This is a genomic window from Alterinioella sp. B-7, assembly GCF_056857775.1.
In genome coordinates this window covers 804,355-896,208 of sequence record NZ_JBSXNT010000039.1, presented here as the reverse complement: position 1 = coordinate 896,208, position 91,854 = coordinate 804,355, and the positions used below count along the sequence as shown (strand labels likewise).

Here is a 91,854-nt window from a genome sequence, read left to right as displayed (position 1 = left end):
ATCTCCCGCCGCGTCACCTTCTTCTTCATTGCGTCACGAAGGCCGGGAATGGCTGGCTGCTTAGGCATCGGCGGGCTCCTCTGTCATCCGCCAGAATCCTACCAGATCACGCCGAAATGGGGAGGTTCTTCAGAGAGTCCCTTAGTGATCTGTGATCACACAATGTTCCGTAGACATGAACACCGATGACCGCGCCAGTTTTGTCAGATATTGCGCGCTCTACTGCGCGCGGATCCAAGGTCAGCGTATGTTCATCAACGTCAGCAAAAATTGGATGAAAACCGCTGGCGGTAATAGCATGGGCTGTTGCTGCGAAGGTCAGTGGCGAGGTAATGATTTCGGAGCCCGCAGGTAGGTTCAAGCTCAAGATAGCGACCTGGAGGGCCGCCGTGCCATTGCAAAAAAGCCTGGCGGTGGGGACTCGCAGAAGCGACGCAAGCTCTGCTTCCAGTCGATTGTGAAGCGGGCCTTCGTTGGTAACGATTTTGGTTGCCCAAACTTGTTCAAGTAATCCTGTCAGATCAGAAAGCGGTGGCATCAACGGTTGCGCGACATATAGAGGCTTCAAGACTCTCCCCCCCATTTGGTGAAGAAGTTCACAAAAGACGTGAAAAGCCACATTCTTGTCGCGGGCTGCATATTCAGTCGTCCAGCTCTATCTCCGAATTCAGGTCCTTCACGATTCGTACCGACTGCCGAAGCAGTCCCGAAACTCGACAATGTCAACATCCGATTCTCACTCTCCAACGACGCTGCGCCTGCCCTTCAATACGGCCAGCACCCTGAAACAACTTCGGAGGTTGGAACGTCTTCCATTGTCTACCTCAACAACTAAGAAAGCTTCCTGCTGGTACTTGCAAATTTAGTCAAGGGCGTAAAGGGATGATCCGCTTGCCCACTAAAGAAAGTGACGGCATCACGGCCAGCATAGGCCGTATTCCTTTGAGTAGCAGATTCGCTTCCCGAGCGCCCCCTGAAGCAAGACGCGTCTCTGCTCAACCACCGGGGTCGGCTGCCAAGTCTTTGTCGATTTCTCACGCTCGACACCGGCTTTCGTGGTCCAATGCTTGATTACTACCCTGATGGCGGCGCGGTGGTTCCATCGCCAGACGATCTCGTCGAGTTGTCCGCGCTTTGATGCCAACGCCCTGATAAGGCGTATCTTTGAATGTGGGAGGGTGCGCCCTGCATCAAGCTGGAAGGCCATGAACCGTACAATGAGTTCCGCGTCGATCCTGTCGGTCTTGGCGCGTGTGCCCCGGCTGACGGCGAAGGCTTTGATCTGGGCTGGCGGCAATTGCCGCGTCAAGATCCGGGCAGCGTCAAGGGCGGACCACAGACGCCATACACCGCACCGTCAGCAACCTCTGCCAAGGCGGCTGGCGGGGGTAAGTTAGCAGACTGGAGAAACAGAAGAGGTCAGTTCTGCCTTGGCGGGACTCGCCGAGAGGGATGCGAATGGCGCGGAGTGACCGGGCACGGGGCATCGACCCGGCGCTCTTCGACTGCGGCTGGAGCAGGGTTTCAGGATCCTGGCAGGGACTTTCCAGGCTCGCGAAGATGGTTCGGGCCGCGCGTGGGTGTTCGATGGCGATCTTCAAGGCCATTTCACAAGGGGGCTGCCACCCCGGGGCGCAACTGTGGGCTCAGCACATCTATCTCACGACGAAGTCGATCCATATCCTCGGCGGTCGCGGCACTCATGACGGGAAGAAACAGCTCTCGAAAGCCGAGATCGACCGTGTGGCGCGGCGGTTCGAGAACCGATGGAACAAACGCTACAGTCCCAAGCTCGGCCACCTTTTCTGCATATCTGCAATCAATCGCTGCACGCCGAACCGTCGTTAGGTGGGACCAATGTGAATCGGGCCCGTTGCGGGCCGCAACCTTCACCGATTTCACGTGCTTTGGCCCGAAATCTTCGGCTCACCTTGCTCCGCTCGTCAACCGGCAATTCTCCACGACCGGAACGGCACCTACTTGACGTCACGAGGTTCTTGGCAACTCAAATGTGCCAATAGATCCAGACAACGCGGATCGGTGATCGAATAGTTTATCTGCAAGCCATCTTTCTCACCCTTGACCAACCCGTCCCGCCGCATTTTGGCCAGATGCTGCGAAATCGCCGATTGCGACAGCCCCACGACCGCGCAAAGCTCGGATACCGAGGCCTTGCCGGATGAAAGTCGGCACAGGATCAGCAACCGGCTTTTGTTGGACATCAGCTTGAGCAGCCCGGCGATCTCCTCGGCGCGGGCTTCCAGATCTGCCAAGGCGTGGTTTTGGAACTGCGACATAAAGGCATATCAATCCGGTTGACACTAATTCAGTAATAACTAATTTAGATTTTGCTAATCTTTCTGTCAACTACCCATCCCGCTACCCCGTCTTCCCGCCTCCGACACCCGACGCTGAAAGCTCTGCCATGTTCAAGCCCTTACTCCTTTCCATATTTCTTGCCACGCCCGCCCTGTCCCAAACCGCGCCGGTTCTCGAGGTCGCGACCACCATGATCGCCGACCGCAAGGCGGTGTTCGCAACGGTGGAAAGCGTCGATACCCTGACCGCGCGGACCCGCATCGGCGGCACCATCGCGGAACTGATAGTCGATGAGGGCGACAGCGTCGCGGCGGGCGAAGTGCTGGCGTTGGTGGTCAATGATCAGATGGCCCCGCAGATCGCCTCTGCCAGTTCGCAGGCCGATGCGCTCGAGGCCGAACTGGTCCAGGCCCGCGAAGACCTGGCCCGCGCCGAGGATCTCTTTGAACGCGGCATCGTCGCGCAGACCAGGCTGGATCAGGCGCAAACCGCGGTGGCGGTGCTCGAAGGCCGCCTGGCCGCTGCCAACCAGGCGCGCGATGTGCTGGTGCAACAGGAACGCGAGGGCGCGGTTCTGGCCCCCGCCGCGGGCCGCGTGCTGGACGTTCGGAGCCCGCAAGGAAGCGTCATGTTACCGGGTGAACCGGTCGCCATCATCGCCTCGGACCGCTACCTATTGCGTCTGAACCTGCCTGAACGCCACGCCCGTTCCATCTCCGAGGGCGACGAGATCGAGGTTGCCGGGGCGGCGCTCGGGGCAGATGTGGCCCCCACCGGCGTGATCGTCCAGGTCTATCCGCGTATCGAAAACGGCCGCGTCATCGCCGATGCCGAGGTCGACGGATTGGGCAGCTTCTTTGTCGGCGAGCGCGTGCGCGTGCACGTGACGGTCGAGCGACGCGAAACGATCATCTTGCCACGCGCCTATATTTCCACCCGGTTCGGCAATGATTTCGTCACCGTCGAAACCGAGGAAGGCAGGCATGACATTGTTGTCCTCCTCGGGGCGGAAACCCCGCAAGGTGTTGAAATTCTGACAGGGTTGTCAGTTGGCGACCGGGTGGTGCGGCCATGAAATTGGGGATTTCCGGGCACCTGACGCGTGCCTTTGTCCGCTCGGCTCTGACACCGCTCTTGCTGTTGGCCTCGCTGGCCGTGGGATTGATCGCGCTAACGGTTATCCCGCGCGAGGAAGAACCTCAGATCTCGGTGCCGATGGTCGATGTGATGCTGCGTACCGATGGGCTGCGCGCGACCGACGCGGTGGAACTTGTGACCGAACCGCTGGAGGCGATTCTGCGGTCGATCAACGCGGTTGAGCATGTCTATTCGCAGACCGAGGATGACCGGGTCATGGTCACCGCGCGGTTCGAGGTCGGCACCGACCCCGATGACGCCATCCTGCGGGTGAACGAACGGATCATGGCCAATATGGATCGCATCCCGCAGGGCATTCCGCAGCCCTTGATCGTCGGGCGCGGCATCAATGATGTCGCCATCGTGTCGCTGACGCTTTCGCCCGCGCCCGAGTCCGCCGAACACTGGGACGACCGGGCGCTCTATTCGCTGGCCGAAGAATTGCGCGCGGCGCTGATGTCGGTCGAGGATGTCGGCTTGACCTATATCGTGGGCGGGCGCACCGATCAGATCCGGATCGAGCCCGACCCCGAACAGTTGGCGCTTTACGGCGTCACCCTGCAACAGCTGGCCGCGCGCGTTTCCGAGGCCAACCAGACCTTTCCCGCCGGAGAAGTCTCGACGCTGGACCGCACGCTCTCCGTTACCGCGGGACAAACGCTGCGCGGCCCCGGCGATATCGGCCTGCTGCAGCTGACGACCCGCGATGGGCGCCCGGTCTATGTCCGCGATGTTGCCGATGTCATCGTCGGCGGCGCGCCGGTCGAGGCACGCAGCTGGACCCTGACCCGCGAAGAGGGTGAGGCCGAGTGGACCCGACTGCCTGCCGTGACGCTGGCCATTGCCAAGCGCGAGGGGGCCAATGCCGTGTGGGTGGCCGAAAACGTGATGGAGCGGCTGGAGCTCCTGCGCGGCGAACTGATCCCCGAGGATATTACGGTCGAAATCACCCGCAACTACGGCGAAAACGCCGATGAAAAGGCCGATGAACTGATCTTCACCCTCGGCCTTGCCACCGTTTCCATCGCGCTTTTGGTGGTGCTTTTCATCGGTTGGCGCGAAGGGCTCGTGGTGGGCATCGTGATCCCCACAACCATTTTGCTGACGCTCTTTGCCTCGAATTTCATGGGCTATACGATTAACCGGGTCTCGCTCTTTGCGCTGATCTTTTCCATCGGGATCCTTGTCGATGACGCCATAGTGGTGATCGAAAACATCTCCCGGCACTGGGCCATGGGCGGCCGCCGCACCCGCACCCAGGCGGTGATCGAGGCCGTGGCCGAGGTTGGCAACCCCACCATCATCGCCACCCTGACCGTGATCGCCGCGCTGTTGCCGATGCTGTTCGTCTCGGGGCTGATGGGGCCCTATATGGCCCCGATCCCGGTCAATGCCTCGGCGGCGATGGTCTTTTCCTTCTTCGTGGCCGTGATCCTGACCCCGTGGCTGATGATGCGCATCGCCGGGCGCGGTGCCATGACGGCCGGGGATCATGACGATGACCGGGAAAGCCTTGTTGGCCGGATCTTCCGCCGGGCCGCCACACCGATTGTCGCCAGCCGCTGGCGCTCGGGGCTGCTGCTGGTGATTGTGCTGGCCCTGACGGCGGGATCGCTGACCTTCTTCTTTGATCGCACCGTGACGGTCAAGCTCTTGCCCTTCGACAATAAATCCGAGTTTCAGGTGATCCTCGACATGCCCGAAGGCACCAGCCTGGAACGCACCGAGCGCATTCTGGCCGAGGCCGGCGAACGCCTGGCCGCCCTGCCCGAGGCCACTTCGATCCAGATGAATGCCGGCACCGCCGCGCCGTTCAACTTTAACGGTCTGGTGCGCCATTATTACTTGCGCAACCGCCCCGAACTGGGCGATTTGCAGGTCAACCTGCTGCCGCGCGACGAACGAACCCGCGTCTCGCATGACGTGGCTCTCGAAGCGCGCGAATTGCTGGCCGATATCGAGCTTCCCGAAGGCGGCTCGATCCGCATCGCCGAAGTGCCACCCGGGCCCCCGGTTCTGGCCACTCTGCTGGCCGAGATCTACGGCCCCGATGCCGACACCCGCCGCGCCGTCGCCCGCGAAGTCAGCGAAGCCTTCGCCTCGGTGCCCTATATCGTCGATATCGAGAACAGTTTCGGCGTTCCGCGTCCGCGCTTGCGGCTGGCCATCGACCAGGACAGCCTGGAGTTCTTCCGGGTCCGTCAAAGCGATGTCTACCAGACCATCCAGGCGCTGTTTGAAGGCGTCCCGGTGGGCTATTCGCATCGTGGCGAAGGCCGCGACCCGACCGAGATCCTGGTGGCGCTGCCGCGTGGCGAGCTGACCTGGACCGAACGCTTGGCCTCGACCCCGGTTCCCGCCAACCTATTGCCCGGAGATCGTGGCGTGGTGGAACTGGGCGACGTGGTTTCGGTCAGCGAAGAGCTGGGCAGTTATCCGATCTTCCGCCGCAATGGCCGCTTTGCCGAGATGGTGATGGCCGAGATGGCGGGCGATTTCGAGGCCCCCATCTACGGCATGATCGCGGTGCAGGACGCGCTGGATGACCGGCCCTGGTCGGACGCGGTGCCGCGCCCCGAGATCAGCTTCTATGGCCAGCCCGCCAGCGACACCACGCCGACGCTGCTCTGGGATGGCGAATGGGAGGTTACCTATGTCACCTTCCGCGACATGGGCGCCGCCTTTTCCGTGGCGATCCTGGCGATCTATGTGCTGGTGGTGGCGCAATTCGGGTCGTTCCGGGTGCCGTTTGTCATCCTCACACCCGTCCCGCTGACCTTTATCGGCATCGTCTTCGGCCACTGGCTGTTCAACGCGCCCTTCACCGCGACCTCAATGATCGGGTTTATCGCTTTGGCCGGGATTATCGTGCGAAACTCGATCCTGCTGGTCGATTTCATCCGCCATGGCGCGGCCGAGGGTGAGCCGTTGCGCGAAACGCTGCTGCGCGCGGGGGCGATCCGGTCCAAGCCGATCCTGCTGACGGCGATTTCCGCGATGATCGGGGCCTCGGTGATCCTGACCGATCCGATCTTCCAGGGATTGGCGATTTCGCTTCTGTTCGGTCTGGTTTCATCGACCCTGCTGACGGTATTGGTGATCCCGGCCATCTACGTGGTGTTCAAGAATGCCGACGCGCCCTATCGACCGAATGAACCCGAAGCGATCTAAGAGTCCGATTAAGAACTCGGGCGTTTCAGGTTTTGACGGAAGCTCATCCGGCTCTTGTGAGGTAATTCGCACACTTTTGTGGAGTGAATTTGTTGAGGACGGGACCAACGGCGCGCCGGAGGGACTCGCGGAATCTGGCAGCCGTTTTGCGGATCCTGTGTTAGAGCCTGGCGAAGACTTGTTCTATCGGGTTCAGGTCAGGGCTGTAGGGGCGGCAGGAACAGAAGGTTGGCGCCAGCCGTGCGGATTGCCTGTCGGACGGCCTGGCCTTTGTGGTTGCCGAGATAGTCCATCACCACCACATCGCCGGGCCTGAGCGTAGGCACCAGCCGAGGCGCCCCGGCGGGTCGGAAACTGCGCACCGACAGGTCGCTCGCCGCGTGCGGAAATGCACGTCCTTCTTCGAAATTCTCGCGGCCGGGGCCAAGACGATTGATTATTATGTTTCATGTGATAATGTGTCGCATCAGGGGAGCGTTGGCCATGTCATTGGGGACGGCCAGTTTTATTTCGCAAAGGTGCGTTTGCACTTTTATTTCGATGATGATCGTTCTGACGATCGCCATCGGACTTTCGACATCTACGGCTGCGTCGATGGGCGGAGGGATGACCTCCGACATGTCTCGGGAATCCGCCTCGCAGGCCTGCCAGGCCGAGGTTTCCGGCAGCCTGGCCGAACAGCCCTGTGACGCCGGTGACGACGAACCGAGAGGTTATGCAGCCTGTCCGATGTCGGGCCTGTGTGCCAACATGTCTTCCGGCCCGACCCATTGCGGCTTGCTGGGCCTGACCAGTATCGCCGAGTTGAACCCCGAGAACATCTCGTTTGCGACGGTCCGCTATCTCCGCACCGAGGTTCACGCGGCCGACCTGCCTGCCGACCCGAGGTTCCATCCTCCGATCCTCTGAACCGTTTGTCGCGGCTGCCCGTTGTGCGGGCCGCCAGGAAACACGTTCAAGGGAAGGAGAATTGCAATGGAAAATGCACTCGGACTGGCCGGTTACCAGTCCACGATGATCATCATAGTTTTTGTGGTGCTGGGGCTGGGGATTGCGGCGTTGTTCGCCGCGCTGTTCCTGCCGGCGCGCTGGCGATTGCCGTATTCGATGGAGTTCCTGTTCGTCGGCCTCCTTCTGGTGATGGTCTGGTACGGCGATCGGCGCAGCGCCGAGATTTTCGCTGCCTATCAGGCACCGCTGGAAGAAGAAGGCGTTCTGGAAGTCGGCTATGAACCCGGAGAGGGGGAGTTCGACCGGGTTATCCGTGTTCTGGCCTTTCAGTGGGGCTTTGCCTTCATCAACGAAGAGGATGAGATCTCGCGCAATGCGGCGGTCGTTCAGCCCGGTGAAAGGGTGCTGTTCAGCTTGTTCGCCAATGACGTCATCCACGGCTTCAACATCCCCGCCGCCGGCATCACCGCCGAGTTCGAGCCGGGCGCCGAGCGCAACGTATGGATCCGCGCGCCCGAGGAGCCGGGCCGCTACCTTGTCCAGTGCCTGAACTACTGCGGCGTGGGACACGCGCAGATGAAGGCCTGGCTTGTCGTTCAGGACGACGAAGGCGATGGCGACGAAGATCATGAAGGGGACGCGGCCTGATCCTGGGCCCATCCGTGACAACGCATTCAGAATTGAGGAGTCCGCACCATGGCAAGTGCACATGATGCAGAACGTATGGGGACAAAACCCCACTGGGAGCCGGAGGACGTCATCGGCAAGATGACCCTTTCAACGCTGCTTTTTTCCGACCACTACCGGCACATCGCGATCAAGGGGATGCTGACCTCGGTGGTGATGCTTGGCCTTGGCGGCCTGATGGCGATCTTGTTCAGGACCGAACTGGCCTATCCCGACATTCAGATCCTGGATGCCAGACCCTACATGTCGCTGATGACCTTGCACGGCATGTTCATGGTCTTCGGGTTCATCATTCCGTTCGTGGTTTCGATCATGTACTACATGATGCCCAAGATCCTCGGCACCGAGGAACTGCTGTGGGCGCGCGGCGCGCAATGGAGCTACTGGACATTGATCCTGGCCGCGGTGCTGCTGGTGATCTCGCGGCCCGATTTCACCTGGACATTCTATCCGCCCATGTCTCTGCGCGTTGGGGGCAGCCTGGTCTGGATGGGATATGTCGCGGTTGCCCTGGTGGCGCTCTCGGAGTTTCTCGCCGGTGCGGTGCTGCTGAAGAACGGTTTGGCGGCGGCCAGGCGCAAGGGATACAGCAAGCTGCCCCTGATGGGCTGGGGCGCGATTTCCGAAGGTATCCTGCTGGCCCTGTCGACCCCCATTCTCGGGCTTGTCGGTGTTGTCATGCTGACCGACTGGCTGGAAATGACGGCGCTGTTCGATCCGGCGCGCGGCGGCGACGTGATGACCTTCATGTTCATGTTCTGGTTCTATGGCCACCCGGCGGTCTATCTGCCGCTGATGCCGACGGTGGCGATCCTCTATACGCTTCTGCCCAGGTTTCTGGGTCGCCCGATCTGGAGCTACTGGTCGGCGGTCACGGCTTTTGCACTGCTGACGCTGTTGGGCTTTATCGTGTATCCTCATCACTTCCAGCCGGCCGAAAACGTCAGCGGTTGGTTGCAGCGCGCGACACAGATCCTGACGCTGCTGATCTTCATCCCGTCCACGCTGCATGTGTTCAACTGGATCGCCACGCTCTGGTCCGATCCGATTCCGGATACGGCGCGGCGCGCGGTGCCGTTCAAGTTCATGATCGCGTCGATCTTCTTTCTGATGTACGGCGGTGTGACGGCCTATGTGAACGCCCAGATCGCGACCGACAGCGATTTCGTGCACAACACCTACTTCGTGCCGGCGCATTTCCACGCGATGTTCGTGGGCTTCATGGCCAATATGGCAATGGCGGGGATCTACTACCTCTATCCCTACTTCACGGGCCGGATGTACAGTCAGGGAATGGGAAACACCCATTTCTGGTTCTGGCAGATCGGCATCTTCACCAAGGTCACGATGATGTACCTGCTGGGGTTCAACTACTTCCCGCGCTGGGTGGTGGATTACCTGGACCTGCCGCAATGGTCGACACCGCAACTGATCCTGACCGGGGCGGCCTACCTGATCGGCCTCGGCTTTATCGTGTTCGTCTATAACATCATGCGCAGCTCAACCCGTGGCGTCGCCGTGTCCGGCGACCCCTGGGCAATCGGCGACAGCGACAGCGCCAAAGCCGGCTCGGCCAAGCCGGTCCCTGCGGAATAGGAAGGAGAACCTAAAATGATCATGCGATTGTTTCTGATAATTGGGCTGATCCTTCTTGGAGGGACAGGCTATTTCATCGTCGTTCAGACCCCGCCGACAGTGCAGGCCACGCCTGCGGTTGGCGAGATCGTGCGGCTTCGCGAAGAGGGCATCCTGCCGGAAGGGATCATGTTCGAGAACGAAGAAATCGAGCACGACATTTTCGGGGTGCCGCCCGAAGATGAAGCGATGATCGAGGCCGCCATGGCGAACATGGATATGGACATGGGTGGCATGGACATGGGCGGCATGGACATGGGCGGCGATGGTGACATGGATATGGCCGCTGACGGCGATATGGACATGGCCGCTGATGTCGACATGGACATGGCCGCTGATGGCGACATGGACATGGCCACTGACGGTGACATGGACATGGCCGCTGACGGTGACATGGACATGGCCGCTGATGGCGACATGAACATGGCCGCTGACGGCGGCATGGACATGGCCGCTGACGGTGACATGAACATGGCCGCGGACGGCGACATGGACATGGCCACTGACGGCGACATGAACATGGCCACTGACGGCGACATGAACATGGCCACTGACGGCGACATGAACATGGCCGCTGACGGCGACATGAACATGGCCGCTGATGGCGACATGAACATGGCCGCGGACAGCGGCATGGACATGGCCACCGACGGTGACATGAACATGGCTGCCGACGGTGGCATGGACATGGCCGAAGGCGGTGCTTTCGACGAGGAGGAAGCCGAGCGGCTGATGGCAGGTCAGATGGCCGGTTTGATCATCACCGACGAGGGCGACTTCGATCGTGAGATCGAACTGTCGATGTCGGAATGGACGTTCTCGGACCTTGAAATCGACGCCCAACCCGGCGAGCGGATCCGCTTCACCCTGCGCAATGACGGCAATATCGTGCACGAGTTCATGTTCATGGGCATGGCGCAGATGCAGGGTGTGAACTACCGCGCCCGTCGTGCGGACTGGAACCTGCTGGAGCACGAAGCGCTCTACGAGCAGTCGCTGGTTCTGCCGGGAGAGGAGATCACATTCGTCGCCGAGGTGCTCGCGCCCGGTGCCTGGATGTTCATGTGCATGCTGCCCTATCACATGCAGATGGGCATGATGGGCCAGATGGCGACCGAAGGCATGGCCATGGAGATGTGACCGGCGGGCCGAGTCACGATCAGAACACGGTCCGGCGCACGCGCCGGGCCCACCACCCCTCATCCGAGCGAGAGTGACCGATGTCCGATACCACCAGCAACGCGACCGGCCTGCTCCGGTCCGGATTGCCCAGCTATCTGGCGCTTCTGAAGCCGCGCGTCATGTCACTGGTGATCTTTACCGCGACTGTGGGGGTCTTTGCCGCCCCGGTTGCGGTGGGTCCACTGAACGCCATCCTGTCGTTGCTGTTCATCGCCATCGGCGCCGGCGCCTCGGGCGCTTTGAACATGTGGTGGGATGCCGATATCGACGCCCAGATGCGGCGCACCCGCAACAGGCCGATTCCCAACGGCCAGGTCACGCCACGCGCAGCGCTGGTCTTCGGCCTGGCTCTGTCGGTCCTGTCGGTGGCCGCCCTGTGGGCGGTGTCGAATGCGCTGGCTGCGGGGCTTCTGGCGTTCACCATCTTCTTCTACGCCGTGATCTACTCGATGATCCTGAAGCGGCGGACACCGCAGAATATCGTGATCGGCGGCGCCGCCGGCGCGTTCCCGCCGATGATCGGCTGGGCAGCCGCGACCGGTTCGGTCGGGATAGAGAGCCTGATGCTGTTCGGCCTGATCTTCTTCTGGACACCGCCGCATTTCTGGGCGCTGGCGCTTTACATGCACGACGATTACACCCGCGCCGGGGTTCCGATGTTGACCGTCACCCACGGCCGTGCGGTGACGCGGCGACGCATCCTGCTCTACAGTGTCGTGCTGGCGGTCATATCCGTGGGCGTGGGGGTTTCGGCCATTGGCGGCCCGATCTTCCTGGCGGCAGCGGTGGTGCTGAACGTTGCGCTCTTGCGTGGTGCCGCGACGATCTCGGCGCGGGGCGAGGACGCGGCCGGCGCCGACCGTTACGAGACCGAACGCCGGTTCTTCCGGCTGACGCTCTACTATCTTTTCACCCTCTTCGCTGCCATCTGGCTGGAGGCGGCTATCGGGACCGCTGGCTTCTGAGGTCTTTCCGAGTGTCTTGCACCGGCTTGCAGCCCGATGGGCGGGGTGGAGTATCCGTTCGCCGGAAGCCGGATGATGAAGGGGGCTTTTGCGCCAGGAAGGCTTCACCGCTGGTCGGCTGCACGTCGCGACTTGCATGATGGTGATGGGGATAGAGGCGCTCTATCGCAGGCCGAATACCAGCAGACCCACACCCGGCCACAAGATATATCCGTATCTGTTGCGCAAGCTGGCGGTGAACCGTCCCAATCAGGTCTGGGCGATGGACATTACCTACATCCCCATGGCCCGAGGGTTTGTTTATCTGGTTGCCGTGCTCGACTGGTTCAGCCGGAAGGTGCTGGCCTCGCGACTCTCGGTCACACTGGAAACTGCGCCGTGCCTGAAAGCTTTGAACGAAGCGATCCGTAGGTTTGGCAAGCCGGAGATCATGAACTCGGATCAGGGTAGTGTCCCTGGAGATGGTGTAGGAGGCCGCGCGCGAAGCCATTGGCTTAGCGCAGCACGCGGCCGGGCTGGCGGCCACCAACAGCCGCAATTCCATCAACCGCGCCCTGGTTGAATTCGCCGCCAAGCGCCTCCGCTCCTCGGTGTCGCAGGAAGCGGAGGTCGCCTTCGTCAACCTGACCGACTTCGAAATGCCGATCTACTCCATCGATCGCGAGCGTGCGTCCGGTATCCCGCAGGCTGCCCGGAGCTTCTTCGACCTGATCGGCGCGGCGGAAGCGGTGCTGGTCTCCTTCGCCGAGCATAACGGCACGGTCACATCCGCCTAGAAGAACCTCTTTGACTGGATGAGCCGGATCGACAGACAGGTCTGGCAGGGCAAGCCTGTCGTCTTCCTTGCCGCCTCGCCGGGGCCGCGGGCCGGCGCGGGCGTGCTGGGCCATCAAGCGCAGCTGGCGCCGTTCTTCGGGCCGATCTGCGCGGCGTGCAAGGGATCGGCACATGGGGCGAAGCTTGGGACGCCGAGACCGGGTCGCTCACCCGTGTCGAGGACATCGCGGCGCTGGACGCCGCTCTCTCAGGACTGGTCACGGAACAGGCACGCAAAGGAGAGGCCGCATGAGCCCGAAGTCAAGCGAGCCGAAGCTTGTCATCGTCGGTGACGGCTACCTGGGCAGCGACCTGGCGAAATCGCTCGACGCGGTGATGGATGTCACCCTGATCGAGCGCGCTAGCCATTTCACCCACGCCCCCGCGATGATCCGCGCCATGGTCGACCCGGCGCTGCTGGACCGGGCGCTGATCCCCTACGACGGGCTGCTGGGGCGCGGGCGGGTGATCCGGGGCGAGGCCGCTTCGATTGACGGTACCGGGGTAATGCTGGCCGACGGCACGCAGATTGCGGGCGACTATATCGTGCTGGCCACCGGCTCGTGGAATTCCGCACCGTTCAAATCCGCGACGGGCGACATTGAGGGGCCAAGGGCCGACAATGCGCGCTGAAACGCCGCCCTGCACGAAGCGTCCCGGGTTCTGATTATCGGCGCAGGGGCGGGCGAAACACTACGCGCGCACCTACATCGGCAACGGCGCAGAATGCCCTTGATGAAGGATGGGCGGGCGCGGCCCCGAACCGGGACCGCAACGGCATCGGACAGCCGAAGAAGGGCTTGCCGTGCCGTTCATCTTGCCTCACCTTCCGAGGGATGGGGGGGCTGGCATGACCGAACCACGCAAAGACGCATCCGTCGAGGAAGACCAGACCGACGCCGCCAAACGCCGGGCAGAGGGCGAATTCGTGCGGGGCGTCAGCGGCTTCCGGCACGCCATTGGCGATCCCGATTTCCCGCCAGAGCCAGGACGCTACCACCTCTTCGTGGCCCTGAACTGCCCCTGGTGCCACCGCGTCACGCTGGCCCGGAACGTCCTGGGTCTGGGCGATGGGCTAACGATGGATGTGGTGTTTCCGAACCGCACTGACGAAGATGACCCCGAAGGTCCGAACCTGTGGCAGTTCAACCCAACCCGTCCCGCCAGCCTGACCGGCGCGCCGCTGCCTGAATGCACCTCCGAGACCGGGACCGGCAGATCGCACCGCCTGGTCCGCGACATCTACCGCGCTGAAGGGTCCGACGAACAATCCGTTCCGATCCTCTACGACAAGCAAGCGGGCCGCGTCGTCAATAACGAGAGCGCCGAGATCCTGCGCATGTTGAACGCCGCCGCCGGGCCGCTGGGCAGCACCCTGTCCGACACCGACAGGCCCGACCTCTACCCGGTTCAGCCCGGCCTTCGCAGCGAGATCGAGGATCTCAACGACCTGATCTACACCGCCATCAACAACGGGGCCTACAAGGCCGGGTTCTCATCGGACCAGGCTGCCTATTCAGATGCGTTCAAGGCCTATTTCAATGCGCTGGACGCCCTGGAGGCCCGCTTGTCCGACGGACGCCCTTTCCTGACCGGCCCAGATTTCACCGAAGCCGATCTGCGCCTGTTCCCCACCCTCTACCGTCACGACCCGGTCTATTACGTCCGGATGAAGCTGAATGGCGCGCGCATCCTGGATTATCCACATTTGTGGCGCTGGCTGTGCCGTGCCCATGCCCTGCCCGGAGTCGCGGGCAGCGGATCGCTGATCCATTGCCGGCAAGGCTATTTCGGCAGATCGTGGAACGGCACCATCCCGTTGGGACCATTCAGGCCGATGCCCTACCCAGAGGCCTACGCGCACCCGGAACTTTGCGACTGATCCAATTTGGATCTGAACCGCATTCGGCACCCCAGACCGGCGCGCGTGAGTCGCGGGCCGGATCGTGCGACCGTTCAGAACCAGTAATACGGCACCCCGAAATGGTCGTGGGCGCGTTGTTCCCACTGCCGGTCGCGGTACCATTCGTCATGCGGCTCGGGGGCGCCCTTGACCTCTTCTTCCGTGATGTCGGTGCGATAGGCGCCAAGCGAGGGGTCGTAGCGCAACCTCTTCCACGGCACCGGGTAGTGATCCTTGCCAAGGCCGAGGAAGCCGCCGAAGCCGACACTGGCATAGGCCACCTGGCCGGTTTCGCGTTCGATCATCAGGTGGTCGATCTCACCGATCTTGGTGCCGCTCGGGTCCACGACGGGGTTGCCGTTCACATCGCCCGAACTGATCAGGGGCGTCGATTTCACATAATCATCCATGTCCAGGTCTCCTTTCAGGTCTCTGCAAGGAAAACGTGGCGGAAGAGGCGTTCGTTCCCGCCCCCTCATGGCGGTCGGCCAAAATGCGCTCAGCCGTCTTTCTTGTCGGGCAGCCCCTTACGGTCGGTCGCGGCGTAATCCTGCAGCTCCGCCTCGCTCATCTCGTCATACATCTCCTCCGAGGCGCCTTGCAGCTCGGATACCTTGGTTTCGCCGCGCTTGGCCGCCAGGGCCGCCCCGGCCGCTTTCTGTTGTGCTTTCGATTCTGCGGGCATGGCGCGCGCCCTCCTGCTTGCGTTGCAATGCAGGGGAAACGCAGCATGCAAGGGCGGGGTTCCGTTCAGATCACGATGTTGAACTGCGCCCGGATCGCCCGGTCGATATCCGGGGCCAGCGTGCTGCCCGCCTTCTCAAGAATCGCATTCTTGCGCGCAATCGCGGCGTCCAGCAGCTTGGGCTTGCCCGCCTCGCCCCATTCCTTCGGGCTCATCCGGTTGCCGACCGCCGGGTAGATATATTCCGTCTGCATCAGCGCCAGCGTCTGGTCCGATCCCAGGTAATGCCCCGGCCCCTCCAGGCAAACCGCGCGCATCACCTCGATCGACAGCGCATCCTCGGTCACGTCGATGCCCCGCACACAGCGCAGCGCCTGCCCCAGGATGTCATCGCCCATCACCAGGCTTTCCAGGCAATACCCAAGCAGCGAGGCATGCATCCCCACCGCCTCATAGACCATGTTGAGGCCCGAAAGCCCCGCCATCACATTGGTGATCCCCTGTTCCCACCCGGCCTGCATGTCGGGCAGCTTGCTGTCCGAGATCCCCGCCGCCGCGCCGCCCGGAAGGCCGTAGAACTGGTGCATCTGCGCGCAGCCCGCCGTCAGCAGCGCCTGTTCCGCCGACCCGCCCGACATCGCGCCGGTGCGCAGGTCGCTGACAAAGGGCCAGGTGCCGAACACCGCCGGATGACCCGGCTGGATCGCGTTGACATAGACCACGCCCGCCAGGCATTCGGCGACGGCCTGCACGATGGCGGATGCAATCGGCGCGGGCGCGGTGGCCCCGGCCTGACCGGCGGAAAGCAGCAGAACCGGCATCCCGCGCCGGATGCAATCCTCCATCACGAGGCAGCTTTCCTCGGCAAATTTCATCGGCGGCACGACGAAACAGTTGGAGTTCGACACGAAGGGCCGCGCCCGCCACGCCGCCTCGCCGCCCGCGATCATGTGCAGAAGGTCGAAACAGCCCGCGACATGGGAGGGGTCGGAAAACGAGGTGCCGATATGCTTGGTCGTGCCCGAGCAGCTTGCGAATATCGTGTTGATATCCATGTCGAAATTGTCGGTTATATCGCGACAGACCATGGGCCGCTGGAAGAAATGCACATTGTCCAGGTGCTGCACCAGCCGCGCCGCGGCATAGAGATCGGCGGTGCTGCTTTCGCGGTAGGTGTCGGTTTCAAGGTCCACCACATGCACCGCCGCGCCTGCCGTGCCGTAATGCACGCGCGTGCCCGACAGGTGCAGATCGTGTTTCGGATCGCGCGCCATCAAGGTGATGTCGCGCGCCGCCAGCGCCAGCATGTCCTCGACCAAGGCACGCGGAAATCGCAGCCGCCCGTCATCGCCCTGTACCGCGCCCGCCGCCGTCATCGCCACCACCCCCGAGGGCGGGGCCTGCGCCAGTCCGATCTGCTCCAAAGCCTGCAACGCGGCCTCATGGATGCGGGCGATATTGGCCTCGCTCAGGGGCTTGTATTGCCCGCCCGACAGGCCGGGGCGCACGGGGCGCATGTTTTCGGCCAGCGGGGCCGCGCGCAGCGCCTTGCGGGCGGCGCGCCCGCCCGACCGCTTCGCGCGTGTGGAGGTTTCCGTCGTCATTGCTTCACCCTTTCCGACCGTGGGTCATAGAGCGGCCTCAAACTGGCCATGGCCTCGTGACGCGTGCCTGCGATCTCGATCTCGTAGGATGAGGCCAGCACATCGGCGGGAGCCTCGCCCTTGCAGGGCACATAGCCAAGCCCGACAGCCGCGCCCAAATGATGCCCGTAATTGCCCGAGGTGAGGTAGCCCACCATCTTGCCATCGCGGATGATCGCCTCATTGTGGAACAGCATCGGCTCAGCGTCGCGCAGTTGGAACTGCACCAGCCGCCGCGCCAGACCTTCCTCGCGCTTGCGCAACACCGCGTCACGCCCGATGAAATCGCCCTTGTCGGGCTTGACGGCAAAGCCAAGCCCCGCCTCAAGCACGTGATCCTCATCGGAAATGTCATGTCCGAAATGGCGAAACGCCTTTTCCGTCCGGCACGAATCCAGCGTGTGCATCCCGCAGAGCTTCATCTCCGGCGCGGCCTCGGTCAGCGTCTCGAAGACATGCGCCGCCTGATCGGAGGAAACATAGAGCTCCCATCCCAATTCACCCACATACGTGACCCGATGCGCCCGCGCCAACCCCATCCCGATCTCGATCTCGCGCGCAGTGCCGAAGGGGTGCGCGGCGTTGGAGAAATCGTCGGGGCTGACCGCCTGCATCACCTCACGCGCCTTCGGCCCCATGACGCACAGAACCGCCTCCGCCGCCGTCACATCCGTGATCACCGCCAGGTCGTCGCCAAGGTTCCGCCGCAGCCAGTTAAGATCGCGTTGCAGCGTCGCCCCCGGCACGACGAGGAAGAACGCGGTCTCGGACAACCGCGTCACCGTCAGGTCGCATTCGATCCCGCCGCGCGCGTTCAGCATCTGCGTATAGACGATGCGCCCCGCCGCGACATCCATCTGCCCGCCGCAGACCCGTTGCAGGAAGGCCAACGCCCCCGGCCCCTCGACCCGGATCTTGCCGAAACTGGTCATGTCGAAGAACCCGACCGCTTCGCGCACCGCCTTGTGTTCGGCGGCGTGGTTGGCAAACCAGTTCTGCCCCTTCCAGTCGTAGCGATATTCGCGCTCCTGCCCCTCATCCGCGAACCAGTTGGCCCGCTCCCATCCGGCCATTTCCCCGAACACCGCGCCGCGCGCTTTCAAATGTTCATGCAGGGGCGACCGCCTGATGCCACGCGCGGTTTCCACCTGCCGGTAGGGGTAGTGATCGGCATAGAGCAGGCCCAATGTCTCGCTCACCCTCTCGCGCAGATAGCGCCGGTTGCGCTGGAACGGCTGCGCCCGGCGGATGTCGGATTCCCACAGGTCAAAGGGCGGCTCGCCATCCTCGATCCACTGCGCCAGCGCCATGCCCGCCCCGCCCGAGGAGACGATCCCGATGGAGTTATACCCGGCCGCCACCCAGTAGCCGCGCAATTCCGGCGCTTCGCCGAGGTAATAACGGTCATCCGGGGTGAAGCTTTCCGGTCCGTTGAAGAACGTATGAATGCCCGCCGTCTCGAACAGCGGCACCCGGTTCATCGCCATCTCAAGAATGGGCTCGAAATGGTCGAAATCCTCGGGGAGGCTGTCAAACTCGAAATCCTCCGGAATGCCCGCCATCCCCCAGGGCTTCGCGCGCGGCTCGAACGCGCCGAGCATCATCTTGCCCGCGTCCTCCTTGTAATAGGCGCATTCATCGGGCACCCGCAGCACCGGCAGCCTCCCCATGTTTTCAACGGGTTCGGTCAGCAGGTAGAAATGCTCACACGCATGCAGGGGCAGCGTGACGCCGGATGCAGCCGCCAGATCGCGCCCCCACATGCCGCCGCAATTGATCACCACATCCGCCGCGATATGGCCCTGTTCACCGCCGCGCTCCCAATCCACGCCGGTCACCCGCGCGCCGTCATCGGTGACGCGCGCCACTTTCACACCCTCGATCACCTGCGCGCCCCGCATCCGCGCGCCCTTGGCCAGCGCCATGGCGATATTGGCGGGGTCGCATTGCCCATCGAGCGGCAGATGCACCGCGCCGACCACGTCCGAGACATTGAGATGCGGATACATCGCCTTGACCTCTGCGGGCGAGATCTCCGCCACCTCCACATCCAGCGCGCGCGCCAGCGTCGCCTGGCGCAGCAATTCCTCGTGCCGGTGCTCCGTCAACGCGACCGAGATCGACCCGTTCTGCCGCATCCCCGTGGCCACGCCGGTTTCAGCCTCCAGATCGACATAAAGACCGGCGGAATACTTCGCCAATTGCGTCGCGTTGTGGGTATTCCGAAGCTGCCCGATCAGCCCCGCCGCATGCCACGTGGTGCCACAGGTCAACTGCTTGCGCTCCAGCAGCACGATGTCGGTCCAGCCCAGTTTCGCCAGGTGATAGGCGACCGAACAGCCCGAGACGCCGCCCCCGATGATGACGGCACGGGCGTGGGTGGGAATGGGTTTCATGGCGCGACCTCAGATTATCTGGTGACCCGCGGCGCGCAGCCGCGTGGCGATTTCCGCGATATGGGCGGGGCCGATCTCGCAGCAACCACCGAGGATCGTGGCGCCTTGATCGACCCAGGTGAGCGCGAGCCTGGCATAGGCGTCGGGCGTCATATCCGCGCGTTCCTGCAACGCATCCACCGTCGGCGCCTCTTCCAGGAATCCTTCGGAAATGCGCGTGAACCCGTTGGCATAGGCCCCGAACGGCACCCCGAACCCCTTGAGGATCTCCAGCCCGTCGGCCACCACCTCGGGCCGGGTGCAGTTGATCAATACGGCCTCGGGCGCGAAATCCGCGACCACAGGGGCCAGGTCATCCACCCCCTCGCCCGAACGCAGCCGCGTTCCATCCCCGTCCATGGTCGAGACCGCCAGCCAGACCGGCTTGCCCGCCTCCTTCGTCCCCTCCAACGCCCCGATTGCATGCTTCACCGACACCACCGTTTCGATCAGGAAGAGGTCGACCCGGTCGCGGATCAGCCCCACGATCTCGGCGTAGATCGCCCCCGCCTCTTGCGGGTCGGGGCACAGGTCGGGCCGGTAGGACGCCCCGAGCGGCCCAAGCGCGCCCGCCACCCGTCCAGCGCCAAAAGCCTCCCGCGCCGCGACAGCGCCACCCACCGCCGCGGCCAGCAGATCCTCGAACCGCTCCTCGACGCCCGCGCGCACCAGCCGGTCGCGCAGCACCGCGTAGGTGTTGGCCGTCGCCACCGTCGCCCCCGCGGCGAAGTAATCCCGGTGCAGCCCCGCCACCAGATCGGGTTTCTCCATCATCACCGTGGTGGACCAGAGCGGCGTCGGACGGTCGCCCGCCCGCTTGACCAGCTCCTGCCCGATGGAGCCGTCCATGAGGGTCACGCGGCTCACGCCCGCAACCTTTCATTCTCGGGATCCCACAGCGGCCGATCCTCCTGCACCACCGCGCGGTGTTTCTGTCCGTAGATTTCTACCTCCAACTCGGTCCCCGGCACCGCCAGTTCGGCCCGCACCATGCCAAGCGCGATCGAGGCATTCACCCGGTAGCCCCAGCCGCCGCTGGTGGTCTCGCCGACGATCTCATCGCCGTGCCAGAGGCAGGACATATAGGGCGCATCGGCCTCCCCCGCCTCCACGATCAGCGTCACAAAGCGCTTGGACACGCCGCGCTGCTTCTCGGCCATAAGCGCGGCTTTGCCCGGAAACTCCTGCGGCTTGTCCAGTTTCACAAAGCGGTCCAGCCCGCCCTCAAGCAGGCTGTAATCGGTGGACAGATCGCCCTTCCAGGCGCGGTATCCCTTCTCCAGCCGCAGGCTGTTCAACGCATACATGCCAAAGGGCTTGGCCCCGGCGGCGATCACCGCATCATGGATCGCGGGCATATCCGCGTTCTCGGCATGGATTTCCCATCCCAACTCGCCCGCGAAAGACAGCCGCACCAGCGCCGCCCAACGGCCCGCGATCTCGGTCTCCTGAAGGCTCAGCCAGGGCAGGGTCAGGTCGGCATCGCAAAGCGTGGCCATCAGGTCGCGCGACTTCGGCCCGGTCACGATCAGGGTCGACATCCGGTCGGTCCAGTCTGTCAGGGTGAACCCCGCATCCTGCGGCATGTGGCGCGTCAACCAATCCCGGTCATGCCATTGCGCCGAGGCCGCCGTGACCAGGATGAACAGATCCTCCGCCTCGCGCGCGACTGTCATCTCGGTCACGATCCGCCCGCGATGATCGGCGAAATAGACCAGCCCGGCGCGGCCCAGTTTCGGCAGCGCCCCGGCCACCAGCCCGCGCAGCCACTCATCCGCGCCCGGCCCTTCGACCTTGAACCGCGAGAACCCCGGCAGGTCCAGCACGCCGACATGATCGCGCACCGCCTCGCATTCCTCGCGGATGCGCGCCTCCCACGGGCCGCTGCGGCCCCAGGTATGCGTCGCCTCAAGCGAGGTATCGTCGCCCGGCTTGGCGAACCAGTTCGCCCGCTCCCACCCGTTATAGGCGCCCATCACGCCGCCCGCCGCGATCACGCGGTCATGCACGGGCGACAGCTTCCGGTCGCGTCCGGCGGGCCATTCATGCCAGGGGAAATGCATCGCGTATTCGTTGCCATAGGTCTCCATCCCCTTGACGACGCAATAGGCGTGATCGGTGTAATCTGTGTAGCGGCGCGGATCGACGGCCCACATGTCCCATTCGGTCGCGCCATCGACGATCCATTCGGCCAGCACCTTGCCCGCCCCGCCGCCCTGCGCGATACCGAAGGTGAAGACGCAGGCCTCGAAGGCGTTTTTCACCCCCGGCATCGGTCCAAGCAGCGGCAGCCCGTCGGGCGCGTAGGGGATCGGCCCATTGATCACGCGGGACACGCCCGAGGTGCCAAGCAAAGGCACCCGCTCCATCGCATCGGTGACGATCTCCTCGATCCGGTCCAGATCGTCGGGGTAGAGCTGAAAGCTGAAATCCTCGGGCATCGGGTCGCCCGGATCCTCCCATGCGGCCCGGCAATTCGGCTCATAGGGCCCAAGGTTGAAGCCGTTCTTCTCCTGCCGCAGATAGTAGGAGACATCGACATCGCGCAGAAGCGGCAGCTTGCGGCCGTTCTCCTTCGACCAGGCCACAACCTCCGGCACCTCCTCCGACAGCAGGTACTGATGGCTCATCACCATCATCGGCACGGTGCGCCCGCCATAGGGCTTGAACCACTCGCCCACCCGCTGCGCATAATAGCCTGCGGCGTTGACCACGTAGTCACAGCCGATATCGCCCTTTTCGGTGTGGACGATCCAGCCCTCGCCGTCCTGCGTCACCCCCGTCGCAGGCGTAAACCGCAGGATCGCGCACCCCATCTCCCGCGCACCCTTGGCCAGGGCCTGGGTCAGCTGCGCCGGGTCGATATCGCCGTCATTCGGATCATAGAGCGCGCCCGCCAGGTCATGTGTTTCCAGGAACGGATAGCGCGCCTTGGTTTCTTCAGGGCTGAGGATCTCGATATCCATCCCCTGGTAGCGCCCCATCGCGGCGGCGCGCTGAAACTCCTGCATCCGCAGCTCCGAATGCGCCAGCCTGAGAGACCCGGACTGGTGATAATTCATCGGGTAATCGACCTCATCGCCCAAGCGCGCATAAAGCTCGGTCGAATAGCGCTGCATGTTCATGATGCCCCAGGAGGTGCTGAAGGTCGGCACATTCCCCGCCGCGTGCCAGGTCGATCCGGCGGTCAGCTCGTTCTTCTCCAGCAGAACGCAATCCGACCAGCCCCGCGCCCCCAGGTGATAGAGCACCGAGGCCCCCACGACCCCGCCGCCAATGATCACGACGCGCGCGCGCCCTGGAATCTCAGCCATCGAACCCCTCCGCAAATCAGCCTCGCCAAAGCCTATCCGCGCGCCCACCCTGCTATCAATCGCCCGTAATCGCCCTTTTTAATCGACAAGTCCGATTAGCTTCTTCATTTTGCCGAAAATACCTCAGAGGGTTTGGGAGAGGATCTCCCAAGCGGTCGGGCGAGGGCTCCCGCCGGGGGGCCCGAGCCCGACCGCACCCAAGCGCACCGGAAAGGCCCACGCGATGCAGATCGAACTTGTCGAAACCTTCCTTGACCTCTGCGACACGCGCAGCTTCAACCGCACCGCGGACCGGCTCGGCGTCACCCAATCCACCGTCTCGGGCCGCATCAGGAGCCTGGAGAAATCCCTCGACCGCAGGCTCTTCCAGCGCAACCGCTCCGGCACGTCGCTGACCCTCGAAGGGCTGCGGTTTGAGCCCCACGCCCGCGCCCTGCGCGTCGGCTGGTCCGAGGCCCTGCGCGCCACCCGCGATGCGGGGCCCACCGCGACCACCCTGCGCGTCGGGCTGCAACGAGACCTGACCTCACCGCAGATCGGCGACTGGGTGCGTGCCTTCCGCGCCTACCTGCCCGACACCGCGCTCTATATCGAGGCCGATTTCTCCACCCAGATGTGCAACGACCTGATGCAGGGTATCCTTGACGTGGCGGTGATCTACACGCCGAAACCGCACCCAGATCTCTATTTCGAAACCCTCTCCGAGGTCCGCTTCCGGATGATCTCCGACGTCGCCGACACGCTCGCCGCAATCCCTGCCGACAGTTACGTGCAGGCCGCGATCAGCGATGCCTTCGACCGTCTGCACAAGACGCTTTTGCCGGGGCTCAGCGCGTCGGCCATCCAATGCGGGCAGAACTCGCTGACCTCGGCCATGCTGACCGCGCTTGGCGGATCGGGCTACGTGCTGGAGGATACCGCGGCCGATCTGACCGCCACCGGGCGCTTCGCTTACGTCGACCGCGCCCCGGTTATTCCGCAGCCGGTCTATTCCGCGATCCACCTGCGCAACCGGCACCGCTCCTCCTACCGCAAGCTGATCCAGCTTCTCGGCGCGCATGTGCCGGGGCATCGGGGCTTTGATCCCGGTTGATCCGGCTCAATCCCGGATCTCCTCCTGTCGGGTGACCGCGCCGTGCAGCCACAGGAAGAAACCGGCGAAGATGAGGCCGCCGCCAAAGCCCGAGAAGGCCAGCCAGCCCGCGAAATTGCCGGTGACCATCACCGCGATCCCGGCGGCGATCACCAGGATACTCAGCAGCAATTCACGCTTGGCGGGGGTTCTGAACAGGTTTGCAAGGGTCATGATGGGCACTCCTGACATGTCACGTTTCGGGGGAGCCTCAAGGATACGCCTATCATTAAATTAGTAAAACGAATATAATTCGCCTATCAAATCGGATTATTCGATGGGAACGCCATGAATATCGAACAGGCCCGCAGCTTTCTGGCGGTGGCGGATACCGGCAGCTTCGTCGCCTCCGCCGAACGGCTCCATGTCACCCAATCGACCATCAGCGCGCGGATCAGGACGCTTGAAGAGGTGTTGGGATGCACCCTCTTCCAGCGCAACCGCACCGGCGCGACGCTGACGGGCGCGGGGCTTCGGTTTCAGCCCCGCGCGCTTCAGATGGTGCGCGCGTTTGAAAGGGCGCGGCGCGAGACCGGCCTGCCCGACACCATTCGCGCGCAGGTCGCCATCGGGGCCCGGTTCGGGCTGTGGGATGCGCAAGCGGTGACCTGGCTTGAGGATCAGTCCCGCCGCCGCCCCGACGTGTCCTTTCGCGCCGAGATCGCCTTTGAACCGGAATTGATGCAAGGTCTCATCGACGGCCATCTCGATATCGGCCTCATGTACACGCCGCAGCACCGCCCCAGGCTGGAACAGCTTCCCTTCCGCATCGAACGCCTGCGCCTCGTCTCGTCCGACCCTGAAACGCCGGTGCGGCCCGACCATTACGTGCATATCGAATGGGGGCCCGAGTTCGACGCGCAGCTGGCCGCCGGGTTCCCCGAGTTCTTCCGCACCCGGATGTCGTTCAACATCGGCTGGCTGGCGCTGCAATATCTCAAGAACGCGCGCGGATATGCCTATTTCCCCGACCGCTTCGTGCGCCCCGAGCTGGAGACGGGGGTGTTTCACATCGTCGAGGACGCCCCGGTGTTCGAGCTTCCCTCCGCGCTGGTCATCCGCTCGGACCGCGACCGCGCCCTGATCGACCCGATGGTCGACAGCCTGCGCCGCCTTGCCGGGTGATCCCGCGCCTCAGCGCCGGTTGATCCAGCGAAAGAACAGCGGCGCCGAGAAGACCACGATCGCGATCCGCACGATATGGGTGACCGAGACATAGGCGATGTCGCCGCCCAGGGCGAAGGCCAACAGGCTCATCTCGGTCAGACCGCCCGGCGAATAGGCCAGGAAGGCCTGCGCCAGGTCGGTCGCGGTCAGGCTGGCCACGACCCAGGCAAAGCCCACGCCGGTGATCAGCATGATGGTTGTCGAAAACACCGACAGGAACAGGTCGCGCCCGACCTCGCGCAGTCTCGCGCCCAGGAACCGCGTGCCGATCAGCGAGCCCATCACCACCTGTGCCGCGATCACAAAGACCGTCGGCGGCGGCAGGTCGACCAGTTGCACGACATGCGCCGCCGCGCTCAGGATCATCGGCCCAAGCAGGCGCTGCGCGGGCAGGCGCAACAGGCGACCGAACGGTACGCCCAATGCGGCGCAACCGATCAAGATCAGGTAATCCAGCACCCCCGGCGCGCCGATCGGGGTCCAGATCCCGCCGTTGCGCCCCGATTGCACCCCCAGGACCAGCCCGAAGAACAGGCCCACGAAGGTGACCGTCAGCAGCACGCGCGACGCATGGGCCAGCGCGATCCGCCGCTCCTCGCCTCCCGCCTCGCCACCCAAGAGCAGCATCTCGTTCAGCCCCCCGGGCATGGCGCTGAAATAGGCGGTGACCGGATCGAACCGGCCAAGATGGCGATAGATCAGGTACGACCCGCCCGCCGCCGTCATCAGGAACGGGGCCAGCACAAGGAAGGAAATGCTCCAATCGCCCAATGCCTCGAAGGTCTCGGCGCTGACACCCGAGCCCAGCATCACCCCGATGATCGGCACGAAGATGTTGCGCAGCGGCATCGAGGCCCGGACAGGTGCGCCCGCAAGTGCGGCCACCGTATTGCCCAGCATCGCGCCCAGCATCCATGGCAGGGGCATCCCGGCCATATAGGCCAGCCACCCAGAAGCGAGGCCCACCGCCAGCGATGTCATCACCCCGCGCCAGTCCGGGCCGCCGAATATGCCAATCAAAGCGGCCAAACCCTATCCGCCCGCCAGATGGGTTTCCCCGCGCGCCTTCGCCAGCGCGATCTGTTTCTGCCGCTCGCGGAACCGGGCGCGATCGGCCTCGGAGTGTTCATTCACGCAATGATGGCACTGCACGCCCGCTTCATATTCGGGCCGCTCCATGTCCCGCGGTGTCAGCGGACGGCGGCAGGCGCGGCACAGAGCGTGCGGGCCTTGGCTCAACCCATGCCCGACCGAGACCCGCTCATCGAAAACGAAACAGTCGCCCTGCCACAGGCTCTCCTCCTCGGGCACATCCTCCAGGTATTGCAGGATTCCGCCCTTGAGGTGGTAGACCTCCTCAACGCCTTGGGAAATCAGGTAGTTGGTCGATTTCTCGCAGCGGATACCGCCGGTGCAGAACATCGCGATCCGCTTATTGTGAAACCGGTCCTTGTTCGCCTCCCACCAGGCGGGGAAGTCGCGGAAGCTTTCGGTCTCCGGGTCCACTGCCCCCCGGAACGTGCCGATGGCGGTCTCGTAATCGTTGCGCGTGTCGATCACCGCCACATCCGGCGCGGAAATCAGCGCGTTCCAGTCCCGCGCCCGAACGTAGTGACCCACCGCCGCCTTGGGATCGACCCCCGGAACGCCCAGCGTCACGATCTCCTTTTTCAGGCGCACCTTCAGGCGGCCAAAGGGAGGGCTGTCGCTGGTGCTTTCCTTCCACTCCAGACCGGCACAGCCCGGCAAGCCCCTGATATGGGCCAGCACCTCGTTCAACCCGTCACGCGGCCCCGCGATGGTGCCGTTTATCCCCTCGCCCGCCAGCAAAAGCGACCCGCGCACGGCATTGGCCGCGCAGACCGCGCGCAGCGGCGCCTGCAAGGCGGCGGGATCCTCGAACCGGGTGAAGTGATATAGCGCGGCAATGGTATACATGCGCGCGGTGTTACGCCTCTGTCCGGGGATGCTCAAGACCCCTGCCCGCGCGTCAGTCGCGCGCCAGGAACTCCAGGATAGCATCGGTCTGCTGCTGCCAGGTGGGATCGGGCGTCAGGCACAGCGTGTTGCCGCTTTCCACCACAAGGAACTCCGCCCCCTCGATCCCCGCCGCGATCAGGCGGCCCTCGGTGATCGGGTGAACCACATCATTGCGCGCATGGATCACCAGCGTTGGCACCGACACCTTGCCCAGATAGGGCCGCGCGTCGAACCGGTCGATGGTCTCGCGGTTGATCACGGATTCGCGCGCCGAGGTGGCCTTGCCGACATAGGTGATCAACTCGGTGATCTCGTCGAACCGCAGCCCCGGCACCGCCATCGTCATCCAGGCCCGCATCAGGCCGCTTTGCGGGTCGCCCCATCCACCGGCGTGGATCAGCGACAGGAACGGATCGTCGCGCGCAGGCGTATCGGGGGCACCGCGCAGGGCCCGCCCGCGCGCATAGCCTTGTTGCAGCACCAGCTTGCTGACCCGCTCGGGATGCTCCGCCGCGCATTGAATGGCAACCGCAACGCTGTTCAGGGTGGCCAGGATCGGGAACCTCTCCAGTCCGGCGGCATCCGCCACCGCCAGCAGATCCTCGACATGGGCCCGCATCGGCGACACCGTCCCGCCGCTATCCGACAGCCCCGCGCCGCGCATGTCGTAGCGCACCAGTTGATGCGCGGCCCCCAACGCGTCGAAGGTCGGACGCAAGAGCGGGCTGAGCCAGTCCAGTTCCAGATGCGTGACGTGATGCGACGCCTTGAGCAGCGGCGGCCCATCGCCCGAGATCGCATAGGCCAGCATCGTGCCATCCGCCGAGGTCGTGTAGCGCGTCACCTGGTTGCCACGCGGGCCCGCGGCGGGAGCCCCCTCATGCGTCACCGGCACCGCCAGCTCGATCCCCCGGCGCGGCACCGTGCGGATCACCGCCTGCCGCTTGCCGTCATCGCCCACCGCGCTGCGGGCGGCGTTGATCCGCGCGCTGATCGTCGCATCCGACACGATCCGGCCCTTCCAGACGGTCTCGATCAGCTTGTCGCGGCTGACCAGGGCGCCTGCGTTCTCGGCCAGGACACAGAGCAGGTCGAACACCTGCGGCTCCACCGCCTGCACCTCGCCGCCGCGCAGCAGGCGAAAGCTGCCGGTGTCCAGAACGCAATCGGCAAAATGATACTGCATCGGCGGGCCGCCTTCCCTCGTTGCGGAAGGATCGGGAGTTTTCGCCGCAAGATCAAGGATATTGCGCGTTGCCAATGGCGCCATCCTGCGTAGGGTATGGGGAACACGCGCATATCCAAGGACGAGGCCCCATGCACCCAGACACCCATGCCCTGATCGTCATCGACGTGCAGAACGACTTTTGCCCCGGCGGTGCGTTGGCCGTCGATGGCGGCGACCAGATCGTGCCCGGCATCAACGCGCTGATGGAGGATTTTTCCGCCATTGTCCTGACCCAGGACTGGCACCCGTTCGGCCATTCCAGCTTCGCCAGCGAGCACCCCGGCGCCGCGCCCATGTCGGTGGTGGAGTTTCCCTATGGCCCGCAGGTTCTCTGGCCCGATCACTGCATCCAGTCGAGCCCCGGCGCCGCCTTCCACGCCGACCTGAACACCGTCGCCGCCGACCTGATCATCCGCAAGGGCTTCCGCCCCGCCATCGACAGCTATTCGGCCTTCTTCGAGAATGACCACGAAACCCCGACAGGGCTTGAGGGCTACCTGCGCACGCGCGGCATCACGCGGTTGACCATGGTGGGCCTCGCCACCGATTTCTGCGTCAAGTTCTCGGCCGTGGATGCCGCGAGGTTGGGCTTCGACGTGACCGTGCAGATGGACCTCTGCCGCGCCATCGACCTCGACGGGTCACTCGCTGCGGCGATGGACGAGATGAAATCCGCCGGGGTGACGCTGGCGTAGGGTGGGCAGGTCTGCCCACCGCGCCCCACCTCACGGCAACGCGTCCGTCCGCCACAAATGCACCTTCAACCCCCCGAAACTGACCGCCCTGCCCTGCGGCAACCACGGCAGCCCGGTCGCCTTCGCCAGCCCCGCGTCACTCGTCACGAGCCCCACGCGCCAACCTGAAAACCGCTCCGCCAGCACCTTGCCGAGCGTGCCGTAAAGCGAAAACAAGAGCTTCCGGTTGCCCACCCGCGCCCCGTAAGGCGGGTTCACCATCACCAATCCCGGCGGCCCCTCGGGCGGCTGCAAGTCGCTGATCGCAGCCCGTGCAAACGCGGTCACGCCCGAGACACCGGCCCGCTCGGCATTGGCCTGCGCCCCCCGGATCGCGCCATCGTCGCGGTCATAGCCGAAGAACCGCACCGGCCCCTCTGCCGTCACATCCCGTTTCATCGCCGCGAACGCGCCCGCACCGAAGCTTGCCAGATCCTCGAAGGCAAAGCGCCGTGACCGCCCCGGCTGCATCCCTGCCGAAACCTCCGCCGCCTCGATCACGAATGTCCCCGACCCGCACATCGGATCGACGACCGGCCCGGTGCCGTCAAACCCGCATTCCGCCAGGAACAGCGCCGCGAGATTCTCCCGCATCGGGGCCTTGCCGACAAATTCCTTGTGCCCGCGCCGATGCAGCGCCACGCCCGAGCTATCGACGCTGATCGTGCACAGATCATCCTCGATCCGCACCTTCACCACCAGTTCCGCCTCGGGCGAAAGCGTCACGCCAAGCTCCTCGACCAGGGCCCGCTCGACCCGCTCAGCCGCCGCCTTGGCATGGTAAATCTTCGACTTGCGGCAAGTCACCTCTACCCGGACCGGCACATCCCGGCGCAGGACATCCCCCCAGGGAAATTTCCGCGCCCGCTTGTCCAGCTGCGCCAGGTGCATCGCCCGGAACGCCCCCAGCCGCACCAGCACCCGGCCCGCGCCGCGCAACTCCAGGTTGGCACGCCAGACATCGGCCCAGCCGCCCGCCACCTCGACGCCGCCCGCCACGGCGCGCGGCTCGGCAAACCCCCTGGCCGCCGCCTCTTGCGCAAGCGCCGCCTCCAGTCCGGGGGCGGTGGCCAGAAAAATGGAATATCGCGCGTCTTCGGTCATCCCCCTCCCCTATCGCCAAATTCCGTCGGGACAAAGGGCCAAACCTTCCCCACCGTTAACCTTTTGGTAAGGATCGGTCCGACAAACAGGACCTGTCACTTTTTGTAATCGGTCGGTGCGATGATGCGTGTGTTTCTGTCTGCTTGTCTCCTCGCGGTCGTTCTGACCCGTCCCGCATCCGCGCAACAAGATCCCCTCGCGGGCAGTCTGGACGCCATCGAAACCCGCCTGGCCGAGGTCGAGCGCGATCTTGCGGGCTATGAGGGCGGCGCGATCCGGGACATCCTGCTTCTGCGTCGCCAGACCCTCGCGCTGACCCGCGACATGATCACGCTCAGACTGACCGGAGAGGCCACAGGCGCCTCAGAAGACCTCCGCCTGCCCACCCGGACGCCCGATCCGGCCCGCGCGGGCCAACTGGCAGGCGAGATCGCCGCCGCCGAGGCCCGCGTCGAAACCGCAAGGCGCGAGGCCGAGGGGACCGGTGGCCTGTTGCAGCTTTCGGCACTCGCGGCCTATCACGCCGAGCAATTGGGGCTGACCCGGCTCAGGCTTGCATGGTTCGAGGCGGAGTATGGCATCGCCCTGCCCACCCCCGGCGCCGCCGCGCCCGAAACCCCGCCCCCGGAGGTCGCCAGCGCGCCCGCCCCCGCGCCGGAACAGCCCACCGACCCCTGGGTCGATCCGCGCTTTCCCCAGATCGACTATGCGCGCCCCGCCTTTCGCCAGCTGCACCAGGAGGGGTTCGAGGTCAGCGGCTGGTGGGGCATCTCCCGCGAGCGCGCGCCGCTCGATGACAGCCTCAGCATCACTGCCATCAACGTGGCCGAGTTCTCGACATCGGGCTATGGCGACAACCCGTCCCTCATCGTCAGTTGCCGCGAAGGGACGCCCGCGCTCATCTACGATACGGATGACTACCTGCTGACCAATATCCGCAGCAATTCCATCGAGGTGACGTTCCGCATCGGCGATAACCCGGCGGAAACGCAGCAATGGTCCAAGCTGACCACCGGCGAGGGCGCGGGCCTCTTCGGTGATCGCGCCATTGCCCTGATGCGCCGCATCTACGACGCAGACCGGATTTTCCTGCGCCTCGTCGAGCGCAATGGCCAGACCCATGACGCGCTCTTCCCGCTCGATGGCGGCCCCGCCGCCTATGACGCCGCCGCCAATGCCTGCGGCTTCTCCACCCTGTCGCTGTCGCGCGACGACTATCTGGCGTTGCAGACCGCCCTCACCCGCGCGGGCCATGATCCCGGCACGCCCGACGGCAACTGGGGGCCGGCCTCGCGTCAGGCCATGCGCGCCTTCCAGGCCGCCAATGGCCTGCCCGAAACCGGGCAACCCGACCGCGCCTCGGTCGCCCTGCTGCGCGGCGAACCGTAATAGGCGGCCATTCCGCTTGCAAATGGCCCGCCCGGTTTGCTCTAACCGATGCAAACGGCCATCCCCCGGCCCGCTGTCACGGAAAGGCCGTTCCATGGTCGATATCGCCGCCCGCGTCTACAATCACAAATGGAAGATCGACCCGATCGTCCGCTCCCTCATCGACACCGATTTCTACAAGCTGCTGATGTGCCAGTCGGTGTTCCGCAACAAGCCCGACACGGATGTCACCTTCTCGCTCATCAACCGCACCCACCGCATCAAGCTGGCCCACCTGATCGACGAAGGGGAGTTGCGCGAACAGCTCGACCACATCCGCTCGCTCCGCCTGTCCCGCGGCGAAAGCACCTGGATGCGCGGCAACCTCTTCTACGGCAAGCGCCAGATGTTCCGCCCCGATTTCATGGACTGGCTGGAGAAGCTGTCCCTGCCCGCCTACCACCTGGAAAAACGCGACGGCCAATATGAGCTGACCTTCGAGGGCGCCTGGCCCGAGGTCATGCTGTGGGAGATCCCGGCGCTGGCCGTGCTGATGGAGCTGCGCGGCCGCCGCGTACTGGCCGATATGGGCCGGTTCGAGCTTCAGGTGCTCTACGCCCGCGCCATGACGAAACTCTGGCAGAAGGTCGAAGCCCTGCGCGACATCCCCGACCTGCGCATCGCCGATTTCGGCACGCGGCGGCGCCATTCCTACCTCTGGCAGGATTGGTGCGTGCAGGCGATGATGGAGGGTCTGGGGCCGAAATTCACCGGCACCTCCAACTGCCACATCGCCATGCGGCGCGAGATCGAGGCCATCGGCACCAACGCCCATGAACTGCCCATGGTCTACGCCGCGCTGGCGCAGGATGACGCCGCCCTCGCCCAGGCCCCCTATGACGTGCTCTCCGACTGGCACGAGGAACATTCCGGCAACCTGCGCATCATCCTGCCCGACACCTACGGCACCGAAGGCTTTTTGGCGAACGCCCCCGACTGGCTGGCCGGCTGGACCGGCATCCGCATCGACAGCGGCGACCCCGCGACGGGCGCCGAGATCGCCATCGCCTGGTGGAAGAGCCGCGGCGAGGACCCGGCAGAGAAGCTGGTGATTTTCAGTGACGGGTTGGACGTGGAGAAAATAGCCGAGCTCCAGGCGCAATTCGCAGGCCGGGTGAAGGTCTCGTTCGGGTGGGGCACGCTGCTGACCAACGATTTCCGGGGCCTCGTGCCGGATGACGCCCTGGCCCCGTTCTCGCTGGTCTGCAAGGCGGTGGCCGCGAACGGGCGGTCGACGGTGAAGCTCAGCGACAACCCGGAGAAGGCGATGGGGCCGGAGGCGGAGATCGCCCGGTACAAGCGGGTGTTTGGCGTGGGGGAGCAGGAGCGGGTGGAGGTTGTGGTTTAGGGTGAACGAGATACCGCACTTGACGCCGTCCCGTATTTCACAACTATGGCCGTTGTTAGCAAAAGGTATCAGAGTATGACACTATTGGCCCAAGTCGACGGAACCTGGCTAGTTGTTTCCGGCGAAGCAGCAATCGACACCGACGGAAACCCCCGCGTCAGCATCGTTCGCCAGCTTTATGACGTTGAAGTCGAGGACAATGACGATATCGGAACCCTGATCCCGATCACGGACCCCGTCTACAGCAACGTTGTCAATATCGACGCGCGAGGTCTGACAAACGCGGGCGCATATATCTACTCGGCACCCTTGGGAGATGTAATCATCCGTGCCACGCAGCAGGATGATTACATCTATAGATATTCAGGTAGCGACGGAAACGACCGCATCGTCACCTATGGCGGGAACGACAGGGTCTCCAGCGGGGGCGGCAACGACCGCATCAATGCCGGAACCGGCGATGACGACGTAGACGCGGGCGAAGGCAACGATACCATCATCGCGCACAGGGGCGACGATGTCATCGATGGCGGCGAAGGCATCGACACGCTGATTTTTCGCGGCAACCTGTCGGAATACGAGCTATCCATCGAAGCCGGCAGATACGTGATCAGCCATCAGGACGGCACCGGCTTCGACGGAACCGACACGTTCGCCAATGTCGAGTTTCTCCAGTTCGCCGATCAGACGGTGGAAACAGCGGATTGGATCCTAGTGTAGCTCGGGGCGGGGTTCACCCTGCCACCCCCACCATTCACTCCGGATCCACCCCACCCCTGAGCCGCTTCACCTCGCCCCGCGCCTTCTTCGCCTCCACCCGCTTGCGCTTCTGGTTCAGCGACACCCGCGTCCGCTTGCGCTTTTTCGGCACCTCCGTCGCGCGCAACACCAGTTCCGCCAGCCGCTCCCGCGCGATCTCGCGGTTCCTCGCCTGGCTCCGCGTCTCCTGCACGAAGATCACTACCGCGCCGTCCTTGGTCCAGCGGCTCCCCGCCAGCCGCCTCAGCCGCCGTTTCACCGCGTCCGCCAGATGCGGCGAGCGCTCCGCCTCGAAGCGCAGTTCCACCGCCGTCGAGACCTTGTTGACGTTCTGCCCGCCGGGGCCCGAGGCGCGCACGAAGCTCTCCGTCAGCTCCCATTCGGCGATCTCGATCTGGTCATTCACGCGCAACATGTCGCCTCAGGGGGTGTACGGGGGGTGCATCGGGGGGTGTACAGAAAGTCACCCCCCCTGATCAAACGAAAAGGGCCGCCACGACGGGCGACCCTTCACGAGAATTTAAGGAGGCGGGGCCGGTTAGACCGAGGGCCCACCTGGGGCGGTTTCCACCGCTAGGATTGCCTAAAGGCGACCTCCCCAGACTGTCCCGACGCCATTCTCCAATACCTCTCTAGACACTGGATCACCTCCTTTCGTTTGTTTCTGTTAGGGGCAGGTTGCCATAGATTTTGTGTTTGTCAAAACTTTTTATGCAACCCCTGCGATCAGCCGCCGTGTGATCATGCGAAACGGCACCAGTGCCAGGATCGCAAGCGCCAGCTTCACGCCCCAATCGGCAACCGCCAAAGACACCCAGAGCGGCACCTGCGGACCCAGGCCCAAAAGCGGCAGAACCTCCCCCGCCCAGGCAACGTCATTGGCGGGTTCCAGAAAGGTCAACGCCCCCGAAAACGCCACCGTAAAGAAGATCGCCGTATCCACAGAAGACCCGATCAGAGTCGATGCCAAAGGCGCCCGCCACCACGCGCCGCCCCGCAAGCGGTTGAAAACGCTGACATCCAGAAGCTGCGCGGTCAGGAAGGCCAGGCCCGAACCAAGCGCGATGCGCCATGTCACAAGGGGGCCGAACTCGCCCATGATCTGCGTGCCGACAAGCGAACAGAGCACGCCGACGACGAACCCCGCGACAACCACGCGGCGGGCAGCGGCAACGCCATAGGCGCGGTTCATCACGTCGGTGATCAGGAAGGCCACCGGGTAAGTGAAGGCCCCCCAGGTCAGCCATTGGCCGAACAGGAATTGCACAAGGATGTTGGAGGCGACAACAGTGGCCGCCATGGCAAGAATGCCGGGCAGGATCGAGCGGGTCATATCTGGCTTTCCGTTTTGACAAGGTCGCGGAGACTTGGCCCTCGGGCTGCCCAAGGGTCGGGCTGCGGCTTACCGCAATGCGAAACCTCTTGGCAAGCGCGGGCCAAGAATTTTCCTTCAAAATTCTTGTGGCCCGAAAAATCTTGTCCGAAGATTTTTCCGCCTCAGCGCATCACCTCGGCCACCGCCTTCGCCACAACCGGGATATTCGCATCGGTCAACCCCGCCACGTTGATCCGGCTGTCGCCCACCAGGTAGATGCCGAACTCCTCGCGCAGCCGGTCCACCTGCGCGGGCGTCGCGCCCAACAGCGTGAACATGCCCTTCTGCGTGCCGAGAAACGCGAACCGGTCCGATCCCGTCACCTGCCGCAGCTCCGCCACCAAGGCGCGGCGATTGGCGGCCATCCTCTCGCGCATCTCGCGCAGTTCGCTCCGCCACATCTCGGTCAGGTCCGCATCATCCAGGATCGTCTGCACCACGCGCGCGCCATGATCGGGCGGAAAGGCAAAATTCTGACGGTTGAGCCACGCCAGCATCCCGCCCGCGGCCAGCGCCCGCTCGGCATCCGCGCCCATCGCCATGGCGATGCCGACCCGGTCGCGGTAGAGGCCGAAATTCTTGGAACAGGACGCCGCCAGCAGCAATTCCGGCACCATGCCCGCCAGCAGACGCAGGCCCGCCGCATCCTCCTCCAGCCCATCGCCGAACCCCAGATAGGCCATGTCGACAAAGGGCACCGCGCCGCGATCGAGGCACAGTTCCCCGATCGCGCGCCAATCCTCCAGGTCCAGATCGACGCCGGTGGGGTTGTGGCAGCAGCCATGCACGAGGATCAGGTCGCCCGGCGCGACGCCTGCCAGATCCTCCATCATGCCGGCCCGGTCCAACCCGCCCGTCTCGGAGTCGTAGTAACGGTATTCGCGCATCTCCAACCCGAGATAGCTGATGATCGCGGGGTGATTGGGCCATGTGGGCGCGGAAACCCACACCGTCGCCTCGGGCGTCAAGCGCTTGACCATCTCCAGCACCTGCCGCACCGCGCCGGTGCCACCGGGCGTGCCCGCCGCCCCGATCCGGTTCGCCGCGACCGCGTCGCCGAAGATCAGCGCCCGCATCGCCGCCAGGTAACCCGGATCGCCCGCCAGCGCGACATAGCCCTTGCTGTCCTGCGCCTGCCAGACAAGCTCCTCGGCCGCCTTCACGGCGCGCATCACCGGCGTGCGGCCCTCGGGGGTCTTGTAGACGCCGACGCCCAGATCGACCTTGTCCTCGCGCGGGTCGTCGCGGAACATGCCCATCAGGCGAATGATCTTGTCCACTTCGGGGGCGGTCAGGGTCTCGAACATCGCATCACTCCTCAATCGGCGAATTTGGACGGGTCTCGGTCACGGCGCAGCACACGCGTGCAGTCCTCGACCCGGACCGGGCGAAACCCGGCCTTCTGGTAGACGGACAGCGCGCGGGGGTGGTCCAGCGTGCAGGTGTTGACCGTCAGCTTTTCCGTGCCGGCCCGCGCCCATCCCGCCCGGATCGCATTCTGCAAGAGCCTGGCCCCGATCCCGGTCCCCACGGCCTCGCGCACCAGCCCGAAATAGGCCAGGTCGCAGATCCCGGCCTCGCGCCGGTCCAGCAGGTAGAACCCTTGCGGCCAGCCATGCCGGTAGGCGACGGTCAGCGCCATATCCGGGCCATGCAGCCAGGCGCGCAGATCCTCGGGGGCCTCGTCATGCTGATCGACCCATTCATACTCCTGCCCAACCGCATCGTAGAGCGACAGGAAGAACCAGACGGGCGGCTTGCGGGCCACCTCAAGGCGCAGGTCTCCGGGCAGCGCAGGCGCATCAGCCTCGGGCGGCTTCGTCATCTCAAGAAACGTCACCTGGTAGGGAACCTCGGTGCCCGCCGGAACGATGCTCATCCGGTCTCGACCTTCAACTGCTCGAACTGCCCCCATTCGGACCACGACCCGTCATAGAGCGCCACATCACGGTGGCCAAGCAGCTCCAACCCCAGAAACAGGATCGCCGCCGTCACGCCTGATCCGCAGGTGGTGATGATGCGCCGGTCCAGGTCGACGCCCGCCTGCTCAAACGCCGCGCGCAGGTCGGCGGCGCGCTTCAGGGTGCCGTCCTCGTTCAGAAGCGTCGCGTAATGGACGTTGAGCGAGCCCGGAATATGCCCCGCCCGCAGCCCCTCGCGCGGCTCGGGTTCCTCGCCCCGGAACCGGGCCGGACTGCGCGCATCGACGATCTGCCAGTCGCCCAGTTTCGCCGCGGCCGCCACCTGCGTCACATCCTTGACCAGATGCGCCTGGCGCTGCGCCGTCATGTGCCGATCCTTCACGACCGGGGGCATATCCTCGATCTCGCGCCCCTCGGCCCGCCATTTCGGCAATCCGCCATCCAGCACCGCCACATCGGTCTTGCCCATCAGCTTGAACAACCACCAGACCCGCGCGGCGGAAAACAGGCCCACGCCGTCATAGACCACCACCTGATGCCCGTCGCCCACGCCCATGGCGCGCATCCGGCTCATGAATTTCTCGATCGGCGGGGCCATATGCGGCAGGGCGCTGGCGCTGTCCGAGATCTCGTCGATATCGAAGAACCGCGCGCCGGGGATATGGCCCGCATCGTACTCGGCCTTCGCATCGCGCCCCATGTCGGGCAGGTAATACGAGGCGTCGATGACGCGCAGATCCGGATCCTTCAGATGCGCGGCCAGCCAGTCGGTGCAGACCAGGGTTTTCGGATCATCGGCGGGCATCGGCGGCCTCCCCATCTCTTGAATGTTATCGGCCATAGCCCTACGGCAAATGGCTTGGCACTGGCAAGGGGCGCGGGCTAGGCTGACATCCCATGACCCATGCAGACGTCATCGCCGCGCTCAAGGCCGCTGCCGACCCGGACGAGATACCTGGCGTGGCCCGGTTCTATAGCGGCGATCTTCCCGACACCGTCATCATCGGCGTGCCGCATCCGCTGATATTCAAGCTGGCCAAACCCTTCACCGATCTGCCGATCCCCGAGATCGAGCCCCTGCTGGACGATCCGCGCTACGAATTGCGCATGGCCGCGGTGAGCATCATGGATTTCAAGGCCGCCAGGCCGAAACTGCCGGAGGAGGACCGAAAGGCGCTGTTCGATCTCTACATCCGCCGCCATGACCGGATCGACAACTGGGATCTTGTCGATCGCGCTGCGCCCAGGGTTCTGGGCCAGTGGCTTGTCGACCGGGACCGCTCTGTCCTTGACGATCTCGCCCTGTCGGACCGACCGATGCAGCGGCGCAGCGCCATCGTCGCGAGTTTCGCCTTCCTGCGCCTCGGCCAGACCGAGGATACCTTCCGCATCGCCGGGCTTCTGGCGGGCGATCCGCACCCCTACGTGCAAAAGGCGGTTGGGTCATGGCTGCGCGAGGCGGGCAAGCATGACGAGGCGGCGCTTGTCGCCTTCCTGCGGGCCTATCGCGACGTGTTGCCGAAACCGACGCGCCGGGCGGCGACCGCGAAACTGCCGGCCGAATACCAGGCCGAATTGCGTGGCTAGCCCCGGTCGCGCAGGAGCCGCGCCTTCTGCCGCTGCCAGTCCCGCTTGGCCTCGGTCGCGCGCTTGTCCTGGTTTTTCTTGCCCTTGGCGATGCCGATCTTCAGCTTCACCAGACCGCGGTGGTTGAAATACATGACCAGCGGCACCAGCGTCATGCCCTGCCTTTGCGTCGCGTTCCACAGCTTCGTCATTTCCTTTCGGCTGACCAGCAGCTTGCGGCGGCGGCGTTCGTCATGGCCGAAGGTCTTGGCCTGCGCATAGGGCGCGACATAGGAGTTCACCAGCCACAACTCCCCCTCCTCGACCGCGGCATAGCTCTCGGCGATGTTCGAGCCGCCCTGCCGCATCGACTTGACCTCGGATCCCTCCAGAATGATGCCAACTTCGAGGTCTTCCTCGATGGCATAATCATATCGCGCGCGCCGGTTTTCGGCGATCACCTTGTAATTCGGGTCTGAGGCTTTCTTGTTCATGACCTGCCCCATGTAGGGGGCAGGCCACCCACTGTCCAGTTGCGGCGCGGATCAGAGCAGGAAATCATCCGCGCTCAGGCTGACGGTGTCCTGCACCACCAGCTGCATGTCCGCGCTTCCGTCGCCATCGACGTCGATCTGCACGATGGCATGGCCGGCCCCGTTCACGGTATAGGCCACGCTGGCCCCCGTGCCGCTCAGACCCCCGGTACCCTCGAAGGTGAAGGCCGGGTCGCTCAGCTCCGACAGGTCGATCCGGTCGATACCGGTCTCGAAGTCGCGGATCACGTCGCGCAAGGCCCCGAAGCCGCTGTCGGTCACCGCCTCGAAGACGAAGACATCCGACCCCGCCCCGCCGAGCATCACGTCGCGGCCAGAGCCGCCGATCAGCACGTCATTGCCGCTGCCGCCCCGCAGCACGTCGTCGTTGGATTGCCCCATCAGCGTGTCGTCGCCGGCATCGCCGAAGAGCACATCGTTATCCGAGCCGCCAAGGAGCTGGTCGTCGCCATTGTCGCCGCGCAGCGTGTCATTGCCGTCGAGCCCCGTCAGCGCGTTGTCGCCCTTGTTGCCCTGGATCAGGTTGGCACCATCGTCGCCGGTCGCGTCGAGTCCCTCCGACCCCCGCTGCACGATCCGCTCGATCCCGCCGCCCGAGACAAAATCCGCCCGCGCAACGACGGTGTCGTAATCCCCGCCGCCATCTATCACCACGCCGACCTGATCGACAAAGAACGTATCGTCGCCAGCCCCGCCGTCGATGGTCCCCGTCACCGTGCCGCCAAAGCCGCGATAAGTGTCCGCGCCGCCGCCCAGGTTCACGTCGCCGGTGATGAGGCCGTTGTTGCGGATAATGTCCTCGTCGGCACCACCCCCGTAGGCCCCAAGGACGATGCCGGAGTTGTGGAAGACGTTGCTGCCATCTCCCAGAAGAACCGCGCCGTTGACATCCCCGAAATTCCGGAAAACATCTGAACTGTCGCTATCGCCGAAATATGCAATGGCGTCTGTTGCGATGAGCGACCCGAAATTGTCGAACCTGACCGTGTCGCTGACATCGTATGAAGAAATCTGCACCGCAGTATAGCCGGTAATGGTTCCGTAATTCGCCGATCGCAGATTGCCTGACGTCAAGACGACACCAGAGCCAAACGGGCTGAACGCGGTGATGGTGCCGTGATTGAGAAGTTGCACTTCCGTGTCAGGGAACGGGCTGCGCACTCCAGTGGTACCTGTAATCTCGCCATGATTTTCCAGCCGAAAGCTGCCTGTACTCAAATCGACTCCAGACAGTCCGGCGTGAACCGTGCCGCTTTCAGCGATGTAGATCCGACTGCTCGCGGACGCGCTGGAACCTTCGATATGGACCCCGTCTGTCCCGGCCGCGACAAACCCGTGGATTGCAAGGTCGATGCGGTCGACCGAGAGCCCGCTGATCGCGTTACCCGCGCTGACCCCCAGTGTTTCGGTCGGCAGCATCAGGTAGTCGAAATTACTGGTAAGATTGATCGTCGCGGCACCGGCGTTGATGAACGTAAGGGGCATTGAGCTATCCTTTGTCATGCGAAAATGCATGCCGGTCAGGATAGGCTCATTCCAGTTTCAGTCAAAAGATAGTTAACGCCTTTAGAGCAGGAAATCATCCGCGCTCAGCAGCCCGGTCTTGGCCACCACGATCTGCATGTCCTGCGTCCCGTCGCCATCCATGTCGATGCGCGTCATCGCGAACAGCGGTGCCCGCCAAACTGTATTGGCATGCATTGAACGGGTCGGCGATGCAGCCCGAGCCCCTCGCATGAATCTCGGAAAGGTTAACGCGCCGTCAGGAAATAGCCACTTGTTTCGGTCCGGCTGAAAAAGTGACACATGCGTCAAGAATTGGTGACACTCTTGTCAAGAAAATCGCCCGCCAAGCCGGTTGGGGCCTGACGGGCGTGGTGGATTTCGCCGAATTCTGCGCCTCTAATGGATCAGTCCGGCATGGCGCATGGCCATGTGCAGCGCCTCTTTCGTCACATCCGAGACCGGCAGGAGCGGCAGGCGCACATCCTCGCGGCACATCCCCAGCATCGCCAGCCCGGCCTTGGCACCTGACACGCCCGGTTCCAGGAAGATCGCCTCATGCAGCGGCATCAGTTTATCCTGGTATTCCAGCGCCTTGACATAGTCGCCTGCCAGCGTCGCGGCCTGGAACTCGGCGCAGAGGCGCGGCGCGACATTGGCGGTGACGGAGATGCACCCCACCCCGCCATGCGCGTTGAAACCGAGGGCAGAGGCATCCTCGCCCGACAGCTGCACGAAATCGGTGCCGCAGGTGATGCGCTGCTTTGAGACGCGGGTAATATCCGCCGTGGCGTCCTTGACTCCCACGATATTGGGCAGTTTCGCCAGTTTTCCCATGGTTTCCGGCGTCATATCCACCACCGACCGGGGCGGGATATTGTAGATGTAGATCGGCAGGCCGACCTCGTTCACGGCGGCGAAATGGGCACACATGCCCGCTTGCGTGGGCTTGTTGTAATAGGGCGTCACCACCAGCGCGGCATCGGCGCCGACATCCTTGGCATATTGGACAAAGCGCAGCGCCTCCTCGGTGTTGTTCGACCCTGCCCCCGCCATCACCGGAACGCGGCCGCCCGCTGCCTCGACCACGGCGCGGATCACCTCTTCATGCTCGCGATGCGTGACCGTGGGGCTTTCGCCCGTGGTGCCGACCGGTACGATCCCGCTGCTGCCTTCCGCGATATGCCAGTCGACAAGTTTTTTCAGCGCGTCGAAATCCACTGCACCGTCCTTGAACGGCGTGACCAGGGCGGGCATCGAGCCTTTGAACATAACACGCTTCCTTATCTCAGGGTTGGGCCGGGATCGGCGAAATAACGCGGGTCTTGCCACCGCAGGGCTGCTATTGCCAAGTTCGTGAGTTGCAAGCAAGTCCCCAGGCACTATCCTCTGGCCGGTGTTCTGCAAGGTGGTGCCAATGAGACGTATCCTTTTCGCCCTGATCCTCGGCCTCTCGCCCCTGCCCGCCACGGCCTCGCCCGAGGCGCTGGCGGAGGCGTTGGAGGCGCTATCGGCGCGCGACTATGCCGCCGCGGCTGCCGCGCAAGCGCGGATCGACGATCCCGCCGCCGCCCATGTCGTGACATGGACCCGCCTGCGACAGGGGCGCGGCGAGCTTGCCGAGTATATCGAGTTCATCGAGGATCATGCCGATTGGCCCGGAATGCCCTACCTGATGCAGCGCGGCGAGGAGAACATCCCCGAAGGCACCGACCCCGCCACCGTGATCGCCTATTTCGACGTCGAGCAGCCGCAGACCGGCACCGGGTCGCTACGCCTGGCAGCCGCGCTATGGGAGACCGACCAGCGCGACGCCGCCATGGCCGAAGCACGCCGGGCCTGGACGACGATGTCGCTCAGTGAGGCCGAACATGATCAGTTCATGGTCGACTGGCCCCGAACGCTCGCCACCTATCACGAGGCGCGGCTGGATCACCTGCTGTGGGAGTATGAGCCCGAACAGGCCCGCCGCATGTATCCTCTCGTCGGCGACGGATGGGAACGTCTGGCCGAGGCACGGCTGGCCCTGCGCGCGCGGCGCGGCGGCGTTGACGACCTGGTCGCGGCGGTCCCCGCCGATCTGCGCGACCATCCGGGCCTCAATTTCGAGCGGTTCATCTGGCGGATGCGCGAGGGCCTGACCGACAGCGCGCAGGAATTGATCGATGCCACTTCCACCTCCGCCGAAGCGCTTGGCCACCCCGAGGAATGGTCCAACCGCCGCCGCCAGCTGGCACGCGAGTTGATGCGGTCGGGTGACCTTGACGGCGCCTATCACGTCGCCGCCAACCATCACATGGAGATCGGCGACGACGATTCCGATTATGCCGACCTGGAGTGGATCGCGGGCTATACCGCCCTGCGCCTCGGTCGCTACGACACCGCGCTGCAACATTTCAACAATTTCCGCGCGGTCGTGGTCTCGCCCATCTCGGTCGGACGCGCGGGCTACTGGATCGGGCGCACCTACGAGGCGGCGGGCAATGCCGAAGGGGCGGCCCTAGGATATGCGCTCGGTGCGCAGTATCAAAGCAGTTTCTACGGGCAGCTGGCCGCCGAACGCGGCGGGATCGCGGCGGATCGCGCGTTCCTGGGGCAGGAGGATTTCGGAAACTGGCGGGACTCGGATTTCGTCGATGACGACGTGTTCCGGGCGGCCATGGCGCTTTTCGAGGCCGACGAGATCGGCCTCGCCTCACGGTTCTGGACCCACCTGACCGAGAGCCTCAGCCGCCAGGATGCGGGCCGCCTCGGCGACTTGGCGCTGGAGCTTGGCAGCCCGCATATCGCGCTGCGCATCGCCAAGCGCGCGGCGCAGAACGGGCACGAGATCATGCGCGCCTATTACCCGATCTATCCCGACCTCGTGGAGGCCGACCTGCCGGTTTCGGCCCGCCTGACCCTCTCCATCGCGCGGCGCGAGTCCGAGTTCAATCCCGCAGTCATCAGCGGCGCGGGCGCGGTCGGGCTGATGCAGGTGATGCCCGGCACGGGCCGCCAGATGGCGGCGCGGCTCAATGTCGGTTTCAGTGAATCGCGGCTCTTCAGCGATGCGGGCTATAATGCCGTACTTGGTGCGGGCTACCTCGACTACCTGATCGAGGAGTTCGGCCCCAACCCGGTCCTCATCGCCTCGGCCTATAACGCGGGGCCGTCCCGCGCGATCCGCTGGTCCGAGGAAAACGGCAATCCCTGGGATCCGGAGGTCGATATCGTCGATTGGATCGAGGGAATTCCCTTCCGCGAGACGCGCAACTACGTGATGCGGGTGACCGAGAGCATGTTGATCTACGACGCGCATCTGTCGGGCGAGATGCCGGACCAGACGCTGATGCAACTGCTCAGGCAGCGTTAGCGCGCGCGCCGTTCGCGCCAGAAGGTGAAGAGGCCCGCCCCGACAACGATCGCCGCGCCGAGCATCACGGGCCATTCCACCACCTCGCCGAACACGGTCACGGCCAGGATCGAGACGAAGACAAGCTGGAAATAGGCAAAGGGCTGCACCGCGCTGGCCTCGGCCACCTCGTAGGTCTTGATCAGCAGGTAATGGCCAAGCGCGCCGGTCAGGCACAAAAGACCCATCCAGCCCCAATCGGGCCGTGCCATCGGCTCCCAGAACCAGACCCCGATCAGGGTCGCGGCGACGGCCCCCACGGTGCCGGTCCAGAAGAAGCTGGTCATCGCCGGATCCTTGCGTGCCGCGAACCGCGTCAGCAGCCCGTAAAGCGCGAACATCGCGGCGGCCAGCAGCGGGATCAGCGCGGTGAGTGAGAACACGGCCGCGCCGGGGCGCAGAATGATCAGAATACCGATCATGCCGACCCCGATCGCCGCCCATCTGCGCCAGCCGACGGTTTCCCCCAGGACGGGACCGGAAAGCGCCGCGATGATCAGCGGGTAGGAGGTAAAGATGGCGTGGGATTCGACGAGGCCGAGCAGCACGAAGCTGAGCACCGTCACCATGATCTCCAGCACCAGCAGCACGGCACGGAAGCTCTGGAGCAGCCATTGCGGGCTGGCCATGGCGCGGCGCAGCCCGCCGGGTTTGCGCGCGACCAGGGCGGTGACGAAGAGGGCGAAGAACCAGTAGCGGATCATCACCACCATGTAGACGTTGTATTCCCCCGCCAGGTGGCGCGAGATCCCGTCCTGTGCGGCGAACACCGCCGTCGTGGCGATCATCAGGGCGATGCCCAATCGCGTGTCATTGCCCATCGTTCAGCCGCCCCACGCTCATGTGTCGCTTGCGGCCATAGCCCGGCACGCGGGCCACGTCGAACCCGGCAGCGACAAGGCCGCGTCGGACATGGCCGGCCGCCGTGTAGGTGGCGAATGTGCCGGCGGGCGCCGTGTGCCTGCCGACCTCGGCCAGCAGGCCGGGCTGCCACAGTTCGGGATTCTTGGCCGGCGAAAACCCGTCGAGGAACCACGCATCGGCGCGCCCCTCCCAACCGGGCAGAGTCTGGCGGGCGTCGCCCAGGACCAGGCGAAGCTCCAGATCAGGGCGCATCAGGGGCGTCGCGGGATCGGCCAGCGCCTCGGCGACAATATCCGCAAAAGGCACGGCCTCGGGGAACCCCGCCAGCGCCCGCGCGGCGTCCTCGGGGGCCATCGGGAAGGCTTCGAAACTGGTAAACCGCAGCGGGCCGTGGGTGCCCGCCGCCTGCCACGCCCGCAAGGCCGCGATCAGGTTCAACCCGGTGCCAAAGCCAAGCTCGGCGATGTGGAACCCCGGCTGAAATCGGGCGGGCAGGTCATTGCCGTCAAGGAACACGTGGCAGGTCTCGGCCAGACCGTCCTCCAGCGAGTAATAGGGATCGTCGAAACGCACCGAGACCGGCACGCCCTGCTCACCCCACATCACGCTGTCTGTCTGGTCCCGCTCCATATCCTGCCCTATGAAGGCTGCGCATGACTTCGGCAAGTGGGGCGCGATGGTGGATGTGACGATCAGGGGGGCCGGGATCTTTGGCCTGTCCATTGCATGGGCCTGTGTCGCGCGCGGCGCAAGGGTGCGCGTGATCGACCCCGGCGGGGTGGCGGCGGGGGCCTCGGGCGGCCTCGTCGGTGCGCTGGCCCCCCATACGCCGGAACGCTGGAACGACAAGAAGGCGCTGCAATTCGAGAGTTTGGAGAGGGCCGAGATGTTCTGGGCCGAGGTGCGGGAGACCGGCGGCCATGACCCCCACTATGCCCGCACGGGCCGCATCCAGCCGGTCGGCGCGGTGGACCTGGCGACGGAGCGCGGGCGCAACGCGGAAGAATTGTGGCAGGGCCGATACGACTGGCGCGTGGTGCCGGTCGAAGATTTCGCCCCTTTCGCGCCGCTGACCACCTCGGGCCTCGTGATCCACGACACGCTGACGGCCCGTGTTCACCCGCGCAAGGCAACGCAGGCGCTGGCCGCCGCGCTGCAGGCGCGCGGGGTGGAGGTGGTGCCGGACGGGCGGGAAGAGGGCGCGGTGATCCATGCCACCGGGGTCGCGGGGCTGGAGGCGCTCAATACCGATCAGGAGGCCCGCGTCGGGATTCCGGTCAAGGGACAGGCCGCGCTGCTGGAGTTCGACGCACGGGACGCGCCGCAGATCTTCGTCGATGGGCTGCACGTCGTGCCACATGGCGACGGGACCACGGCAATCGGATCGACCACCGAGATCGAATTCACCGACCCCGCCCGCTGCGATGGCGGCCTCGATGACATCCTTGGGCGCATCATCCGGCTGGTCCCTGCCCTGCGTGACATCACGGTATTGGAGAGGTGGGCCGGTTTGCGTCCCCGCGCCCGGTCGCGCGCGCCAATGCTTGGGGGTTGGCCCGACAGGCCGGGTCAATTCATCGCCAATGGCGGTTTCAAGATCGGCTTCGGCATGGCGCCCGTGGTGGCCGAGATGATGGCCGATCTGGTGCTGGAGGGGCGCGATACGATCCCCGAGACCTTCCGGGTCGCCGCGTCGCTGCCGAAATCGCGCCGCTAACCCAACCTCGCCTCGGCCCGCAGCCCGTCCATCAGGTCCTGCAATGCCTTGAGGTAACGCTCATTGGTCAGCCGCCCCTCGGCGTCGAACTCACGCGCGGCCCCGCCGACCAGAACCTCCGGCCCGACCAGCAGACGGGGCCGGAACGGGTTGAGCGACAGGCGCATGATCCACTGCGTCCGCTCGCCGCCCGCGCGCCCGCCCGTGGCCGACATCAGGGCGACGGGCTTGTCCAGCCACGGGTTCGGCCTGGTCCGGCTGACCCAGTCCAGCGCGTTCTTCAGAACACCCGAGATCGACTTGTTGTATTCGGGGCCCGCGATGATCACCGCATCCGCCGCCGCGATCTGTTCGGCGTGGCGCGTGACCGCCTCGGGGATGCCCTCCTCCTCCAGATCGCCATCGTAGAGCGGCAGGCGCAGATCGGCATAGGTGACCTTTTCGGGGTCGAAGAGGCGCACGGCCTCGCGCATCAGCTTGGTGTTGAGCGATGCCGCCCTGAGCGACCCGGACATTCCCAGAACATGACCCTGTGTCATTCGCGCGGCCCCTTTCCTTCGATTGCCCTTCGCAGATAGCGCGCGGGCCCGCCCCGGCAAAGAGGCGGCACCGCACACGGCCTGTGCGGGCTGTCAGTCGGCAGGGGCTTCGTCCGGTGTCTCCGCATCCGCCGCCTCGCCCAACATGCGCACTTCGCGCTGCGGGAAGGGGATCGAGATGCCGTTCTCCTGGAAGCTGTCCCACAGCGCCAGGAACACGTTGCCGCGGATATTGGTCAGCCCGCCGGTCGGATCGAGGATCCAGAACCGCAGCACGTAATCGACGCTGCTGTCGCCGAAGCCCACGATATGGCAGACCGGCGCGCGGCTGGACAACACCCGGTCCACCGACCTTGCCGCCTCGATCGCCAGTTTGCGCACCTTGTGGGGATCGTCGGCATAGGCGGTGCCGAAATTGATATCCAGCCGCACGAACTGGTTGGAATGAGACCAGTTGACCACCTGGCTGGTGATCAGATCCTCGTTCGGGATGAGGTATTCCTTGCCGTCACGGGTGACCACGCTGGCATAGCGCGCGCCAAGCGTCTCGATCCAGCCGAACGTGTCGCCAAGCGAGATCACGTCGCCCGGCTTGATCGACTTGTCGAGCAGGATGATGATGCCCGAGACGAGGTTCGAGACCACTTTTTGCAGGCCGAAACCAAGCCCGACACCGATGGCGCCCGACAGGAACGCCAGCCCGGTCAGGTCGACGCCGACGGCCTTGAGCCCGATATAGAGACCGGTGCCGTAAAGCACGACCTGCACGGCCTTGACGACGAGAACCCGCATCGAGGGCGAGATATCCTCGTTGCGCTGGATCCGCGACGAGGTGGTGCGCGACAGGAACCGGGCGGCGACCATCAGCGCGGTGACGATCAGGATGCCTTGCAACACCAGCAGCAGAGACAGGCGGAACTCGCCCAGGCTGAAGCCGATGCTGTCGAGGATGGCGGCGGCGTCATCCTCCAGATCGAGGATCAGCAGCGTGACATAGGCCCATGCGCCATAGCGCAGCAGGCTGCGGATGACGGGGGAATGAATCAGCCGGGTGACGAAGGTCACGATCAGCCAGGCAGTGGCCAGCTGCGCAATGATGATCAGCAGGTAGGACCGGCTTGGCCAGGTGAACTCCTGCATCCCGAAGACGAGCGGCCAGATCAAGAGGACGAAGAAGATGCCCCGCAGCCGACGATGGATGACCACAAGGATGCGCATCCGCCATTTCGGCCAGCCCTCGCGCGAGGCCATCCAGGCGCGGATGCGGGGGCCCAGGACGCGGCGCAGGAGATGCGCCAGCAGGAACAGCCCCGCGGCGATGCTGATCTGGTAGAAATTCCACGGCCTGAGCAGGTTGGCCAGCAGATCCTGCCCCTCGGCCAGCAGGCGGGTGCCGATATCGACGGCATCTTCCAGCTGCAATGTGTCGGGCAGGATGCCGCCCGGTGGGGTCGTCTCTTCTTCCATTCACCTATCCGCTTGTGCTGCGATCCATAGTGGCGGCTTGCGCGGAAGGGGGCAAGCACCGTTGAGCCCGCTTGATGCGACGGGGCCATGGGTGTATCTGCCGGGGCATGACACGGATTTTCGACATGGATGACCGCACGCGCCTGCCCTGGCGGTTCCACCGTCTCAGCGCGGCGGGTCTGACGGCTGGCTGACGCCCGCATCGCCCGCGCCCCATCCATCGACCCGATTTGAGAGACCCTAAAATGACCGGCAAGACACTCTACGACAAGATCTGGGATGCCCACCTGGCCCATGAGGCCGAGGACGGCACCTGCCTGCTCTATATCGACCGCCACCTGGTGCATGAAGTCACCTCGCCGCAGGCCTTCGAGGGGCTGCGCATGACCGGCCGCACCGTGCGCGCGCCCGACAAGACCATCGCCGTGCCGGACCACAACGTGCCCACCACGCTGGACCGGGTGAACGGCATCACCAACGAGGAAAGCCGCATCCAGGTCGAGGCGCTGGACCGCAACGCGCGCGAGACCGGTATTCACTACTACCCTGTCTCGGACGTGCGCCAGGGCATCGTGCATATCGTCGGCCCGGAACAGGGCTGGACCCTGCCCGGCATGACCGTGGTCTGCGGCGACAGCCACACCGCCACGCATGGGGCGTTCGGCGCGCTGGCGCATGGCATCGGCACCTCTGAGGTCGAGCATGTGCTGGCCACGCAGACGCTGATCCAGCGCAAGGGCAAGAACATGAAGGTGGAAATCACTGGCAGGCTGGCGCCGGGCGTGACCGCCAAGGACATCACCCTGTCCGTCATCGGCAAGACCGGCACGGCGGGCGGCACCGGCTATGTCATCGAGTATTGCGGCGAGGCGATCCGCGACCTCTCGATGGAGGGGCGCATGACCGTCTGCAACATGGCCATCGAGGGCGGCGCGCGCGCCGGTCTGATCGCGCCGGACGAGACCACCTTCGATTACGTCAAGGGCCGCCCGCATGCCCCCAAGGGCGCGCAATGGGAGGCGGCGCTGGATTGGTGGAAGACGCTGAAATCCGACGAGGATGCGCAGTGGGACAAGGTGGTCACCATCGACGCCGCCGATATCGCGCCGGTCGTGACCTGGGGCACCAGCCCCGAAGACGTTCTGCCGATCACCGCCGATGTGCCGGACCCCGCCAGCTTCAAGGGCGGCAAGGTCGACGCGGTCAAGCGGTCGCTGGACTATATGGGCCTGAAACCGGGCCAGAAGCTGAGCGATGTGGAGATCGACACGGTCTTCATCGGCTCCTGCACCAATGGCCGGATCGAGGATCTGCGCGCGGCGGCCGAAATCCTGAAGGGCAAGAAGATCAAGGAGGGTCTGCGCGCCATGGTCGTGCCGGGCTCAGGCCTTGTCCGGGCGCAGGCCGAAGAGGAAGGGCTGGCCGATATCTTCAAGGAGGCCGGGTTCGAATGGCGCCTTGCGGGTTGCTCCATGTGCCTCGCGATGAACCCCGACCAACTGGCCCCCGGCGAACGCTGCGCGGCCACCTCGAACCGCAATTTCGAGGGCCGCCAGGGCCGGGGCGGACGCACCCACCTGATGAGCCCCGGCATGGCGGCGGCGGCGGCGGTGACCGGCAAGCTGACGGATGTGCGTGAGATGATGTGAGTTTGCGGTGGGTGATCCCGGCCCCTGGGGCCCGGAACCACCCACCCTGCGGCAGAGGGGCGAGGGCATGGGCAACTGGGGCAGCTGGATCGTCATCGGGCTTTTGCTGATCGCGGGCGGGGGGCTGGCGCTGGCCAATCCCTTCGCGGCCTCTCTTGCGGTCGAATTGCTGGTCGGCTGGATCTTCCTGATCGCGGGCGTGGTCCAGCTTTACGCGGCCTTCCGGTCCGAGGGCGATTTCGGCCTACGGCTCGGGCTCGGGCTCTGGGGGCTGCTGGTGCTGGTGATCGGCGTGTCGCTGGTCGCCGATCCGCTGGCCGGGCTGGTCACGCTGACCTTCCTGCTTGGCATCGTCTTCACCGTCTCGGGCCTGTTGCGGCTTGCCCTGGCCTGGGGTGCCCGCAACAGCCGCATCTACTGGGTCTTGCTGCTGTCGGGCGCGCTGTCGGTCCTGATCGGCATCGCGGTATTGGCCAATTTCCAGCAGGCGGCAACGGCCCTTCTGGGGATCGTGCTGGCGGTGGAGCTGATCTCGAACGGCATCGGCGCGGTCGCCTACGGGCTTGCCTTGCGGGATCGCTCCTGACCCCGAAACCATTGCCAGAATTGCATTTCCCCAAATTATCCGTTAGAACAAACGGATAACAAAAAACACATCGCGGCAGGATAAGAAAAATGACAAACTATGCACGCTCCGCATGGCGGGAGCTGATTTCACCGCTATTCCGCAGACCCTCGCTCGTTCAACTGGCCGGTCTGTGCCATCGCACCGGCCCCGACGGGCTGGAGGTTCTGCTTGTCCGCTCCTCGCGCGGGCGCTGGATCCTGCCCAAGGGCTGGCCCATCGAGGGGCTTGGCGGGGCGGAGACCGCGTTGCAGGAGGCCTGGGAAGAGGGCGGCGTCAGCGATGGCAAACCCGCGAAGCGCGCGCTTGGGCATTTCCAGACCGTCAAGCGCGACGATCACGGGGCCGAAATGCGCTGCGAGACGCATGTCTACCCGATCGAGGTGCGCGAGACGCAGCCCGATTTCCCCGAATCCGATCAGCGCGATCCGACCTGGGTCAGCATCAACACCGCCATCGGCATGGTCGAGGAGCGTGGCCTCAAGGACATTCTCGCGGAATTTGCCGAGGCGAAGGCCGACAAAAGTTGATCTTGGCGGCTGCGCCCTCTAGGCCCTGCCGGAACTGACTCAACTGGAGGACCGGTCGCCATCGGCGCGGCCAGTCGCGAAGCAGCCGATGGCGCAAGATCCCCTGAACAACCAATGGCGCACCCTGGACAAGGATCTGGGGCGCATCAGCCAGTTGGAATACGCGACGCAATATGTCTCGCGCCCCATGGTCGGGCTTGGCATCGCGCTCGCCTTCGTGGTGATCGTGGGGATCGCCGTCACCATCTTCCTGGGCACCCAGACACCCTCGCCCATCATCATCGCCGCCGCCGTGTTGGGGTCCTATATGGCGATCAATATCGGCGCCAATGACGTTGCCAACAACATGGGGCCGGCGGTCGGGGCCAATGCGCTGACCATGGGGGGCGCCATCGTGATCGCGGCGCTCTTCGAAAGCGCGGGCGCGCTGCTGGCGGGGGGCGACGTGGTCTCGACCATCTCCAAGGGCATCATCGACCCCGAAAGCGTGGCCGACACGCAGGTCTTCATCTGGGCGATGATGGCCGCACTCATGTCCTCGGCACTGTGGGTCAACCTGGCGACCTGGGTCGGCGCGCCGGTCTCGACCACGCACGCGGTGGTGGGAGGTGTCATGGGCGCAGGCATTGCGGCGGCGGGCTTTGCCGCGGTGAACTGGGCCACGATGGGGGCGATCGCGGCCTCCTGGGTGATCTCGCCCCTGCTTGGCGGTGTCGTCGCTGCCGCGTTCCTGGCCTTCATCAAGGCCCATATCATCTACCAGGACGACAAGATCGCCGCCGCCCGCCGGTGGGTGCCGGTGCTGATCGGGATCATGGCGGGCGTCTTTGCCACCTACCTGGCGATGAAGGGCCTCAAGCGGATCGTCTCGATCGACCTCGGCACCGCGCTGGTGATCGGCGTGGTGATCGGCGCGGTCTCCTATGCCATTTCCGCCCCGATGATCCGGCGGCAATCCGAGGGGATGGAGAACCGCAACCGGTCGCTCAAGACCCTGTTCTCGGTGCCTCTGGTGTTTTCCGCGGCACTGCTGTCCTTCGCGCATGGGGCCAATGACGTGGCCAATGCGGTCGGGCCGCTGGCGGCCATCGTCCATGCCGACCAGTTCGGCGAGTTCGCGGGCAGCGTCTCGATCCCCAACTGGGTGATGATCATCGGCGCCTTCGGCATCTCCTTCGGCCTGGTCCTGTTCGGGCCGAAACTGATCCGCATGGTCGGCAGCCAGATCACAAAGCTCAATCCGATGCGCGCCTATTGCGTGGCGCTGTCGGCGGCGATCACCGTGATCATCGCCAGCTGGTTGGGCCTGCCCGTCAGTTCCACCCATATCGCCGTGGGCGCGGTCTTCGGCGTCGGGTTCTTCCGCGAATGGCACGCGGAGCGGCGCAGCCGCAAGTTCGGCGCGGCCAAGCCCAAGCGGATCGCCGCCGAGGAACGCCGCCGCCGCAAGCTGGTGCGCCGGTCGCATTTCCTGACCATCATCGCGGCCTGGGTGATCACCGTGCCCGCCGCCGCGACCATGTCGGGGCTGATCTTCCTGGGGCTATCGGCCGTCCTGTCCTGAGGCCAGACGGTCGCGCAAGAGCCGCCGCAGGATCTTGCCCGAGGCCGATTTCGGCACTTCGTCGACAAAGATCACCCGGTCCAGATGCTTGTAATGGGCCAGCGTTTTGGCGACATGCGCCTTGATCTCGGAGCGTTTCAGCCTGGACCCCTGCGCGCGCTGCACGAAGGCCACCGGCACCTCGCCCGCCTCGTCATCGGGCGCGCCGATCACGCCCGCATCCGCGATCTCGGGGTGATCCAGCAGCCGCGCCTCAAGCTCCGCGGGCGCGACCTGGAAGCCCTTGACCTTGATCACCTCCTTCAGCCGGTCGCGGATGAAGAGGTAGCCGTCATCGTCGATCATCGCGATATCGCCGGTGCGCAGCCAGCCATCCTCGACAATGCTCTCCGCCGTCGCCTTGGCATTGTTCAGGTAGCCGCGCATGACCTGCGGGCCCTTGACCCAAAGCTCGCCTTCCGCGTTCGGCCCCAGGTTCTTGCGCGTCTCCGGGTCCACGATCCGGCTGAGCGTGCCCGCGATGGCCTGCCCGACCGCCCCGTCGCGCGGCGCATCGGGCGACATGACATGGCTGCCGGGGCTAAGCTCGGTCATGCCATAGGCCTGCGTCACCGTGCGGCCAAGCCGCTTGTGCATGGCATTCCCCAGATCGGCCCCCATCGGGGCAGCGGCGGAGTTGATCTGTTGCAGCGAGGACAGGTCGAACCTGTCCACCAGAGGATGCTTGGCCAGCGCGATGGCGACCGGTGGCACGATGAAGACCCGCTCCGCCTTGTGCTTCTGGATCAGCGCCAGGAACAGCTCCAGATCAAAGCGCGGCATGGTGGCAAGGCGCGCCCCGGCGGCAAGGTAGACATTTACCAGCACCTCCAGCCCGTAGATGTGGAAGAACGGCAGGAAGGCGGGCGTGATCTCGCCGGGCTGGATCTTCACCACACCGAGAAACTGATCGGTATTCACGACGAGGTTGCGGTGGCTCAGCATCACCCCCTTGGGCAGGCCGGTCGTGCCCGAGGAATAGGGCAGCACCGCGCTATGCGTGTCCAGATCGACCGGCACCTGCGCGGCCAGAGGCGCGCCCATCAGATCGGCCAGCGGGGTGGCGCCCTCGGCCTCGCCGATCACCACCAGTTCGGACACACCCGTGCCCTTGATCCCCTCCCGTGCCACATCCAGCGTCGCAGGGATGGTGATCAGCAGATCGGCCCCCGCATCCTGCAGTTGGTGGCGCAGCTCCTCCGCCGTGTAGGTCGGGTTGATCGTGGTCACGGTCGCCCCGGCAAAAACGATACCGTGAAAGGTGCTGACAAACTCGGGGATGTTGGGGGCCATCACCCCGATCACCTTGCCCGGCCCGATCCCGCGCGCCTTGAGGCCGCCCGCCAGCCGCTGGATCGCATCGACCAGTTGCGCGCCGGTGATCTCGCGCCCCGTCAGCCCCTCGATCAGGACGGGGGCATCCAGACGCGTCCGCACCCCTTCCAGCACACGCTCGGTAATGGTCTGATCGCGCAGGGCGATATCCCCATGCGGGCTTGTGAATACGGTCATGCGGCCTCCCCAAATTCGGTTCAGCCGCAGCCTGCCACAGGTGGACGGACGCGCCTAGAGAAACACGCGCTCGACGCTCCACCAAGCGCCGATCAGCGCAATGAACAGCGAGGCCGGCACCGCGATACGGGCGCGATACCAATCCTTCCGCCCGAACCAGTATCCCACCAGCAGGAAGGCCGCGAAGATCACCGCAAGCTGTCCGAACTCCACCCCGATATTGAACCCGACAAGGGCCGTGATGAAACGCGTCGGATCAATCCCGACATCGCCAAGCACGCTGGCGAAACCAAGCCCGTGCAGCAGGCCGAAAGCAAAGACCAGCGCCGTGCGCGACCTGAGCGAGCCGAAGCCAAGCACGTTCTCGACGCCGACATAGACGATGGACAGCGCGATCAGCGGTTCCACGACCGAGGCCGGGACGCTGATAATCTCGAGGCTGGCCAGCGCCAGCGTGATCGTGTGCGCCAGGGTGAATGCGGTGACCTGAAACAGGATGGGCCGCAAGTGCAGTGAGAAGAAGAAGAGACCGAGGACAAAGAGGATGTGATCCAGGCCCTTGGGGACGATATGTTCGAACCCCACCACGATGTAGCGCAGGAACACCGCGCCCGCACCCTCGGTCGCGATCTCGCCACGCGGCAGCGGTTCGCTCAACTCGCCGCCCGCCAGGAACCCGGCATAGGCATCCTCGCCCGCATCCGCCTGCCGCACGACCAGTTCGCCATATTCTTCGGCCCACCCGAATTGCACCGGCGCATCGCCTTCGGGCAGATCGGCGCGGAAGGTGAGCGTGGAGGTGCGGGCCAGGTCGAAATTCCCGACCTCCGGCACCTCGATCCCGACGAACTCGGGCGTTAGCCGCTGGCCATCCACCACGATCATGAGGTTATCGGCCATCTGCGGCCAGAAGGCCCGCATCTCCTCGGCCAGCACTTGCGGCTCCATCGCGCGGAACCGGTCATAGGCGCCTTCCTCGGGCGCCTCGGTGGTTTCGGTGACTTCGCTCAGGTCTATATCCGCGAGGATGGATTCGACCGCCATGCGCAATTCGATCACCACCTCCTCGGCGCTCACGGCCACGTCCGAGATACCGGGGTCGATCTCATGGGACCGCGCACCGGGGGCAGCACTCACGAAAAGAAGAATTGACAGCGCCGAGATCCGGGCCAAGTTAAAGGGAAACATATTGGAAATTCTCATGTCTGTTACACTCCGTTCCATCTGTGCCGCATTTGTCCTCGCGCTGCCAGCATTGCCTGCCGCGTCGCATGAGTTCTGGATCGAACCGCTGGCGTTTCAAGTCGCGCCCGGCGACCCGTTGGAGGCACGGCTGCGGGTGGGCGAAAGTTTCGAGGGCCCGTCCTATTCCTACCTGCCGCGCAACTTCATCCGCTTCGACGTCGCGCAGGGCGACGCGGTCACCGAGGTCGACGGACGGCTTGGCGACAACCCGGCGCTGCAATTCGACGGGGCCGCGGAGGGGCTGGCCGTGATCCTGCACGAAACCTCGGACAACCGCCTGACCTATGACGAATGGGCCGGGTTCCTGCGCTTTGCCGCACACAAGGATTTCGGCGATGTCGAGACGATGCACGACGCCCGTGGCCTGCCGAGGGAGGGCTTTCGGGAAAGCTACAGCCGCCACGCCAAGAGCCTGATCGCCGTTGGCTCGGGCGCGGGCGCGGATCGCGAATACGGGCTGCGGACCGAGATCGTGGCGCTGGCAAACCCCTATACCGACGACCTCAGCGACGGCTTTCCGGTGCTGGTCCTGCTGGAGGGCGAACCGCGCGCCGATGTGCAGGTAGAACTGTTCGACCGCGACCCCGACGGCGAGGTGACCGTCACCCTGCACCGCACCGATGCCGAGGGCCGCGCCGTGCTGCCGGTTGAGCCCGGCCATGTCTACCTTGCCGACAACGTCACCCTGCTGCCGCTGGAACAGGACAGCCCCGGCGACCCTGTCTGGCATTCCCTCTGGGCCTCGCTCACCTTCGCGGTCCCCGCCCCCTGATCCCTTCTTTGTTCCGAAAATATCCCAGGGGGTTTGGGGGACTGGTCCCCCAACCGGTCGGCGCGCTTGCGCGCCGACCCCACGCCGCACGCACCGCACCCGTCTTGTATCGCCCCCCCATTGCCGCTATGCCACATTGCGAACCCGAAGGAGGTGCCATCAGATGGACAGTTTCACCACGCTCACCGGCATCGCCGCCCCGATGCCGCAGATCAATGTCGATACCGACATGATCATCCCCAAGCAGTTCCTGAAGACGATCAAGCGCTCGGGGCTTGGCGTGAACCTCTTCGACGAGATGCGCTATGACGACAACGGCAACGAGATCCCCGATTTCGTGCTGAACAAGCCCGCCTATCGCAACGCGCAGATCCTGGTCGCGGGCGACAATTTCGGCTGCGGTTCAAGCCGTGAGCACGCCCCCTGGGCGCTCCTCGATTTCGGCATCCGCTGCGTCATCGCGCCCTCCTTCGCCGACATTTTCTACAACAACTGCTTCAAGAACGGCATCCTGCCCATCGTGCTGCCGCAGGACCAGGTCGACATGCTGATGGATGACGCCGAGCGCGGGGCCAATGCCGTCGTGACCGTCGATCTGGAAAGCCAGACCATCACCGGACCCGATGGCGGATCGGTCTCGTTCGAGGTCGACGCCTTCCGCAAGCATTGCCTGATGAACGGCTTGGACGATATCGGCCTGACCCTGGAAAAATCCGCCGCGATCGACGCGTTCGAGGCCGAGGCCGCACAGGCCCGCCCCTGGGTCTGATCCGTCAGAAACACAAGATATAGCCCCTCGGCCCCGCCGGGGGGCTATTTCTTTTGGCGACTGTGTCAAACCGGCGACAGTTTCCCCCGCAAAATCCGCAGCCTCGAATCCTCAACCAAGTCAGAGGGTTGCGAAACGACATGAATGTGGGCAAGATCGTGGCAATTGAGGCAATCCGATGGCAAATCGGACAAGAACGTGGACCAAGGGCCTGCAAAAACAAGGGTCCGTCCAGGTTGAGGGTTTTGGGCAGTGATCGCACAGCTTGCAAGCGCTGTGGTGCGGGCGATTTTGGTTGTTATCGTCATCTCCACGCCGTCCTTGCTCCTACCGGGGGCAACGCCGGAATCGGCGCAGGTGGTTGCACTGGTGGCCCTCTTTTGCGCGTTCTTCACCTTCTCCGAATATGCCTCGACCTATCCCGGCCTGATCGAGTTTCGCGATGCCCCGCCCTTCAACCGGGTGCGCGCGGTCAGCCTGTTCATCACGCTCTTCGCGCTGTCCATCGCCGCCACCGGGGCCGAGGCGCCGCAGACCCTGGCCCTGATCGTCAACGCGACCGGCCTTGTCGTGGCCCACGCGATTGACTTTCCCTACAGCCCGATCAACCTGCTCGGCACGCTGTTGCAGGACGATATCTCGCCCGCCGAGCTGACCCGGCTGCGCACCATGGGCGGGCTGAGCTTCCTGATCGGCCTCGTCACGCTCAGCATCTTCGCGGTGCTGATGCGGGTGCATGGCTGGCCCAACCGCAAGGCCAAGTTCAATGTCTGGGTCAACCTGCCGACCTTCGACCCGACCGTCGGCGGCGACGTGGTGGTGCGGCTGACCCGTGACAGCCGGATTAACATTATCTTAGGCTTCGTCCTGCCATTCTTGATGCCGATCCTGGCGTCGCTCGGCATCCGGCAGCTTGGGCTGTCGGTCTCGACCTCGCCGCAAACGCTTGTCTGGGTGGTCACGTTATGGAGCTTCCTTCCCGTCTCGCTCTTCATGCGCGGCATGGCGATGGCGCGGGTGGCGGCAATGGTAACGGCGCGGCGGCGTTACCTGACGCGGCAGATGGATATGCAGGGCGGCTTGCAGCCGGTCTGATCTGGCTGCTGCTGCTCCTTCTGCTGGCCGGCCCGCTGGTCGCCGATCCCGTCCGCATCGCCACCTACCAGACCGAATTGTCCCGCGACGGCCCCGGCCGACTGCTGCGCGATATCCTGCGCGGCGAGGATGACCAGATCGACGCTGTCGTCGCCGTCATCGCGCATCTCGACCCCGACATCTTGCTGCTGCAGGGCATCGACTATGACGCCGAGGGGCACGCACTGGCCGCCCTGGCGGACCAGTTGGCCGAGGCTGGCAGCCCCTATCCCTTTCGTCTCGCGCTGCGCCCCAATACGGGTCAACCGACGGGGCTGGACCTCGATGGCAATGGCCGTTCGGGCGAGGCGCGGGATGCGCAGGGCTATGGCCGGTTCAACGGCGCGGGTGGCATGGCGCTGCTGTCGCGCTATCCCATCGGGGCCGGTGTCGTCGATCACTCCGCGTTCCTCTGGCGCGATCTGCCGGGTGGCCACGCGGCCGATGTGTTGAACGCCGAGGTGCTGGCGGTCCAGCGCCTCGCCTCGGTCGCCGCCTGGGAGGTGCCGGTGGAGGTCGAGGGCCAGGTGCTTCGCCTCCTGACCACCCACGCCACACCGCCTGTCTTCGACGGCCCCGAGGATCGCAATGGCCGCCGCAACGAGGATGAGTTGCGCTTCTGGCAATGGCGGATCGAAAGCGGCGCGGTGGGGCCGCCTTTTGCCCTGATGGGTGTTCTCAACGCCGATCCGGTCAATGGCGACGCGCGGCGCGGGACTCTGATGACGATGCTGTCACATCCCGCGCTGCAAGACCCGGCCGCGACCGGCGCGGCGGGCGGCTCCGAAACCGCCGATTTCTCCGACCCCGATCCCGGCAACCTGCGCGTCAGCTACATCCTGCCCTCCGCCGATCTGGAGGTGCAGGACGCGGGCGTCTTCTGGCCCGATCCCGATAGCCCGGACCATGCCATCCTCGGCGGCTCAGACGGCAACGGGGCCTCGCGTCACCGGCTGGTCTGGCTGGATGTCGAGTTGCAGGGCGCGGGCGAGCACTGAGGCCAAGGGCGTCTCCTGCCGATCGGGCAACAGCCGGTCCAGCTCCGTCCCATCCAGCCGATGCGGGGTGGTCCAGAGGTAGCGCATTTCCAAAAGATGCTTCGCCTCGGGCCAGAAAGGGCGCGCAAGGTGCAGCGGAAAATAGCCCATCCGCTTGACCCGAACCGGACGGCCAATGGCCTTCGCGCAGGCGCGCGCAAGGTCAGTGCCCGTCAGCGTGGTGCCCGCGAAGGCCAGGTCGGTGAACCCCGGCAAGCTCTCGCGCCGCTCGGCCAGGCCCACCATCGCGCGCGCCACATCCGGCAGCCACGCCCAGGCATGGGGGATGTCGGACCTGCCGGGATAGGTCAGCACGCCCTGCGCCACCCGCTTGGCGATCACAATGTCGAACCAGTTGCCCGAGGCGGCATCGTCGATGAAATCCCCCGCCCGCAGCACAATGGTCCGCACGCCCGAAGCGCGGTAGCTTTCCTCCATCTCGCGCCGGATACGGCCAAGCGGATGCTCCGCCCGATGCGGCACGCCCGGCCCGATCACCTCCGGCATGTCGGGGCCGTAGACATAGATATTGCCGGGCAGGATCACCGCAGCACCCGACGCTTTTGCTGCCGCGATCACCGCGCGGGTCTGCCCCGGCACCTCGGCGCGCCACTTGCTGTAGGGCGGGTTCCAGGCGTTGACGATCACGTCGACGCCCATGGCCGCAGCCGTCAGGTCATCGCCACGCCGGAAACGACGCACGCGCCAGCCCGCCGCGTCAAAGGCCAGCGCGGTGTGGCGGCCCATGCGGCCCGTGGCGCCAAGGATCAAGACGGATTGTGACATCGGTTAGCTCCTTTCAGATTTGTTGCCCCAGAACCTACCCCATGCACATTCATTGAAACTATTGCCCAAAATTCATCATATGATATTCATTTTCGAATGGACAATCGCCCCACCTCCCTCGACTGGACCCACATCCGTGCCTTTCTGGCGGTGGCGGAAACCGGCTCGCTCTCGGCGGCGGCGCGGGCGCTCGGGCTCAGCCAGCCGACGCTCGGGCGGCACATCCGCGCGCTGGAGGAGACGACGGGCAACGCCCTTTTCACCCGCAGCCCGCGCGGCTTCGACCTGACCGACCTGGGTCTTGCCCTGCGCCCGCAGGCCGAGGCCATGCGCGCAGCGGCGCAGGCGATGGAACTGGCCGCCGCGGGCCGTGACACCCGCACCGCCGGACCCGTTCGGCTGACCGCCAGCGTCTATGTTGCGGTCTACCTGCTGCCCCCGATCCTGGCCCGCCTGCGTCAAGACCACCCGGAGATCGAGATCGAACTGGTCCCCTCGGACCGCTCCGAGAACCTGCTGTTTCACGAGGCCGATATCGCACTGCGCATGTATCGCCCGGAACAGTTGGAGATGGTGACCCGGCACCTGGGCGACCTTCCGCTCGGGCTTTACGCCGCGCGCGGTTACCTGTCCCGCAAGGGGACGCCGCAGGGTTTCACCGAGATCCTGGATCACGATGTGATCGGCTATGACCGTGACGACCGCATCGTCCGGGGCTTTCGCGCCGCGGGGCTGGAGGTGACCCGCGACTGGTTCCCGATCCGTTGTGACGACCAGGTCGCCTGTTGGGAAATGACCTGCGCGGGCTGCGGCATCGGGATCGCGCAGCGCGTGGTGGGCGAAGCCGAGCCGCGCGTCGTGCCGGTCCTGCCCGACGCCCCCCTGCCCGCGCTGCCGGTCTGGATCACCGCCCATGCCGCCACCCGCCACACCCCCCGCGTCGCGGCTGTCTGGCAGGCGCTGACAACCGGCCTGGCCCCGCTGGTTTCTTGACCCTGACCGGCGCAAGGGGTAGCGGAAGGACAACGCAATTCAAGCACGGAAATTCCCATGAGCACGCCATCGCTTCTTATCCTGCCCGGTGACGGGATCGGCCCCGAGGTCATGACCGAAGTTCGCAAGATCATCGACTGGTTCGGCGCCAACCGCGACCTCGCATTCGATGTCAGCGAGGATCTTGTCGGCGGGGCCGCCTATGACGCCCATGGCACGCCGCTGACCGATGAGACGATGGCGCGCGCGCAGGCCGCCGATGCGGTGCTGCTTGGTGCCGTGGGCGGGCCGAAATACGACAGCCTGGATTTCAGCGTGAAGCCCGAACGCGGGTTGTTGCGCCTGCGCAAGGAGATGGACCTCTTCTCCAACCTGCGCCCCGCGCAGTGCTTCGACGCGCTGGCCGATTTCTCCTCGCTCAAGAAGGATGTGGTCGCGGGCCTCGACATCATGATCGTGCGCGAGCTGACCTCGGGCGTCTATTTCGGCGAACCGCGCGGCATCTTCAAGGAAGGCAACGAGCGCGTCGGGATCAACACGCAGCGCTACACGGAAAGCGAGATCGCCCGCGTCGCGCGGTCAGCCTTCGAACTGGCGCGCAAGCGGTCGGGCAAGCTCTGCTCGATGGAGAAGGCCAACGTGATGGAATCGGGCATCCTGTGGCGCGATGTCGTGACCGAGGTGCATCAGGCCGAATACAGCGACGTGGAGTTGAGCCACATGTATGCCGATGCGGGCGCGATGCAGTTGACCCGCTGGCCCAAGCAGTTCGACGTGATCGTGACCGATAACCTCTTCGGCGACCTGCTGTCGGATCTGGCCGCGATGCTGACCGGCAGCCTGGGCATGTTGCCCTCGGCCAGCCTCGGCGCGCCGATGGAGAACGGTCGGCCCAAGGCGCTTTACGAGCCCGTCCACGGCTCGGCCCCCGACATAGCGGGGCAAGGCAAGGCCAACCCGATCGCCTGCATCCTCAGCTTTGCCATGGCGCTGCGCTACAGCTTCGACCAGGGCGACGAGGCGACCCGGCTGGAACAGGCGGTCGAGGGTGTGCTGGCCGACGGGTTGCGCACCGCCGACCTGTTGGGCGAGGATGGCGCGACCCCGATCAGCACCGGCCAGATGGGCGATGCGATCGTGGCAAAACTGTCCGCCAGCCTTTGAAGAACCGGGCCGCCCCGTCGCGGGCGGCCCCGCTTTGCCTTTGCCTCCTGACCGCATTAGGGTCTGCGCAAGCCTGATCCGCGAAAGCACCCGATGACCTCGTCCCCGGACCCCTCGAAGATGCGCGGCGCGTTATTCGCGTTGCTGGCCTTTGCGCTGTTTTCCACCCATGACGTGGTGATCAAGTTCCTGGGCGGCTCCATCTCGTCGCCGCAGATCATCTTCTTCTCGGTCCTGTTCAGCTTTCCGCTGATCATCTTCATGCTGATCCGCGATGCGGATGGCGGATCGCTGCGCCCTGTGCATCCGTGGTGGACGGCGGGGCGCACCGCCTGCTCGGCGGTCAGCGGGCTGGCCACGTTCTACGCCTTTTCGGTACTGCCGCTGACGCAGGTCTACCCGATCCTCTTTTCCATGCCGCTTCTGATCACGCTGATGGCGATCCCCATCCTGGGCGAACGTGTCGGGCTGCGGCGCGGGGCGGCCATCGTGGTCGGGCTGGCCGGTGTCCTGGTGGTGTTGCAACCGGGCGCGGCGGAGATCTCGGAGGGTCATATCGCGGCGCTGATCGGCGCGGTGGGATCGTCGCTGAACTCGATCATCATGCGCAAGATCGGGCGCGATGAACGCACCGTGGTGCTGCAGCTTTATCCGCTGATCGTGAACCTTCTGGTGATGGCGGCCTTCCTGCCCTTCTTCTATGTCCCAATGGAGCTGGTGAACCTCGGGGCCACCGCCGTCGTCGCCTTCCTGGCGTTGACCGCCGTGGGCTGCCTGGTCATCGCCTACCGCGAGGCCCCCGCCGTGATCGTGGCGCCGATGCAGTATTCGCAGATCATCTGGGCCAGCCTCTTCGGCGCGCTCTTCTTCGACGAAACACTGGACCGGATGACGCTGATCGGCACCGCGATCATCATGGCCTCCGGCATCTACATCGTGCTCCGCGAGGAGCGGCGCGGTGGCGGATCGACACGGCCCGTTCAGCGCTCGCGCACTCGTGGCGGCACCGCGACGACGCTGCGGGTGGCCGATTACCTGGGCCTGAAACACCGCAAGGACGGGCGCAAGGAATGACCGATCCGGCCCCGATCCGCCTGGCCGTGGTCGCCACCGCCGAACACAGCGTGAAGACGTTGGAGGCCCTGCGGGAGGTGGCCGGGGACCGGATCGAGCACATCGTGCATCTCGGCGGAAAGGATGCCGACTACAAGGCCAACAACTTCTTGCGGATGCGCAGCGTCCAGGGCCGGCGCGGCGACCTGATGCAGGGCGACCGTTTCACCGGCGCGGCCTCGGCGCTGGAGACCGGACCGGGGATGGAGGCGGCCCTGTGGGAGGCGATCGACAACCTCACGCGCGGCTCGGACCAGATGGCCTATGGGTTTCATGGGCTGAGGGATGTGCAGGATTACCAGCACATCACCCATATCGCGCATGACGTGATGGGTGAAATGCTGCTGCGCGAGGGGATCACCCATGTCCTCTTCTTCGACATCCCGCATATGTTCTACGACACCTGCCTGGCGCAGACGGCGCAGGCGCTTGGGCTGAAGGTGCTGATCCTGCGGCAGAGCTTCTTTCCGCGCCAGTTCTTCTCGATGCGCTCTGCGATGGACCTCGGCCACATGACGCCCCGACCCTCGGATGACGACGCCGCACCCGCGCCCCTGCCCGAGGGTGCGCCGGACCTCTTCTACATGAAGGGCATCGGGCAGGACCGCGATGCCCCCGGCGGGCTGTCCCTGCGCGGTGTCGGTCAGATGATCGCGCATCACCTGGTCAATGCGCCGCTCAAGCTGCTCAACCCCGTCTACATGACCCGTCTTCTGCGCCGGATGCGACGAACCGCCGGACGCTTCCCCGAATGGCGCGATCCGTTCTTTCATTTCTTCCACACCGATCACCTGGCCTATTTCGACTATCTCGCCGAGGCCGAGGAGACCGAGCCGAAGCTTGACGCGCCATTCGTCTACTTCCCCCTCCAGATGCAGCCCGAGATGACCACCAGCAGCCTGGGCGGGCGCTATCGCGATCAGCTTCTGGCGGTGGAGCGGTTGGCCGAAATGCTGCCCGAGGGGCACCTGATCTACGTGAAGGAGAACCCCAAGCAGACGGGCAAGATGCGCAGCCCGCTGTTCTTTCACCGGATGGAGCGGATCAGACAGGTGCGCCTGATGCCGAGCCATGCCAACAGCCAGACCCTGCTGGCGCATGCGCAGGCCGTCGCGAACATCTCCGGCACCGTCGGGTGGGAAGGCGTGCTGGCGGGCAAGCCGGTCATCTGTTTCGGCGCGACCTGGTGGGCCGAGGCCCCCGGCGTGACGCGCTACCGGCCCGGCCTGACCTTGGACGAGGTGCTTGCGGGCACCCCCACCCGCGCGGCGGTGGAACGGTTCGCGGGCATCCTTCAGGCGCGCTCGCATTCCGGCCATGTCCAGCGCCATTTCGCCCGCGCCGACACCGACACCCCCGATGAGGACAACGCGCCCGAGGCGGCCCGCGCGATCCTCGACCTTCTGGATGGCCGCACCCCGCACACATTCGACCCGCAGGAGGGCCATCCATGACCCGCGTTGCCATCATCCCCGCGAGGGGCGGCTCCAAGCGCATCCCGCACAAGAACATCAAGGAATTCCTCGGCCATCCGATGCTGCACTGGCCGATCGCGGCGGCCAAGGAAACCCATAAGTTCGACCGTATCGTGGTCTCGACCGACGATCCCGACATCGCCGATTGCGCCAAGGCGGCGGGGGTCGAGGCGCTGATGCGGCCCGATGACCTGTCCGACGATTACACCGGCGTCGTGCCCGTGATCCGTCACGCGATGTGGACCCTGCCCGGCGTGATCACCACCGCCTGCCTGATCTACGCCACCGCACCCTTCCTGAGGCCGGAAGATCTGCGCCGGGGCCTCGACGCGCTGGAGGGGGCGGATTTCGCCCTTTCCGTCACGTCCTTCCCCTTCCCGATCCAGCGCGCCGTGGGGGTGACACCGGAAAACCGGTTGCAGATGTTCTATCCCGAGCATGAACAGACCCGCTCGCAAGACCTGCCCGAGGCCTATCACGACGCCGCCCTCTTCGCCTGGGGCACGCGGGATGCGTGGTTTTCGGACAGATCGCTTTTCGGCGCGGGCACGGTGCCGGTGCCGATCCCGCGCCACCGGGTGCAGGATCTGGACACTGCCGAGGACTGGACCCGCGCCGAATACATGGGCCGCGCATTGATCGAGGCGGGCGAGATCACAGCGCCTTGACCTTCGCCAAGGTCCAAGAGACAACAGTTACATGATAGACCCTGTTCAGATCGAACATTTCACCCTGGGCGAAGGCAAGAAACCCTTCCTGATCGCCGAGCTTTCCGCCAACCATGACCGCGACCTCGACCTGGCCCTGCGGCTCGTCGATATCGCCGCCGATGCCGGGTGGGATTGCGTCAAGTTCCAGACCTACAATGCCGACAGCCTGACGGTGCCCTCGAGCCACCCGTCGATGAAGATCGACCCGGTCTGGGGCACCGACAACCTCTATGATCTCTACAACAATGCCGGCATGCCGATGGAGTTTCACGCGCCGCTTTTCGAGCGCGCGCGCGACCGCGGGCTGGTGCCGTTCACCTCGATCTACGACCCCCGCGACATGGAGTTCGTGGAAAGCCTCGGCTGCGCCGTCTACAAGATCGCCAGTTTCGAGATGACCTTCGACGACCTGCTGATCGAGGTCGCGGCCACGGGCAAGCCGATCATCATGTCCACCGGCATGGCCAATCTGGGCGAGGTCGATCACGCCATGGAGGTGCTGGACAAACATAATGCGGGGCCTGTCGTGCTGCTGCATTGCGTGTCCTCCTACCCCGCGCCGATCGAGGAGGTGAACCTGGCCTCGATGGCGACGCTGCGGGCGCGGTTCCAGCGCCATGTCGGGTTCTCCGACCACACCATCGGCCCGGATGCGGCGCTCCTGGCCTCGGCCATGGGGGCGGTCGCGATCGAGAAGCACTTCACCGATGACATGACCCGCCCCGGCCCCGATCACCGCTTTTCCGCGACGCCCGAGATCCTGCGCGAGATCAGGGACGGCGTGGACAAGTTGCAGGTAGCGCGCGGGACGGCGACCAAGGATACCGCCGAAGCCGAGGCCGGCAACCGCGCCGCGTTTCGCCGCTCGGCCTTCGCGCTGCGCGACCTCAAGGCCGGGGAGGTCCTGACCTGGAGCGACTATCGCTTCGTGCGGCCCAATGCGGGCGTGCCGGTCAGCGACAAACCGGCCCTGATCAACCGCAAGCTGGCGCGCGACGTGACGCAATACGACCCCATCACCTATGACGACCTCGCGCCCAGATGAGGCTGCGCCCCGCGACGATGGAGGATGCAGAGCGCCTCTTTGACTGGCGCAACGATCCGGTGACGCGGGCGGCCTCGGTCAATCGTGACCCGGTGGCGTGGGAGGATCACCTGGCCTGGCTTGAGGCCGCACTGGCCGACCCCTCGCGCCGCATCCTGATCGCCGAGGATCGCGTGCCGCAGGGCACCGTGCGGCTGGATGGCGGGCAACGCACCGAGGTCTCGATCACGCTTGCGCCTGCCGCACGCGGTCACGGTCTGGCCACGCCGATCCTGCGGCTGGCCACTGACGGGCGCGGACCCTTCGTCGCCCGCATCCGCCCCGACAATGCCGCCTCGCGCCGGGCCTTCGAGGCGGCGGGCTTCACCTATACCCATCACGAGGGTGGGATGGACTGGTTCTCAAAGAGGAAAGACACATGACCCCCGAGCAGATCGAAGAGAAGCTGAAACTGATCGACGCCATCGAGCAGGTCCGCACCAAGAACAACGTCAACTGGATGAACCTGCTGCGCGTGGCACTGCGCGCCGACCCGGAAGGCACGCTGGAACTGGTGCGCGAGATCAACACCAAGGATAACGAGATATCCGAGTTGTTCGCGAAACTGGGCGAGGCTGTGTGAGGGCGGCAGCTGTCGCAGGGACCGTCCTTTGGACGGTTGCCTTCGGCGAGGATATTTGACGAACAAAGAAGGGGGGCGGCGCGTTAACCTTGATGTGGGGTTAACGGAGCGCATCCCCTAGCGCGGCGATGACGCGGTCCTGCATGGCCTCGGTGAGGCCGTGATAGAGCGGGATCGACAGGGCGCGGGCGTACACCCATTCCGAGACCGGGAAATCGCCGGGCCTGAAGCCGAGCGACAGGTAATAGGGCTGCGTGTGGACCGGCTGGTAATGCACGTTCACGCCAATATTGGCCGCCCGCATGTGGTCGAACACCTCGCGCCGCGTGCGGTTGGTTTTATCCGTGTCGATCAGGATCGGGTAAAGATGCAGCGCCGAATGGCTGTCAGGGTTCTGCCATGGCAGGATCAGCGGCAGGTCGGCCAGTGCCGCATCATAGCGGCGGGCCATCTTGTGCCGATGCGCGATGAAGTCGTCCAGCCGCGCGGCCTGGGTGACGCCCAAGGCGGCCTGCATCTCGGTCATGCGGTAGTTGAGGCCGAGCGCCACCTGGTCGTATTCCCAGGGCTCGGCGTGCTTGCGCGCCATCAGGTCGGGGTCGCGCGTCACACCATGGCTGCGGTAGAGCCCCATCAGATCGGCAAGGGCCTTGTCCTGCGTCGTGGCAAGGCCGCCCTCGGCGGTGGTGATGATCTTGACCGGGTGGAAGCTGAAGACGCAGATGTCGGAATGGGGGCAGGCCCCGATCGGCAAGCCGTCATAGCGGCCGCCAATGCAATGGCTGGCATCCTCGATCACGCGGATATCATGGGCCTTCGCAATGGCGCCGATCCGTTTCATATCCGCCGACTGGCCCGCGAAATGGACCGGGATCAGGATGTCGGGCTTACGCTCCGCATGCGCCAGCTTTGCCTCGAGCGCGTCAGGGTCCATGCAGTAATCGCTGTCGCGGATATCGACGAAATCGACCTCGGCCCCGCAGAGCCGCGCGACATTGGCGCTGGCCACGAAGGTGTTGGGCGCGGTCCAGACCAGCCCGCCCGGTTTCAGCCCGAGCGCGAGGCAGGCGACATGCAGCGCCGAGGTGGCGGAGTTGACGGCGACGGCATGAGCGGCGCCGGTCACCTCGGCTATCGCGGACTCAAACGTCGGCACCTGGGGGCCCTGGGTCAGGAAATCCGAGCGCAGCACATCGACCACGGCGGCGATATCCTCCTCGCTGATATCCTGCCGCCCGTAAGGGATGAAGCCCGCGCCCGACACGTCAGAAATGCCCGATCGTATCGGCGTTCTCGTCGATCCAGTCGCGCAGCGCCTCGACGCGCATCCAATCCTCGTTGGTGTCGGAGACATAGGAGAACCCTTCCGGAACCTTCACGCCGTTCTTGATACGCACCGGGTCTTTCGACCAGTTGTGAATGGCCGGGATGATCTTGTAATGCTCGTCATATTCGTAGGTATGCGGCGCGTCCTCCTCGCCGATCATCTGCTCATGCAGCTTCTCGCCCGGGCGCACGCCGACCACCTCGGTCTCGGCCCCCGGCACGCAGGCCCTGGCGATGTCCATGATCGTCATCGAGGGGATTTTCTTGACGTAGATCTCGCCCCCGATCATGTCCTCGAAGGCATGCCAGACCAATTCCACCCCTTGCGGAAGGGTGATCATGAACCGCGTCATGCGCGGATCGGTGATGGGCAGCGGCGCAGTGTCGGGCAGCGATTTGAAGAACGGGATGACCGAGCCGCGCGAGCCCATGACATTGCCATAGCGCACCACGGCAAAGCGGCAGCCACCCGCACCCGCATAGGAATTGCCCGACACAAACAGCTTGTCCGAGGCCAGTTTCGTGGCCCCGTAGAGGTTGACCGGCGAGGACGCCTTGTCTGTCGACAGCGCCACGCATTGCTTGACGCCCTTGTCGATGCAGGCGTCGATCAGGTTCATCGCGCCGTTGATATTGGTCTTGACGCATTCGAAGGGGTTGTATTCGGCGGTCGGCACGATCTTGGTGGCAGCGGCATGAACCACGTAATCCACCCCGTCCAGCGCGCGGTAAAGCCGGTCGCGGTCGCGCACATCGCCGATGAAGAAGCGCACGCGGGGATCGTCGCCGAATTTCTTCGCCATCTCCCACTGTTTCATTTCGTCGCGCGAATAGATGATCAGCCGGGCGGGGTCGTATTTCTCCAGCGTCATCGGCACGAAATGGGATCCGAAGGACCCGGTGCCGCCGGTCAGCAGGATTGATGCGTTTTTTTCCATGGGATCGCCCGTCATGTCCGTTTCAAGCGTTCTTGCAGGGAATGCGGGCGGGATCAAGCGGCGCGCCCCGCATTCCCCTCTTGCAAAGGCGCCCATCCCCGGCTATCCCGCGCGACACGGTCGGGCTGTAGCGCAGCCTGGTAGCGCACCTGCTTCGGGAGCAGGGGGTCGGAGGTTCGAATCCTCTCAGCCCGACCAGATTTCCGACAAGTTGATGAACGAAAACCCCCACCCGCAATCATACGGATGGGGGCGCTGTTGCGGTGCCGGAAAGCGACCTGCCTATTCGCCGGTCCAGACCTTGCGGTTGGGGTCGAAATGGTTGCGCAGGGGCTTCCAGACGTCGGGATATTTCACCTGCAACGTGTCCAGCCCGGCGGCGTATTTGGTCAGTTGCTGCGGGAACCGGGTCTCGAACATGAAGGCGATGGTGTTGTCCAGCTTCTCCGGCTCCAGCTTTTTCAGCGAGGCCGCGTAGAACGCATCCGCATCCGGCCCGTGCGGCAGCATCATGTTATGCAGGCTCATGCCGCCCGGAATGAAGCCCTGCGGTTTGGCGTCATAGACGCCCTCGATCAGCCCCATGAACTCGGACATGATGTTCATGTGATACCAGGGCGGGCGGAATGAATCCTCGGCCACCAGCCAGCGCGGCGGAAAGATCACGAAGTCGATATTCGCGGTCCCCGGCTCACCGCTCGGCGCGGTCAGCACGGTGAAGATCGAGGGATCGGCATGGTCATTGCGGATCGGGCCGACCGGCGAATAGTGGCGCAGGTTGTATTTGTAGGGCGCGTAATTGCCGTGCCAGGCCACCACGTCCAGGGGGCTGTGGTCGATCTCGCAGGCATGGAACTGGCCGCACCATTTGACGGTGACACGATGGGTCACGCCGTCCTTGCGCTCATAGGCGGCCAGCGGCGTCAGGAAATCGCGCGGGTTGGCCATGCAGTTGGCCCCGATCGGCCCGCGTTCCGGCACGGTGAAGGCGCCGCCGTAATTTTCGCAGATATAGCCGCGCGCCTTGTCGTCGCCGTTCAGCAGCACCTTGTATTTCAGCCCGCGCGGGATGACCACGATTTCACCGGGGCCCGCGTCGATCACGCCCATCTCGGTGAAGAAGCGCAGATTTCCCACCTCGGGCACGATCAGCATTTCGCCATCGGCGTTGTAGAAGACCTCGGTTTCCATGCTTTCCGTCACCGCGTAGGTGTGGATCGCATAGCCCACCTGGGTCAGCACGTCGCCGCCGGTGGAGATGGTGCGGATGCCGGTGATCCAGGTGCCCGCATCCTCGGGGATGGGCGCCGGATCCCACCGCATCGGGGCCAGTGGCAACCCGCTTTCATCCGCCGTCGGAGCGGAGCGGAAATGCGGCAGCTCCACCCGCGCCATGTCACTGATATGCTGCACCGTGGGCCGCATCCGGTAGAGCCAGGTGCGCTCATTCGATGCGCGCGGCGCGGTGAAGGGCGTGCCCGAAAGTTGCTCGGCATAGAGCCCGTAGGGGCAGCGCTGCGGGCTGTTCTGCCCGATGGGCAGCGCGCCCTCCTCGGCCTCGGTCTCGAAGTCATTGCCGAAACCGGGCATGTAGCCTTCGTTGTATTTCGCGCGGGACGTCGCCCGCACGAAATCATTGGTTTCCCTGTTCATCGCTCGTCTCCTGTCAGTCCTTGGCCCCGCCTTCACGGGTCGCGCGCTTCAGACTTTGCTCAACTCTTTCTGGTGCAGCCACTCGGCATGTTTCGGGGCCTTCTTGGTGCGGCTCCATTCCTCCAGCATGTCCCATTTGACCTCGTCCATGCGCTTGATCAGCGCCTCTTCCTCGGGGTCGGGGGCGGCCAGTTCGACGCGGTGTCCGTTGGGATCGAAGAAATAGATCGAGTGGAAGATGGAATGATCGGTGACGCCCAGAACCTCGACGCCGTTTGCCTCCAGATGCTGCTTGTATTCCATCAGCGTGTCGCGGTCCTTGACGCGGAAGGCGATGTGCTGGACCCAGATGGGCGTGTTCGGATCGCGGCCCATTTCGGGCTTGGTCGGAAGCTCGAAGAAGGCAAGCACGTTGCCGTTGCCTGCATCCATGAAGATATGCATGTAAGGGTCGGGTTCGTGGGTCGAGGGCACGTGATCCTCGGCGATGGCCAGCACGAAATCCATGTTGAGCATCTTGCTGTACCATTCCACGGTTTCCTTCGCGTCCTTGCAGCGATAGGCGACGTGGTGGATTTTCTCGATCTTCATGACATCACTCCTTTTTCGCGGCGACGGCAAGCGCCTCTCGCAGCACTTCGCGGTCGCCGACATGGTTGGCCAGGGTCAGGATCAGCCGGGCGTTGAAGGCTTCGCTTTCGTCATCGCTGAGGCCCTGGTGGGCGGCGATAAGCTCGGCATAGAACCCGTCGGGATCGTTGATATTGGCGGTCGTGTTCAGCGCGTTCATCGTCTCAATCCTTTCCGCAGGCATGGCGCAGGGCGGCGCGCAGGGCGGTTTCATCGCAGGTGCTCCATCGCGCCGCGACATGCTGGTCGGGGCGGATCAGGTAGACGGCGGATTCCGCATCGCCCAGGTAGCGCTCGGCCAGGGCCCCGGTCGCATCGTCCGAAGCCGAGAGCGCCAGCCGCGTCGCGGTGATGCCGTCCACCTCGACGCTCTCGGGCGCGTCGGCGTCGATGGTCAGGATGGTGAAGCTGCCGCCCAGTTTGCCAAGCAGGTAGTCGCCCCCAAGCGGCGCATCCGGGCAGGCGCTGCCCACGCGGCTGCGGGCGGGGCCGCCTGGCAATTCATCGGGGCCGTTCAGGGACAGCCCGTCATAGGTGCAGGGCACCGACAGGCGGCCCGAATTGACAAATGGCCGCGCGAAGGCGTGATCTTCCGACAGGTCCAGCACCGCATCGCGGAAAATCCGGCTCATCTTCGTCTTCGGCGTGATGAAATCGGTGGCGCGGGTCGAGTTGAGGATGTTCTCATCCGCGCCGAAGCTGCGTTCCTCGTGATAGGTGTCCAAGAGGCTTTCGGGGGCCTTGCCCTCGATCACCAGGCCCAGTTTCCAACCCAGGTTATCGACGTCCTGCATGCCGGAGTTGGCCCCGCGCGCACCAAAGGGCGACACCTGATGCGCGGCATCGCCGGCAAAGATCACGCGGCCATGGCGGAACTCCCGCATCCGGCGGCACTGGAAGGTGTAGATCGAGGACCACACCATCTCATACTCGACATCGTCCCCAAGCATCTGCTTCAGCCGCCGGTCGATATTTTCCTGTTTCAGCTCTTCCTTGCGGTCGATATCCCAGCCAAGCTGGAAGTCGATCCGCCAGACACCGTCAGGCTGCGAATGCAGCAGCGCGGAATCGCCCGATTTGAAATAGGGGTCGAACCAGAACCAGCGCTCGACCGGGAAATCGGCCTGCATCTTGATGTCGGCGATCAGGAAGTTGTCCTCGAAGACGCGGCCCTCAAACTCCTGTCCCAGCATCTTGCGCAGGGGCGATCCGGCCCCGTCGCAGCCGATCAGCCAATCGGCCTCGACCTTGTAGGGGCCATCCGGCGTTATCACGTCCAGCGTGACGTAACGCCCGTGCTCCTCCACCGCATCGACCCGGTTCTTGCCCCGGATCTCAATCGGCGCGCCCTCTTTCTGGGCCTGCCAGATGCGGTCGATGATGAAGCGTTCGAAATAGGGCTGTTGCAGGTTGATGAAGGCGGGGAACTTGTGCCCCTTCTCGGGCAGCAGGTTGAACTCGAACACCTGCCGGTCATCGTGGAACACCTTGCCGACATTCCAGACCACGCCCTTGTCCAGCATCGCCTCGCCGCAGCCGTAGCGGTCGGCAACCTCCAGGCAGCGCTTGGAAAAGCAGATCGCGCGCGAGCCCATGCCGATGCCCTCATGGTCATCCAGCACCAGCACGGGGATGCCCTGCAACCCCAGATCCAGCGCCGTGGCCATGCCGATCGGGCCGCCACCCATCACCACGACCGGGTGACGGACGGGGGCATCCCTGTCCTGGTCCGCCACCTTTGCGTAAGGGTAGAGCTTGAAGGCCAGGGTATAGCGATCATCCAGCATTGTCGTCATTCCTCCCAAAAATCCGATCTTCAGCCGTGCAACGCGGCCCACATTTCCTTGTCGCGCTCTGCCGTCCAGATGCGCGGCGTCTCGATGCCAAGCGCCTCGTCATAGGCGCGCGCCACGTTGAAGGGCAGGCAATGCTCGTAGATGGCGAAATCCTTGAACTTCGGATCGCACTCGGCGCGCACCGCGTCCCAGGCTTCCTTCAGCGTGCCGCCGCCCTTGGCCACCCGCGCGGCGGGGCGGTAGGTGGAGCGTACGAAATCGCCCGTGGTGTCCAGCGCGGCATTGACCATATCGCGGCCCACCAGCGCATCGCCGCGCCCCGGCGCGATGGCGTCCAGATCGAAGGCCCGGATATTGTCCAGTGTGCCCTGCCAATCGGCGAAATGGCCGTCGCCGCAATAGCAGGCCGAGTGATATTCGACGATATCGCCGGTGAACATCACGTTCTGATCCGGCACATGGATCACCGCATCGCCCGCCGTATGGGCGCGGCCCACCTGCATGATATCGACCCGGCGCTTGCCCAGGTAGACCGACATGCGTCCGGTGAAGGTCGTGGTGGGCCAGGTCAGGCCGGGGATCTCCTCGTGGCCCTCGAAAAGGCGCGGGAAGCGGTCAAACTCGCTGTCCCAATCCTCCTGCCCGCGCTCGACCACCATGGAGCGTGCCTTGTCGGTCATGATCACGGTGTCGGCGCCGAAGGCCGAGGCGCCAAGCACGCGCACGGCGTGATAATGCGTCAGCACCAGGTGACTGATCGGCTTGTCGGTCACTTCGCGGACCTTCTCGATCACCATGCGGGCCAGGCGCGGTGTGGCCTGCGCCTCGACGATCATGACGCTGTCATCGCCGATGATCACGCCGGAATTGGGGTCGCCCTCGGCGGTGAAGGCATATAGCCCCTCGCCCACTTCGGTGAAGCTGATGGTCTTTTCCCCGGTGTCTCCCTGGGATGCAAAGGCCTTGGCCATGTCGTCTGTCTCCTTTTTCCTGTCCGCCGGGAATCGAATCCCCTTGCGGTCGCGCGCGATTTGGTTGCATATGTGACTATAATTTTTGTAACTAACAAGAGATCGATGGGACTTACACTCGAAAATTTCCTCCCCTATCGCCTTGCCCGGCTGTCCGAGGCATTGAGCGCCGAGATTCAGCCGGTCTACAAGGATGCCTTCGGCCTCAACCGCCCCGAATGGCGGGTTCTGGCCGCCCTGGCCGACATCGGACCGGCCACGGCGACGGCGCTCGGGCATCACTCCGCGCAGCACAAGACCAAGGTCAGCCGCGCGGTGCGGGCGCTGGAACTGCGCCGCTGGATCCGCCGCGACGAAGTGCAGAGCGACCGCCGCTCCGAGATCATCAGCATGACCGATCTGGGTCAACGCTCCTATTGCGAGCTGGTCAATCCGCTGCGCGAGCGCGAGGCGCAGCTTCTCAAACGGCTCGGCCCCGAGGATCGCGAGGTGCTGGACCGGGCCTTGCGCGCGCTGGAGGAGGCCGTCGGCGTCGCCACGCACGCCCCGGTCAATGTGCCAGGAACACCGGAACCCGTGTCTGCGCCATCACATCGTGCGTGACCCCGCCAAAGATGTCTTCGCGGAACTTGGAATGCTCGAACGCCCCCATCACCAGCAGGCCCGCCCCGAGCACCGAGGCATGGTGCAACAGCGTCCGCGCGATCCCGCCCCGGCCCTGCGGCACGGTGATCCAGTCAGCCGTCAGCCCCTGCCGCTCCAGCGTCGTCTTCGGATCCAGCCCGTCGGCCTCCACCTCGGTTTTCTTCGGCTCGCCCACGGTCACCACGGTCACCCGCGTCCCGGTCTCCAGCAGCCGCAATGACGCGTGCAGCGCGCGGGCGGCGGCGCGGCTTCCATCCCAGGCCAGCATGGCGTGATCGGCCAGCCTCGTCGTATCCGCGCCCTTGGGAAAGGCCAGCACGGGCCGCCCGGACATGAGCGCGATGCGATCCGGGTGCAGGCCGGTCGACGGGCTGCCCTCGCCCATCAGCCCGACCAGCGTGACATCGAAGAATCGCGACGCCTCGGCCATGCCGCTGTCGCTGGCGCGCGGTCCCCGGATGAGGTGAAGCTTGTCCTCGGGCAGATCGGCGGTGGCCGCGCGAAACTGCGCCTCGATCCGGGCCACGGCCTCCTCGGCGGCACCGCGCAGGGATTTGCGGATCGCGGCAGGCACCCAGTTCTGGCCGCCATCTTCCAGCACCGCCCGTTCAGCCAGCGCGATGTAGCCCGTCAGATGCGCGCCATGCGCCTTCTGCAACGCGATGGAGGCCGCCAGCGCCGTGTCGGATGCGGGGGTGCCTTCAAGTGCCACGATCATGTTTCCTACCGGCATGTGCGTCCCCTCACAGCTTGATCCAGACGGTTTTGAGGTCGACATATTTGTCCAACGCGTGCAGCGACTTGTCGACCCCGTTGCCGGATTGCTTCATCCCCGCCATCGGCACGTTCACGCCCGAGCCGCCATAGGTGTTGACGTGCAGGAGGCCCGCCTTGATGCCGCGCGTCATGCGATGCGCGGTAGAAAGATCAGAGGTCCAGACCGCCCCCGCCAGCCCGAAATCGGTCGCGTTGGCGAGGCGAAGCGCCTCGGCCCCATCCTTGAACGAGACCGCCGCGAGGACCGGGCCGAACACTTCCTTGCGGTGGATATCCGCCTCCGGCCCCAACCCGTCGATCACGGCAGGCGACATGTAGAAACCGCCCGACTTCTCGTGGATGCGCGCACCGCCCCCCATGACGGTGCCGCCCGCCGCGCGGGCCGCCTCGACCATGGCCAGATTGCCCTGTAACTGCGCCTCGGAATGCACCGCGCCGACATCGTTTTGCAAGTCCAGCGGGTCGCCCACCTTGAGGGCCCCGGCAATCTCGACCACGCGGGCCAGGAAATCCTCGCGGATGCTCTCCGCCACGATCAGGCGAGAACCCGCGATGCAGACCTGCCCGGAGTTGCGGAAGATGCCGTTCGCGCAGACCTGCGCGGCAACCTCCAGATCCGGCGCATCGGCGAAGACGATATTGGGGGATTTGCCGCCAAGCTCCAGGTAGCAGCGTTTCATGTTCGACCGGGCGGAATACTCCAGCAGACGCCGCCCCGTCGCGCCGGACCCGGTGAAGGCCAGCACGTCGATATCCATATGCAGCCCCATCGCCTGCCCCACGACCGGTCCGGCCCCGGTGACGACGTTCAGGACACCCTCGGGCAGTCCGGCCTCAAGCCCCAGTTCGGCCATGCGCAAAAGCGACAGCGACGCGGTTTCCGCCGGTTTCAGCACCACGGAATTGCCTGCCGCCAGCGCTGGCCCCAGCTTCCACGCCGCGATCATCAGCGGGAAGTTCCACGGCGCGATCGCCCCCACCACACCGATCGGATCGCGATGGACCAGCGCCAGCACATCGTCGCCGGTCGGCGCGATCTCGCCCGGCACCTTGTCGATGGCCTCGGCGTAGAAGCGCAGCGTCGCGGCGGCCGATCCCGGTTCCGCCTTCAGCGCCATGCCGATCTCGGTGCCGTTGTCGCGCACGCCCAGAACGGCCAGTTCCAGCGCGTTCTCCTCGATCAAACCCGCCCATTTCAGCAGCACCGCCTTGCGGCCTGCCGGGGCCATGCGCGACCAGCGGCCAGTCTCGAACGCCGCGCGGGCGGCGGAGACGGCGGCATCCACATCGGCTTGCGTTCCCTCGGCCAGCGTCGTCAGCAGCGCGCCGTCTATCGGGCTGATCACATCGCGGCGGCCCCCGTCCGAGGCATCGCGCCATTTCCCCCCGATCAGCAGGGATTGCGGGCGGATGGGTTGCGTGCGCAAGAGGTCGATATCGGACTGTTTCATTACATACCTTTCCGGCTGCGCCACAGGTTGCGCAGGTGCAGACCGACCGCCAGCAGGATCAAGCCGAACAGGATCGCCGCGATGGGCCGGTCGATGAAATCAAGCGGGCTGTTCACCCGCGCCATGGAGGTGCGCAGCCGCGTCTCCATGATGCCACCCAGGACCATGCCCAGGATGATCGGCACCACCGGCAGGTTCAACCGCTTGAGGATATAGCCAATGATCCCGAAGCCTGCGGCCAGCGCGCAATCGGTTGCCGAATTGCGCAAGCTGTAGACCCCAACAAAGCTGAGCGTCAGGACGATCACGCCGAGGAACCGCGTCGGGATGCGGATGACCTGGAGGATGCCCTTGGTCGCCACGGAAAGGAAGATCAGCACCAGGATATTGAGGATCAGCAGCGCGAGGTAGAGCGCCACGACGAACTCCGGCTGGCTTTCGAACAATTGCGGGCCGGGCACGACGTTGTGGACGTAGAACACCGACAGCATCATCGCGGTCAGCGCCTCGCCGGGGATGCCAAGCGCCAGTAGCGGGATCATCGCGGCCCCCGGCACGGCGTTGTTGGCGGCTTCCGACGCGATCAGCCCCTCGGGCGATCCGTTGCCGAACTCCTCTGGCGTCTTCGAGGTGTTGGAGGCGTAGGAATAGGAAAAGAACTGCGCCAGGAACTCGCCCACGCCGGGGATGATGCCCATGACCACGCCGGACCCGGAGGAGAAGAGCGCCACGCGCTTGTGGCGGAACAGCTCGCCCATGCCGGTAAAGACCGACCCGGTCAGCTTGGGCGCCTTCGGGCTGTCGTCGCGCCCGATCAGCAGGGAATATGCCTGGCTGATGGCGAAAAGGCCCAGGACAACCACGATCAGGTCTATGCCCGAGGTGAGCCATGTCTGCCCGAAAGTGAAGCGCTGCGTGTAGCGGATGGGCTCCAGCCCGATGGTGTTCAGGAAGATGCCGAACGAGACGAGGAAGGCCGCGATCGTGGTCTGCCCGCGATGCGTGACGATGACCAGGACGATGCCCAGAAGCGCCGCCAGGAAGATCTCGCGCGACCCGAACAGGGGCGCGACGGCGGCCAGAACCGGCGTCAGGACGATCAGGCAGACGACCGAGAAGATGCCCCCCGCGAACGACGCCGAATAGGCCAGCGACAAGGCCCGATGCGCCTGTCCCCGCTTCGTCATCGGGTAGCCGTCATATGTGGTCAGCGCATTGGCGGCGGTCCCCGGCGTGTTGATCAGGATCGCGGGGATCGCGCCGCCATACATGGACGAGCCGTAGATGCCCAGAAGCAGCGTCAGCCCGACAATGGGATCGAGAGAAAAGGTCGCAGGCAGCAGGATGGCGATGGCCACGGCGGGCCCGACACCGGGGATCGAGCCGATGATGACGCCGCCGACCGACCCGATCACAAGCGCGATCAGCACGTCGATGCGGGCAATCAGCTCGAACCCGGAAAGAAGAAGCTCCATGCCGTGCGCCCCTTACAGGTAGAGAATGAAGAAATTGCGGATCGCGCCGGGCAGGCTTTCATAAAGCGCCCCACCCGGAATGCGGACCTGCAGGAAGGACTTGAACAGCACCACCGTGGCCAAGGCCGTCAGCGCCGCCGCCACGAAAGCCTGGGGCGAGCGATAGCCACAGCGTGCGGTCAGCGCGACGGTGAAGATCAGCGACGCGGGCAGGTAGCCGACATAGGGCGTGATCAGCACATAGGCCATGAACCACAGGGCGAACTCGATGCTGCGCAGCCAGAGCGAGATTTCCTCGCCAAGCGAGATCAGCCTTTCCTCGCTGCTCGGGTCACGGAAGGACATTGCCAGGTTGATGGCGGAAAACAGCACCATGCCGCTGACCGCAAGGCGCGGCCAGAAGCCCGGCTGCGCGGCAAAGCCCTGGCCGTTCACCCAGGCGGTCTGGCTCCACATCTGTGAAAACAGGACCAGCGAACCCAGGAGGCAGATCGCGCCGAAAACCGTGTCGCCGGTGCGCCGCTGGATCTGCGGCAGGCCGACACTGTCCGAATTGCCCGACATCGGGGAACCTCCTGGCAGGGACTCGCCCCGCCACCGGGTCGGGCGGCGGGGTTGGGTTTCAGGGGCTCAGAGGCCGTTGATGACGTCCGTATCGGCCTCGATCTGGGCCGTCGCCTCCTCGGCGTTCTGCCAGTAGATCAGCGCGCCGGTTTCCTCGGCCAGGGTCTGCGCCCGCTCGCTGGCCATGGTCTCCCGCGCGACCGCGATGATCGCATCGCGCACCTCCTGCGGGGTGTCGCGATGCACGAACAGGCCGTTCCACAGCGACAGGTTCAGGCTCGGCTCGATCTCGGCCACGGTCGGCACGTCATCGAGGATCGAGATGCGCTCGCCTGTGACCGAGGCCAGGATCGTCACATCATCCAGGCAGGGCAGGATCAGTTGCAGCGTCGTGTTGATCACATCCGCGTCGCCCGAGGCCAGCGTATTGCAATCCAGCGCATCGAAGGCGGCGTCAGACCCGTAGGAAAACCCCATCCGGTCGGCCAGCGCCAGCGTCACTCGCGTCGGCACCAGCGGTGCGCCGAAATGGCCAAGCACAAGGTCGTTGTCCTGCGCGTAATCGGCCAGTTCCTGCATCGTGGAATAGGGCGCGTCGCCCGAGGCGGCGATGACGAAAGGATAGGTCAGGAAGATGCCGAGCGGCTCGAACGGGTTCGGCGACAGCTCAGGGATGCCGAGGTTCGGGCCGACCACCGGCACCGCGACCACGAAAGAGCCGATGACCGAGCCATCCGCCGGGGCGTTGGCCACCTGCACCGCGCCGGGAAAGGGGCCACCGCCACCGCCGGGCACGTTGATGACCGCCGTGGGCACGCCGTAGGCTTCCTGGAAATCCTCGGCGACCATGCGCGTCAGCACATCCTCCAGGTCGCCCGGCGGGAACGGCACCACGATGGATACGGGCCGGTCCGGATATTCGGCAAGCGCCCCGGTCGCGGACACGCCAAGGGCCAGAGCGGCGGCGGCTATCTGTTTGATCATCATCGTCTCCCAAAATCTCAATTGGTTCATTTATTGTACCGTTGGTGCGATAAGTGTTGCGTATCGGATGGCTTTCTGTCAACGATTATATGAACCGATGCCCTGCTTTGCGGCGTCATCCATTCGGGATCAGCATGGCCAACACCTCCTCTACCGTTGACAAGGCTTTGACGCTGCTTGGCTTTTTCACCGAGCGGCGCAGCGCGGCGGGGTTGAGCGAGCTGGCCCGGCTGAGCGGCTTCAACAAGGCCACCACGCTGCGATTCCTCAACTCGCTGGAAGCGAAGGGATTCGTCGAACAGGACGCGGCCACCCGCGCCTACCATCTGGGCCCCGCCTTCCTGCGTTTTGCCCAGGTCCGCGAATCGAGCTTCCCCTTTGCCCGCGCGGTGCGCGATATCCTGCACGGCCTGGTCGAGAAGACCGGCGAGACCGCGCATGTCTCGGCCCTGTCGGGCGGTGTGCTCGCCAATATCGACCGGGTGGAAAGCAAACGCTCCAACCGCGTCGTGCTGGACCCCGGCGAGGTGCTGCCGTTTCACGCCACCGCCTCGGGCATTGTCTACCTTGCCTTCGCCGATCCCGATGTCACCGATGCCGCGCTGAAGGCCCCGCTGACCGGCCACACCGCCAAGACCATCACCGATCCCGCCGCGATCCGCGCCCGCGTGGACCAGGCCCGCGCCAATGGATACGCGCGCGCCGGCGAAACCTACGAGGATCAGGTCGTCGGCCTCGCCCTGCCCTATTTCGGGCCATCCGGCGCTGTCTGCGGCGCGGTGGCCGTCGCCCTGCCCAAGGCGCGCGCCAGCGACGGCGCCGAGGCGCTGATCCTGCGCGAGTTGCGCACCGCCGCCCGGAAACTGTCCGGCGCCTGTGGCGGGGCGCTGCCCGATGATTTCCCCCAATTCCCCGCCGATGACGTGAAGGAGTGACCGATGCGTGACCACAATTTCCTGACCGAGAACAACACCAAGCATCTCTGGCAGCCAATGGCCAACCCCGCCGAGGTCAAGGACAACCCGCCCAGGATCATCACCGGGGCCGAGGGCGTGCGCATCACCGATATCGACGGCCATTCCATGATCGACGCCGTTGGGGGCCTCTGGAACGCCAATCTCGGCTATTCCTGCGAGCCGATCAAACAGGCCATCGCCGACCAGCTTCAGACCCTGCCCTATTATTCCAGCTTTCGGGGCACCATGCCCGGCCCCGCGATCGAACTGGCCTATGAGCTGCGCGAGTGGTTCGCCGAGGACGGGTTGACCCGCGCCTTCTTCACCTCCGGCGGCTCCGACAGCATCGACGTGTCCTTGCGGCTGGCCCGCCAATATCACAAGCTGCGCGGCGAGGGCGAACGGGTCAAGTTCATCTCCTTCAAGAAGGGCTATCACGGCACCCATTGGGGCGGCGCCTCGATCAACGGGAACGCCAATTTCCGGCGCAATTACGAGCCGCTCCTGCCCGGCTGCATCCACATCCCCGCGCCCTACCCCTACCGCAACCCGTTCGGCGAGACCGACCCCGCGAAGCTGGCGCAACTGATCGCCGCCACGCTGGAGGACGAGATCGCCTTTAACGGCGCCACCACCATCGCCGCCTTCATCATGGAGCCGATCCTCGGCGCGGGCGGCGTGATCCCGCCGCATGAAACCCTGATGCCAATGATCCGCGAGATCTGCGACCGCAACGGCATCCTGCTTATCGCGGATGAGGTCATCACCGCCTTCGGCCGCACCGGGGCCTGGACCGGCAGCCGCCTCTGGGGCGTGCAGCCCGACATGACCTGTTTCGCCAAGGCCATCACCAACGCCTATTTCCCGATGGGCGGCGTGATGATCTCGGAACGTCTGGTTGACGCCTTCGAGACCTCCACCGACGCCACCGGCTCCATCGGTTCGGGCTACACCTATTCCGGCCACCCGGTCGGGGCTGCGGCGGCGCTAGCCTGTCTGGAGGAAACCAAACGCCTGAACGTCATCGAAAATGCCGCCGCGCGCGGCACGCAGCTTTACGAGGGCTGCAAACGGCTGATGGAAAAGCACGAGCTCATCGGCGATGTACGCGGCGGGCACGGGATGATGACGGCACTGGAATGTGTTGCCGACCGAGACAGCAAGGCGCCTGCGCCGGGGCCGAGAATGGCGAAGGTTCAGGAAACCGCCTATGCCGAGGGTGTGATGATCCGCGTCTCCGGCCCCAACATCATCCTCTCGCCGCCGCTGATCCTTGATGAAGCCGATGCAAGCGCCATCATCGACGCGCTCGATGCCGGGTTCACGGCGGCGGGCTGAAGAAACAGGGGAGGATAAGATGAGCGACAAGACGATCCTGATCCTGGGAACCGGCGACACAAAATCGGACGAGATGCGCTATCTGTCGGACTGCATCACCGGCCAGGGCGCGCGCCCTCTGGTGATGGATGTCGGCGTGTTGGGCGAGCCCGAAGCCCATGTCGACATCACGCGGCACGAGGTGGCCGAGGCCGCGAACACCACCAACGCGGACATCATCGCGCTTGGTGACGAGAACCTCGCCATGGCCAAGACCTCCGAAGGGGCGGCGGCACTGGCGCAGCGCTTGCAGCAGGCGGGCAAGGTCCACGGCATCCTGATCCTTGGCGGCACCATGGGCACCGATCTGGCGCTTGACGTGTGCAACGCCCTGCCGATGGGCTTTCCCAAGGTGATCGTGACCACGGTGGCCTTCTCGCCGCTCCTGCCCGGCCCCCGCATCGCGCCCGACGTGATGATGATCCTCTGGGCGGGCGGGCTCTATGGCCTCAACGCGATCTGCAAATCCTCGCTCAGCCAGGCGGCCGGGGCCGTGGTAGGCGCGGCCCGCGCGGTCGAAGCCCCGGACGCGACACGCCCCGTCATCGGCATGACCTCGCTCGGCACCTCGTCGCTCAAATACATCAAGGCGCTGAAACCGGCGCTGGAGGCGCGCGGTTTCGAGGTCGCGATCTTCCACACCACCGGCATGGGCGGGCAGGCGTTCGAGGCGCTGGCCGCCAAGGGGGCCTTTGCCTGCGTGATGGATTTCTCGCTGGTCGAGGTGTCGAACCACCTGCACGGCTCGGTCGTCAGCGCCGGGGCCACCCGCCTCACCGCGGCAGGGCGCGCGGGGATTCCCCAGATCATCGCACCGGGCGGCGTCAGCCTCATTGACATGCAGGCCTGGGCCGACCCGGACCCGCGTTTCGCGGACCGCGAGATCCACGCCCATAACCGCCTGATCGCCTGCGCGCTCATGAGCCATGAGGAAAAGGCGCAAGCAGGCCGCGAAATCGCACGGAAGGCCGCCGCTGCGAAAGGCCCGGTGCGTGTTCTCATGCCCATTCAAGGCATCGACGAATGGGACCGCCCCGGCGGCCCGTTCCATGACCCCGACGGGCTGGCGCAACTGGCCGGGGCGCTGTCGGAGGCTCCGGGCTATGAGGCGCTGGACCTGCATATCAACGACACGGGCTTTGCCGAACGGGCGCTTGAGATCCTCGACGGCTGGATTGCGGAGGGCACCGTGCCCCGTCCCTGACGTTGCGCGAGGCTTGCCAGACCGCGCGCCCCGCGCCACCATTCCCTGACTCAAGAGGGGGATGAGAGCATGCCGACCCACGCCTGGATGACCGACGACCACCGCGCCTTTGCCGACACTGTCAAACGGTTCCTGAGCGAGGAGTTTCAGCCCAACCGCGACACCTGGAAAGAGGCGGGGATGATCCCCAAGGACTTCTGGCGCAAGGCGGGCGATCTCGGCATTCTCGGCGCGACCGTGCCCGAGGAACATGGCGGCCTCGGCCTGTCTTACGGGTTCGATGTCGTCACCTTCCTGGAACAGGGCCGCATCGGCGACAGCGGGTGGGGCTTCTCGGTCCACAACATCGCCACGCATTACATCGCCGCCTATGGCACCGAGCAGCAACGCGCCCGCTGGCTGCCGAAACTGGCAAGCGGAGAGATGGTCGCCGCCATCGCCATGACCGAACCCGGCACCGGGTCGGACCTGCAAGCGGTCAAGACCACCGCGATTGCCGATGGCAACGAATACTGCCTGAACGGCTCCAAGACCTTCATCACCAATGGGGCCAGCGCCGACCTCATTGTGACCGTCGCCAAGACCGACCCGAAATCGCGCTCAAAGGGTGTCTCGCTGATGGTGGTGGAAACCGGTGGGCTTGAGGGGTTCAGCGTCGGGCGCAAGCTGGACAAGATGGGGATGCGCAGGAATGACACGGCGGAGCTGAGCTTCGACAATGTCCGCATCCCGCGTACGCATCTGTTAGGCGACGAGGAGGGGCAGGGGTTCTATCAATTGATGAAGCAACTGCCCTGGGAACGGCTGATCCTGGGCTACGGCGCGCTCGGCGCCTCCGAATGCGCGCTGGCGGTGACGCTGGACTACGTGCGCGAACGCCGCGCCTTCGGGCAGCGCATCATGGATTTCCAGAACACCCGCTTCAGGCTGGCCGAATGTGCCACCAAGGTGGAGATCCTCGCCGCCTTCCTCGACGCCTGCCTTGCGGAACTGGAACGGGGGACGCTGACGGCCGAAAAGGCCGCGATGGCGAAATGGTGGGGCAGCCAGGCGCAATGCGAGATCGTCGATGAGTGCCTGCAACTGCATGGCGGCTATGGCTACATGAACGAATATCTTATAGCAGAACTTTACGCCGATGCGCGGGTGCAGAAGATCTATGGCGGCACCAACGAGATCATGAAGGAACTGATCGCGCGGGGGCTGGACAAAGACTGACTCCGGGGGGTGCGCAAAGGGCCTTCGAAGGCCCTCACGAGGCTTTTCGAAAAGCCTTGGCCCGCCAACGCTCAGGCCACGCGCGCGGAAGACGGGAAGACCAGCGCTTCGCCCTCGGGCCGCGTGCGTAACATGTCGAGGATCTCGCCATCCGCCAGCCCATCTTCGATCCGGTCGGTCCAGACCCGGAAATAGCTCAGCCGGTAATCCCCGAAAGACGTGATCATCGCCACATCCGCCGCGTCCGAGCCGCGCACCATGAGAATACGGCCGATCCGGGGTTCGTTGTAGCGCGCGTCGAACGTATGCCACGCGCCGCCCAGGAACACCTCGAACCAGGCGCAGAAATCGCCCGCCCCCGAATCCGGCACGCCGATATCGCCCAGGTAGCCGCTGGCGTATCGCGCCGGAATGTTCATGGCCCGGCACAGCGAGATCGCCAGATGGGCGAAATCGCGACACACGCCGGTCTTCTCGCGGAACACGTCCGACGCCGTCTTGTTGGCGCGACCGAATTGATAGCCGAAGGTGACGTGGCTATGGACAAATCCGGTGATGACCTGCACGCGCGGCCATCCCTCCACAGTATAGCCGAACAACGCCCAAGCCTGCTGGATCAGGTTGTCGCTGTCACAATACCGGCTGGCCAAGAGGTGGGCCAGAACGTCGTCGGGCAGATCCTCAATGGCGTGCTGGCGCGCGTCCGGCACCTGGCGATCGGGTTGCGCGTCAAACTCGATGACACAGTCCGACCACATCCGCGTCGGCCCCACTGGCGCAACAATACGGGTGATCCGGTTGCCAAACTGGTCGGAATACGCCCGCGTCGGACAGTTGGCCGGAACGCGGACGAAATCCTCGCCGATCAGCCGCCCGATCACGTCACGATGCGTCGAAAGCGCCAGCAGCATGGGGACAGGTGACGTGCATTCGACATCAATCTCGAATCCGAAACGGATCAGCATCACTTCATCCTTGTTTTCAGGGTCGCTGGCGGCCAGGGTCCGGTGTCTCGGGAAGGCCTCGTGCCATCGGGGAAAATGCCTCAAACCCGGAAAGGTTCCCGTGTGCCCCGTATCCTGCGCATCCTACATCGGACCGAGTACAATTACGACCGTCCTGTTTTTCTGCACCCGCATCACCTCATGTTGCGGCCCCGCGACGGACATGACCTGTGGGTCGATGACGCGTTCCTTACGATCAGACCCAAGGCGAGTTTGCGTTGGTATTTCGACACGTTCGGGAATTCCATCGCCGAAGCGACGTTCACCGAGCCCGCCAATCGCCTGGTGATCGAGAGCGAGTTGGTACTGCGCCGCTACGTCACCGAATTCATGTCGCGCCAGGACGGGCCGCATGTCTGTCCCTACCCGTTCACCTATTCCAAAGACGAAGCGCGCGACCTGTTTCCCTACATTGGCCTTGAGAATGAACACGATGCCGGGACGCTGGACGATTGGCTGAACGCGCATTTCACCGAACGACCGGATGGGGCCTTCCTGTTCCTGCGTCGCCTCAGCCACGCAATTCACCGCGAACTGGGCTATTCCAGCCGCGACGAGATGGGCACGCAGACAGCTGGCGAAACCATCGCCAGGGGGGAAGGCACCTGTCGGGATTTTGCATTTCTGTTCATGGAGGCCACGCGCCGTTTCGGGTTTGCCGCCCGTTTTGTCACCGGCTATCTGAACGATTCCGTAGGCGGGCCGGACGCGCCCGTCGGCGGCGGCGCGACCCATGCCTGGGCCGACGTCTTCGTTCCCGGTGAGGGCTGGGTCGAGTTCGACCCGACCAATCGAATCACGGCAGGCAGCGCCCTGATCCGGGTTGCGACCACCCGCACACCCGCACAGGCATCGCCGGTCTCGGGCAGTTACGACGGCACTGAAGCGAGCTTCCTCGGCCTCTCCGTGTCCGTCGATGTGCGCGAAGTGGACAGCCCGGACTGACCCGGAACGGATGGAACCCCGCCGCCTGCCCGCCTGTTGTCCCCCGAAAGGAGGTTCGACAAGTGACCTATTCCAGCACCAGCCCGTCCACCGGCCCCGGCTCGCCCGAGGTGTTCGGGTTCTATGACGACGACACCGGCAGCATCCAGTATCTGGTCGCCGACCCCGAAACGGCCAAAGCGGCCCTGGTCGATGTCGTCCTGGGCTTCGACCCCGAAAGTGCCGCGACCCATTCCGCCGGGGCCGATGCGATCCTGTCCTTCGCGTCTTCCGAGGGGTTCGAGATCGAATGGATCCTCGACACCCACCCCCATGCGGATCACCTGATGGCGTCTTCCGTCCTCAAGGACCGGATCGGCAAACCCAATGCCATCGGCGAGAAGGTGAAAGAGATCGCGGAGCTCTGGCGCGACTATTACAACATGCCCGACGCGTTCGATCCGGCCCGCGATTTCGACCGCCTCTTCGCGGATGGCGATGAGTTTCAGATCGGAAACCTGCCGGTCCGCGTCATGCTGACCCCCGGTCATACGCTCGGCTCGATCACCTATGTGGTCGGCGACGACGCGGCCTTCGTCCATGACACCTTCATGCAGCCCGATGTCGGCACCTCGCGCGCCGATTTCCCCGGCGGCTCGGCAGGGGAGCTTTACGACAGCCTTCAGGCGATCCTGTCCCTGCCGGACCGCACCCGCCTCTTCATCGGACACGATTACGGCAGCGATTTTCGCGAAACGCCTGACTGGGTTTCGACCGTGGCCGAACAGCGCCGCCACAACGCCCATATCGGCGGCGGCGTGGTGAAGGCGGAGTACGTCACGACCAGGGAAGAGCGGGACAAGACCCTGGCCCTGCCCGACCGGATGCTGCACGTTCTGCAGATGAACCTGCGCGCGGGCCGCCTGCCCGAGCCGGAAAGCGAGGACAACCGCTACCTGAAAATCCCGCTGAACCGCTTTTGAAGGAGACCGGAATGGACACCGAGAAGACCGAGAACGGCACATTGGAGACATGGACGCCCGAGGAGGTCTCCAGGGCCTTTGAAGACCGCAAGATCGTGGTCATCGACGTGCGCACCCCGCAGGAATTCAACGTCGAGCGGATCGAAGGCGCGCTTCTGGCCCCGATGCAGGCGTTTCACCCCGAACACATGCCCGCCCAGGACGGCAAGCGCATCGTGTTCCACTGCGGCTCGGGCGCAAGGTCGGAAAAGGTGGCGCGGCTCTGTCTCGACCATGGCTTCGGTCGCGTCGCCCATATGAAGGGCGGTTTCGGGGCGTGGAAGGCGGCTGGCCTGTCCTATACCGGCACCGACATGGCCACCGGCGCGCCCAAGACGATGCGCAAGGAGGGCTGAGGGGCAAGCCCGCATCGATGCGGGCTTGGGCAACGCGGGCGGCGAGGGCCTTCGAAGGCCCTCAGGAGGCTTTTCGAAAAGCCTCCCCTCGCCCAACCGGACACCATGACCTGCCTCAGACCCGCCCCGACCCCGCGCCACCCGGCCCCCGCCCACAGCGCGCAATCGGCCGCCCGCCATCGGCATAGGCCAGGAACATCACGATCTCGTCCAGCTTCGGCCCGTCGGGGATGCACAGCGTCATGGTGTCGAAATGATCGAAGGACCAGGGGTCGTCCTTGTGCCCCAGAGGCAGGTCGATCGACGCCCCCAGGGCGCCGAGCTTCACGTTGGACGGGATGACAGCTTCGCCGCCGCCCGCCGCCTTGCGCATCGGTGCGCCCAACCGGGGATGAATCACGGCCCCGCCATGCTCCATATCGCCCCCGACCCCGACAATCGCCGCTTTCCCGTAAGAGACCGGGGGATTTCCAAGCTGCGCGGCGGCTTGACCGGCCAACAATTCCCCCAGTTCCGCCCCGATTTCGAACAGCGGCGCCAGGTCGCTTTCAAACCGCCCCGCAAGCGGGTTCTGGAAGATCGCCCCGACCGCAACCCGCGTCACCGGCGGGCACGCCTCCCCATGCGCATCCGAGGTGATCACTTCGCGCAGAAACACGATCTTTCGCGCATGCCCCATATCCCGTCTCCCTATGTCCCGATTGCGGGATAGTGGCCGGGAACCGTGCCCTGTGTCGACTCAAACCTAAATCTACGTCAGCTTCCGGCTCAACCGCTCCAGCATGTCCAGGCAGGCCCCCAACTGGCTGACCTCCAGATATTCATCCGGCTTGTGGGCCTGATCAATCGACCCCGGCCCGCAGACGACAACGGACATGCCCAAGCCCTGGAACAGCCCGGCTTCCGTCCCGAAGGGCACCAGGCCCGCGCCATTGGCCCCGGTCAGTTCCATCGCCACGTCGCGCGCCTCGTTCTCGCTGGCGGGCTCCAGCCCGTCAACCTCGGCGATGGTCTCGGTCTCGATGCCCGCCTCGGGATGGACCGCCCGCATCGCGGGCAACAGCGTATGGGCGCAATACCCGGCCAGGTCCGCCTTGACGAACTCCGCATCCGATTTCTGCACCGGGCGCATCTCCCAATCCACCCGCGCGCGCCCCGGAATGACGTTATGCGCGACACCGCCCTGCAACGCGCCTGTGTTGATCGTGGTCCAGGCAGGTTCGAACCGGCTGCCCTCGGGCACCCGCGCGCGCAACCGGTCCTTGAGGTCCAAGAGGCGCCCGACATAGCGCGCCGCGTATTCCACCGCGTTCACACCCTGATCGGGGCCCGATCCATGCCCCTCCAACCCGGTGAAATGGGTCGAGTACTCGTAGCAGCCCTTGTGCCCCTCGATCACCCGCATCCGCGTGGGCTCCCCCACGATGGCCATGCTCGGCATCACCGCGCGCCCGCGCAACTGGTCGGCCAGCGCCTGCGCGCCGAGGCAGCCGGTCTCCTCGTCATAGCTGAAGCAGAAATGCACCGGCCGGGTCAGCGCGCGTTCGGCGAAGAGGGGTGCCATGGCGACGGCGGCGGCGATGAACCCCTTCATGTCGCAGGTGCCGCGCCCGTAGAGCCGACCCTCCTCCTCCAGCATGTCGAACGGATCGCTGGACCAGGCCTGATCGGTCACCGGCACCACGTCGGAATGACCCGAAAGCAGCACGCCGCCGGCCACATCCGGCCCGATCCGGGCCCAGAGATTGGCTTTGGCCCCGGTCGCGTCATGAAAGATCTCGACCCGCGCGCCCGCCTGTTCCAGCCGCGCCGCAAGGTGGTTGATCAACGCGACATTGCTGTCGGTCGAGACCGTCGGGAACCCGATCAGTTCCGCCAGCAGCGCGGTGGTGGTGGGCAGATCGGTCATGGCTTGACGAAGATCTTGCGCTCGACATCGGACAGAACCTCGGGCGGGCCGTTCTCGGTGATGATGATGGTCTCGGTCGTCTCGAGGCCCCAATCGTCCATCCACAGCGCGGGCATGAAGTGGAACACCATGCCGGGTTCCAGCACGGTCGTGTCCTCGGACCGGATCGAGGCCGTGCGCTCGCCCCAGTCGGGCGGGTAGCTGAGGCCGATGGGGTATCCCGCCCGCCCCTCGCGCTGGATGCCATGGCGCGCCAGCACACCGATCAGCGCATTGGCGATGTCGCAGGTCCGGTTGCCCGCCCGCGCCGCGTCCAGCCCCGCTTCGATGCCTTCAAGCTGCGCGGCCTCCGCGTCCAGCACCTCCTGCCCCGGTTGCCCCAGGAACACCGTCCGGCAGAGCGGCGCATGATAGCGGCGATAGACGCCGGAAAGCTCGAAGAACGTCGCCTCGCCCGCCCGCATCCGGTCGCCGTTCCAGGTCAGATGCGCGGCGGTCGCGTCCTTGCCCGACGGCGTCAGCGGCACGATGGCGGGATAATCGCCCCAGATATCGTCCACGCCCGCGATCGCGGCATGGGTGATCGCGGCCACCAGGTCATTCTTGCGCAACCCCGGCTCGGCCTTCTCCAACGCCACGCGCGTGATATGCGAGGAAATCCGCCCCGCCTTGCGGACAAATTCCAGCTCGACCTCGGATTTTACCAGCCGCTCCCAATTGACCAGCGCGGTGGCATCGGTGATCCGCGCATTGGGCAGTTCTGATACAAGAACCTGGTGCGCCTTGGCGGAGTAATAGTAATTCTCCATCTCGACGCCGATCCGCGCCCGCCCCATGATCCGCAAATGCCCGGCCAGGTCCTGCATCGGGTGCCGCTCGGTCGATTGCACGTAATGGTCGGCGTAGCCCAGGATGGCGTCGGTCTCCATCCAGCAGGTCCGCCCGGCGCCCACGCTGTCCATGTAGCGCCCCCACCAGACCGGCGGGCCGTCATGGGTCAGGATCACGCCCTGGTGGACATAGAAGGACCAGCCATCATAGCCGGTCAACCAGGCCTGGTTCGACGGGTCGGTGACAAAGATCGCGTCCAGCCCGGCGCGCGCCATCGCGGCGCGGGTGCGGGCGATGCGGCGGTCATACTCGGCTTGCGCGAACGGGGCGGCACCGGCGGGCATGGCGGGGTCCTTCCTGATTGTCTGTATCCGGCCACGCTCAATCATTAGGGGCTTTCGGACAAGACCATTTCCGGCACCCCCCTTGCCTGAT

General features: G+C 64.9%; 88 protein-coding genes, 1 tRNA gene and 3 pseudogenes. 46 read left to right on the top strand and 46 right to left on the bottom strand.

Annotation, left to right across the window (positions count from 1 at the left end):
- Positions 1-106: 106 nt before the first annotated feature.
- Both AC13C7_RS19385 and AC13C7_RS19380 read right to left on the bottom strand, forming a co-directional pair.
- Positions 107-538 (bottom strand): aminotransferase class I/II-fold pyridoxal phosphate-dependent enzyme, encoded by a 432-nt coding sequence (locus AC13C7_RS19385; RefSeq protein WP_482868435.1) that lies wholly within the window; start codon positions 536-538, stop codon positions 107-109.
- A gap of 378 nt (positions 539-916) precedes the next feature.
- On the bottom strand, positions 917-1,309 hold the full coding sequence (locus AC13C7_RS19380) for a hypothetical protein (protein ID WP_482868434.1): 393 nt from the start codon (positions 1,307-1,309) through the stop codon (positions 917-919).
- A gap of 278 nt (positions 1,310-1,587) precedes the next feature.
- On the opposite strand from AC13C7_RS19380, the gene AC13C7_RS19375 reads away from it, so the two are divergent.
- On the top strand, positions 1,588-1,848 hold the full coding sequence (locus AC13C7_RS19375) for a hypothetical protein (RefSeq protein ID WP_446119647.1): 261 nt from the start codon (positions 1,588-1,590) through the stop codon (positions 1,846-1,848).
- Positions 1,849-1,976: 128 nt separating this feature from the next.
- On the opposite strand, the gene AC13C7_RS19370 is transcribed toward AC13C7_RS19375, so the two are convergent.
- Complete coding sequence (locus AC13C7_RS19370) at positions 1,977-2,273, bottom strand: ArsR/SmtB family transcription factor (protein ID WP_235952682.1); 297 nt, start codon at positions 2,271-2,273, stop codon at positions 1,977-1,979.
- 152 nt (positions 2,274-2,425) lie between these two features.
- Here AC13C7_RS19370 and AC13C7_RS19365 point away from each other — a divergent pair, with 152 nt between their 5' ends.
- Entirely contained in the window at positions 2,426-3,394 is a 969-nt protein-coding gene (locus AC13C7_RS19365) for an efflux RND transporter periplasmic adaptor subunit (RefSeq protein WP_482868433.1), read from the top strand.
- Entirely contained in the window at positions 3,391-6,627 is a 3,237-nt protein-coding gene (locus AC13C7_RS19360; protein ID WP_482868432.1) for an efflux RND transporter permease subunit, read from the top strand. The genes AC13C7_RS19365 and AC13C7_RS19360 overlap by 4 nt, the downstream gene beginning before the upstream one ends.
- A 163-nt stretch (positions 6,628-6,790) precedes the next feature.
- Here the strand turns inward: AC13C7_RS19360 and AC13C7_RS19355 are convergent.
- A pseudogene (locus tag AC13C7_RS19355) lies at positions 6,791-6,959 on the bottom strand (transposase); the annotation flags it as partial.
- A 208-nt stretch (positions 6,960-7,167) separates the two neighbouring features.
- Here AC13C7_RS19355 and AC13C7_RS19350 point away from each other — a divergent pair.
- The 9 genes and pseudogenes from AC13C7_RS19350 to AC13C7_RS19310 all read left to right on the top strand — a co-directional run bounded on the left by AC13C7_RS19350 (position 7,168) and on the right by AC13C7_RS19310 (position 14,745).
- Positions 7,168-7,536, top strand: a complete 369-nt coding sequence (locus tag AC13C7_RS19350) for a hypothetical protein (protein ID WP_172319877.1) — start codon at positions 7,168-7,170, stop codon at positions 7,534-7,536.
- Positions 7,537-7,602: 66 nt separating this feature from the next.
- Positions 7,603-8,226 (top strand): cupredoxin domain-containing protein, encoded by a 624-nt coding sequence (locus AC13C7_RS19345; protein WP_172319878.1) that lies wholly within the window; start codon positions 7,603-7,605, stop codon positions 8,224-8,226.
- A gap of 48 nt (positions 8,227-8,274) precedes the next feature.
- A complete protein-coding gene (locus AC13C7_RS19340; RefSeq protein WP_482868431.1) occupies positions 8,275-9,861 on the top strand; it encodes a cytochrome c oxidase subunit I in 1,587 nt (528 codons plus the stop codon).
- 21 nt (positions 9,862-9,882) lie between these two features.
- Positions 9,883-11,040 (top strand): multicopper oxidase domain-containing protein, encoded by a 1,158-nt coding sequence (locus AC13C7_RS19335; RefSeq protein ID WP_482868430.1) that lies wholly within the window; start codon positions 9,883-9,885, stop codon positions 11,038-11,040.
- An 80-nt stretch (positions 11,041-11,120) separates the two neighbouring features.
- On the top strand, positions 11,121-12,047 hold the full coding sequence (locus AC13C7_RS19330) for a heme o synthase (protein WP_482868429.1): 927 nt from the start codon (positions 11,121-11,123) through the stop codon (positions 12,045-12,047).
- A gap of 45 nt (positions 12,048-12,092) precedes the next feature.
- Positions 12,093-12,498, top strand: a pseudogene (locus AC13C7_RS19325) (transposase); the annotation flags it as partial.
- A 37-nt stretch (positions 12,499-12,535) separates the two neighbouring features.
- A pseudogene (locus AC13C7_RS19320) lies at positions 12,536-13,156 on the top strand (NADPH-dependent FMN reductase).
- Positions 13,113-13,496: an NAD-binding protein gene (locus AC13C7_RS19315; RefSeq protein ID WP_172319883.1), complete on the top strand. Its 384-nt coding sequence runs from the start codon at positions 13,113-13,115 to the stop codon at positions 13,494-13,496. Before AC13C7_RS19320 ends, AC13C7_RS19315 begins: the two are co-directional and overlap by 44 nt.
- A gap of 217 nt (positions 13,497-13,713) precedes the next feature.
- On the top strand, positions 13,714-14,745 hold the full coding sequence (locus tag AC13C7_RS19310; RefSeq protein ID WP_482868428.1) for a glutathione S-transferase C-terminal domain-containing protein: 1,032 nt from the start codon (positions 13,714-13,716) through the stop codon (positions 14,743-14,745).
- Between the two features lie 74 nt (positions 14,746-14,819).
- Here AC13C7_RS19310 and AC13C7_RS19305 read toward each other — a convergent pair whose 3' ends face one another.
- The 6 genes from AC13C7_RS19305 to AC13C7_RS19280 form a co-directional block, all read right to left on the bottom strand.
- Positions 14,820-15,176 (bottom strand): PRC-barrel domain-containing protein, encoded by a 357-nt coding sequence (locus tag AC13C7_RS19305; protein WP_482868427.1) that lies wholly within the window; start codon positions 15,174-15,176, stop codon positions 14,820-14,822.
- Positions 15,177-15,265: 89 nt separating this feature from the next.
- Positions 15,266-15,451, bottom strand: coding sequence for a DUF3008 family protein (locus tag AC13C7_RS19300; RefSeq protein WP_482868426.1), 186 nt, complete (start codon positions 15,449-15,451; stop codon positions 15,266-15,268).
- Between the two features lie 65 nt (positions 15,452-15,516).
- The gene (locus tag AC13C7_RS19295; RefSeq protein WP_482868425.1) at positions 15,517-17,055 is read right to left on the bottom strand and encodes a trimethylamine methyltransferase family protein; all 1,539 of its coding nucleotides are present in this window, start codon (positions 17,053-17,055) and stop codon (positions 15,517-15,519) included.
- Positions 17,052-19,490, bottom strand: coding sequence for a GcvT family protein (locus AC13C7_RS19290; RefSeq protein WP_482868424.1), 2,439 nt, complete (start codon positions 19,488-19,490; stop codon positions 17,052-17,054). Before AC13C7_RS19290 ends, AC13C7_RS19295 begins: the two co-directional genes overlap by 4 nt.
- Before the next feature lie 9 nt (positions 19,491-19,499).
- Positions 19,500-20,396 (bottom strand): homocysteine S-methyltransferase family protein, encoded by an 897-nt coding sequence (locus tag AC13C7_RS19285; RefSeq protein WP_172319889.1) that lies wholly within the window; start codon positions 20,394-20,396, stop codon positions 19,500-19,502.
- On the bottom strand, positions 20,393-22,843 hold the full coding sequence (locus tag AC13C7_RS19280) for a GcvT family protein (RefSeq protein WP_482868423.1): 2,451 nt from the start codon (positions 22,841-22,843) through the stop codon (positions 20,393-20,395). Before AC13C7_RS19280 ends, AC13C7_RS19285 begins: the two co-directional genes overlap by 4 nt.
- A 223-nt stretch (positions 22,844-23,066) precedes the next feature.
- Between AC13C7_RS19280 and AC13C7_RS19275 the strand changes: the two genes are divergently transcribed.
- Positions 23,067-23,936 carry a LysR family transcriptional regulator gene (locus AC13C7_RS19275; RefSeq protein ID WP_446120993.1) on the top strand — a complete coding sequence of 290 codons (870 nt, stop codon included), beginning with the start codon at positions 23,067-23,069 and terminating at the stop codon, positions 23,934-23,936.
- A 6-nt stretch (positions 23,937-23,942) separates the two neighbouring features.
- On the opposite strand, the gene AC13C7_RS19270 is transcribed toward AC13C7_RS19275, so the two are convergent.
- The gene (locus AC13C7_RS19270; RefSeq protein WP_446120995.1) at positions 23,943-24,149 is read right to left on the bottom strand and encodes a hypothetical protein; all 207 of its coding nucleotides are present in this window, start codon (positions 24,147-24,149) and stop codon (positions 23,943-23,945) included.
- 114 nt (positions 24,150-24,263) lie between these two features.
- Between AC13C7_RS19270 and AC13C7_RS19265 the strand changes: the two genes are divergently transcribed.
- On the top strand, positions 24,264-25,100 hold the full coding sequence (locus AC13C7_RS19265) for a LysR family transcriptional regulator (protein ID WP_482868422.1): 837 nt from the start codon (positions 24,264-24,266) through the stop codon (positions 25,098-25,100).
- A 9-nt stretch (positions 25,101-25,109) separates the two neighbouring features.
- On the opposite strand, the gene AC13C7_RS19260 is transcribed toward AC13C7_RS19265, so the two are convergent.
- Genes AC13C7_RS19260 through AC13C7_RS19250 form a run of 3 tightly spaced genes read right to left on the bottom strand, consistent with a single transcriptional unit; the run spans position 25,110 to position 28,308 of the window.
- Positions 25,110-26,123 carry an AbrB family transcriptional regulator gene (locus AC13C7_RS19260; protein ID WP_172319894.1) on the bottom strand — a complete coding sequence of 338 codons (1,014 nt, stop codon included), beginning with the start codon at positions 26,121-26,123 and terminating at the stop codon, positions 25,110-25,112.
- 51 nt (positions 26,124-26,174) lie between these two features.
- Entirely contained in the window at positions 26,175-27,080 is a 906-nt protein-coding gene (gene trhO, locus AC13C7_RS19255; protein ID WP_172319895.1) for an oxygen-dependent tRNA uridine(34) hydroxylase TrhO, read from the bottom strand.
- Positions 27,081-27,132: 52 nt separating this feature from the next.
- Complete coding sequence (locus tag AC13C7_RS19250) at positions 27,133-28,308, bottom strand: alpha/beta hydrolase (protein WP_482868421.1); 1,176 nt, start codon at positions 28,306-28,308, stop codon at positions 27,133-27,135.
- A gap of 131 nt (positions 28,309-28,439) precedes the next feature.
- Here AC13C7_RS19250 and pncA point away from each other — a divergent pair, with 131 nt between their 5' ends.
- A complete protein-coding gene (gene pncA / locus AC13C7_RS19245; RefSeq protein ID WP_482868420.1) occupies positions 28,440-29,045 on the top strand; it encodes a bifunctional nicotinamidase/pyrazinamidase in 606 nt (201 codons plus the stop codon).
- A 30-nt stretch (positions 29,046-29,075) separates the two neighbouring features.
- On the opposite strand, the gene AC13C7_RS19240 is transcribed toward pncA, so the two are convergent.
- Complete coding sequence (locus tag AC13C7_RS19240; protein WP_482868419.1) at positions 29,076-30,188, bottom strand: THUMP domain-containing class I SAM-dependent RNA methyltransferase; 1,113 nt, start codon at positions 30,186-30,188, stop codon at positions 29,076-29,078.
- A 120-nt stretch (positions 30,189-30,308) separates the two neighbouring features.
- Here AC13C7_RS19240 and AC13C7_RS19235 point away from each other — a divergent pair, with 120 nt between their 5' ends.
- The 3 genes from AC13C7_RS19235 to AC13C7_RS19225 all read left to right on the top strand — a co-directional run bounded on the left by AC13C7_RS19235 (position 30,309) and on the right by AC13C7_RS19225 (position 33,684).
- Positions 30,309-31,577 carry a peptidoglycan-binding domain-containing protein gene (locus AC13C7_RS19235; protein WP_482868418.1) on the top strand — a complete coding sequence of 423 codons (1,269 nt, stop codon included), beginning with the start codon at positions 30,309-30,311 and terminating at the stop codon, positions 31,575-31,577.
- 94 nt (positions 31,578-31,671) lie between these two features.
- Positions 31,672-32,964 carry a nicotinate phosphoribosyltransferase gene (pncB, locus tag AC13C7_RS19230; RefSeq protein WP_482868417.1) on the top strand — a complete coding sequence of 431 codons (1,293 nt, stop codon included), beginning with the start codon at positions 31,672-31,674 and terminating at the stop codon, positions 32,962-32,964.
- A gap of 75 nt (positions 32,965-33,039) precedes the next feature.
- Positions 33,040-33,684, top strand: a complete 645-nt coding sequence (locus tag AC13C7_RS19225; RefSeq protein WP_482868416.1) for a calcium-binding protein — start codon at positions 33,040-33,042, stop codon at positions 33,682-33,684.
- 34 nt (positions 33,685-33,718) lie between these two features.
- Here the strand turns inward: AC13C7_RS19225 and arfB are convergent, their stop codons facing one another.
- From arfB to sseA, 5 genes are all read right to left on the bottom strand, one after another.
- A complete protein-coding gene (gene arfB / locus AC13C7_RS19220; protein WP_482868415.1) occupies positions 33,719-34,138 on the bottom strand; it encodes an alternative ribosome rescue aminoacyl-tRNA hydrolase ArfB in 420 nt (139 codons plus the stop codon).
- Between the two features lie 294 nt (positions 34,139-34,432).
- Positions 34,433-35,056: a queuosine precursor transporter gene (locus AC13C7_RS19215; protein WP_482868414.1), complete on the bottom strand. Its 624-nt coding sequence runs from the start codon at positions 35,054-35,056 to the stop codon at positions 34,433-34,435.
- 164 nt (positions 35,057-35,220) lie between these two features.
- A complete protein-coding gene (locus AC13C7_RS19210) occupies positions 35,221-36,405 on the bottom strand; it encodes an amino acid aminotransferase (protein ID WP_482868413.1) in 1,185 nt (394 codons plus the stop codon).
- A gap of 11 nt (positions 36,406-36,416) precedes the next feature.
- Positions 36,417-36,977, bottom strand: coding sequence for a GNAT family N-acetyltransferase (locus tag AC13C7_RS19205; RefSeq protein WP_172319907.1), 561 nt, complete (start codon positions 36,975-36,977; stop codon positions 36,417-36,419).
- Positions 36,974-37,825, bottom strand: a complete 852-nt coding sequence (gene sseA / locus AC13C7_RS19200; protein WP_172319908.1) for a 3-mercaptopyruvate sulfurtransferase — start codon at positions 37,823-37,825, stop codon at positions 36,974-36,976. Before sseA ends, AC13C7_RS19205 begins: the two co-directional genes overlap by 4 nt.
- A 92-nt stretch (positions 37,826-37,917) precedes the next feature.
- On the opposite strand from sseA, the gene AC13C7_RS19195 reads away from it, so the two are divergent.
- Positions 37,918-38,607: a DNA alkylation repair protein gene (locus AC13C7_RS19195; RefSeq protein WP_172319909.1), complete on the top strand. Its 690-nt coding sequence runs from the start codon at positions 37,918-37,920 to the stop codon at positions 38,605-38,607.
- On the opposite strand, the gene smpB is transcribed toward AC13C7_RS19195, so the two are convergent.
- From smpB to dapA, 3 genes are all read right to left on the bottom strand, one after another.
- On the bottom strand, positions 38,604-39,080 hold the full coding sequence (gene smpB, locus AC13C7_RS19190; protein ID WP_172319910.1) for an SsrA-binding protein SmpB: 477 nt from the start codon (positions 39,078-39,080) through the stop codon (positions 38,604-38,606). The two genes, AC13C7_RS19195 and smpB, sit on opposite strands and share 4 nt — an antisense overlap.
- A 51-nt stretch (positions 39,081-39,131) precedes the next feature.
- On the bottom strand, positions 39,132-40,625 hold the full coding sequence (locus AC13C7_RS19185; RefSeq protein WP_482868412.1) for a calcium-binding protein: 1,494 nt from the start codon (positions 40,623-40,625) through the stop codon (positions 39,132-39,134).
- A gap of 417 nt (positions 40,626-41,042) precedes the next feature.
- A complete protein-coding gene (gene dapA / locus AC13C7_RS19180; protein WP_482868411.1) occupies positions 41,043-41,915 on the bottom strand; it encodes a 4-hydroxy-tetrahydrodipicolinate synthase in 873 nt (290 codons plus the stop codon).
- A gap of 145 nt (positions 41,916-42,060) precedes the next feature.
- On the opposite strand from dapA, the gene AC13C7_RS19175 reads away from it, so the two are divergent.
- Positions 42,061-43,998 carry a lytic transglycosylase domain-containing protein gene (locus AC13C7_RS19175; protein WP_482868410.1) on the top strand — a complete coding sequence of 646 codons (1,938 nt, stop codon included), beginning with the start codon at positions 42,061-42,063 and terminating at the stop codon, positions 43,996-43,998.
- Here the strand turns inward: AC13C7_RS19175 and AC13C7_RS19170 are convergent.
- Positions 43,995-44,858 carry a DMT family transporter gene (locus AC13C7_RS19170; protein ID WP_172319914.1) on the bottom strand — a complete coding sequence of 288 codons (864 nt, stop codon included), beginning with the start codon at positions 44,856-44,858 and terminating at the stop codon, positions 43,995-43,997. The two genes, AC13C7_RS19175 and AC13C7_RS19170, sit on opposite strands and share 4 nt — an antisense overlap.
- Positions 44,848-45,531, bottom strand: coding sequence for a tRNA (5-methylaminomethyl-2-thiouridine)(34)-methyltransferase MnmC2 (gene mnmC2, locus AC13C7_RS19165; protein WP_235952684.1), 684 nt, complete (start codon positions 45,529-45,531; stop codon positions 44,848-44,850). The genes AC13C7_RS19170 and mnmC2 overlap by 11 nt, the downstream gene beginning before the upstream one ends.
- A 10-nt stretch (positions 45,532-45,541) precedes the next feature.
- Between mnmC2 and AC13C7_RS19160 the strand changes: the two genes are divergently transcribed.
- On the top strand, positions 45,542-46,618 hold the full coding sequence (locus tag AC13C7_RS19160; RefSeq protein ID WP_482868409.1) for an NAD(P)/FAD-dependent oxidoreductase: 1,077 nt from the start codon (positions 45,542-45,544) through the stop codon (positions 46,616-46,618).
- Here the strand turns inward: AC13C7_RS19160 and AC13C7_RS19155 are convergent.
- Together AC13C7_RS19155 and AC13C7_RS19150 are read right to left on the bottom strand one after the other, a co-directional pair.
- Positions 46,615-47,157, bottom strand: coding sequence for an NADPH-dependent FMN reductase (locus AC13C7_RS19155; protein ID WP_482868408.1), 543 nt, complete (start codon positions 47,155-47,157; stop codon positions 46,615-46,617). The genes AC13C7_RS19160 and AC13C7_RS19155 overlap by 4 nt on opposite strands.
- Before the next feature lie 93 nt (positions 47,158-47,250).
- A complete protein-coding gene (locus AC13C7_RS19150; RefSeq protein WP_172319918.1) occupies positions 47,251-48,624 on the bottom strand; it encodes a mechanosensitive ion channel family protein in 1,374 nt (457 codons plus the stop codon).
- A 245-nt stretch (positions 48,625-48,869) separates the two neighbouring features.
- Between AC13C7_RS19150 and leuC the strand changes: the two genes are divergently transcribed.
- The 4 genes from leuC (at position 48,870) to AC13C7_RS19130 (ending at position 52,992) form a co-directional block, all read left to right on the top strand.
- A complete protein-coding gene (gene leuC, locus AC13C7_RS19145; protein ID WP_482868407.1) occupies positions 48,870-50,273 on the top strand; it encodes a 3-isopropylmalate dehydratase large subunit in 1,404 nt (467 codons plus the stop codon).
- A gap of 67 nt (positions 50,274-50,340) precedes the next feature.
- Positions 50,341-50,859, top strand: coding sequence for an HdeD family acid-resistance protein (locus AC13C7_RS19140; protein WP_172319920.1), 519 nt, complete (start codon positions 50,341-50,343; stop codon positions 50,857-50,859).
- A gap of 89 nt (positions 50,860-50,948) precedes the next feature.
- Positions 50,949-51,428, top strand: coding sequence for an NUDIX hydrolase (locus AC13C7_RS19135; RefSeq protein ID WP_482868406.1), 480 nt, complete (start codon positions 50,949-50,951; stop codon positions 51,426-51,428).
- An 88-nt stretch (positions 51,429-51,516) separates the two neighbouring features.
- Positions 51,517-52,992: an inorganic phosphate transporter gene (locus AC13C7_RS19130; RefSeq protein ID WP_482868405.1), complete on the top strand. Its 1,476-nt coding sequence runs from the start codon at positions 51,517-51,519 to the stop codon at positions 52,990-52,992.
- Here the strand turns inward: AC13C7_RS19130 and AC13C7_RS19125 are convergent.
- Entirely contained in the window at positions 52,972-54,543 is a 1,572-nt protein-coding gene (locus tag AC13C7_RS19125; RefSeq protein ID WP_482868404.1) for an AMP-binding protein, read from the bottom strand. The genes AC13C7_RS19130 and AC13C7_RS19125 overlap by 21 nt on opposite strands.
- A gap of 54 nt (positions 54,544-54,597) precedes the next feature.
- On the bottom strand, positions 54,598-55,680 hold the full coding sequence (locus AC13C7_RS19120) for a HupE/UreJ family protein (protein WP_482868403.1): 1,083 nt from the start codon (positions 55,678-55,680) through the stop codon (positions 54,598-54,600).
- A 64-nt stretch (positions 55,681-55,744) separates the two neighbouring features.
- Here AC13C7_RS19120 and AC13C7_RS19115 point away from each other — a divergent pair, with 64 nt between their 5' ends.
- From AC13C7_RS19115 to AC13C7_RS19100, 4 genes are all read left to right on the top strand, one after another.
- The gene (locus AC13C7_RS19115; protein ID WP_172319925.1) at positions 55,745-56,560 is read left to right on the top strand and encodes a DUF4198 domain-containing protein; all 816 of its coding nucleotides are present in this window, start codon (positions 55,745-55,747) and stop codon (positions 56,558-56,560) included.
- A 163-nt stretch (positions 56,561-56,723) separates the two neighbouring features.
- A complete protein-coding gene (gene leuD, locus AC13C7_RS19110) occupies positions 56,724-57,329 on the top strand; it encodes a 3-isopropylmalate dehydratase small subunit (RefSeq protein WP_446122200.1) in 606 nt (201 codons plus the stop codon).
- Between the two features lie 357 nt (positions 57,330-57,686).
- Entirely contained in the window at positions 57,687-58,424 is a 738-nt protein-coding gene (locus tag AC13C7_RS19105) for a hypothetical protein (RefSeq protein WP_446122199.1), read from the top strand.
- Between the two features lie 77 nt (positions 58,425-58,501).
- The gene (locus tag AC13C7_RS19100) at positions 58,502-59,461 is read left to right on the top strand and encodes an endonuclease/exonuclease/phosphatase family protein (RefSeq protein ID WP_482868453.1); all 960 of its coding nucleotides are present in this window, start codon (positions 58,502-58,504) and stop codon (positions 59,459-59,461) included.
- Here AC13C7_RS19100 and AC13C7_RS19095 read toward each other — a convergent pair.
- The gene (locus AC13C7_RS19095) at positions 59,387-60,286 is read right to left on the bottom strand and encodes a Rossmann-fold NAD(P)-binding domain-containing protein (protein WP_482868402.1); all 900 of its coding nucleotides are present in this window, start codon (positions 60,284-60,286) and stop codon (positions 59,387-59,389) included. The two genes, AC13C7_RS19100 and AC13C7_RS19095, sit on opposite strands and share 75 nt — an antisense overlap.
- A gap of 96 nt (positions 60,287-60,382) precedes the next feature.
- Between AC13C7_RS19095 and AC13C7_RS19090 the strand changes: the two genes are divergently transcribed.
- From AC13C7_RS19090 to AC13C7_RS19055, 8 genes are all read left to right on the top strand, one after another.
- Positions 60,383-61,279, top strand: a complete 897-nt coding sequence (locus AC13C7_RS19090) for a LysR family transcriptional regulator (protein WP_482868401.1) — start codon at positions 60,383-60,385, stop codon at positions 61,277-61,279.
- Between the two features lie 57 nt (positions 61,280-61,336).
- Positions 61,337-62,443, top strand: coding sequence for a 3-isopropylmalate dehydrogenase (leuB, locus tag AC13C7_RS19085; protein ID WP_172319930.1), 1,107 nt, complete (start codon positions 61,337-61,339; stop codon positions 62,441-62,443).
- A gap of 120 nt (positions 62,444-62,563) precedes the next feature.
- Positions 62,564-63,517 carry a DMT family transporter gene (locus AC13C7_RS19080; RefSeq protein ID WP_482868400.1) on the top strand — a complete coding sequence of 318 codons (954 nt, stop codon included), beginning with the start codon at positions 62,564-62,566 and terminating at the stop codon, positions 63,515-63,517.
- Entirely contained in the window at positions 63,514-65,010 is a 1,497-nt protein-coding gene (locus tag AC13C7_RS19075; protein WP_482868399.1) for a capsular polysaccharide export protein, LipB/KpsS family, read from the top strand. Before AC13C7_RS19080 ends, AC13C7_RS19075 begins: the two co-directional genes overlap by 4 nt.
- Positions 65,007-65,699, top strand: a complete 693-nt coding sequence (pseF, locus tag AC13C7_RS19070) for a pseudaminic acid cytidylyltransferase (protein ID WP_172319932.1) — start codon at positions 65,007-65,009, stop codon at positions 65,697-65,699. Before AC13C7_RS19075 ends, pseF begins: the two co-directional genes overlap by 4 nt.
- 31 nt (positions 65,700-65,730) lie before the next feature.
- Positions 65,731-66,786: an N-acetylneuraminate synthase family protein gene (locus tag AC13C7_RS19065; protein ID WP_482868398.1), complete on the top strand. Its 1,056-nt coding sequence runs from the start codon at positions 65,731-65,733 to the stop codon at positions 66,784-66,786.
- Positions 66,783-67,208 carry a GNAT family N-acetyltransferase gene (locus AC13C7_RS19060; protein WP_172319934.1) on the top strand — a complete coding sequence of 142 codons (426 nt, stop codon included), beginning with the start codon at positions 66,783-66,785 and terminating at the stop codon, positions 67,206-67,208. The genes AC13C7_RS19065 and AC13C7_RS19060 overlap by 4 nt, the downstream gene beginning before the upstream one ends.
- Positions 67,205-67,408, top strand: coding sequence for a hypothetical protein (locus AC13C7_RS19055; protein ID WP_172319935.1), 204 nt, complete (start codon positions 67,205-67,207; stop codon positions 67,406-67,408). The genes AC13C7_RS19060 and AC13C7_RS19055 overlap by 4 nt, the downstream gene beginning before the upstream one ends.
- Before the next feature lie 100 nt (positions 67,409-67,508).
- Here the strand turns inward: AC13C7_RS19055 and pseC are convergent, their stop codons facing one another.
- The gene (pseC, locus tag AC13C7_RS19050; RefSeq protein ID WP_482868397.1) at positions 67,509-68,672 is read right to left on the bottom strand and encodes a UDP-4-amino-4,6-dideoxy-N-acetyl-beta-L-altrosamine transaminase; all 1,164 of its coding nucleotides are present in this window, start codon (positions 68,670-68,672) and stop codon (positions 67,509-67,511) included.
- A 1-nt stretch (position 68,673) separates the two neighbouring features.
- Complete coding sequence (gene pseB, locus AC13C7_RS19045; protein WP_482868396.1) at positions 68,674-69,687, bottom strand: UDP-N-acetylglucosamine 4,6-dehydratase (inverting); 1,014 nt, start codon at positions 69,685-69,687, stop codon at positions 68,674-68,676.
- A gap of 106 nt (positions 69,688-69,793) precedes the next feature.
- On the opposite strand from pseB, the gene AC13C7_RS19040 reads away from it, so the two are divergent.
- A tRNA-Pro gene (locus tag AC13C7_RS19040) sits at positions 69,794-69,870 on the top strand.
- An 84-nt stretch (positions 69,871-69,954) separates the two neighbouring features.
- Here AC13C7_RS19040 and hmgA read toward each other — a convergent pair.
- Genes hmgA through AC13C7_RS19015 form a run of 5 tightly spaced genes read right to left on the bottom strand, consistent with a single transcriptional unit; the run spans position 69,955 to position 74,722 of the window.
- Entirely contained in the window at positions 69,955-71,325 is a 1,371-nt protein-coding gene (gene hmgA / locus AC13C7_RS19035) for a homogentisate 1,2-dioxygenase (protein WP_482868395.1), read from the bottom strand.
- A 48-nt stretch (positions 71,326-71,373) separates the two neighbouring features.
- A complete protein-coding gene (locus AC13C7_RS19030) occupies positions 71,374-71,916 on the bottom strand; it encodes a VOC family protein (RefSeq protein ID WP_446122188.1) in 543 nt (180 codons plus the stop codon).
- A gap of 4 nt (positions 71,917-71,920) precedes the next feature.
- A complete protein-coding gene (locus AC13C7_RS19025; RefSeq protein ID WP_482868394.1) occupies positions 71,921-72,115 on the bottom strand; it encodes a DUF2783 domain-containing protein in 195 nt (64 codons plus the stop codon).
- A 4-nt stretch (positions 72,116-72,119) separates the two neighbouring features.
- Positions 72,120-73,742 (bottom strand): FAD-dependent oxidoreductase, encoded by a 1,623-nt coding sequence (locus AC13C7_RS19020; protein ID WP_482868393.1) that lies wholly within the window; start codon positions 73,740-73,742, stop codon positions 72,120-72,122.
- 29 nt (positions 73,743-73,771) lie between these two features.
- Positions 73,772-74,722: an MBL fold metallo-hydrolase gene (locus AC13C7_RS19015; RefSeq protein ID WP_482868392.1), complete on the bottom strand. Its 951-nt coding sequence runs from the start codon at positions 74,720-74,722 to the stop codon at positions 73,772-73,774.
- 105 nt (positions 74,723-74,827) lie between these two features.
- Here AC13C7_RS19015 and AC13C7_RS19010 point away from each other — a divergent pair, with 105 nt between their 5' ends.
- The gene (locus tag AC13C7_RS19010; protein ID WP_172319941.1) at positions 74,828-75,325 is read left to right on the top strand and encodes a MarR family winged helix-turn-helix transcriptional regulator; all 498 of its coding nucleotides are present in this window, start codon (positions 74,828-74,830) and stop codon (positions 75,323-75,325) included.
- On the opposite strand, the gene AC13C7_RS19005 is transcribed toward AC13C7_RS19010, so the two are convergent.
- The 5 genes from AC13C7_RS19005 to AC13C7_RS18985 all read right to left on the bottom strand — a co-directional run bounded on the left by AC13C7_RS19005 (position 75,273) and on the right by AC13C7_RS18985 (position 80,621).
- Positions 75,273-76,100, bottom strand: a complete 828-nt coding sequence (locus AC13C7_RS19005) for a universal stress protein (protein ID WP_482868391.1) — start codon at positions 76,098-76,100, stop codon at positions 75,273-75,275. The two genes, AC13C7_RS19010 and AC13C7_RS19005, sit on opposite strands and share 53 nt — an antisense overlap.
- 10 nt (positions 76,101-76,110) lie before the next feature.
- On the bottom strand, positions 76,111-77,595 hold the full coding sequence (locus tag AC13C7_RS19000; RefSeq protein ID WP_482868390.1) for an aldehyde dehydrogenase family protein: 1,485 nt from the start codon (positions 77,593-77,595) through the stop codon (positions 76,111-76,113).
- Positions 77,595-79,070: a tripartite tricarboxylate transporter permease gene (locus tag AC13C7_RS18995; RefSeq protein ID WP_482868389.1), complete on the bottom strand. Its 1,476-nt coding sequence runs from the start codon at positions 79,068-79,070 to the stop codon at positions 77,595-77,597. The genes AC13C7_RS19000 and AC13C7_RS18995 overlap by 1 nt, the downstream gene beginning before the upstream one ends.
- A 12-nt stretch (positions 79,071-79,082) precedes the next feature.
- A complete protein-coding gene (locus AC13C7_RS18990; RefSeq protein WP_482868388.1) occupies positions 79,083-79,634 on the bottom strand; it encodes a tripartite tricarboxylate transporter TctB family protein in 552 nt (183 codons plus the stop codon).
- A gap of 66 nt (positions 79,635-79,700) precedes the next feature.
- The gene (locus tag AC13C7_RS18985) at positions 79,701-80,621 is read right to left on the bottom strand and encodes a tripartite tricarboxylate transporter substrate-binding protein (RefSeq protein ID WP_446117205.1); all 921 of its coding nucleotides are present in this window, start codon (positions 80,619-80,621) and stop codon (positions 79,701-79,703) included.
- A gap of 131 nt (positions 80,622-80,752) precedes the next feature.
- On the opposite strand from AC13C7_RS18985, the gene AC13C7_RS18980 reads away from it, so the two are divergent.
- The 4 genes from AC13C7_RS18980 (at position 80,753) to AC13C7_RS18965 (ending at position 85,373) form a co-directional block, all read left to right on the top strand.
- Complete coding sequence (locus AC13C7_RS18980; RefSeq protein ID WP_446117206.1) at positions 80,753-81,553, top strand: IclR family transcriptional regulator; 801 nt, start codon at positions 80,753-80,755, stop codon at positions 81,551-81,553.
- 3 nt (positions 81,554-81,556) lie between these two features.
- Complete coding sequence (locus tag AC13C7_RS18975; RefSeq protein WP_482868387.1) at positions 81,557-82,912, top strand: aminotransferase class III-fold pyridoxal phosphate-dependent enzyme; 1,356 nt, start codon at positions 81,557-81,559, stop codon at positions 82,910-82,912.
- A gap of 19 nt (positions 82,913-82,931) precedes the next feature.
- The gene (locus AC13C7_RS18970) at positions 82,932-84,155 is read left to right on the top strand and encodes a Tm-1-like ATP-binding domain-containing protein (protein ID WP_482868386.1); all 1,224 of its coding nucleotides are present in this window, start codon (positions 82,932-82,934) and stop codon (positions 84,153-84,155) included.
- An 87-nt stretch (positions 84,156-84,242) separates the two neighbouring features.
- On the top strand, positions 84,243-85,373 hold the full coding sequence (locus tag AC13C7_RS18965) for an acyl-CoA dehydrogenase family protein (protein WP_482868385.1): 1,131 nt from the start codon (positions 84,243-84,245) through the stop codon (positions 85,371-85,373).
- A gap of 71 nt (positions 85,374-85,444) precedes the next feature.
- On the opposite strand, the gene AC13C7_RS18960 is transcribed toward AC13C7_RS18965, so the two are convergent.
- The gene (locus tag AC13C7_RS18960) at positions 85,445-86,338 is read right to left on the bottom strand and encodes a transglutaminase-like domain-containing protein (RefSeq protein ID WP_482868384.1); all 894 of its coding nucleotides are present in this window, start codon (positions 86,336-86,338) and stop codon (positions 85,445-85,447) included.
- 75 nt (positions 86,339-86,413) lie between these two features.
- Here AC13C7_RS18960 and AC13C7_RS18955 point away from each other — a divergent pair, with 75 nt between their 5' ends.
- From AC13C7_RS18955 to AC13C7_RS18945, 3 genes are all read left to right on the top strand, one after another.
- Positions 86,414-87,322 (top strand): transglutaminase-like domain-containing protein, encoded by a 909-nt coding sequence (locus AC13C7_RS18955; RefSeq protein ID WP_172319952.1) that lies wholly within the window; start codon positions 86,414-86,416, stop codon positions 87,320-87,322.
- 62 nt (positions 87,323-87,384) lie between these two features.
- Positions 87,385-88,284 carry an MBL fold metallo-hydrolase gene (locus AC13C7_RS18950; RefSeq protein ID WP_482868383.1) on the top strand — a complete coding sequence of 300 codons (900 nt, stop codon included), beginning with the start codon at positions 87,385-87,387 and terminating at the stop codon, positions 88,282-88,284.
- A gap of 11 nt (positions 88,285-88,295) precedes the next feature.
- Positions 88,296-88,679: a rhodanese-like domain-containing protein gene (locus AC13C7_RS18945; RefSeq protein WP_482868382.1), complete on the top strand. Its 384-nt coding sequence runs from the start codon at positions 88,296-88,298 to the stop codon at positions 88,677-88,679.
- Positions 88,680-88,794: 115 nt separating this feature from the next.
- On the opposite strand, the gene AC13C7_RS18940 is transcribed toward AC13C7_RS18945, so the two are convergent.
- The 3 genes from AC13C7_RS18940 to AC13C7_RS18930 all read right to left on the bottom strand — a co-directional run bounded on the left by AC13C7_RS18940 (position 88,795) and on the right by AC13C7_RS18930 (position 91,763).
- A complete protein-coding gene (locus tag AC13C7_RS18940) occupies positions 88,795-89,358 on the bottom strand; it encodes an amino acid synthesis family protein (protein ID WP_482868381.1) in 564 nt (187 codons plus the stop codon).
- A gap of 72 nt (positions 89,359-89,430) precedes the next feature.
- The gene (gene argE, locus AC13C7_RS18935) at positions 89,431-90,588 is read right to left on the bottom strand and encodes an acetylornithine deacetylase (protein ID WP_482868380.1); all 1,158 of its coding nucleotides are present in this window, start codon (positions 90,586-90,588) and stop codon (positions 89,431-89,433) included.
- Complete coding sequence (locus AC13C7_RS18930; protein ID WP_482868379.1) at positions 90,585-91,763, bottom strand: M24 family metallopeptidase; 1,179 nt, start codon at positions 91,761-91,763, stop codon at positions 90,585-90,587. Before AC13C7_RS18930 ends, argE begins: the two co-directional genes overlap by 4 nt.
- Positions 91,764-91,854 lie beyond the last annotated feature (91 nt).

Excerpts from the sequence above, each read along its gene's own strand:
- AC13C7_RS19160 (WP_482868409.1), top strand. The coding sequence starts at position 45,542 with ATGAAGGCTGCGCATGACTTCGGCAAGTGGGGCGCGATGGTGGATGTG.
- AC13C7_RS19360 (WP_482868432.1), top strand. The coding sequence starts at position 3,391 with ATGAAATTGGGGATTTCCGGGCACCTGACGCGTGCCTTTGTCCGCTCG.
- AC13C7_RS19080 (WP_482868400.1), top strand. The coding sequence starts at position 62,564 with ATGCGCGGCGCGTTATTCGCGTTGCTGGCCTTTGCGCTGTTTTCCACC.
- AC13C7_RS19005 (WP_482868391.1), bottom strand. The coding sequence starts at position 76,100 with ATGCCGGTAGGAAACATGATCGTGGCACTTGAAGGCACCCCCGCATCC.
- AC13C7_RS19155 (WP_482868408.1), bottom strand. The coding sequence starts at position 47,157 with ATGACACAGGGTCATGTTCTGGGAATGTCCGGGTCGCTCAGGGCGGCA.
- AC13C7_RS19335 (WP_482868430.1), top strand. The coding sequence starts at position 9,883 with ATGCGATTGTTTCTGATAATTGGGCTGATCCTTCTTGGAGGGACAGGC.
- AC13C7_RS19150 (WP_172319918.1), bottom strand. The coding sequence starts at position 48,624 with ATGGAAGAAGAGACGACCCCACCGGGCGGCATCCTGCCCGACACATTG.
- mnmC2 (WP_235952684.1), bottom strand. The coding sequence starts at position 45,531 with ATGGAGCGGGACCAGACAGACAGCGTGATGTGGGGTGAGCAGGGCGTG.
- AC13C7_RS19345 (WP_172319878.1), top strand. The coding sequence starts at position 7,603 with ATGGAAAATGCACTCGGACTGGCCGGTTACCAGTCCACGATGATCATC.
- AC13C7_RS19365 (WP_482868433.1), top strand. The coding sequence starts at position 2,426 with ATGTTCAAGCCCTTACTCCTTTCCATATTTCTTGCCACGCCCGCCCTG.
- pseB (WP_482868396.1), bottom strand. The coding sequence starts at position 69,687 with ATGACGGGCGATCCCATGGAAAAAAACGCATCAATCCTGCTGACCGGC.
- dapA (WP_482868411.1), bottom strand. The coding sequence starts at position 41,915 with ATGTTCAAAGGCTCGATGCCCGCCCTGGTCACGCCGTTCAAGGACGGT.
- AC13C7_RS19295 (WP_482868425.1), bottom strand. The coding sequence starts at position 17,055 with ATGACGACGGAAACCTCCACACGCGCGAAGCGGTCGGGCGGGCGCGCC.
- AC13C7_RS19300 (WP_482868426.1), bottom strand. The coding sequence starts at position 15,451 with ATGCCCGCAGAATCGAAAGCACAACAGAAAGCGGCCGGGGCGGCCCTG.
- AC13C7_RS19060 (WP_172319934.1), top strand. The coding sequence starts at position 66,783 with ATGAGGCTGCGCCCCGCGACGATGGAGGATGCAGAGCGCCTCTTTGAC.
- AC13C7_RS18965 (WP_482868385.1), top strand. The coding sequence starts at position 84,243 with ATGACCGACGACCACCGCGCCTTTGCCGACACTGTCAAACGGTTCCTG.
- AC13C7_RS19000 (WP_482868390.1), bottom strand. The coding sequence starts at position 77,595 with ATGAAACAGTCCGATATCGACCTCTTGCGCACGCAACCCATCCGCCCG.
- arfB (WP_482868415.1), bottom strand. The coding sequence starts at position 34,138 with ATGTTGCGCGTGAATGACCAGATCGAGATCGCCGAATGGGAGCTGACG.
- leuC (WP_482868407.1), top strand. The coding sequence starts at position 48,870 with ATGACCGGCAAGACACTCTACGACAAGATCTGGGATGCCCACCTGGCC.
- AC13C7_RS19130 (WP_482868405.1), top strand. The coding sequence starts at position 51,517 with ATGGCGCAAGATCCCCTGAACAACCAATGGCGCACCCTGGACAAGGAT.
- AC13C7_RS19175 (WP_482868410.1), top strand. The coding sequence starts at position 42,061 with ATGAGACGTATCCTTTTCGCCCTGATCCTCGGCCTCTCGCCCCTGCCC.
- AC13C7_RS18985 (WP_446117205.1), bottom strand. The coding sequence starts at position 80,621 with ATGATGATCAAACAGATAGCCGCCGCCGCTCTGGCCCTTGGCGTGTCC.
- AC13C7_RS19140 (WP_172319920.1), top strand. The coding sequence starts at position 50,341 with ATGGGCAACTGGGGCAGCTGGATCGTCATCGGGCTTTTGCTGATCGCG.
- AC13C7_RS19330 (WP_482868429.1), top strand. The coding sequence starts at position 11,121 with ATGTCCGATACCACCAGCAACGCGACCGGCCTGCTCCGGTCCGGATTG.
- leuB (WP_172319930.1), top strand. The coding sequence starts at position 61,337 with ATGAGCACGCCATCGCTTCTTATCCTGCCCGGTGACGGGATCGGCCCC.
- AC13C7_RS19350 (WP_172319877.1), top strand. The coding sequence starts at position 7,168 with ATGATGATCGTTCTGACGATCGCCATCGGACTTTCGACATCTACGGCT.
- leuD (WP_446122200.1), top strand. The coding sequence starts at position 56,724 with ATGGACAGTTTCACCACGCTCACCGGCATCGCCGCCCCGATGCCGCAG.
- AC13C7_RS19340 (WP_482868431.1), top strand. The coding sequence starts at position 8,275 with ATGGCAAGTGCACATGATGCAGAACGTATGGGGACAAAACCCCACTGG.
- AC13C7_RS19030 (WP_446122188.1), bottom strand. The coding sequence starts at position 71,916 with ATGAAGATCGAGAAAATCCACCACGTCGCCTATCGCTGCAAGGACGCG.
- AC13C7_RS19210 (WP_482868413.1), bottom strand. The coding sequence starts at position 36,405 with ATGTTCGAGACCCTGACCGCCCCCGAAGTGGACAAGATCATTCGCCTG.
- pncA (WP_482868420.1), top strand. The coding sequence starts at position 28,440 with ATGCACCCAGACACCCATGCCCTGATCGTCATCGACGTGCAGAACGAC.
- AC13C7_RS19135 (WP_482868406.1), top strand. The coding sequence starts at position 50,949 with ATGACAAACTATGCACGCTCCGCATGGCGGGAGCTGATTTCACCGCTA.
- AC13C7_RS19055 (WP_172319935.1), top strand. The coding sequence starts at position 67,205 with ATGACCCCCGAGCAGATCGAAGAGAAGCTGAAACTGATCGACGCCATC.
- AC13C7_RS19095 (WP_482868402.1), bottom strand. The coding sequence starts at position 60,286 with ATGTCACAATCCGTCTTGATCCTTGGCGCCACGGGCCGCATGGGCCGC.
- AC13C7_RS19115 (WP_172319925.1), top strand. The coding sequence starts at position 55,745 with ATGTCTGTTACACTCCGTTCCATCTGTGCCGCATTTGTCCTCGCGCTG.
- AC13C7_RS19075 (WP_482868399.1), top strand. The coding sequence starts at position 63,514 with ATGACCGATCCGGCCCCGATCCGCCTGGCCGTGGTCGCCACCGCCGAA.
- AC13C7_RS19275 (WP_446120993.1), top strand. The coding sequence starts at position 23,067 with ATGCAGATCGAACTTGTCGAAACCTTCCTTGACCTCTGCGACACGCGC.
- hmgA (WP_482868395.1), bottom strand. The coding sequence starts at position 71,325 with ATGAACAGGGAAACCAATGATTTCGTGCGGGCGACGTCCCGCGCGAAA.
- AC13C7_RS18975 (WP_482868387.1), top strand. The coding sequence starts at position 81,557 with ATGCGTGACCACAATTTCCTGACCGAGAACAACACCAAGCATCTCTGG.
- pseF (WP_172319932.1), top strand. The coding sequence starts at position 65,007 with ATGACCCGCGTTGCCATCATCCCCGCGAGGGGCGGCTCCAAGCGCATC.
- AC13C7_RS18945 (WP_482868382.1), top strand. The coding sequence starts at position 88,296 with ATGGACACCGAGAAGACCGAGAACGGCACATTGGAGACATGGACGCCC.
- AC13C7_RS19310 (WP_482868428.1), top strand. The coding sequence starts at position 13,714 with ATGACCGAACCACGCAAAGACGCATCCGTCGAGGAAGACCAGACCGAC.
- AC13C7_RS19290 (WP_482868424.1), bottom strand. The coding sequence starts at position 19,490 with ATGAAACCCATTCCCACCCACGCCCGTGCCGTCATCATCGGGGGCGGC.
- sseA (WP_172319908.1), bottom strand. The coding sequence starts at position 37,825 with ATGCCCGCCGATGATCCGAAAACCCTGGTCTGCACCGACTGGCTGGCC.
- AC13C7_RS19315 (WP_172319883.1), top strand. The coding sequence starts at position 13,113 with ATGAGCCCGAAGTCAAGCGAGCCGAAGCTTGTCATCGTCGGTGACGGC.
- trhO (WP_172319895.1), bottom strand. The coding sequence starts at position 27,080 with ATGTATACCATTGCCGCGCTATATCACTTCACCCGGTTCGAGGATCCC.
- AC13C7_RS18980 (WP_446117206.1), top strand. The coding sequence starts at position 80,753 with ATGGCCAACACCTCCTCTACCGTTGACAAGGCTTTGACGCTGCTTGGC.
- AC13C7_RS19125 (WP_482868404.1), bottom strand. The coding sequence starts at position 54,543 with ATGACCGTATTCACAAGCCCGCATGGGGATATCGCCCTGCGCGATCAG.
- AC13C7_RS19195 (WP_172319909.1), top strand. The coding sequence starts at position 37,918 with ATGACCCATGCAGACGTCATCGCCGCGCTCAAGGCCGCTGCCGACCCG.
- AC13C7_RS18990 (WP_482868388.1), bottom strand. The coding sequence starts at position 79,634 with ATGTCGGGCAATTCGGACAGTGTCGGCCTGCCGCAGATCCAGCGGCGC.
- AC13C7_RS18995 (WP_482868389.1), bottom strand. The coding sequence starts at position 79,070 with ATGGAGCTTCTTCTTTCCGGGTTCGAGCTGATTGCCCGCATCGACGTG.
- AC13C7_RS18955 (WP_172319952.1), top strand. The coding sequence starts at position 86,414 with ATGCCTCAAACCCGGAAAGGTTCCCGTGTGCCCCGTATCCTGCGCATC.
- AC13C7_RS19025 (WP_482868394.1), bottom strand. The coding sequence starts at position 72,115 with ATGAACGCGCTGAACACGACCGCCAATATCAACGATCCCGACGGGTTC.
- AC13C7_RS19235 (WP_482868418.1), top strand. The coding sequence starts at position 30,309 with ATGATGCGTGTGTTTCTGTCTGCTTGTCTCCTCGCGGTCGTTCTGACC.
- AC13C7_RS19265 (WP_482868422.1), top strand. The coding sequence starts at position 24,264 with ATGAATATCGAACAGGCCCGCAGCTTTCTGGCGGTGGCGGATACCGGC.
- AC13C7_RS19270 (WP_446120995.1), bottom strand. The coding sequence starts at position 24,149 with ATGACCCTTGCAAACCTGTTCAGAACCCCCGCCAAGCGTGAATTGCTG.
- AC13C7_RS19280 (WP_482868423.1), bottom strand. The coding sequence starts at position 22,843 with ATGGCTGAGATTCCAGGGCGCGCGCGCGTCGTGATCATTGGCGGCGGG.
- AC13C7_RS18940 (WP_482868381.1), bottom strand. The coding sequence starts at position 89,358 with ATGGGGCATGCGCGAAAGATCGTGTTTCTGCGCGAAGTGATCACCTCG.
- AC13C7_RS19240 (WP_482868419.1), bottom strand. The coding sequence starts at position 30,188 with ATGACCGAAGACGCGCGATATTCCATTTTTCTGGCCACCGCCCCCGGA.
- AC13C7_RS18960 (WP_482868384.1), bottom strand. The coding sequence starts at position 86,338 with ATGCTGATCCGTTTCGGATTCGAGATTGATGTCGAATGCACGTCACCT.
- AC13C7_RS19185 (WP_482868412.1), bottom strand. The coding sequence starts at position 40,625 with ATGCCCCTTACGTTCATCAACGCCGGTGCCGCGACGATCAATCTTACC.
- argE (WP_482868380.1), bottom strand. The coding sequence starts at position 90,588 with ATGACCGATCTGCCCACCACCACCGCGCTGCTGGCGGAACTGATCGGG.
- smpB (WP_172319910.1), bottom strand. The coding sequence starts at position 39,080 with ATGAACAAGAAAGCCTCAGACCCGAATTACAAGGTGATCGCCGAAAAC.
- AC13C7_RS18930 (WP_482868379.1), bottom strand. The coding sequence starts at position 91,763 with ATGCCCGCCGGTGCCGCCCCGTTCGCGCAAGCCGAGTATGACCGCCGC.
- AC13C7_RS19250 (WP_482868421.1), bottom strand. The coding sequence starts at position 28,308 with ATGCAGTATCATTTTGCCGATTGCGTTCTGGACACCGGCAGCTTTCGC.
- AC13C7_RS19015 (WP_482868392.1), bottom strand. The coding sequence starts at position 74,722 with ATGGCCAAGGCCTTTGCATCCCAGGGAGACACCGGGGAAAAGACCATC.
- AC13C7_RS19375 (WP_446119647.1), top strand. The coding sequence starts at position 1,588 with ATGGCGATCTTCAAGGCCATTTCACAAGGGGGCTGCCACCCCGGGGCG.
- AC13C7_RS19205 (WP_172319907.1), bottom strand. The coding sequence starts at position 36,977 with ATGAGCATCGTTCCGGCGGGCACCGAGGTTCCCTACCAGGTGACGTTT.
- AC13C7_RS19385 (WP_482868435.1), bottom strand. The coding sequence starts at position 538 with ATGCCACCGCTTTCTGATCTGACAGGATTACTTGAACAAGTTTGGGCA.
- pncB (WP_482868417.1), top strand. The coding sequence starts at position 31,672 with ATGGTCGATATCGCCGCCCGCGTCTACAATCACAAATGGAAGATCGAC.
- AC13C7_RS19215 (WP_482868414.1), bottom strand. The coding sequence starts at position 35,056 with ATGACCCGCTCGATCCTGCCCGGCATTCTTGCCATGGCGGCCACTGTT.
- AC13C7_RS19305 (WP_482868427.1), bottom strand. The coding sequence starts at position 15,176 with ATGGATGATTATGTGAAATCGACGCCCCTGATCAGTTCGGGCGATGTG.
- AC13C7_RS19020 (WP_482868393.1), bottom strand. The coding sequence starts at position 73,742 with ATGCTGGATGATCGCTATACCCTGGCCTTCAAGCTCTACCCTTACGCA.
- AC13C7_RS19170 (WP_172319914.1), bottom strand. The coding sequence starts at position 44,858 with ATGGGCAATGACACGCGATTGGGCATCGCCCTGATGATCGCCACGACG.
- AC13C7_RS19090 (WP_482868401.1), top strand. The coding sequence starts at position 60,383 with ATGGACAATCGCCCCACCTCCCTCGACTGGACCCACATCCGTGCCTTT.
- AC13C7_RS18970 (WP_482868386.1), top strand. The coding sequence starts at position 82,932 with ATGAGCGACAAGACGATCCTGATCCTGGGAACCGGCGACACAAAATCG.
- AC13C7_RS19010 (WP_172319941.1), top strand. The coding sequence starts at position 74,828 with ATGGGACTTACACTCGAAAATTTCCTCCCCTATCGCCTTGCCCGGCTG.
- AC13C7_RS19225 (WP_482868416.1), top strand. The coding sequence starts at position 33,040 with ATGACACTATTGGCCCAAGTCGACGGAACCTGGCTAGTTGTTTCCGGC.
- AC13C7_RS19065 (WP_482868398.1), top strand. The coding sequence starts at position 65,731 with ATGATAGACCCTGTTCAGATCGAACATTTCACCCTGGGCGAAGGCAAG.
- AC13C7_RS19260 (WP_172319894.1), bottom strand. The coding sequence starts at position 26,123 with ATGACATCGCTGGCGGTGGGCCTCGCTTCTGGGTGGCTGGCCTATATG.